The sequence below is a fragment of the Microbacterium awajiense genome (genome assembly GCF_039536545.1).
Taxonomy (GTDB): Bacteria; Actinomycetota; Actinomycetes; order Actinomycetales; family Microbacteriaceae; genus Microbacterium; species Microbacterium awajiense.
Window position 1 is genome coordinate 1 of the sequence record NZ_BAAAYU010000001.1, and the last position, 112,990, is coordinate 112,990.

The 112,990-nt window shown below is 69.9% G+C and carries 110 protein-coding genes and 3 rRNA genes (1 of these 113 cut by a window edge); 90 read left to right on the forward strand and 23 right to left on the reverse strand.

The window, feature by feature from the left end; genetic code table 11:
• Both infB and rbfA read left to right on the forward strand, forming a co-directional pair.
• Window positions 1–2,468 (forward strand): translation initiation factor IF-2 (gene infB, locus ABD663_RS00005; protein WP_344735757.1); only part of this gene is annotated, 2,468 nt, incomplete at its 5' end.
• Window positions 2,469–2,524: 56 nt separating this feature from the next.
• Window positions 2,525–2,956 carry a 30S ribosome-binding factor RbfA gene (gene rbfA / locus ABD663_RS00010; protein ID WP_344735758.1) on the forward strand — a complete coding sequence of 144 codons (432 nt, stop codon included), beginning with the start codon at window positions 2,525–2,527 and terminating at the stop codon, window positions 2,954–2,956.
• A gap of 14 nt (window positions 2,957–2,970) precedes the next feature.
• Here rbfA and ABD663_RS00015 read toward each other — a convergent pair whose 3' ends face one another.
• Entirely contained in the window at window positions 2,971–3,837 is an 867-nt protein-coding gene (locus ABD663_RS00015; protein ID WP_344735759.1) for an HhH-GPD family protein, read from the reverse strand.
• Window positions 3,838–3,874: 37 nt separating this feature from the next.
• On the opposite strand from ABD663_RS00015, the gene ABD663_RS00020 reads away from it, so the two are divergent.
• From ABD663_RS00020 to ABD663_RS00055, 8 genes are all read left to right on the forward strand, one after another.
• Window positions 3,875–4,558, forward strand: coding sequence for a nucleoside/nucleotide kinase family protein (locus ABD663_RS00020; RefSeq protein WP_344735761.1), 684 nt, complete (start codon window positions 3,875–3,877; stop codon window positions 4,556–4,558).
• Window positions 4,555–5,454, forward strand: a complete 900-nt coding sequence (truB, locus tag ABD663_RS00025) for a tRNA pseudouridine(55) synthase TruB (protein ID WP_344735762.1) — start codon at window positions 4,555–4,557, stop codon at window positions 5,452–5,454. Before ABD663_RS00020 ends, truB begins: the two co-directional genes overlap by 4 nt.
• A complete protein-coding gene (locus ABD663_RS00030; protein ID WP_344735764.1) occupies window positions 5,451–5,819 on the forward strand; it encodes a hypothetical protein in 369 nt (122 codons plus the stop codon). Before truB ends, ABD663_RS00030 begins: the two co-directional genes overlap by 4 nt.
• Before the next feature lie 32 nt (window positions 5,820–5,851).
• Entirely contained in the window at window positions 5,852–6,295 is a 444-nt protein-coding gene (locus ABD663_RS00035) for a hypothetical protein (protein WP_344735765.1), read from the forward strand.
• Window positions 6,292–7,251 carry a bifunctional riboflavin kinase/FAD synthetase gene (locus tag ABD663_RS00040; protein ID WP_344735766.1) on the forward strand — a complete coding sequence of 320 codons (960 nt, stop codon included), beginning with the start codon at window positions 6,292–6,294 and terminating at the stop codon, window positions 7,249–7,251. Before ABD663_RS00035 ends, ABD663_RS00040 begins: the two co-directional genes overlap by 4 nt.
• Window positions 7,252–7,396: 145 nt before the next feature.
• A complete protein-coding gene (gene deoC, locus ABD663_RS00045) occupies window positions 7,397–8,404 on the forward strand; it encodes a deoxyribose-phosphate aldolase (RefSeq protein ID WP_344735767.1) in 1,008 nt (335 codons plus the stop codon).
• A 59-nt stretch (window positions 8,405–8,463) separates the two neighbouring features.
• Window positions 8,464–9,906 carry an aldehyde dehydrogenase family protein gene (locus ABD663_RS00050; RefSeq protein ID WP_344735768.1) on the forward strand — a complete coding sequence of 481 codons (1,443 nt, stop codon included), beginning with the start codon at window positions 8,464–8,466 and terminating at the stop codon, window positions 9,904–9,906.
• Window positions 9,903–10,766: an aldehyde dehydrogenase family protein gene (locus tag ABD663_RS00055; protein WP_344735769.1), complete on the forward strand. Its 864-nt coding sequence runs from the start codon at window positions 9,903–9,905 to the stop codon at window positions 10,764–10,766. Before ABD663_RS00050 ends, ABD663_RS00055 begins: the two co-directional genes overlap by 4 nt.
• Here ABD663_RS00055 and ABD663_RS00060 read toward each other — a convergent pair.
• Window positions 10,723–11,493, reverse strand: coding sequence for an NRDE family protein (locus tag ABD663_RS00060; protein WP_344735770.1), 771 nt, complete (start codon window positions 11,491–11,493; stop codon window positions 10,723–10,725). The genes ABD663_RS00055 and ABD663_RS00060 overlap by 44 nt on opposite strands.
• A gap of 43 nt (window positions 11,494–11,536) precedes the next feature.
• Here ABD663_RS00060 and coaBC point away from each other — a divergent pair, with 43 nt between their 5' ends.
• The 5 genes from coaBC (at window position 11,537) to ABD663_RS00085 (ending at window position 17,913) form a co-directional block, all read left to right on the forward strand.
• Window positions 11,537–12,760, forward strand: coding sequence for a bifunctional phosphopantothenoylcysteine decarboxylase/phosphopantothenate--cysteine ligase CoaBC (gene coaBC / locus ABD663_RS00065; protein WP_344735771.1), 1,224 nt, complete (start codon window positions 11,537–11,539; stop codon window positions 12,758–12,760).
• An 88-nt stretch (window positions 12,761–12,848) separates the two neighbouring features.
• Window positions 12,849–13,748, forward strand: coding sequence for a glycerophosphodiester phosphodiesterase (locus ABD663_RS00070; RefSeq protein ID WP_344735772.1), 900 nt, complete (start codon window positions 12,849–12,851; stop codon window positions 13,746–13,748).
• 30 nt (window positions 13,749–13,778) lie between these two features.
• Window positions 13,779–14,423 (forward strand): hypothetical protein, encoded by a 645-nt coding sequence (locus tag ABD663_RS00075; protein ID WP_344735773.1) that lies wholly within the window; start codon window positions 13,779–13,781, stop codon window positions 14,421–14,423.
• 191 nt (window positions 14,424–14,614) lie between these two features.
• Entirely contained in the window at window positions 14,615–16,762 is a 2,148-nt protein-coding gene (locus tag ABD663_RS00080; protein WP_344735774.1) for a DEAD/DEAH box helicase, read from the forward strand.
• 122 nt (window positions 16,763–16,884) lie between these two features.
• Window positions 16,885–17,913, forward strand: a complete 1,029-nt coding sequence (locus tag ABD663_RS00085; RefSeq protein ID WP_344735775.1) for a 6-phosphofructokinase — start codon at window positions 16,885–16,887, stop codon at window positions 17,911–17,913.
• Between the two features lie 54 nt (window positions 17,914–17,967).
• On the opposite strand, the gene ABD663_RS00090 is transcribed toward ABD663_RS00085, so the two are convergent.
• Window positions 17,968–20,091: a S9 family peptidase gene (locus ABD663_RS00090; protein ID WP_344735776.1), complete on the reverse strand. Its 2,124-nt coding sequence runs from the start codon at window positions 20,089–20,091 to the stop codon at window positions 17,968–17,970.
• Window positions 20,092–20,268: 177 nt separating this feature from the next.
• Between ABD663_RS00090 and ABD663_RS00095 the strand changes: the two genes are divergently transcribed.
• The 5 genes from ABD663_RS00095 to ABD663_RS00115 all read left to right on the forward strand — a co-directional run bounded on the left by ABD663_RS00095 (window position 20,269) and on the right by ABD663_RS00115 (window position 24,810).
• The gene (locus ABD663_RS00095; protein ID WP_344735777.1) at window positions 20,269–21,477 is read left to right on the forward strand and encodes an inorganic phosphate transporter; all 1,209 of its coding nucleotides are present in this window, start codon (window positions 20,269–20,271) and stop codon (window positions 21,475–21,477) included.
• Window positions 21,474–21,806 (forward strand): peptidase, encoded by a 333-nt coding sequence (locus ABD663_RS00100; protein ID WP_344735778.1) that lies wholly within the window; start codon window positions 21,474–21,476, stop codon window positions 21,804–21,806. The genes ABD663_RS00095 and ABD663_RS00100 overlap by 4 nt, the downstream gene beginning before the upstream one ends.
• 26 nt (window positions 21,807–21,832) lie before the next feature.
• Window positions 21,833–22,741, forward strand: coding sequence for a phosphodiesterase (locus ABD663_RS00105; RefSeq protein ID WP_344735780.1), 909 nt, complete (start codon window positions 21,833–21,835; stop codon window positions 22,739–22,741).
• Window positions 22,742–22,861: 120 nt separating this feature from the next.
• Window positions 22,862–24,340: an aspartate ammonia-lyase gene (locus tag ABD663_RS00110; RefSeq protein WP_344735781.1), complete on the forward strand. Its 1,479-nt coding sequence runs from the start codon at window positions 22,862–22,864 to the stop codon at window positions 24,338–24,340.
• A gap of 59 nt (window positions 24,341–24,399) precedes the next feature.
• On the forward strand, window positions 24,400–24,810 hold the full coding sequence (locus ABD663_RS00115; RefSeq protein WP_344735783.1) for a DUF4190 domain-containing protein: 411 nt from the start codon (window positions 24,400–24,402) through the stop codon (window positions 24,808–24,810).
• Window positions 24,811–24,819: 9 nt separating this feature from the next.
• Here ABD663_RS00115 and ABD663_RS00120 read toward each other — a convergent pair whose 3' ends face one another.
• Entirely contained in the window at window positions 24,820–25,686 is an 867-nt protein-coding gene (locus ABD663_RS00120; RefSeq protein ID WP_344735784.1) for a fumarylacetoacetate hydrolase family protein, read from the reverse strand.
• Window positions 25,687–25,737: 51 nt separating this feature from the next.
• On the opposite strand from ABD663_RS00120, the gene ABD663_RS00125 reads away from it, so the two are divergent.
• A complete protein-coding gene (locus ABD663_RS00125) occupies window positions 25,738–26,952 on the forward strand; it encodes a PrsW family intramembrane metalloprotease (RefSeq protein WP_344735786.1) in 1,215 nt (404 codons plus the stop codon).
• 219 nt (window positions 26,953–27,171) lie between these two features.
• A complete protein-coding gene (locus tag ABD663_RS00130) occupies window positions 27,172–27,540 on the forward strand; it encodes an FKBP-type peptidyl-prolyl cis-trans isomerase (protein ID WP_344735787.1) in 369 nt (122 codons plus the stop codon).
• Here the strand turns inward: ABD663_RS00130 and ABD663_RS00135 are convergent.
• Window positions 27,524–28,459 carry a DMT family transporter gene (locus tag ABD663_RS00135; protein WP_344735789.1) on the reverse strand — a complete coding sequence of 312 codons (936 nt, stop codon included), beginning with the start codon at window positions 28,457–28,459 and terminating at the stop codon, window positions 27,524–27,526. The two genes, ABD663_RS00130 and ABD663_RS00135, sit on opposite strands and share 17 nt — an antisense overlap.
• Before the next feature lie 228 nt (window positions 28,460–28,687).
• Here ABD663_RS00135 and rpsO point away from each other — a divergent pair, with 228 nt between their 5' ends.
• The gene (gene rpsO / locus ABD663_RS00140) at window positions 28,688–28,957 is read left to right on the forward strand and encodes a 30S ribosomal protein S15 (protein WP_005048780.1); all 270 of its coding nucleotides are present in this window, start codon (window positions 28,688–28,690) and stop codon (window positions 28,955–28,957) included.
• 98 nt (window positions 28,958–29,055) lie between these two features.
• Complete coding sequence (locus ABD663_RS00145; RefSeq protein WP_344735791.1) at window positions 29,056–29,982, forward strand: oxidoreductase; 927 nt, start codon at window positions 29,056–29,058, stop codon at window positions 29,980–29,982.
• Window positions 29,983–30,001: 19 nt separating this feature from the next.
• Here the strand turns inward: ABD663_RS00145 and ABD663_RS00150 are convergent, their stop codons facing one another.
• Entirely contained in the window at window positions 30,002–31,024 is a 1,023-nt protein-coding gene (locus ABD663_RS00150; RefSeq protein ID WP_344735792.1) for an isopenicillin N synthase family dioxygenase, read from the reverse strand.
• Window positions 31,025–31,098: 74 nt separating this feature from the next.
• A complete protein-coding gene (locus tag ABD663_RS00155; protein ID WP_344735793.1) occupies window positions 31,099–32,238 on the reverse strand; it encodes an acyltransferase family protein in 1,140 nt (379 codons plus the stop codon).
• A gap of 52 nt (window positions 32,239–32,290) precedes the next feature.
• On the opposite strand from ABD663_RS00155, the gene ABD663_RS00160 reads away from it, so the two are divergent.
• From ABD663_RS00160 to ABD663_RS00175, 4 genes are all read left to right on the forward strand, one after another.
• Complete coding sequence (locus ABD663_RS00160; protein WP_344735794.1) at window positions 32,291–33,739, forward strand: carboxylesterase/lipase family protein; 1,449 nt, start codon at window positions 32,291–32,293, stop codon at window positions 33,737–33,739.
• A gap of 13 nt (window positions 33,740–33,752) precedes the next feature.
• Complete coding sequence (locus ABD663_RS00165) at window positions 33,753–34,634, forward strand: alpha/beta fold hydrolase (RefSeq protein WP_344735795.1); 882 nt, start codon at window positions 33,753–33,755, stop codon at window positions 34,632–34,634.
• A 107-nt stretch (window positions 34,635–34,741) separates the two neighbouring features.
• Window positions 34,742–35,941: an LLM class flavin-dependent oxidoreductase gene (locus tag ABD663_RS00170; protein WP_344736890.1), complete on the forward strand. Its 1,200-nt coding sequence runs from the start codon at window positions 34,742–34,744 to the stop codon at window positions 35,939–35,941.
• A gap of 1 nt (window position 35,942) precedes the next feature.
• Window positions 35,943–36,587 (forward strand): FMN reductase, encoded by a 645-nt coding sequence (locus ABD663_RS00175; RefSeq protein WP_344735796.1) that lies wholly within the window; start codon window positions 35,943–35,945, stop codon window positions 36,585–36,587.
• 93 nt (window positions 36,588–36,680) lie between these two features.
• On the opposite strand, the gene ABD663_RS00180 is transcribed toward ABD663_RS00175, so the two are convergent.
• Window positions 36,681–37,280 carry a DedA family protein gene (locus ABD663_RS00180; protein WP_344735797.1) on the reverse strand — a complete coding sequence of 200 codons (600 nt, stop codon included), beginning with the start codon at window positions 37,278–37,280 and terminating at the stop codon, window positions 36,681–36,683.
• 139 nt (window positions 37,281–37,419) lie between these two features.
• On the opposite strand from ABD663_RS00180, the gene ABD663_RS00185 reads away from it, so the two are divergent.
• Window positions 37,420–39,375 (forward strand): GDSL-type esterase/lipase family protein, encoded by a 1,956-nt coding sequence (locus ABD663_RS00185; protein WP_344735798.1) that lies wholly within the window; start codon window positions 37,420–37,422, stop codon window positions 39,373–39,375.
• A 94-nt stretch (window positions 39,376–39,469) separates the two neighbouring features.
• On the opposite strand, the gene ABD663_RS00190 is transcribed toward ABD663_RS00185, so the two are convergent.
• Window positions 39,470–39,655, reverse strand: a complete 186-nt coding sequence (locus ABD663_RS00190) for a DUF5302 domain-containing protein (protein WP_344735799.1) — start codon at window positions 39,653–39,655, stop codon at window positions 39,470–39,472.
• Window positions 39,656–39,955: 300 nt separating this feature from the next.
• On the opposite strand from ABD663_RS00190, the gene ABD663_RS00195 reads away from it, so the two are divergent.
• From ABD663_RS00195 to ABD663_RS00205, 3 genes are all read left to right on the forward strand, one after another.
• A complete protein-coding gene (locus ABD663_RS00195) occupies window positions 39,956–42,202 on the forward strand; it encodes a polyribonucleotide nucleotidyltransferase (RefSeq protein ID WP_344735800.1) in 2,247 nt (748 codons plus the stop codon).
• Window positions 42,203–42,487: 285 nt separating this feature from the next.
• Entirely contained in the window at window positions 42,488–43,552 is a 1,065-nt protein-coding gene (locus ABD663_RS00200; protein ID WP_344735801.1) for an aldo/keto reductase, read from the forward strand.
• 92 nt (window positions 43,553–43,644) lie between these two features.
• Window positions 43,645–44,247 carry a histidine phosphatase family protein gene (locus ABD663_RS00205; RefSeq protein ID WP_344735802.1) on the forward strand — a complete coding sequence of 201 codons (603 nt, stop codon included), beginning with the start codon at window positions 43,645–43,647 and terminating at the stop codon, window positions 44,245–44,247.
• Here the strand turns inward: ABD663_RS00205 and ABD663_RS00210 are convergent.
• Window positions 44,235–44,726: a GNAT family N-acetyltransferase gene (locus ABD663_RS00210; RefSeq protein ID WP_344735803.1), complete on the reverse strand. Its 492-nt coding sequence runs from the start codon at window positions 44,724–44,726 to the stop codon at window positions 44,235–44,237. The genes ABD663_RS00205 and ABD663_RS00210 overlap by 13 nt on opposite strands.
• Before the next feature lie 159 nt (window positions 44,727–44,885).
• Between ABD663_RS00210 and dapB the strand changes: the two genes are divergently transcribed.
• Together dapB and ABD663_RS00220 are read left to right on the forward strand one after the other, a co-directional pair.
• Window positions 44,886–45,698, forward strand: coding sequence for a 4-hydroxy-tetrahydrodipicolinate reductase (gene dapB / locus ABD663_RS00215; RefSeq protein WP_344735804.1), 813 nt, complete (start codon window positions 44,886–44,888; stop codon window positions 45,696–45,698).
• Complete coding sequence (locus tag ABD663_RS00220) at window positions 45,695–46,150, forward strand: hypothetical protein (RefSeq protein ID WP_344735805.1); 456 nt, start codon at window positions 45,695–45,697, stop codon at window positions 46,148–46,150. Before dapB ends, ABD663_RS00220 begins: the two co-directional genes overlap by 4 nt.
• Here the strand turns inward: ABD663_RS00220 and ABD663_RS00225 are convergent.
• From ABD663_RS00225 to ABD663_RS00240, 4 genes are all read right to left on the reverse strand, one after another.
• The gene (locus tag ABD663_RS00225; protein ID WP_344735807.1) at window positions 46,147–47,055 is read right to left on the reverse strand and encodes a TIGR01777 family oxidoreductase; all 909 of its coding nucleotides are present in this window, start codon (window positions 47,053–47,055) and stop codon (window positions 46,147–46,149) included. The two genes, ABD663_RS00220 and ABD663_RS00225, sit on opposite strands and share 4 nt — an antisense overlap.
• A complete protein-coding gene (locus ABD663_RS00230) occupies window positions 47,048–47,473 on the reverse strand; it encodes an OsmC family peroxiredoxin (RefSeq protein ID WP_344736891.1) in 426 nt (141 codons plus the stop codon). The genes ABD663_RS00225 and ABD663_RS00230 overlap by 8 nt, the downstream gene beginning before the upstream one ends.
• A gap of 118 nt (window positions 47,474–47,591) precedes the next feature.
• Window positions 47,592–48,104 (reverse strand): DUF4395 domain-containing protein, encoded by a 513-nt coding sequence (locus ABD663_RS00235; RefSeq protein WP_344735808.1) that lies wholly within the window; start codon window positions 48,102–48,104, stop codon window positions 47,592–47,594.
• A complete protein-coding gene (locus tag ABD663_RS00240) occupies window positions 48,097–48,534 on the reverse strand; it encodes a TlpA family protein disulfide reductase (RefSeq protein WP_425561740.1) in 438 nt (145 codons plus the stop codon). Before ABD663_RS00240 ends, ABD663_RS00235 begins: the two co-directional genes overlap by 8 nt.
• 122 nt (window positions 48,535–48,656) lie before the next feature.
• Between ABD663_RS00240 and ABD663_RS00245 the strand changes: the two genes are divergently transcribed.
• The 19 genes from ABD663_RS00245 to dapF all read left to right on the forward strand — a co-directional run bounded on the left by ABD663_RS00245 (window position 48,657) and on the right by dapF (window position 66,530).
• Window positions 48,657–49,460, forward strand: coding sequence for a thymidylate synthase (locus ABD663_RS00245; protein ID WP_344735810.1), 804 nt, complete (start codon window positions 48,657–48,659; stop codon window positions 49,458–49,460).
• Window positions 49,457–49,954 (forward strand): dihydrofolate reductase, encoded by a 498-nt coding sequence (locus ABD663_RS00250; protein ID WP_344735811.1) that lies wholly within the window; start codon window positions 49,457–49,459, stop codon window positions 49,952–49,954. Before ABD663_RS00245 ends, ABD663_RS00250 begins: the two co-directional genes overlap by 4 nt.
• A 4-nt stretch (window positions 49,955–49,958) precedes the next feature.
• Window positions 49,959–50,720 carry an SDR family NAD(P)-dependent oxidoreductase gene (locus ABD663_RS00255; RefSeq protein ID WP_344735812.1) on the forward strand — a complete coding sequence of 254 codons (762 nt, stop codon included), beginning with the start codon at window positions 49,959–49,961 and terminating at the stop codon, window positions 50,718–50,720.
• Between the two features lie 18 nt (window positions 50,721–50,738).
• Window positions 50,739–51,716, forward strand: coding sequence for a 4-hydroxy-tetrahydrodipicolinate synthase (gene dapA, locus ABD663_RS00260; RefSeq protein WP_344735813.1), 978 nt, complete (start codon window positions 50,739–50,741; stop codon window positions 51,714–51,716).
• Window positions 51,717–51,767: 51 nt separating this feature from the next.
• The gene (locus ABD663_RS00265; RefSeq protein WP_344735814.1) at window positions 51,768–53,444 is read left to right on the forward strand and encodes a ribonuclease J; all 1,677 of its coding nucleotides are present in this window, start codon (window positions 51,768–51,770) and stop codon (window positions 53,442–53,444) included.
• Between the two features lie 23 nt (window positions 53,445–53,467).
• Window positions 53,468–53,959: a GNAT family N-acetyltransferase gene (locus ABD663_RS00270; RefSeq protein WP_344735815.1), complete on the forward strand. Its 492-nt coding sequence runs from the start codon at window positions 53,468–53,470 to the stop codon at window positions 53,957–53,959.
• 111 nt (window positions 53,960–54,070) lie between these two features.
• On the forward strand, window positions 54,071–56,743 hold the full coding sequence (locus ABD663_RS00275) for an FtsK/SpoIIIE family DNA translocase (protein WP_344735816.1): 2,673 nt from the start codon (window positions 54,071–54,073) through the stop codon (window positions 56,741–56,743).
• Between the two features lie 30 nt (window positions 56,744–56,773).
• Window positions 56,774–57,343 carry a CDP-diacylglycerol--glycerol-3-phosphate 3-phosphatidyltransferase gene (pgsA, locus tag ABD663_RS00280; protein ID WP_344735817.1) on the forward strand — a complete coding sequence of 190 codons (570 nt, stop codon included), beginning with the start codon at window positions 56,774–56,776 and terminating at the stop codon, window positions 57,341–57,343.
• Entirely contained in the window at window positions 57,340–57,810 is a 471-nt protein-coding gene (locus ABD663_RS00285) for a CinA family protein (protein ID WP_344735818.1), read from the forward strand. The genes pgsA and ABD663_RS00285 overlap by 4 nt, the downstream gene beginning before the upstream one ends.
• 149 nt (window positions 57,811–57,959) lie before the next feature.
• Entirely contained in the window at window positions 57,960–58,268 is a 309-nt protein-coding gene (locus ABD663_RS00290) for a helix-turn-helix domain-containing protein (protein ID WP_055967997.1), read from the forward strand.
• A 12-nt stretch (window positions 58,269–58,280) separates the two neighbouring features.
• Window positions 58,281–58,502 (forward strand): DUF3046 domain-containing protein, encoded by a 222-nt coding sequence (locus tag ABD663_RS00295; RefSeq protein WP_344735819.1) that lies wholly within the window; start codon window positions 58,281–58,283, stop codon window positions 58,500–58,502.
• Between the two features lie 240 nt (window positions 58,503–58,742).
• Window positions 58,743–59,795, forward strand: a complete 1,053-nt coding sequence (gene recA, locus ABD663_RS00300; RefSeq protein ID WP_344735821.1) for a recombinase RecA — start codon at window positions 58,743–58,745, stop codon at window positions 59,793–59,795.
• 44 nt (window positions 59,796–59,839) lie between these two features.
• Window positions 59,840–60,415 carry a regulatory protein RecX gene (locus ABD663_RS00305; RefSeq protein ID WP_344735823.1) on the forward strand — a complete coding sequence of 192 codons (576 nt, stop codon included), beginning with the start codon at window positions 59,840–59,842 and terminating at the stop codon, window positions 60,413–60,415.
• A gap of 63 nt (window positions 60,416–60,478) precedes the next feature.
• Window positions 60,479–61,414 (forward strand): ABC transporter ATP-binding protein, encoded by a 936-nt coding sequence (locus ABD663_RS00310; RefSeq protein WP_344735825.1) that lies wholly within the window; start codon window positions 60,479–60,481, stop codon window positions 61,412–61,414.
• The gene (locus ABD663_RS00315; protein WP_344735826.1) at window positions 61,411–62,289 is read left to right on the forward strand and encodes an ABC transporter permease; all 879 of its coding nucleotides are present in this window, start codon (window positions 61,411–61,413) and stop codon (window positions 62,287–62,289) included. Before ABD663_RS00310 ends, ABD663_RS00315 begins: the two co-directional genes overlap by 4 nt.
• 37 nt (window positions 62,290–62,326) lie before the next feature.
• Entirely contained in the window at window positions 62,327–63,085 is a 759-nt protein-coding gene (locus ABD663_RS00320; RefSeq protein WP_344735828.1) for a hypothetical protein, read from the forward strand.
• Window positions 63,086–63,127: 42 nt separating this feature from the next.
• Complete coding sequence (miaB, locus tag ABD663_RS00325; RefSeq protein ID WP_344735829.1) at window positions 63,128–64,678, forward strand: tRNA (N6-isopentenyl adenosine(37)-C2)-methylthiotransferase MiaB; 1,551 nt, start codon at window positions 63,128–63,130, stop codon at window positions 64,676–64,678.
• A gap of 16 nt (window positions 64,679–64,694) precedes the next feature.
• Window positions 64,695–65,648: a tRNA (adenosine(37)-N6)-dimethylallyltransferase MiaA gene (miaA, locus tag ABD663_RS00330; protein WP_344735830.1), complete on the forward strand. Its 954-nt coding sequence runs from the start codon at window positions 64,695–64,697 to the stop codon at window positions 65,646–65,648.
• A gap of 9 nt (window positions 65,649–65,657) precedes the next feature.
• A complete protein-coding gene (gene dapF, locus ABD663_RS00335) occupies window positions 65,658–66,530 on the forward strand; it encodes a diaminopimelate epimerase (RefSeq protein WP_344735831.1) in 873 nt (290 codons plus the stop codon).
• A gap of 16 nt (window positions 66,531–66,546) precedes the next feature.
• On the opposite strand, the gene ABD663_RS00340 is transcribed toward dapF, so the two are convergent.
• Complete coding sequence (locus ABD663_RS00340) at window positions 66,547–67,188, reverse strand: class I SAM-dependent methyltransferase (protein WP_344735832.1); 642 nt, start codon at window positions 67,186–67,188, stop codon at window positions 66,547–66,549.
• Window positions 67,189–67,274: 86 nt separating this feature from the next.
• Between ABD663_RS00340 and hflX the strand changes: the two genes are divergently transcribed.
• Window positions 67,275–68,789 (forward strand): GTPase HflX, encoded by a 1,515-nt coding sequence (gene hflX, locus ABD663_RS00345; protein ID WP_344735833.1) that lies wholly within the window; start codon window positions 67,275–67,277, stop codon window positions 68,787–68,789.
• A gap of 101 nt (window positions 68,790–68,890) precedes the next feature.
• Here hflX and ABD663_RS00350 read toward each other — a convergent pair whose 3' ends face one another.
• Genes ABD663_RS00350 through lexA form a run of 3 tightly spaced genes read right to left on the reverse strand, consistent with a single transcriptional unit; the run spans window position 68,891 to window position 72,991 of the window.
• A complete protein-coding gene (locus ABD663_RS00350) occupies window positions 68,891–70,813 on the reverse strand; it encodes a prolyl oligopeptidase family serine peptidase (protein ID WP_344735834.1) in 1,923 nt (640 codons plus the stop codon).
• Window positions 70,810–72,261, reverse strand: a complete 1,452-nt coding sequence (locus tag ABD663_RS00355; protein ID WP_344735836.1) for a hypothetical protein — start codon at window positions 72,259–72,261, stop codon at window positions 70,810–70,812. Before ABD663_RS00355 ends, ABD663_RS00350 begins: the two co-directional genes overlap by 4 nt.
• A 49-nt stretch (window positions 72,262–72,310) precedes the next feature.
• The gene (lexA, locus tag ABD663_RS00360; protein ID WP_344735837.1) at window positions 72,311–72,991 is read right to left on the reverse strand and encodes a transcriptional repressor LexA; all 681 of its coding nucleotides are present in this window, start codon (window positions 72,989–72,991) and stop codon (window positions 72,311–72,313) included.
• A gap of 268 nt (window positions 72,992–73,259) precedes the next feature.
• Here lexA and ABD663_RS00365 point away from each other — a divergent pair, with 268 nt between their 5' ends.
• From ABD663_RS00365 to ABD663_RS00395, 7 genes are read left to right on the forward strand one after another with little or no spacing between them, the layout of a single operon-like run.
• Window positions 73,260–73,622, forward strand: coding sequence for a LysM peptidoglycan-binding domain-containing protein (locus ABD663_RS00365; RefSeq protein WP_344735838.1), 363 nt, complete (start codon window positions 73,260–73,262; stop codon window positions 73,620–73,622).
• A 22-nt stretch (window positions 73,623–73,644) separates the two neighbouring features.
• Window positions 73,645–74,730 (forward strand): histidinol-phosphate transaminase, encoded by a 1,086-nt coding sequence (locus tag ABD663_RS00370; protein WP_344735839.1) that lies wholly within the window; start codon window positions 73,645–73,647, stop codon window positions 74,728–74,730.
• Window positions 74,727–75,332: an imidazoleglycerol-phosphate dehydratase HisB gene (gene hisB / locus ABD663_RS00375; RefSeq protein ID WP_344735840.1), complete on the forward strand. Its 606-nt coding sequence runs from the start codon at window positions 74,727–74,729 to the stop codon at window positions 75,330–75,332. Before ABD663_RS00370 ends, hisB begins: the two co-directional genes overlap by 4 nt.
• Window positions 75,329–75,979 (forward strand): imidazole glycerol phosphate synthase subunit HisH, encoded by a 651-nt coding sequence (gene hisH, locus ABD663_RS00380; RefSeq protein WP_344735841.1) that lies wholly within the window; start codon window positions 75,329–75,331, stop codon window positions 75,977–75,979. Before hisB ends, hisH begins: the two co-directional genes overlap by 4 nt.
• A gap of 54 nt (window positions 75,980–76,033) precedes the next feature.
• A complete protein-coding gene (gene priA, locus ABD663_RS00385) occupies window positions 76,034–76,780 on the forward strand; it encodes a bifunctional 1-(5-phosphoribosyl)-5-((5-phosphoribosylamino)methylideneamino)imidazole-4-carboxamide isomerase/phosphoribosylanthranilate isomerase PriA (RefSeq protein ID WP_344735842.1) in 747 nt (248 codons plus the stop codon).
• Window positions 76,777–77,535, forward strand: a complete 759-nt coding sequence (locus ABD663_RS00390; RefSeq protein WP_344735843.1) for an SseB family protein — start codon at window positions 76,777–76,779, stop codon at window positions 77,533–77,535. Before priA ends, ABD663_RS00390 begins: the two co-directional genes overlap by 4 nt.
• A 60-nt stretch (window positions 77,536–77,595) precedes the next feature.
• Window positions 77,596–79,035, forward strand: coding sequence for a pyridoxal phosphate-dependent decarboxylase family protein (locus ABD663_RS00395; RefSeq protein WP_344735844.1), 1,440 nt, complete (start codon window positions 77,596–77,598; stop codon window positions 79,033–79,035).
• Window positions 79,036–79,071: 36 nt separating this feature from the next.
• Here ABD663_RS00395 and ABD663_RS00400 read toward each other — a convergent pair whose 3' ends face one another.
• Window positions 79,072–79,476, reverse strand: coding sequence for a DUF1844 domain-containing protein (locus tag ABD663_RS00400; protein WP_425561741.1), 405 nt, complete (start codon window positions 79,474–79,476; stop codon window positions 79,072–79,074).
• Between the two features lie 183 nt (window positions 79,477–79,659).
• On the opposite strand from ABD663_RS00400, the gene infC reads away from it, so the two are divergent.
• The 19 genes from infC (at window position 79,660) to ABD663_RS00495 (ending at window position 98,789) form a co-directional block, all read left to right on the forward strand.
• Window positions 79,660–80,319, forward strand: coding sequence for a translation initiation factor IF-3 (gene infC, locus ABD663_RS00405; protein ID WP_344736893.1), 660 nt, complete (start codon window positions 79,660–79,662; stop codon window positions 80,317–80,319).
• A gap of 74 nt (window positions 80,320–80,393) precedes the next feature.
• On the forward strand, window positions 80,394–80,588 hold the full coding sequence (gene rpmI, locus ABD663_RS00410) for a 50S ribosomal protein L35 (protein WP_344735845.1): 195 nt from the start codon (window positions 80,394–80,396) through the stop codon (window positions 80,586–80,588).
• Between the two features lie 32 nt (window positions 80,589–80,620).
• On the forward strand, window positions 80,621–81,004 hold the full coding sequence (gene rplT, locus ABD663_RS00415; protein WP_344735846.1) for a 50S ribosomal protein L20: 384 nt from the start codon (window positions 80,621–80,623) through the stop codon (window positions 81,002–81,004).
• Window positions 81,005–81,074: 70 nt separating this feature from the next.
• Window positions 81,075–81,881, forward strand: coding sequence for a TrmH family RNA methyltransferase (locus tag ABD663_RS00420; protein ID WP_344735847.1), 807 nt, complete (start codon window positions 81,075–81,077; stop codon window positions 81,879–81,881).
• Between the two features lie 81 nt (window positions 81,882–81,962).
• On the forward strand, window positions 81,963–82,760 hold the full coding sequence (locus tag ABD663_RS00425) for an amino acid ABC transporter ATP-binding protein (protein ID WP_425561742.1): 798 nt from the start codon (window positions 81,963–81,965) through the stop codon (window positions 82,758–82,760).
• Between the two features lie 76 nt (window positions 82,761–82,836).
• Window positions 82,837–83,706 (forward strand): glutamate ABC transporter substrate-binding protein, encoded by an 870-nt coding sequence (locus ABD663_RS00430; RefSeq protein ID WP_344735848.1) that lies wholly within the window; start codon window positions 82,837–82,839, stop codon window positions 83,704–83,706.
• A gap of 72 nt (window positions 83,707–83,778) precedes the next feature.
• The gene (locus tag ABD663_RS00435; protein WP_344735849.1) at window positions 83,779–84,426 is read left to right on the forward strand and encodes an amino acid ABC transporter permease; all 648 of its coding nucleotides are present in this window, start codon (window positions 83,779–83,781) and stop codon (window positions 84,424–84,426) included.
• Window positions 84,423–85,358 (forward strand): amino acid ABC transporter permease, encoded by a 936-nt coding sequence (locus ABD663_RS00440; RefSeq protein WP_344735850.1) that lies wholly within the window; start codon window positions 84,423–84,425, stop codon window positions 85,356–85,358. The genes ABD663_RS00435 and ABD663_RS00440 overlap by 4 nt, the downstream gene beginning before the upstream one ends.
• An 11-nt stretch (window positions 85,359–85,369) precedes the next feature.
• Window positions 85,370–86,419 carry a phenylalanine--tRNA ligase subunit alpha gene (gene pheS, locus ABD663_RS00445; protein WP_344735851.1) on the forward strand — a complete coding sequence of 350 codons (1,050 nt, stop codon included), beginning with the start codon at window positions 85,370–85,372 and terminating at the stop codon, window positions 86,417–86,419.
• On the forward strand, window positions 86,419–88,932 hold the full coding sequence (gene pheT / locus ABD663_RS00450; RefSeq protein WP_344735852.1) for a phenylalanine--tRNA ligase subunit beta: 2,514 nt from the start codon (window positions 86,419–86,421) through the stop codon (window positions 88,930–88,932). The genes pheS and pheT overlap by 1 nt, the downstream gene beginning before the upstream one ends.
• Window positions 88,933–89,057: 125 nt before the next feature.
• Entirely contained in the window at window positions 89,058–90,041 is a 984-nt protein-coding gene (locus tag ABD663_RS00455) for an NAD-dependent epimerase/dehydratase family protein (RefSeq protein WP_344735853.1), read from the forward strand.
• A 209-nt stretch (window positions 90,042–90,250) separates the two neighbouring features.
• On the forward strand, window positions 90,251–91,348 hold the full coding sequence (gene argC, locus ABD663_RS00460; protein ID WP_344735854.1) for an N-acetyl-gamma-glutamyl-phosphate reductase: 1,098 nt from the start codon (window positions 90,251–90,253) through the stop codon (window positions 91,346–91,348).
• Window positions 91,345–92,502: a bifunctional glutamate N-acetyltransferase/amino-acid acetyltransferase ArgJ gene (gene argJ / locus ABD663_RS00465; RefSeq protein ID WP_344735855.1), complete on the forward strand. Its 1,158-nt coding sequence runs from the start codon at window positions 91,345–91,347 to the stop codon at window positions 92,500–92,502. Before argC ends, argJ begins: the two co-directional genes overlap by 4 nt.
• Window positions 92,499–93,398, forward strand: coding sequence for an acetylglutamate kinase (argB, locus tag ABD663_RS00470; protein WP_344735856.1), 900 nt, complete (start codon window positions 92,499–92,501; stop codon window positions 93,396–93,398). The genes argJ and argB overlap by 4 nt, the downstream gene beginning before the upstream one ends.
• On the forward strand, window positions 93,395–94,612 hold the full coding sequence (locus ABD663_RS00475; protein WP_344735857.1) for an acetylornithine transaminase: 1,218 nt from the start codon (window positions 93,395–93,397) through the stop codon (window positions 94,610–94,612). Before argB ends, ABD663_RS00475 begins: the two co-directional genes overlap by 4 nt.
• Window positions 94,609–95,532: an ornithine carbamoyltransferase gene (argF, locus tag ABD663_RS00480; RefSeq protein WP_344735859.1), complete on the forward strand. Its 924-nt coding sequence runs from the start codon at window positions 94,609–94,611 to the stop codon at window positions 95,530–95,532. The genes ABD663_RS00475 and argF overlap by 4 nt, the downstream gene beginning before the upstream one ends.
• Entirely contained in the window at window positions 95,511–96,647 is a 1,137-nt protein-coding gene (locus ABD663_RS00485; RefSeq protein ID WP_344735860.1) for a heparan-alpha-glucosaminide N-acetyltransferase domain-containing protein, read from the forward strand. The genes argF and ABD663_RS00485 overlap by 22 nt, the downstream gene beginning before the upstream one ends.
• A gap of 9 nt (window positions 96,648–96,656) precedes the next feature.
• The gene (gene argH, locus ABD663_RS00490) at window positions 96,657–98,087 is read left to right on the forward strand and encodes an argininosuccinate lyase (RefSeq protein WP_344735861.1); all 1,431 of its coding nucleotides are present in this window, start codon (window positions 96,657–96,659) and stop codon (window positions 98,085–98,087) included.
• A 60-nt stretch (window positions 98,088–98,147) separates the two neighbouring features.
• On the forward strand, window positions 98,148–98,789 hold the full coding sequence (locus ABD663_RS00495; RefSeq protein ID WP_344735862.1) for a SatD family protein: 642 nt from the start codon (window positions 98,148–98,150) through the stop codon (window positions 98,787–98,789).
• 38 nt (window positions 98,790–98,827) lie between these two features.
• Here the strand turns inward: ABD663_RS00495 and ABD663_RS00500 are convergent, their stop codons facing one another.
• On the reverse strand, window positions 98,828–99,418 hold the full coding sequence (locus ABD663_RS00500; protein ID WP_344735863.1) for a hypothetical protein: 591 nt from the start codon (window positions 99,416–99,418) through the stop codon (window positions 98,828–98,830).
• A gap of 63 nt (window positions 99,419–99,481) precedes the next feature.
• Here ABD663_RS00500 and tyrS point away from each other — a divergent pair, with 63 nt between their 5' ends.
• Together tyrS and ABD663_RS00510 are read left to right on the forward strand one after the other, a co-directional pair.
• Entirely contained in the window at window positions 99,482–100,789 is a 1,308-nt protein-coding gene (gene tyrS, locus ABD663_RS00505) for a tyrosine--tRNA ligase (protein ID WP_344735865.1), read from the forward strand.
• Between the two features lie 5 nt (window positions 100,790–100,794).
• On the forward strand, window positions 100,795–101,643 hold the full coding sequence (locus tag ABD663_RS00510; RefSeq protein WP_344735866.1) for a DUF4184 family protein: 849 nt from the start codon (window positions 100,795–100,797) through the stop codon (window positions 101,641–101,643).
• On the opposite strand, the gene ABD663_RS00515 is transcribed toward ABD663_RS00510, so the two are convergent.
• On the reverse strand, window positions 101,577–102,938 hold the full coding sequence (locus ABD663_RS00515) for a CoA transferase (protein WP_344735867.1): 1,362 nt from the start codon (window positions 102,936–102,938) through the stop codon (window positions 101,577–101,579). The genes ABD663_RS00510 and ABD663_RS00515 overlap by 67 nt on opposite strands.
• A complete protein-coding gene (locus tag ABD663_RS00520; protein WP_344735868.1) occupies window positions 102,935–103,381 on the reverse strand; it encodes a HEAT repeat domain-containing protein in 447 nt (148 codons plus the stop codon). The genes ABD663_RS00515 and ABD663_RS00520 overlap by 4 nt, the downstream gene beginning before the upstream one ends.
• 586 nt (window positions 103,382–103,967) lie before the next feature.
• On the opposite strand from ABD663_RS00520, the gene ABD663_RS00525 reads away from it, so the two are divergent.
• The 3 genes from ABD663_RS00525 (at window position 103,968) to rrf (ending at window position 109,245) form a co-directional block, all read left to right on the forward strand.
• Window positions 103,968–105,493: ribosomal RNA gene (locus ABD663_RS00525) — 16S ribosomal RNA — on the forward strand.
• A 422-nt stretch (window positions 105,494–105,915) separates the two neighbouring features.
• A 23S ribosomal RNA gene (locus ABD663_RS00530) occupies window positions 105,916–109,019 on the forward strand.
• A gap of 109 nt (window positions 109,020–109,128) precedes the next feature.
• Window positions 109,129–109,245: ribosomal RNA gene (gene rrf, locus ABD663_RS00535) — 5S ribosomal RNA — on the forward strand.
• Together the 16S, 23S and 5S rRNA genes form the textbook arrangement of a ribosomal RNA operon.
• A gap of 72 nt (window positions 109,246–109,317) precedes the next feature.
• Here the strand turns inward: rrf and ABD663_RS00540 are convergent.
• Window positions 109,318–109,794 carry a hypothetical protein gene (locus ABD663_RS00540; protein ID WP_344735869.1) on the reverse strand — a complete coding sequence of 159 codons (477 nt, stop codon included), beginning with the start codon at window positions 109,792–109,794 and terminating at the stop codon, window positions 109,318–109,320.
• Window positions 109,795–109,863: 69 nt separating this feature from the next.
• On the opposite strand from ABD663_RS00540, the gene ABD663_RS00545 reads away from it, so the two are divergent.
• The 5 genes from ABD663_RS00545 to ABD663_RS00565 form a co-directional block, all read left to right on the forward strand.
• Entirely contained in the window at window positions 109,864–110,568 is a 705-nt protein-coding gene (locus ABD663_RS00545; protein WP_344735870.1) for a hypothetical protein, read from the forward strand.
• Window positions 110,568–111,602, forward strand: coding sequence for an HAD-IIA family hydrolase (locus tag ABD663_RS00550; RefSeq protein WP_344735871.1), 1,035 nt, complete (start codon window positions 110,568–110,570; stop codon window positions 111,600–111,602). The genes ABD663_RS00545 and ABD663_RS00550 overlap by 1 nt, the downstream gene beginning before the upstream one ends.
• 39 nt (window positions 111,603–111,641) lie before the next feature.
• Window positions 111,642–111,794, forward strand: a complete 153-nt coding sequence (locus ABD663_RS00555; RefSeq protein WP_344735872.1) for a hypothetical protein — start codon at window positions 111,642–111,644, stop codon at window positions 111,792–111,794.
• Complete coding sequence (locus ABD663_RS00560) at window positions 111,791–112,585, forward strand: TlyA family RNA methyltransferase (protein ID WP_344735873.1); 795 nt, start codon at window positions 111,791–111,793, stop codon at window positions 112,583–112,585. Before ABD663_RS00555 ends, ABD663_RS00560 begins: the two co-directional genes overlap by 4 nt.
• Before the next feature lie 154 nt (window positions 112,586–112,739).
• Window positions 112,740–112,990, forward strand: the beginning of a protein-coding gene (locus tag ABD663_RS00565; RefSeq protein WP_344735874.1) for an NAD kinase. It continues 700 nt past the right edge of the window; the window shows 251 of its 951 coding nt (coding positions 1–251); it begins with the start codon at window positions 112,740–112,742; the stop codon falls past the right edge of the window.

Below are 112,990 nucleotides of genomic sequence, written 5' to 3' on the forward strand. Positions count from 1 at the left end.
CGCCGGCCGAGCCTGCGACGCCCGCCGAGGCGCCCGCGGCGAAGCCGGCCGAGGCGCCCGCGGCGAAGCCCGAGACCCCTTCGGCTGCTCCGGCGGCGCCCGCGAAGCCCGGCGCCACGCCGGGCCCCGCCACGCCGTCGGCGCCCGCCCCCGGTCCGCGTCCGGGCAACAACCCGTTCGCGACGCAGCAGGGCATGGGCAAGCGTCCGGCCGGTCCGCGTCCGGGCAACAACCCGTTCGCGACGCAGCAGGGCATGGGTCAGCGGCCCACCCCTGGCAACATCCCCCGTCCGCAGGCTCCCCGTCCCGGCTCGCCGCGTCCCGGCGCTCCGCGTCAGGGCGGCGGCGGTCGTCCGGGTGGCGGCGGTCGTCCGGGCGCGCCGTTCCAGCAGCGTCCAGGTGGTGGCGGCGGCGGCGCGGGTCGCCCCGGCGGTGGCGGCGGCTTCGCCGGTCGTCCCGGTGGCGGTTTCGCCGGTCGTCCCGGCGGCGGCGGCGGTCGTGGTCGCGGACCCGGCGGCGGCACCGCCGGCGCATTCGGCAAGGGCGGCGGCAAGTCGAAGCAGCGCAAGTCGCGTCGGGCGAAGCGCCAGGAATTCGAGATGCGGGATGCCCCGCAGGTCGGCGGCGTCAACGTCCAGAAGGGCAACGGCGAGACGATCCGACTGCGTCGCGGTGCGTCGATCTCCGACTTCGCAGACAAGCTCGAGGCGATCCGCGGCTATACCGTGCAGCCCGGCACCCTCGTGACCATCCTCTTCAACCTGGGCGAGATGGCGACGGCCACCGAGTCGCTCGACGAGGCCACGTTCGAGGTGCTCGGCGACGAGCTCGGCTACAAGATCCAGATGGTCTCGCCCGAGGACGAGGATCGCGAGCTCCTCGAGGGCTTCGGTCTCGACCTCGAGAAGGAGGCCGACGAGGAGGACGAGGAGGACCTCGAGATCCGTCCTCCGGTGGTCACCGTCATGGGCCACGTCGACCACGGTAAGACGCGACTGCTCGATGCGATCCGTCAGACCAACGTGGTCGCGGGCGAGGCCGGCGGCATCACCCAGCACATCGGCGCCTACCAGGTGTGGACCGAGCACGAGGAGATCGAGCGGGCCATCACCTTCATCGACACTCCGGGTCACGAGGCGTTCACCGCCATGCGCGCCCGAGGCGCGCAGGTGACCGACATCGCGATCCTCGTCGTCGCCGCCGATGACGGCATCATGCCGCAGACGGTGGAGGCGCTGAACCACGCGCAGGCGGCGGACGTGCCGATCGTGGTGGCCGTCAACAAGGTCGACAAGCCCGACGCCAACCCCGGTCGCGTGCGCCAGCAGCTCACCGAGTACGGACTGGTCGCCGAGGAGTACGGCGGCGAGGTCATGTTCGTGGACGTGTCCGCGGCGCAGAGCACCGGCATCCAGGAGCTTCTGGACGCCGTGCTGCTGACCGCGGACGCCGGACTCGATCTGCGCGCGAACCCCAACCGCGACGCACGCGGTGTCGCGATCGAGGCGAAGCTCGACAAGGGCCGCGGTTCGGTGGCGACGGTGCTGATCCAGTCGGGCACGCTGCGCGTGGGCGATGCGATCGTCGCCGGCACGGCCTACGGCCGCGTGCGCGCGATGATCGACGAGAACGGCGAGGCGGTCGACGAGGCCGCCCCCTCGCGTCCGGTGCAGGTGCAGGGACTCAACTCGGTTCCGCGCGCGGGCGACGTGTTCATCGTCACCGAGGAAGACCGCACGGCCCGCCAGATCGCCGAGAAGCGCGAGGCCGCCGAGCGCAACGCACAGCTGGCCAAGGCCCGCAAGCGCATCTCGCTCGAGGACTTCACCCGTGCCCTCGAGGAGGGCAAGGTCGAGTCGCTCAACCTCATCATCAAGGGCGACGTGTCCGGTGCCGTCGAGGCGCTGGAAGAGTCGCTGCTGAAGATCGAGGTCGACGAGTCGGTGCAGCTGCGCATCATCCACCGCGGCGTCGGTGCGGTGACCGAGTCGGATGTGAACCTCGCGACGATCGACAACGCGATCGTGATCGGGTTCAACGTGCGCCCCGACGCGAAGGCGCGCGAGCGCGCCTCGCGTGAGGGCGTCGACATCCGGTTCTACTCGGTCATCTACAACGCGATCGACGACGTCGAGCAGTCGCTTCAGGGCCTGCTCAAGCCGGAGTTCGAAGAGGTGCAGTCGGGTGTCGCCGAGATCCGCGAGGTGTTCCGCTCCTCGAAGTTCGGCAACATCGCGGGTTGTATCGTGCGGTCGGGCACCATCACGCGCAACGCGAAGGCGCGCATCATCCGCGACGGCGTCGTCATCGCCGACGGACTGGCGATCGAGTCGCTGCGTCGGTTCAAGGACGACGTCACCGAGGTCAAGACCGACTTCGAGTGCGGTATCGGTCTGGGCAAGTACAACGACATCCAGATCGGCGACGAGATCGAGACGACCGAGATGGTCGAGAAGCCGCGCGGCTGATCCCACCACGTGAGGGGCGACCTTCGGGCGCCCCTCACGAGCACTAGGAGTCACACATGTCTTCAGAACGTCAGGCACGGATGGCAGATCGCATCCGCGTGCTCATCGCGGAGCGGCTCGAAAAGGGTCTGCGCGACCCGCGCCTCGGGTTCGTCACGATCACCGACGTGCGCGTGACCGGCGACCTGCAGCACGCGTCCGTGTTCTACACGGTTCTCGGCAGCGAGGAGGAGCGCGTCGCCTCGGGTGAGGCGCTGAAGTCGGCGACCGGGATGCTGCGCAGCGAGGTCGGGCGTCAGCTCGGCGTGCGCCTCACCCCGACGCTCGAGTTCATCCCCGATGCGCTGCCCGACAACGCCGGCCACATCGAGGATCTTCTGCGCGAGGCGCGCGAGCGCGACGAGCAGGTGGCCGGCATCGCCTCGTCCGCCGCGTTCGCGGGCGACGCAGACCCGTACGTGAAGCCGCGCGAGTCCGACGAGGACTGACGGCGGGTCCGGCGCTAGCCGGGCAACCGCAGCAGCCCGTCGGCGGCCTCGATGAGGCCGTCCGCGACCAGAGAGTCGATCGCGCGATCGCGCTGCTGCGGATCCGGCCAGTCGGCGGCGACGCGGTCGGCGGCGATCGCGTGGGCTGCGGCATCCCTCAGCTGCTTGAGCACCACGCCGCGCGCCTGCCGGTCGCTTCCCTCGTAGCGCGCCTGCCGCCGGCGGGTGTCGCCGGTGTCGGGGTAGCCGGCCGCGCGCCATGCGCACTGCCGCGCGATCGGGCACGCCTCGCACGACGGAGCCCGCGCGGTGCACACCGTCGCCCCCAGCTCCATTGCGGCTGCGTCGAACTCGGCCGCGTCGGCGGCATCCTCGGGAAGCAGCGCCGCCATGTCGACGAGGTCTCTCCTCGAGGGCGCGGACGGATGAGCGCGACCGTCCACCGCGCGCGCAAGGACGCGCCGCGTATTGGTGTCGACGACCGGATGCCGCTCGCCGTAGGCGAACACCGCCACCGCACGCGCTGTGTAGTCGCCGATACCTGTGAGCGCGAGCAGATCGTCCACGTCGCGCGGCACCGCCCCGCCGTGCCGGTCGCGGATCTCGACCGCGGCCCGGTGCAGCCACAGGGCACGCCGCGGATACCCCAGGTTGGCCCATTGGCGCACCGCCTCTGCGGGTGGATCGGCCGCGAGCGCGGTGGGCGTCGGCCAGCGTGCGAGCCATGCCTCGAGGTGGGGGATCACACGGTTCACCGGGGTCTGCTGCAGCATGAACTCGCTGACGAGCGTGCCCCACGCGCTGAAGCCGGGATGCCGCCAGGGCAGATCGCGCGCGTTCGCTCGGTACCACGCGACGAGCGGCGTCGCGAGGTCGGGCATGCGGTTCAGCCTAAGCCGCGCACCGTACGCTGGGAGCATGCGCCTGCCCGTCACCCCCATCTCGACGGTGTGGCGTCGGATCCGGGATGCGGTGCAGCGCCGGTATCCGCGTGGACGCACCATCGTCGCCGTCGACGGCTTGGACGGTGCGGGCAAGTCGACGTTCGCCCGCGGCCTCGTGCAGGTGTTCGCGGAGGACGGCGTGGCCGCGTTCCAGGCATCCATCGACGGCTTCCACCGTCCGCGCGTCGAGCGCTACGCGCGGGGTCGCCGCGACCCCGAGGGCTTCTACCGCGACTCGTACGACTACGCGACCTTCCGCCGCGTGCTGATCGATCCGTTTCGAGACGGCGCACAGACCGCGGGGACGACCGGCTTCCAGCTGGCCGCATTCGACGTCGTCCGCGACGCCCCGGTCGAGTCGGAGTGGGTATCGGCGCCGATCGACGCGGTGCTGATCGTCGACGGGATCTTCCTGCACCGACCCGAACTGCGAGACCTGTGGGACTGGTCGCTGTGGCTCGACGTGCCGGTCGAGATCGCGTACGCGCGCATGGCTGAGCGCGACGGCAGCGATCCCGACCCGGATGCCGCAGCGAACGCGCGCTACCGTCTCGGCCAGCAGCTGTACCTGGGCGAAGCCTCGCCGCGTGCGCGGGCGACCATGGTCGTCGACAACAGCGACGCGGCCCATCCCGTCATCGTGGAGGGGCGCGCATGACCGACGCGCGCCCGGTGCCGGGAATCGTGCTCGTCGACAAACCCGCCGGGATCACTTCGCACGACGTCGTGGCGCGGGCCCGCCGTGCGCTCGGCACGCGCAAGATCGGCCACGCCGGCACCCTCGATCCGATGGCGACCGGACTCCTGGTGCTCGGCGTCGAGGGAGCAACGCGACTGCTGACGTTCATCGTCGGCCTCGACAAGACCTATCAGGCGACGATCCGGCTGGGCGTGGCGACCGACACCGATGACGCCGATGGCGAGGTCACGGCGACGAGGGATGCCGCGACCCTCGACCGCGCCGCCATCGACGCCGCGATCGCGCCGCTCACCGGCACGATCGCCCAGGTGCCCAGCGCCTACTCGGCGATCAAGGTCGACGGACGGCGGGCATACGATCGCGCCCGCGCGGGGGAGCAGGTCGAACTCGCCGCCCGCGAGGTCACCGTGTCGCGGTTCGACGTGGTCGCAGAACTTCGTGATGGCGCCGTCGTCGATCTGCACGCCGTGATCGACTGCTCCAGCGGCACCTACATCCGCGCTCTCGCGCGCGACCTCGGGGCCGCGCTGGGCGTCGGCGGGCACCTGACGGCGCTGCGCCGCACCCGCATCGGTCCGTTCGCGGTGACGGATGCCGCAGACCTCGACGATCTCGCCTCGGGTCGCTCGCTGACCCCTGCCCAGGCGGCGACCGCCGTGCTCCCGCGACTGGACGTCTCGGCCGCCGAGGCCCGAGACCTCCGCCACGGCAAGCGCCTGGCGGGTGCGGCATCCCGGCTCGACCGCGTGCCCGCCGCCGCCGTCGATCCCGAAGGCGCGCTGGTGGGGATCGTCGAGCGCCGGGGGCGGGATGTGAAGAGCGCGATGAACATGCCCGAGGAGGCATCCCGATGATCCTGTGGTTCTCGATCGCGCAGGTGGCGGTCGCCGTCCTCGTGGGGCTCGTCGCGATCGTCGCCGGGCTGGCCGGACGTCGCCCGTCCGACCTCACGGTCGGCGGTCTCGCGCTCGTCGAGCTGCTGCTGCTCGCCCAGGTCGTCGTCGCGATCGTCGCACCGCTGGTGGGCAACTCGCCGACCGGCAGCGTCCTCGAGTTCTGGGTCTACCTGGTGTCGGCAGCGCTGCTGCCGCCCGCGGCGGTGCTGTGGGCCCTGCTCGAGCGCAGTCGCTGGAGCACGGTGATCATGGGTGTGGCGGCCCTCGCCGTCGCCGTCATGGTGTGGCGGATGCAGGTGATCTGGACCGTGCAGATCGCGTGACGCCCCGCATCCGCGTCTAAGCTTGACAGGTCATGTCGTCGCCTGCCCGCCCCCGCATGACCGGCATCGGCCGCGTGCTCGTGATCGTCTACGGGATCATGGCGCTCGCCGCCACCGGTCGCTCCTTCGTCCAGATCGTCCAGAGATTCGACGAGGCACCCCTCGCGTACACGCTGTCGGCGGTCGCGGCCCTCGTCTACGTGCTGGCGACGCTGGCGCTCGTCTTCTCCGACCGGCGCGCGTGGTACATCGTGGCGTGGGTCGCGATCTGCTTCGAGCTCGTCGGCGTGCTCGTGGTCGGCACATTGAGCATCGTGCTGCCCGATCTGTTCGCGCACCAGACGGTGTGGTCGGGGTACGGCATCGGGTACCTGTTCGTCCCGCTGGTGCTGCCGTTCTTCGGCCTGTGGTGGTTGATCGCGCACCGGCCCCGCCACGCCGCGACGCATCGACTCGCGGCCGCGGTGCGCTCGTGATCCTGTTCCGCTCGCCCGACGACGTTCCTACCGGCTTCGGGCCCTCCGTGGTCGCGATCGGCAAGTTCGACGGCGTCCACTCCGGTCACCGCTCGGTCATCGATCGGGCGCGCGTGGATGCCGAGGCGATCGGCGCGCGCGTCGTCGCGGTGACCTTCGACCGGCATCCGCTGTCACTGCTGCGACCCGAGATCTGCCCCGAGAGCCTGGTCGGGCCGACCCAGAAGGTGCGACTGCTCGCCGACACCGGCGTCGACGCGACGCTGATGCTCACATTCGATCGCGCGTTGGCCGACCTCTCGGCCGAGGACTTCGTCCGCGGCATCCTGGTCGACGCCCTGGGCGCGCGCGTGGTCATGGTCGGCGCCGACTTCCGCTTCGGCAAGGGAGGCGCCGGAACCCCTGCGCTGCTGCGCGAGCTCGGCGCGGAGCTGGGCTTCGACGTCGACGTGGTCGAGGATGTGCGTGCGCGCGATGCCGGCCGCCGGGTGTCGTCCACGTGGATCCGCGAGCTTCTCGCCGAGGGCGACGTCGCCGGGGCGGCGCGGCTGCTGGGCCGCCCGCCGGCCGTGTGGGGCGAGGTCGTGCGCGGCGCGCGGCGGGGTCGTGAACTCGGCTATCCGACGGCCAATCTCTCGAGCGAGCTCGAGGGGCTCATCCCCGCCGACGGCGTGTACGCGGGGTGGCTCGTCGACGAGGGGTCGTCCGACGGACTGCGCCCCGGCATCCGCTACCCGGCCGCGATCAGCGTCGGGACGAATCCGACCTTCGACGACGTGCTTCAGCGCCAGGTCGAGGCGTACGTGCTCGACGAGACCGATCTCGACCTCTACGGTCATCACGTCGAGGTGCGCTTCGTCGAGCGCATCCGCGGGATGGTCGCGTTCGGCGGCGTCGAGGCGCTCGTCGAGCAGATGGGCGACGACGTCGTCCGGGTGCGGAAGGCGCTGACATGAGCCGAGGCGCACGATGTGCGCGCCACCGCCGGACCGGGCCGACGTCGGCCCACGAAGACCCCGAGCCGTAGACCCTCCCGTGTCACGGATCTACGATCGAGCGAGGACGCCGCACCATGAGCGCGGCTCCAGTGAGGAAGGCGAGATGAGCCGAACCGACATCCAGACGCTGCCCGAGCGGGCGATCGAACTGCTCGGCGGCGAGCCCGACGACGTCACGCTCCGGCGGTACCTGCACGGATTGCCCGGAGTCGACGCGGTCGGACTCGAGGCCCGAGCCGCCGATCTCGGCACCCGGTCCATCAAGACGACATCGAAGGCGTGGGCGCTCGACAAGATCATCGAGCTGATCGACTTGACCACGCTCGAGGGCGCCGACACCCCTGGCCGCGTGCGGTCGCTCGTCGCCAAGGCTCTGAACCCGGATGCCTCCGACCCGTCGTGTCCGCGCGTCGCGGCCGTGTGCGTGTACGGCGACATGGTGCCCCACGCCGTGGAGGCGCTGGGCTCGGCCCACGGCGACCCGGACGACGGCGGTGTGAGTGTCGCCGCCGTCGCGACGGCGTTCCCGAGCGGTCGTGCGTCGCTGGAGATCAAGCTCGCCGACACCGCGGAGGCCGTCGCGAACGGGGCGGACGAGATCGACATGGTGATCGATCGCGGCGCGTTCCTCGCGGGCCGCTACGGCCTCGTCTTCGACCAGATCGCGCGTGTGAAGGAGGCGTGCCGCCGTGGCGACGGCTCGTATGCGTCGCTGAAGGTGATCCTCGAGACCGGCGAGCTCACCACCTACGACAACGTCAAGCGGGCGTCGTGGCTGGCGATCCTCGCCGGCGGCGACTTCATCAAGACCTCGACCGGAAAGGTGCAGCCGGCCGCGACGCTGCCGGTGACGCTGCTCATGCTCGAGGTCGTGCGCGACTGGCACCGCGCGACCGGCGAGAAGATCGGCGTCAAGCCGGCCGGCGGCATCCGCACATCGAAGGACGCGATCAAATACCTCGTGACGGTCGCCGAGACCGTCGGCGAGGAGTGGCTGCAGCCGCATCTGTTCCGCTATGGCGCCTCGAGCCTGCTCAACGACGTGCTGCGTCAGAGGCAGAAGCTGCGCACGGGGCACTACACCGGCGCCGACTACCTCACGATCGACTGATCATCCGGCGATCGAGCAGCCCGCCGGCCGGGCATGCCCGAACCCCGAAGGAGCAACACATGACATTCCTCGAATACGCACCCGCCCCCGAGTCGCGGGCGGTGCTGAATCTGCGCGACGAGTACGGCCTGTTCATCGACGGCGAGTTCCGGCGGGGCACCGGAGACACGTTCGCGACGATCTCGCCCGCCGACGAGTCGCACATCGCGACGGTTGTCGCAGCGAGCGAGGACGACGTCGACGCCGCCGTCACCGCTGCGCGCCGCGCCTACGCGAAGGTGTGGTCGAAGATGAGCGGCCGCGACCGCGGCAAGTACCTGTTCCGCATCGCGCGGCTCATCCAGGAGCGCGCGCGCGAACTCGCCGTCGCCGAGAGCCTCGACAACGGCAAGCCCATCAAGGAGAGCCGCGACGTCGACATCCCTCTCGTCGCCGCGTGGTTCTTCTACCACGCCGGCTGGGCCGACAAGCTCGAGTACGCGGGGCTCGGAGCGAGCCCGAAGCCGCTGGGTGTGGCCGGTCAGGTGATCCCTTGGAACTTCCCGTTGCTGATGCTCGCGTGGAAGGTCGCACCCGCCCTCGCCGCCGGGAACACCGTGGTGCTCAAGCCCGCCGAGACCACTCCGCTGTCTGCCTTGCTGTTCGCCGAGATCCTGCAGCAGGCCGATCTGCCGCCGGGCGTCGTCAACATCGTGACCGGCGCGGGCGCCACCGGCGCCGCCGTCGTGGGGCATCCCGACGTCGACAAGGTCGCCTTCACCGGATCGACCGCGGTCGGGCGCCGGATCGCGAAGTCGGTCGCCGGCACCGAGAAGCGGGTCACCCTGGAGCTCGGTGGCAAGGCGGCGAACATCGTGTTCGAGGACGCCCCGATCGAGCAGGCCGTCAACGGCATCGTCAACGGCATCTTCTTCAACCAGGGCCAGGTGTGCTGCGCGGGCAGTCGTCTGCTCGTGCAGGAGTCGATCCACGACGAGGTCGTCGATCGGCTGAAGGCGCGTCTGTCGACCCTGCGTCTCGGTGACCCGCTCGACAAGAACACGGACATCGGCGCGATCAATTCGCGTGAGCAGCTCGACCGCGTCCGAACCCTCAGCGACATCGGCGAAGAGGAAGGGGCCGAGCGCTGGACATCCGACTGCGCCATCCCCGACAAGGGGTTCTGGTTCGCACCGACCGTCTTCACGAATGTGCAGGCGAGCCACCGCATCGCGCGTGACGAGATCTTCGGACCGGTGCTCTCGGTGCTCACGTTCCGCACACCGTCCGAGGCGATCGAGAAGGCGAACAACACGCCCTACGGACTGTCTGCGGGAATCTGGACCGAGAAGGGCTCGCGTATCCTCGCGGTCGCCGACCGGCTGCGCGCCGGCGTGGTCTGGGCCAACACGTTCAACAAGTTCGATCCGTCGAGCCCGTTCGGCGGCTACAAGGAGTCCGGGTACGGCCGCGAGGGCGGTCGGCACGGCCTGGCCGCGTACCTGAAAGGGGATGCCGCATGAGCAAGCGACTGTCGGTGCCCAAGACCTACAAGCTCTACATCAAGGGCGCCTTCCCCCGCAGCGAATCAGGGCGCTCGTATGAGGTCGTCGGTCCGGACGGCGGGTTCCTCGCCAACGCCGCGCTCGCCTCCCGCAAGGACCTGCGCGATGCCGTGGGCGCCGCACACGGCGCCGTGAAGCCCTGGTCGGGCGCGACCGCGTACAACCGCGGGCAGGTGCTGTATCGCGTCGCCGAGGTGCTCGAGGGCCGTCGCGCCCAGTTCGTCGCAGAGATCCAGGCGATGACGGGCGCGAGCGCGGCGACCGCCGGCGACGAGGTCGACGAGGCCATCGACCGCTGGGTCTGGTACGCGGGCTGGTGCGACAAGTTCGCCCAGGTCGCGGGAAACGGCAATCCGGTCGCCGGGCCGTTCTTCAACATCACGGTGCCCGAGCCCACCGGCGTCGTCGGGGTGATCGCGCCGCAGGACACGGCCCTGGTGGGTCTGGTGTCGGCGGTCGCACCGGCGCTGGTGACCGGCAACACGGTCGTCGTCGTGGCATCCGAGCGCTACCCGCTGTCGGCCATCAGCCTCGCCGAGGTGCTGGCGACCAGCGATGTGCCCGGGGGAGTGGTCAACGTGCTCACGGGTTCTCCCGCCGAGCTCGCACCGTGGCTCGCGTCCCACCCCGACATCCACGCGCTCGATCTGGTCGGCGCGGGCGACCTGGAGTGGGTCGACCTTCAGATCTCGGCGGCCGAGACGCTCACGCGCGTGCTGCCGCCCGAGAGGGGTCCGGATGCCGCGGCTCCCAGCCTGCGGCGCATCTCGGCCTTCACCGAGACCAAGACCGTGTGGCATCCGAAGTCGATGGTGTAGCAGCGGGCCGGACCAGATCGAGCCCGGCCCCCCATTGCCCGGGACCGGCGAGCTCGCCGTAGCGCACGTCGACCGCGTCCGATGACACCGAGGCGACGCAGGCGAGCAGCGACAGGGTCGGGTAGCCGTGCGGACGGTTGTCGCGCACGATCGCGCGATCGTCGGTCGGGGGCAGGTCGGCAGAGAGCGCGAGCACGCGTGTCCACGGGGCGAACCATCGTTCGCCGCCCTCGGGGTGGGCTGCGCGGAAGTCCTCGAGCCACCGCGCGATACGGGGCGTGGCGGGGTCGTCGACGTCGTCGTGGGCGATCATGTGCGTGCCCGGGGCCAGCTCCGTGGTGCGCAGTCCTGCACCGTCCCACGACAGAACGCGAGCGCGCGCGCCCGCGACCTCGAGCAGGTTGAAGCCGTGCGTGGCCGGATCGGCGGACGGCGACCGGCCCGTCACCGATGCGAGCACGAGCCCCCCGCGCGAGACGAGCTCCGCCTCCGGTCGTGTCGAGACATCGGCCCGATTGAGCAGCACCGCCAGTCGCCCGGTCTCGGGATGGGCGGCGAGCCATGCTCCGCCCGCGCGCGCATCGCGCACCCCGATGACGCCATCATGGGGCTCCGGCCACCAGCGGCCCAGCGGGTTCCAGGGACGAGTCGGATCCTCGTCGCGGATCGCGAGCACACGCGTCGACTCGTCGTCGGACTCGGGAACCCGGATGACCACGGTGCACATCGGCGTCTCCTGCTCTGGTCGGGCGATCTGCCAAGATCGGAGGGTGTTCGTCGTGGTCGCAGTCACGGGAGGCATCGCCGCCTACAAGGTGGTGCACCTCGTGCGCCGGCTCGTGAGGGACGGGCACGACGTCCACGTCGTGCCCACGGTGGACGCGCTGCGCTTCGTGGGACTGCCGACCTGGGAGGCGATCAGCCGCCACCCGGTGACGACCTCCGTCCACGATGACGTCGCCCGCGTCCGCCACGTCGCACTCGGCCAGGCGGCCGACCTCGTGATCGTGGCGCCCGCGACGGCGAACACCCTGGCGAAGATGACCGCGGGACTCGCGGACGATCTCCTCGGAACGACCCTACTCGCCACGACCGCACCGGTCGTCGTCGCTCCGGCGATGCACGCCGAGATGTGGCGTCACCCGGCGACGCAGCACAACATCGCCACGCTGCGCGAACGGGGTGTCGTCGTGGTCGGCCCGGACGACGGCGAGCTGACCGGCGGCGACAGCGGGCCGGGACGCATGTCGGAGCCGGAGGTCATCCTCGCCGGTGCGCTCGCGGCAGTCGGCGCCCGCCCGCGCGACCTGGTCGGACTGCGGGTCGTGGTCAGCGCCGGCGGCACGCGCGAGCCGATCGACCCCGTGCGCTACATCGGCAACCGCTCGAGTGGTCGACAGGGGATCGCCGTGGCGGCCGCGGCGGCGGATCGCGGCGCCGATGTCGTTCTCGTCGCCGCTCACATCGAGGACACCGTGCTGGCCGAGGCGTCCGCCCGCGCGAACGTGCGGATCGTGCGCGTCGAGACGGCGGCCGAGCTCGGCGCGGCCGTCGGCGTCGAGGCGGATCGTGCCGATGTGATCGTGATGGCCGCGGCGGTCGCCGACTACCGGGTCGCCGAGGTGTCGTCGCACAAGCGGACCAAGGAGGCCGCTCGCGGCGGTGCGATCACGCTCGGCTTGGTCGAGAACGACGACATCCTCGCCGGTCTGGTGCGAGATCGCCGAGAGGGCCAGACGATCGTCGGCTTCGCGGCCGAGACCCCCGTCGACGGCGAGACCCTGCTCGAGAGGGGGCGCCGCAAGGCGGTGCGCAAGGGGGCGGACCTGCTCGCCGTGAACGAGGTCGGCTGGACGAAGGGCTTCGAGTCCACCGAGAACGAGGTCGTTCTGCTCGACGGGTCCGGCTCGGTGGTCGGCGACGTGCGGGGCGCGAAGCGTGTCGTCGGCGACGCGCTGTGGGACGCCGTGGTCGGCATCCGCGGCGGAGGGTAACGAAAGGGTAACGAAAGGGTAACGGCCGATGTAGAGTGGTCGCACCCCGTCGACGAGGACGGGGTGCTGTACCCGGAGGACATGCCCGATGCCCGATTCCGCGGCATCCGCTCGTTCGCGCGAGAGGATCCACGCGCTGCTCATCGTGTGCGTGCTCGCCGTCGCCAGCCTCATCATCGCCGTCCTGGGTGCGTCTCCCGCCCGAGTGGGAACGGTCGAATTGCTGGGCGATGCGCGGGCCCCCGGCGATGCGGCCTTCATCGCCAGCCACCGCGGCGGCGCCGCCACCGCGCCCGAGAACACGCTCCCGGCGGTCGCGGAGGCTCTGGCTGCGGGATTCGACTACGTCGAGGTCGACGTCGCCGTCACCGCGGACGGCCATGCCGTGCTCATGCACGATGCCACCGTCGACCGCACCACCGACGGGCACGGTCGGCTCGACGCGCTCACCCTCGCGCAGGTGCGCGCACTGGACGCGGGCTCGTGGTTCGACCCCGCGTTCGCCGGCACGCCCGTTCCGACGTTCGACGAATTCCTCGACCTCCTCGCGCACTCGACGGGCCGTGCGGTCGTCGAACTCAAGGGGGAGTGGGACGCCGCGGCCGCGACCCAGGCGCTCGACGCCGTGCATGCCCGGACCCTCGAGCATCGCGTCGTGGTGGCGAGCTTCGACGCCGGCACGCTCGCCCTGGCCGCGGCCGCATCGGACGAGGTGTCGCGTCTGCTCATCCTGAAGTCGCCGCCGGAGGATGTGGTTCGAGCCGCCGTCGAGGCTGATGTGCGCGGTGTCATCGTCGCACGCAAGGCCGTGCTGGATCGGCCGGAGATCGTCGACGACGTGCGCCGGGCCGATCTGCGCATCGTCGTGTACACCCTCAATCGCGACACCCAGTGGGACGAGGTCACCGCGCTCGGCGTGGACGGGATCGTGACCGACGAGCCCGCCACGCTGTCGGAGTGGCAGCGTGCCGTCGCCGACGGGGGTTAGGGTCGCGGAAGACACCTCGAAGGGTTCTCCATGGCCGCACCGCCCTCCCTCCGCCCCCTGCTGCGCGCGGGGGTCGCCCTCGCGCTGGCGGGCTCCGTCGCACTCGCGGCATCCGCCTGCCGGCCCGAGCCCGCGCCGTCCGCGTCGGGCGCTCGCACCTCGACGGCGACACCGCTGCCGACCGGAGTGACGCCGTCGCCGGTCGAGACCATGCGGCCCGACGCGTTCGCGTTGCCGAGCGCATGCGAGCTCGCGTACTCGGCGCCGATGTTCGCCGAGCTCGAGACGGCCGTCGCTCCGCTGAACGACCCCGGCATCACGATGTTCTCGACGCAGCAGCCCGCGCTGCTCGAGCTGCTCGACAGCGGGATCCCGAGCCTGCGCTGCACGTGGGGTGGGCCCAGCGAGTACGGCATCGCGACGACGATAACCGAGGTCGACAGCGCGCAGGCCGCAGCCGTCGAGGCCGATCTGCGTGCCAACGGCTTCGGCTGCGCCGAGCATGCCGGGGGCGTGCTGTGCGTCATCGAGCAGCGCGGGATCACACAGGACGACCTCGAGTACGTCAGCGGCGAGTCGCACTTCGTCGGTGACGGCGGCTGGGTCGCGACGACCTATCTGAACGCCGAGGTCGAGGGGTACACCGAGGACATCGTGGCGACCCTTTGGGGCTGATCGGCTCGGATGCCGCTAGGATGGGTGCGCGGATGTCCGCGCCCGTCGTCGCGGCTCGCTGAAGCGAGTGCCAGCGGCAGGGGAGCGGCGCCGCACTCGTCCCGCGTTCGTGACGGCACCCCAGCCGCCCGCGGGAGCAGCACCCCGCCGGTCGTTCTCGGAACGAATCGGCTCGTACGCTCAGGAGGAGCATGCCGACCACGGCACCCGCCGCATCGCGGCGCAGGAACACCTCGTCCGCACGTCGTGACGACGAGGCCCCGATCATCCCGATCCTCGCCCGGAAGGTGCGCGAGGTCGAGGCCAAGGCCCAGCGCGGAAAGCTGGGGCCGACCAACCGCGTCAAGTTCCAGGTGATCGCCTTCCTCGTGCGCGAGGAGCGCGCGCGGGTCAAGGCCGACACCGCGATCGCCGACAGCGCGCGGGCCGAACTGCTCAAGCGCCTCGACGGCGTGGCCACCATCCTCGCCAAGACCGCGGCGCGCGACACGTCGCTCATCCAGCTCCTCGAGGCCGATCAGGCGACGTCGCCGGTCGCGCGACGGATGCGGCGGGACTGGCTGCTCGAATCGGGTGCGGAGCTCCCCCCCGATGAGCTCATCATCACCGACAACGCGCCCGTCTCGGCACCCGTGGTGCCGGCTGCGCTGGCCGAGCGTCAGGTGACGCCGCCCCAGGTGGTCGCCCGACGCGAGGCCAATCCGTTCCTCGCGCCGGATCTCGCGATGCGCGCGCCGAAGGACACCCCGCGCCGCCGCCTCGACGGCTGGGAGCTCATGGGCCCGCTCTACAAGGCGTTCGAGACCGGTGCCGGCGGCGGCTCGGCGACGATGGAGCTGCCGCCCGTCCCCGAGTTCGACCGTCTGTCGCCCAAAGGCCTCGAGGTCATGCCGCACCAGTCCCGGTTCCTCGAGGCCGTGCGCGCCGGACACCGCACGTTCCTGCTGGCCGATGAACCGGGGCTCGGCAAGACGGCGGAGTCGGTGCTGGCGGCGTCCGTCGCCGACGCCTATCCGCTGCTGGCGGTCGTTCCCAACGTCGTCAAGATGAACTGGGCCCGCGAGGTCAGCCGGTGGACGCCGCAGCGCCGCGCGACGGTGATCTCGGGCGACGGTGAAGACGTCGATGCGTTCGCCGACGTGTTCATCGTCAATTACGAGATCCTCGACCGCCACCTGTCCTGGCTGAGCTCGATCGGTCTGAAGGGCATGGTCGTCGACGAGGCGCACTTCATCAAGAACCTCGGCTCGCAGCGGTCGCAGAATGTGCTCGCGCTCGGATCGCGCATCCGGGAGCAGGTGCGCGACCCGCTCCTGCTCGCGCTCACCGGAACGCCGCTGATCAACGACGTCGAGGACTTCGACGCGATCTGGCGGTTCCTGGGCTGGACCAACGGCGAGAAGCCCGGTCCCGAGCTCATGGCCCGCCTCGACGCGACCGGCCTCACCCCCGCCGACAAGGCGTTCTACCCCGAGGCGCGAGAGGCCGTGATCGACCTCGGCATCGTGCGGCGCAAGAAGAAGGACGTCGCCGCCGACCTGCCCGACAAGCTGATCGCCGACCTTCCCGTCGAGCTCGACGATGAGTTCGGCCGATCGATCCGCCAGGCCGAGCGCGAGCTCGGCGAACGGCTGGCCGCACGCTACCGCCGCATCATCGACGCGCGCGGAGACCGCGGACTCGCGCCCGGCGAGATCGACGGCGACATCGTGCGTCTGGTCGCGCAGAACGAGCTCGACGAGTCCAAGGCCGCCGGCAACGGCTCCGAGAACGTCTTCACCATGGTGCGTCGCATCGGTCAGGCCAAGGCGCTGCTCGCGGCCGACTACGCAGCCCAACTGCAGCGTTCGGTCGGCAAGGTCGTGTTCTTCGCGAAGCACATCGATGTCATGGACGCCGCCGAGGCCCACTTCGCGGCATCCGGCCTGCGCACCGTGTCGATCCGCGGGGATCAGACCACTCCGGCGCGTCAGGAGGCGATCGACCTGTTCAACAACGATCCCGGTGTGGGGATCGCGGTGTGCTCGCTGACCGCAGCCGGTGTGGGCCTCAACATGCAGGCCGCCTCGAACGTCGTGCTCGCCGAGCTGTCGTGGACGGCGGCCGAGCAGACGCAGGCGATCGACCGCGTGCACCGGATCGGGCAGGACGAGCCGGTCACCGCGTGGCGCATCATCGCCGCTCACACGATCGACACGAAGATCGCAGAGCTCATCGACTCCAAGCAGGGACTCGCCCAGCGCGCGCTCGACGGCGAGGCCGTCGACCCGCAGTCGAGCGATTCCGTGCAGCTGTCGGCTCTCATGCACCTGCTGCGGCAGTCCATCGGCGAGGGCTGACCGCCGTTGCGGTGCGTGCCGCCGGCGCGCCCGTCGGCCAGGTGGCAGGGCCGCGGCATCCGGCGCTAGGGTCAGATGAGGCAGCGCAGCCGCTTCGCGTACACCCGACCCAAGGACGGCACATGAAGATCGGCATCCTGACCAGCGGGGGCGATTGCCCCGGACTCAACGCGGTCATCCGCGGCGTGGTGCTCAAGGGCACCACCGTGCACGATCTCGAGTTCGTCGGCATCCGCGACGGCTGGCGCGGCGTGGTCGACGCCGATTTCTTCCCCCTCACCCGCCACGAGGTGAAGGGGCTGTCGAAGGTCGGCGGCACCATCCTCGGCACGAGCCGGACCAACCCCTACGAGGGGCCGCGCGGCGGCGCCGAGAACATCGCCAAGACGCTCTACGGCCACCGGATCGACGGCATCGTCGCGATCGGGGGCGAAGGGACGCTCGCCGCGGCCGACCGGCTCTCCCGTGACGGCATCAACGTCATGGGCGTGCCCAAGACGATCGACAACGACCTGCGAGCGACCGACTACTCGTTCGGATTCGACACCGCCGTCAACATCGCGACCGATGCGATGGATCGTCTGCGTACGACCGGCGATTCGCACCAGCGCTGCATGGTCGCCGAGGTCATGGGACGCCACGTCGGCTGGATCGCCCTGCACGCGGGCATCGCCGCCGGTGCACACGTGATCTGCATCCCCGAGGTGCCGCTGTCGATCGACGAGATCTGCGACCAGGTCGCCAGCGCCCACGACCGTGGTCGCGCGCCCCTGGTCGTCGTGTCCGAGGGCTTCACCCTGAGCGGGATGGATGAGGCTTACAGCGACAAAGGCCTCGACGCATTCAACCGCCCCCGCCTCGGAGGCATCAGCGAGGTGCTCGCGCCCGAGATCGAGCGGCGCACCGGGGTCGAGACCCGCGCCACGGTGCTGGGACACATCCAGCGAGGCGGCTCGCCGTCGGGTTTCGACCGCGTGCTCGCGACGCGCCTCGGCCTGCATGCGGCGGACGCCCTCGTCGACGAAGCCTGGGGGCAGATGGTCGCGCTCCGCGGCACCGACATCGTGCGCGTGCCCTTCGCCGAGGCGCTGGGCGAGCTCAACACGGTGCCCCGCTACCGCTACGACGAAGCCGCCGCGCTCTTCGGCTGAGGCATCCGCCGCCCCGCGCGTTCGCCGCGTGTCCGAGTCGTGGCATCCGTTGTCTCAGTCGTCGGCGAGCCCCAGCACGTCGAGCAGCCAGGCCAGCTCGAACGCGCGCTCCTTCCAGGCGTTGTAGCGGCCGCTCACACCGCCGTGGCCGGCGACCATCTCGCACTTGAGGAGGGCGTCTGCGCCGACCTCGCGCAGGCGCGCGACCCATTTTGCGGGTTCGACGTAGAGCACACGCGTGTCGTTGAGTGACGTGACGGCGAGGATCCGCGGGTAGGGGGTGTCGGTGCGGACGTTCTCATACGGCGAGTACGACTTCATGTATGCGTACACCTCGGCGTTGTGCAGCGGGTCGCCCCACTCGTCCCACTCGATGACCGTCAGCGGCAGCGAGGGGTCGAGGATCGTGGTGAGCGCGTCGACGAACGGCACCACCGCGAGCACGCCGGCGAACAGCTCGGGAGCGAGGTTGGTGACAGCGCCCATCAACAGGCCACCGGCGCTGCCACCCTCGGCCACCATGCGGTCGGGTGTCGTGTACCCCTCATCGACGAGGTACCGGCCGCAGTCGACGAAGTCGGTGAACGTGTTGCGCTTGCGCAGCAGCTTGCCGTTCTCGTACCACTGGCGGCCCATCTCGCCGCCGCCGCGCACGTGCGCAACCGCGAAGACGACGCCTCGGTCGAGCTCGGACAGCCGGGCGACCGAGAAGCCCGGCTCGATGGAGTGCTCGTACGAGCCGTAGCCGTACAGGTGCAGCGGTCGGGGCTGTTCGCCGGCGTCGCCGAACGATCGCTTCCACACGAGCGAGATCGGGATGCTGCTGCCGTCCTGCGCGGGTGCCCATACGCGCGCTTGCGCGTAGTCCTCGGCGTCGTATCCGCCGAGCACCGGCTGGCGCTTGCGCAGCAGCAGCTCTCGGGTCGCGACGTCGAAGTCGTAGACGGTGCTCGGGGTCACGAACGAGACGTACCCGATCCGCAGCACGGGCGGGGCCCACTCGGGGTTGCCGCCGGGGCCGGCAGCGTACAGGGGCTCGTCGAATCCGATCTCCGAGACGCCGCCGGTGCGGTAGTCGAGCATCCCGATCCGCGCGAGACCCTCGCGGCGGTACGCGACGACTCCCCAGTCGCGGAACGCCGACATGCCGAGCAGCCGCTGGCCGGGGCGGTGCGGGATGACGACGGTGCGCTCACCGGTGGGGTCGGATGCCGTCACCCGCACCATCTCGAAGTCGAGCGCGCCGTCGTTGTGGACGATGTAGAGCACGTCCTCGCCGTCGACGATCGCGTGGGTCGCATCGTACTCGACGCCCTCGGTGCGCGGCCAGATCACGCGTGGCTGCGCCCGCAGGTCGGTCGCGTCGACGATGAGCTGCTCCGAGGTGATCGAGGATCCCGCTTCGATCATGAGGTACCGGTCGCTGCGGGTGAACCCGGCGCCGACCCAGTACCGTTCGTCGGGCTCGTGGAACAGGGTGACGTCGTCGGCGACGGAGGTGCCCAGTTCGTGCAGCCAGACGGTGTCGGGGCGCCAGGCGTCGTCGACGGTCGTGTAGACGATGAAGCGGCCGTCGGGCGAGAACGTGGCCCCGGCGAAGGTGCCGGGGATCTCGTCGGGCAGCTGCTCGCCGGTGACCAGGTCGCGCACGCGCACGGTGTAGCGCTCGTCGCCCGCGACGTCGACGCCGTACAGCAGCCGGCTGCCGTCGGCGGTGACCTCGAAACTGCCCAGCGAGAAGAACTCGTGGCCTTCGGCCTCGACGTTGCCGTCGAGCAGCACCTGCTCGCCGGGTACCTCGACGTCGGGGGCGAGAACGGGCGGCGTCCAGTCGTCGGGCGACGAGATCGGCGCACGGCACTGGATGCCGTACTGCTCGCCCTCGACCGTGCGGCCGTAGTACCACCACTGCCCGCGACGGGTCGGCACCGACAGGTCGGTCTCCTGGGTGCGACCCTTGATCTCGTCGAAGATACGGCCGCGCAGTCCTTCGAGGTGCGCGGTGCGCTCGGCCGTGTACGCGTTCTCGGCCTCGAGATGCGCGACCACCGCCGCATCCTCCTTCGCGCGGAACCACTCGTAGCGGTCCTCGACGTCGTCGCCATGGTGGCTTCGCGTCGACGGGCGCGCGTCGGCGATCGGGGCGGGGAGCGGTGCGGGAGCGTCCTGGAGGGTCACGGAGTCCACGCTAGTCGTCGGATGCAGCGAATCGCGGTCGGACCTGCAGTTGACCGCGGGTGGGTGCGGTGCGAGGATCCTTCTGGCCGGTTGCCGGCTCCTGAACACCCGGTGAACTGTTCGTTCGTCACGTCGACCGCGTCGACACCCGTCACATCCCCCATCCGAAAGCGAACGGTGGAAACCGCAGTCCTCATCGCCGTGCTGGTGATCGCGCTGGCCCTCTTCTTCGACTTCACCAACGGCTTCCACGACACCGCGAACGCGATGGCGACGCCCATCGCGACCGGTGCGCTCAAACCCAAGGTCGCCGTGCTGCTCGCGGCGGTGCTGAACCTGATCGGCGCCCTCCTGTCGACCGAGGTGGCCAAGACCATCTCGGGAGGCATGATCCGCGAGGACGAGCTGTCGGCGGCGATCTTCCCGGCGATCATCTTCGCGGGGCTCATCGGCGCGATCACGTGGAACATGCTGACGTGGCTGATGGGACTCCCGTCGTCGTCGTCGCATGCCCTCTTCGGGGGTCTCATCGGTGCGACGCTCGTCGGTGCCGGCGCGGCGGCCATCGACTTCAGCATCGTCGTGTCGAAAGTGGTGCTCCCCGCGGTGATCGCACCCGTGACAGCGGGCGTCATCGCCTACACCGCGACCAAGCTCGCCTACCTGATGACGCGGCGCTACGACCGCAAGCCCGATGGTCGCGACGGATTCCGGTGGGGGCAGATCTTCACATCGTCGCTGGTCGCGCTCGCCCACGGCACCAACGACGCACAGAAGACGATGGGTGTCATCACGCTGCTGCTGATCACGGTGGGGTGGCAGACCAGCCCCGAGCCGCAGACGTGGGTCATCTTCGCGTGTGCGATCACGATCGCCCTCGGCACCTACATGGGCGGGTGGCGCATCATCCGCACGCTCGGCAAGGGGCTCACCGACGTCAAGCCCGCACAGGGCTTCTCCGCCGAGGCATCCACCGCATCGACCATCCTCGCGTCGAGCGCCCTCGGCTTCGCCCTGTCGACCACGCAGGTCGCTTCGGGGTCGGTCATCGGCTCGGGACTCGGACGACGCGGCTCGCAGGTGCGCTGGCGCACGGCGGGCCGCATCATGGTCGGTTGGATCCTCACGCTGCCGGCCGCAGGCGGTGTCGGCGCGTTCGCGGCCCTGATCGTGGTGTGGCTCGGCGGGTGGGGGATCGCGATCGACGCCGTGCTCGCCGTCGCGATCATCCTCAGCGTGTTCCTGCGGTCGCGTCGCAATCAGGTGAACGCGTCCAACGCGATGAGCGAGGTCGCCGACTCGGTTCGCGCCGTCAAGGTGACGCGGAACCCGCCGCCCACCCGCCGGCAGCGACGGTCCGAACGGACGGAGGACGAGCGCCGATGATCACCGTGGATTGGATCGCGTTCCTGCAGGTGTTCGCCGCCGCCATGATCGCCGCGGTCGTCGTCGTGACGTCGTACGCGCTGGGCCTGCGACTGCTGGTGCGGGCCGGCCGTGCGCCGGTCGTCGCGCCGGCGGAGTTCACCGATGCGATCACCGTGATCTCCGCCCGCGAGGCGCGACGCGCAGAGAAGGCCGCGGCGAAGGCGGCGCGCAAGAGCCCGCTCACCGAGACGCAGAAGCGACTCGCGTTCGTCGCGGCGTGCGGATGCTTCACCGTGTGCGCCGCGGCCGTGCTCGGCGGCATCCTGCTGATCGTCTTCAACCACTGACCGACCACGCGCCTAATGTGGAGGGCATGGTCGAGGCATCCGTGCAATTCGGACAGTACGCGCCGGCGCTGCGCACGATCCTGCACCTGAGCGACACGCACCTGCTCGCAGGGGGAGCGCTGCACGGGCCGGGCATCGACACCGAGGAGCACCTCGCGACGACGCTGCGGCTCATCGAGCGGATGCAGCCGCGCCCGGACGCGCTCGTGTTCACGGGCGACCTCACCGACCTGGGCGAGCCGGAGGCTTATCGACGGCTGCAAGAGCTCGTCGAGCCCGTCGCCGAGGCGATCGGAGCGCCGATCGTGTGGGTGGCCGGCAATCACGATGAGCGCCCGGCGATGCGAGAGCACCTCCTCGGCATCGAGGCGACCGACGAGCCGCTGGACGCCGTGCACGACCTCGGCGGGCTGCGGCTCATCGCCCTCGACACCACCGTGCCGGGGTGGCACCACGGCGACCTGTCGGACCGGCAGCTGGAGTGGCTGGGCGAACAGCTGCGCGAGCCGGCGCCGCTGGGCACGATCCTGGCGCTGCACCATCCGCCGATCCCGTCGCCGCTACCCCTGTTCGACATCCTCGAGCTGCGCGATCAGACCCGGCTCGCCCGCGTGATCGGAGGCAGCGACGTGCGGGCGATCCTTGCGGGCCACCTCCACTACTCGACGAGCGCGACGTTCGCCGGCGTGCCGGTGTCGGTCGCCTCATCCACCTGCTACGGCATGAACCTCGGCCGCCCGGCGCTCGAGGTGAACGGCTTCGACGCCGGTCAGTCCTTCCACCTTGTCCACATCTACGACAGCACGATCACGCACGCGGTCGTGCCGGTCGTGGACGCTCCGACGGGCGACTACTTCTCGGCGGAGTGGGTGGCGCGGATGGCGCAGCTCTCGCCGGAGGACCGCCTGCAGGCGTTCTCGCGCAAGCGCGCGTGAACCTCCACCTCGTACAGTCGACGCCGCTCGAACCGCCTCCGTGTACAGGATCCCATCGGGGTGGCGGGAGTAGCCTGAGGGGGTCCCTCACACCGCTGTGACCCACAAGGACTGGACAAGATGTCACTGGACGCGATGACCCGTACCCGCACCGAGACCGACTCGCTCGGCTCCCTGGAGATTCCCGCCGACGCGTACTGGGGCATCCACACCGCCCGCGCGCTCGAGAACTTTCCGATCTCGAAACGACCGATCTCGGTGTACAAGGACCTCGTGCGGGGGCTCGCGATGGTCAAGCAGGCGTCCGCGCGCGCCAACAGGCAGATCGGCGCGCTCGACGCCGAGAAGGCCGACCTCATCGATCGCGCGGCGCAGCTGGTGATCGACGGGCAGTATCACGACCAGTTCATCGTCGGCGTGATCCAGGGCGGCGCCGGCACCTCGACCAACATGAACGCGAACGAGGTGATCACCAACATCGCGCTCGAGCTCGCCGGTCGCGAGAAGGGCGACTATGCGTTCCTCTCGCCGATCGACCACACCAACCGCAGCCAGTCGACCAACGACGTCTATCCGACGGCCATCAAGGTCGGACTCAGTCTCGACCTGTTGACGCTGCTGGACGAGTTGGAGCTGCTGCGCCAGTCGTTCCTCGCGAAGGCCGTCGAGTTCCACGATGTGCTCAAGGTGGGGCGCACCCAGTTGCAGGACGCCGTGCCGATGACCCTCGGCCAGGAGTTCCACGGATTCGCGACCACCCTCGGGCAGGATCACCAGCGGCTCACCGAGAACGCGTACCTGCTGTACGAGGTCAACATGGGTGCGACGGCGATCGGCACCGGCATCACGACGCACCCGGGCTACGGCACGGCGGTGCTCGCCCATCTGCGCGAGATCACCGGGCTCGATCTCGACCTGGCCACCGACCTGGTCGAGTCGACGAGCGACACCGGTGCGTTCATGTCGTTCTCGGCATCGCTCAAACGCAACGCGATCAAGCTCTCGAAGATCTGCAACGATCTGCGTCTGCTGTCCTCCGGCCCGCAGGCAGGCTTCGGCGAGATCAACCTGCCCGCGCGCCAGGCCGGCTCGAGCATCATGCCGGGCAAGGTCAACCCCGTGATCCCCGAGGTCGTCAACCAGGTCGCGTTCGCCGTCGCGGGCGCCGATCTGACGGTGACGATGGCCGTCGAGGGCGGGCAGCTGCAGCTCAACGCCTTCGAACCGGTGATCGCGCACTCGATCTTCCAGTCGATCACCTGGATGCGCCGTGCGATGCACACGCTGCGCATCAACTGCGTCGACGGCATCACCGCCAATCGCGAGCGACTGGGCGCGATGGTCGGGTCGTCGGTCGGGGTGGTGACGGCCCTCACGCCGTTCATCGGCTACGCCGCGTCGGCGGCCCTCGCAAAGACGGCGCTGCTCACCGGCCGGAACGTCGCCGATCTCGTCATCGAGGCCGACCTGATGTCGCCGGAGGAGGTCGCCAAGCAGCTGTCACCGGCCCGCCTGTCGGGACTCGAGGCGATCACGGCGGCGATCCCTGTCGTGCAGGCCGCCGAGAACGTCATCCCCGCGACGGACGATCTGCTTTGAACTGGTGATTGCGGTCGACCGCAGCCGACCGATAGCGTCGCTGTGGACGGGAGGACCCCATGACCGACTCGCCTCAGCAGCCCACCCCTCAGCCCCAGCAGCAGCCTGCCGCCGGCGCGCAGCAGCCTTATGCCGCTGCACCGCCGCCGGCATCCGGCGCACCCGCGAATGCGCCCGTTCCCGGACGCACTCTGGGCATCGTCGCGCTCGTGCTGTCGTTCTTCATCCAGCTGGTCGCTCTGATCCTCGGCATCGTCGCGCTGGTGCAGAGCCGCAAGGTCGGAGCATCCAACGGCCCGGCGATCGCGGCGATCATCATCAGCTCGATCCTGCTCGTCATCGGGATCATCGTCTTGGTGCTGTTCTTCACGTTCGGCGCGGCCCTGTTCGGCGGTCTCGCGGCCGCGTGCCTCGAACTCGGTCCGGGCACCCACACCCTGCAGGGCGGCGGCACGATCACCTGCTCGTGATCGCGGCGATCAGTCGACGATGCGGCAGTGGGTGGTCAGCTCGCCGATGCCGTCGATCCCGACGGTGACCGTGGAGCGGTCGCGCAGGAACACCTGGGGGTCGCGGGAGTAGCCCGCTCCGCCCGGGCTGCCCGTGGAGATCAGCGTGCCCGGCAGCAGCGTGGTCGACCGTGACAGGTGCGAGATCAGCGTCGCGACCGAGCGCACCATCTGCGCGGTCGAGCCATCCTGCATCACGTGTCCGTCCAGGACCGTCCAGATGTGCAGATCCTGCGGATCGGCGATCTCGTCGGCGGTGACCACGAACGGACCGGTCGGCGTGAAGCCGTCGAACGACTTGCAGCGCGACCACTGCGCTTCAGAGAACTGCACGTTGCGCGCCGTGATGTCGTTGACGACGGTGTAGCCCCAAACGTGGTCGAGCGCCTCGTCCTCGCGCACGTCCCGGGCCGCCGGCCCGATGATGACGCCCAGTTCTGCCTCGTAGTCGACGGCCTCGCTGACCTCGCGCGGCCACGTCGTGGTCGCGTCGTGGCCGGTGAGGGAGTTCGGCCACAGGGCGAACACCGTCGGCGCGCTGTCGGTCTTCAGGCCCAGCTCTCCCGAGTGCGCCGCGTAGTTCAATCCGATCGCCAGGATCACCGGAGGAGCCAGCACAGCCGACGCGAACGACAAGCCGGACAGCGGGTGCCGCGTGGCCGCGGACGCCGCGGCATCCCGCACCCGATCCTTCTCCGCATCGCCGCCGACGATGAGCTCTTCCAGGCGGCGCGGGGCGCCGGGATAGAGATCGGCGACCACGATCGCCTCGTCCGCCTCGATGAGCGCGAGCCGGGTCTCGGCGGAGCCCGGAAGGGTCACATGGGCGAAGCGCATCCGTCAACGCTATCGCCCGCCGCGTTCCTCGGACGCCTCTAGGCTGAGCGCATGACGCATCCTCAGCACGCCGGTCAGCCCGCCGTGCAGCGCGGGTTCGCCTCGTCGCTGGCACAGCCCCGACACGCCGTCGGAGCGTCGATCACGCCGCCGCCCGCCGCCGTGGCGCCGTTGCCGATGCCGACCCCTCCGAAGCGAGGACGGACCGCCCCGCTGTGGATCCTCGGCGTGCTCGTCCTGCTGCTCGTCGCGCTCGTCGCGTATTTCCTCGGTGCGCTCGGCGCAGGCGCGTCGATCATCGGCATGGTCCTCGCGCTCATCCCGCTGATCGGCGTGCTGATCGCCGTGCGGATCGTCGATCGGTGGGAGCCCGAGCCCACCGGCCTCGTCGTGCTCGCGGTGGCGTGGGGGGCGATCGCCGCGGTCGGGATCGCCCTCGGCGTCGACATCGTCATCACGCTCGTGCTGGGACCGGCCGACACGCTCGAGCGCGAAGCGTTCAGCGCCGTCGTGCAGGCGCCGGTCGTCGAGGAGTTCGCCAAGGGCCTCGGCGTCTATCTCATCTTCCTCAGTGCCCGTCGCGCGTTCGACGGCCCCGTCGACGGCATCGTCTACGGTGCGCTCGTGGGCGCCGGGTTCGCCTTCACCGAGAACATCCAGTACTTCGGGATCAGCTTCCTCACGGGCGGCGTCGTCGACGCGTCGACGACGTTCTTCGTGCGCGGCATCCTCTCGCCGTTCGCCCACGTGATGTTCACCGCCGTGACCGGGTTCGCCCTCGGCCTGGCCGCGCGCCGCGGTGCCCGGGCCGGCCGGGCGCTGGGTCCGTGGATCCTCGGCATGATCGGCGCGACGGCGCTGCACGCGCTGTGGAACGGCTCGGCGGTGTTCGGCGACTTCTTCGCGCTGTACCTGATGCTGCAGGTGCCGCTCTTCGTCGCTTTCATCCTCGGTGTGATCGCGCTGCGCCGCGAGGAGTCGCGGCTCACGCGTGCGCGACTGGGCGATTACGCGCAGGCGGGCTGGTTCACCGAGCAGGAGGTGGACATGCTCGCGACGGGAGCGGGGCGACGCACGGCGCTGACCTGGGCGAAGTCACTGCGCGGTGATCGCACCGATGTCATGAAGGGCTTCATCACGGATGCCACCTCGCTCGCCGCGGCGCGACAGCGTGCGATCTCGGGTCGGGATCCTCATGCCGCGGAAGACGAGCAGGTGCTGCTGACCCGCGCGACAGCCGCCCGCGCCGCACTGTTCGCCCCCTGAAACGGGAATCTCGATGCGGCGGCTTCGCGGCCTGCTCGATCATGTCGGGACCCGCATCGACGCGCGCGTCGCGCGCAGTGATCCGCTGTCCCGTCAAGACTCAGCGCCCGGTGCCGCGGCGATGCCTGCGTGTCTCCCGAGCGCTGAGTTGGTCTGACTTCAGGATGCCCAGGGCCGGGTGCGGTGTCAAGAGGACGGCACGCGTGCTTGGATGGACTCATGTCAGCAGAGCGCACCAAGCCCGAGATCGACCAGCCCGAGGGGCCGGAGCCGTCCGACCTCGTCATCCGCGACATCATCGTCGGCGACGGGACCGAGGCCAAGCCCGGCGACACCGTCACCGTCCATTACCTCGGCGTCGAGTACTCGTCGGGCGAGGAGTTCGACTCGTCGTGGAACCGCGGCGAGAGCATCCAGTTCCCGCTGCGCGGCCTGATCCAGGGCTGGCAGGACGGCATCCCGGGCATGAAGGTCGGCGGTCGTCGCGAACTGGTCATCCCGCCGCACCTGGCGTACGGCCCCGCAGGCGGTCACTTCCTGGGCGGCAAGACCCTGATCTTCGTCATCGACCTCATCGCCGTCGGCTGAGCCGGCTCAGGCGGTTCTGCGCGAGCAGGATGCCGAGGAAGACGACGAGCGCACCCACGGGCTCGTTCCACGTGAGCTCCTCGCCGAGGATGAGGATGCCGAGCGCGACACCCACCACGGGGGTCAGGTAGGTCACCGTCGACGCGCGGGTGGGTCCCCACGCGCGCACCGTGTTCTGGTTCCAGATGTACACGACGCCCGTGCCGAGGCATCCGAGCAGCAGCACGCTCAGGACGATCCAGGGGGTCAACTCGACGGGCGTCAGCGCGATGGCGGGGGTGAGCAGCGCCATGATGACGGCGGCGATCCCGATGTTGAGGAACGAGAACGTCAGGGCGCTCATGCCCGTCGCCGAGACGAAGCGCCGCATGTACGCGAGGCTGAATCCGTAGCACGCGGTCGCACCGAGCATCGCGAACTGCGCGACGAGGCTCTGCGTGAGATCGAGGCCCTTCCAGGGGGCGATGATCACCATCACGCCCAGGATGCCGACGGCGATGCCGGCGATCTGCGCGGGCTTGAGGCGCTCGACGCGGAACACAGCCCACGCCATCACCGCGGTCATGATCGGCGTGGTCGCGTTGTAGATGCTCGCGAGTCCCGACGACACGTGCTGCTGCGCCCACGAGAACAGCAGGAAGGGCACGACGCAGAACGACAGGGCGAGCACCGTCATGTGCAGCCAGACGATCGGGCGGCGGGGAAGCACTTCGCGGCGCAGCAGTACGAACACACCGAGGGTGAGACCGCCGAGGATGAGCCGCGACCACGCGACCTGCCCGGGGGTGAGGCCTTCGAGCGCGATCTTCATGAACAGGAAGCTCGACCCCCACACCAGGCCGGCGAGCGCGAACTGCACGGTGACGGCCGTGTTCGACACCGACGCGGTGTCGGCGATGCGGGGAGGTGCGGTGGTCACGAGGTGACTCTAGGCTCGGATGCCGGCGCCGGAGGCGGTCGCGCGATGCGACGTCCGAAATCCGCCGATCGACGGCCGGATCACGACGACCGGAGGGCAACCGAACCGATTCGCCCGACCGCGAGAGCGCTGGTAGACTCTGGAGGTTGCCGTAGATCGGCCGCGGATGAAGAGAGCTCACGCAACAGGCGTCGGGCACCGCGCAACGACGAGGAAGGGGATCACTTTATGGCACTGGAAGCAGACGTCAAGAAGGCGATCATCGAAGAGTACGCGACGCACCCCGGTGACACCGGATCCCCCGAGGTGCAGGTCGCGATGCTGACGCAGCGCATCAAGGACCTCACCGAGCACCTCAAGGAGCACAAGCACGACCACCACTCGCGTCGTGGGCTGTTCCTGCTCGTCGGTCAGCGCCGCCGTCTGCTCGGCTACCTCCAGGACATCGACATCAACCGTTACCGGTCGCTGATCGAGCGTCTCGGACTGCGCCGATAAGGCACCGCGCACCAGCGTTCAATCGCGCAGAACATTCTTGAGAAGGCCGCCCCCGGTGGGGCGGCCTTCGTCGTTCCCGGTCATGGGATGCTCGGTCCATGGCCTTCACCGTCGACTCCGTGCCCGATCTGACCGGACGCGTCGCGCTCGTCACGGGTGCGAACGGCGGGCTCGGCCTCGAGACCGCCGCGGTGTTCGCCTCGAAGGGCGCGCACGTGGTCATGGCCATGCGCGACCAGGAGAAGGGGGCCCGCGCAATCGCGGGCATCCGTGAGCAGACCCCCGCCGCGTCGCTCGAGGCCGTCGAACTCGACCTGGCGTCGCAGGCGTCGATCGTCGAGGCCGCGGCCGCCGTGCTGCGCGATCACGACCGCATCGACATCCTGGTCAACAACGCGGGGGTGATGGCGACGCCCGAGCGGCGCACCGTCGACGGCTACGAGATGCAGTTCGGCGTCAACCACCTGGGGCACTGGACCCTCACCGCCCACCTGATGCCCGCGCTGGTGGCCGCTCCCGCCGCGCGCGTGGTGTCGGTCTCGAGCACGGCACATCACATGGGGCGCGCCGTCGACCCCGGCAACCCGCACCTCGAGGGGCGCTACGAGCCGTGGCGCGCGTACGGGCAGTCCAAGCTGGCGAACTACCACTTCGGCCTCGGGCTCCAGCGCGAATTCGAGCGCGCCGGGGTGCGCGCGCAGAGCCTGATCGCGCATCCGGGCCTGTCGCACAGCGACCTGCAGACCACGACGGTCGCCGAGGGAGGCGGCGGTCCGATGGCGCCGTTCTTCGCATGGCTGGCGGCGCGCGCCGGCATGGAGGTGGCCGACGGGGCGATGCCGCAGATCCGAGCCGCCACCGACCCCGCCGCGCGCGGCGGGGAGTTCTACGGTCCGCGGTTCATGAACAACGGCCCCGCCGTGCGGCGCCCCGTCCTGCGCCCCGGCCGTGAACGGGCGATCGCGACGCTGTGGGCGGTGTCGGAGCGCGAGACGGGCGTGCCGATCGTCGTCGAAGCGAGCTGACCGCCGGCATCCGCCTCGTTCAGACGGATGCCGCGGCTCGGCCGCCGACCAGGTCGGGATGCCACCGCTCGGCGACGTCGGGGTGCGCCCGCAGCCGCGACTTGAGGGCGTTCTCGCCGTAGACCTCGTGGATCGGGTTGGCCGGGTCGCGCGTGACGCCGTGCGCCTGTGCGGCGAGCTCGGCGGGCAGCTCGAGCACCGGTAGGCGCGCGTCGAGGGCCGGATTGAAGAAGAACGGCACCGAGATCCGGTGGTCGGGCGCCTGGGGCGACACGACGCGGTGGTTGGTGGCGGTCAGATAGCCCTGCGTCGCGTACTCGAGCAGCTCGCCGGTGTTGACGACGAACGCGCCGGGCACGGGCGGTGCGTCGACCCATTCGCCGTCGCGCTCGACCTGGAGCCCGGTCTTGCCCGGCTCGACCCACAGGAGGGTGACGACTCCGAAGTCCTTGTGTGCGCCGACGCCCTGCTGCGGCGTCGGGTCGTCGACGCCGGGGTAGCGGACGATCTTGATGAGCGTCTCGGGCTCGCCGAAATGGCGGTCGAAGAACTCGGGCTCGGAGCCGAGCGAGACCGCCCACGCACGCAGCAGACGCCGCGCGACGCCCGACAGATGGTCGTGCCACTCGGCGACGACCTCGCGCAGCTCGGGCTGCGCCGCCGGCCACAGATTCGGGCCGGTGAGGCGGGTGTAGGCGGGGGCATCGGGGTCGGTGACGGCGTCGCGCTCGGGCCCGATGTCGATCTGCTCGCGCCAGTCCACCGCGCCCTGCGTGCGTTCGCCGCCGATGCGCGTGTACCCGCGGAAGTGAGGGCTGGTCACGTTCTCGATCGCGAGCTTGTCCTCGAGCGGCAGCGCGAAGAAGTCGATCGCCGCCCGGTGCAGCCGCGCCTCCAGCTCGGGCGTCACGCCGGTGCCCGTGAGGTAGAAGAACCCGACGTCGCGCGTCGCCCGCCGCAGATCCGCACAGAACCGCGCCGTCGCCTCGGGTCCCTGGTCGAGGTCGGAGAGGTCGAGGATCGGCAGGTTCAGCTCGGTCATGCGATGAGGATAGGCAGACGTCGACCGGTCCCCGGCGATTGTTACGAGGAGGAGCGGACCTCCCGGCCCGATCCTCAGCCGTTCTGGCGCGGGTCGGAGTGCGCGGCATCCGCTCGCGGGCGTCTGGAGCCCGTGGGATCGCTGCGCCGACCCTCGCGGCGCGCGAGGGTGCGATCGGCGAACAGCCAGGTCGGCCGGGGTTCGACGAGCGGCCGGAACAGCCATCGCACCGGCTTGGTGGCGAGGCCCAGTGAGATCAGCACCGAGGCGACGATGACGATCGGCAGCCACAGCCAGGTCGGGTCGAGTCCCCGCAGCACGCCCGACTCGCGGAACGGGTACAGCACGAAGGAATGCAGCAGGTAGACGTACATCGTGTACTGGCCGAAGTGCGTCCACCAGTGAGTTCCGCGGGGGACGAGCGCGAACAGCGCCGCCGAGAGGACGAGCGCCACCGCCATCAGGGCGAGCCGCACGCCGCCCGCCCACCACTGGGTGCCGCCGATCGATGCGTAGTTCTCGTCGTAGAACAGCCAGTCGCGCAGGCTCATCTCGCGCCACGCATCGACGAAGAACCACGCCGCCCACCCCGCGACGGCGAACACCGCGAGAGAGACCGCGACGGTCCACCACGACTGCGCGAGCAGACGCCAGCGCGCGACGATGTCGTGCTGGTGCATCCACCAGCCGAGCGTGAAGAACGGCAGCAGGCCCAGCGTGCGCGACAGCGAGAACGTCGAGTCGATGTTGGGCAGGTACCCGGCGCCGATCGAGATCACGAGCGTCCACAGCAGCGGCCAGCGCAGCAGCGCGAGGTAGGGCAGGATCAGCCGGAAGATCCCGAGCGCCAGCAGGAACCACAGCGTCCACGCCGGCTGGGTGAGGTTGGGGTTCGCCTGACCCTCGACGAGCCACTTCGTGAGCGTCCACAGTCCCTCGAAGATGACGTACGGCACGACGATGTCGGTGATGACACGTGCCATCTGCCGCGGACCCGGCGACTCGGACTTCGAGAAGTATCCCGAGATGATCGCGAACGCGGGCATGTGGAACGCGTAGACCAGCAGATACATCCCCAGAGCGATGTCGCTGTCGTACGTGAGGCGCTGGATCGCGTGGCCCAGCACGACGAGGGTGATGCACGCGAAGCGCGCGTTGTCCCAGAAGGGCACGCGCTTGCGCACTCGGGGGAGGGATGCGGTCTCGGTCTTCACGGCGAGGCAACCCTATCCTGGGGTGACGCGCTGGAGCGTGAAGGAGATGTGCATGCCCGATGCCCCCGTCCTGACCACATCGATCGGCGCCGTCCGCGGCGTGCGCGAGGCCGGCGTCGACCGCTTCCTCGGCATCCCGTACGCGGCGCCGCCGTTCGGTGAGCGACGCTACGCGCCGCCGCATCCCGTCGAGCCCTGGGAGGGCGAGCGGGATGCCTCGGCTTTCGGCGCCACGGCCCCGCAGACGCCCTACCGAGGCGGCCTCGAGAAGTACCTGCCGTCGGTGATCGTGCACGGTGACGACATCCTCACCGTCAACGTGTGGGCCCCGGCCGACCGGAGCAACGACGCTCCGCTGCCCGTGCTCGTCTTCGTGCACGGCGGCGCGTTCACGCGCGGCAGCGCCGCCCTCGCGGCGTACGACGGCACCGCGTTCGCCCGCCAGGGCATCGTGTACGTCTCGATCCAGTACCGCCTCGGCCAGGAGGGGTTCGCGGTGCTCGACGACGTGCCGCTGAACCTCGGCCTCGCCGACCAGGAGGCCGCCCTGCGCTGGGTGCGTCGCGAGATCGGGGCCTTCGGCGGCGACCCGGCGCGCGTGACCGCGATGGGCCACTCCGCCGGCGCCAACGCGCTCGCCGCCCTGCTGGCGGCGCCGCAGGCGGGGGAGCTGTTCGACCGTGTGATCCTGCAGAGCGGACCGCTCAGCGCCCAGCCGCTCGCGAAGGCATCGCGCATGTCGAAGGCCGTCGCCAAGCGCCTGGGGGTTCCGGCGACGCGCGCCGGATTCGCATCGGTCGACCCCGCCGCGCTCGCCGAGACGCAGACGGCGCTGTCGAACGCCTCACCCCTCGCGCGAGCGCCGGGCGTCGCGCTCGCGATCGGCGGCGACCTCGTGCCGCGGAATCCCCTCGACGCGATCCGCGACGGCGCGGGTCGCGGCATCCCGGTGCTGATCGGCACCACGTCGGAGGAGTACCGGCTCTGGTTCGTGCCCACGGGGATGCTCGAGCGCGTGCGCCCGTCGACGCTCTCCCTCGCGCGGGCGGCCGCGCGCGTGCCGTCACGCATCGTCAAGGCGCACCGCGAGCGCCGGCCGGATGCGAGCGCCGGCGAGGTGCTCGGCGAGATCATGACCGACATGCTGCTGCGGGGGCCGGCCGTGCAGCTCGCCGACAGTCGCATCGGCGCGGCATCCACCCACCTGTACGAGTTCCGGTGGCCCAGCCCCGTCGACGGTCTCGGTGCATGCCACGGGATGGAGCTCGGCTTCGTCTTCGATGCGCTCGACACCCCGGATGCCGTCGCCCTCGGCGGCGCCGACGGCCCGGCCGCGCTCGCGGACGCGATGCACTCCGCCTGGGTGGCGTTCGTGCGCGACGGCGACCCCGGCTGGGAGGCGTGGTCGGCCCCGCGGCCGGTGCGCGTGTTCGACGCCGACGGCGCCTCGACGGAGTACGCCCCGCGAGCCGAAGACCTCGTCGGCCTGCCGACCCGCTAGGGTCGACCGCGCGATGACCACGATCGACGACGCGCCGCAGCGCGACCTCGCGATTCCCGACCTGGACTGGCACGTGTTCCCTCCGGGCACCGTGCGCGACCGCTTCGCGGCGCCGTCGGGCGAGCTCGCGCGGGTGACGCTCGGACCGGAGAGCGCCCCCAGGGTGGTCCTCGTGCCCGGCGTCGCGGGATCGAAGGAGGACTTCGTGCTGATGTTCCCGCTGTTCGCAGCGGCGGGCTTCCGCGTCGAGTCCTACGACATCGCCGGGCACTACGAGTCGGCGGATGCCGGCCCGCAGCACCTCTCGCCCCCGCGGGAGCACTACGACGCCCGTCTCTACCTCGACGACCTCGTCGGGATCCTCGAGGACGGCGACGGGCCCGCGCACGTGCTCGGCTACAGCTACGCCGGCGTGCTGGTGCAGCAGGCCCTCGTCGGGCGGCCCGATCTGTTCCGCAGTCTCACCCTCATGGCGGCGCCGCCGGCCGTCGGACAGGTGTTCCGCGGGGTCAAGCACATCGGGCCGGTCTCCGACATGCCCCCGCACCGGGCAGCCGGCCTCATCCTGTGGGGGATCAAGTACAACCTCAACCGCACGCCGCCGGGGCGCATCGCCTTCGTGCGCGAGCGGCTCGGCATCACGGTGCGCGCCAGCATCGACGACATCGTCGCGCAGATGATGGACACGCCCGACTACGTCGAGGCGGTGGCGGCCACCGGCATCCCGAAGCTCATCGCCGTCGGACACAGCGATCTGTGGCCCACCGCCCAGCACGCCGAGTACGCCGAGCGCATCGGCGCGCGGCTCGCGGTCTACGACACCGGGCACGCCCCGTGCGAGACCGCGCCGCACCAGTTGACCCGCGACATGATCGCGATGTTCGCCCGGGAATAACCTGGAACGGCAGGCGTTCTGCAAGATACATTCATTTGCATGTATCGTCCGAGTGATCGGACAGGGAGCGGAGAGCGATCGTGAACGAGACCACCACGTGGCCCGGGATGCAGTTCGGGATCTTCTCGGTGAGCGACATCACCGAGGACCCCACCACCGGCCGGACCCCCAGCGAGGCGGAGAAGATCCGCGCGACGCTCACGGTCGCCAAGCACATCGAGGAGGTGGGGCTGGACGTCTTCGCCCTCGGCGAGCACCACAACCCCCCGTTCTGGTCGTCCTCGCCGACCACGACCCTCGCGTACATCGCCGGTCAGACCGAGCGCATCGTGCTCTCGACCGCGACGACGCTCATCACCACCAACGACCCGGTGAAGCTCGCCGAGGACTACGCGATGCTGCAGCACGTCTCGGGTGGCCGCGCCGACCTCATGCTCGGCCGTGGCAACACCGGGCCCGTCTACCCGTGGTTCGGCAAGGACATCCGCCAGGGCCTGCCGCTGACGATCGAGAACTACGCGCTGCTGCACAAGCTCTGGCGCGAGGACGTCGTCGACTGGGAGGGCCAGTTCCGCACGCCGCTGCAGGGGTTCACCTCGACGCCGCGTCCGCTCGACGGCGTGCCGCCGTTCGTGTGGCACGGCTCGATCCGCACGCCCGAGATCGCCGAGCAGGCCGCCTACTACGGTGACGGCTTCTTCGCGAACAACATCTTCTGGCCCAAGGAGCACTACCAGCGGCTGATCAGCCTCTACCGCGAGCGCTACGCGCACTACGGCCACGGCGCGCCCGAGCAGGCGATCGTCGGTCTCGGCGGCCAGGTGTTCATGCGGGCGAATTCGCAGGATGCGGTGCGCGAGTTCCGTCCGTACTTCGACAACGCGCCGGTGTACGGTCACGGACCCAGCCTCGAGGACTTCACCGAGATGACACCGCTGACCGTCGGTTCGCCGCAGCAGGTCATCGACCGGTACGCCGCGATGCGCGAGACGTTCGGCGACTACCAGCGTCAGCTGTTCCTCATCGACCATGCGGGTCTGCCGCTGAAGACGGTGCTCGAGCAGCTCGACATCCTGGGCGGCGAGGTCGTGCCGGTGCTGCGTCGCGAGCTGGCGAAGGATCGTCCCGCGACCGTGCCGGACGCCCCCACCCACGCGTCGCTCGTCGCCGCCGCGGGCGGTGCGCGCGAGGCCGTCCCGGGCGCCAACCGCGGCGACAACCTCACCGACGGCTCGCCGTACCGCGATGCCGAGCCCGCCGTGGCCGGCGCGTCGTTCGGAGCCGCCGCGAGCCGGAAGGATGCCTGACATGACCACCCGCCGCATCGCCGTCGTCTCGGCCGGGCTCTCGAACCCGTCGTCGACGCGGATGCTCGCCGACCGGCTCGCCGCGGCCACGGTCGCGCAGCTCGACGAACGGGGCATCACCGCCGAGGTCGACGCCTTCGAGCTGCGCGACTACGCGCACGACATCACCGACAACCTGCTGACCGGATTCGCCCGCCCGGCGCTGGAGTCGATGATCGACGCCGTCGTGACCGCCGATGCGTTGATCGCGGTGACACCCATCTTCTCGACGAGCTACTCGGGACTGTTCAAGTCGTTCATCGACGTCATCGATCCGGATGCCCTCACCGACACGCCGGTGCTCATCGGCGCCAACGCCGGCACGGCACGGCACTCGCTCGCGATCGACTACGCCATCCGACCGCTGTTCGCCTACCTCCATGCGGCCCCGGTCTCGACCGGCGTCTTCGCGGCGTCGTCGGACTGGGGCGGCGCCGGCGATCAGGTCGCCCCGCTCGGCGCACGGGTCGAGCGCGGCGCGCGCGAACTGGCCGAGGCGATCGCGCGGCGCGAGCCCGCGGCATCCGTCGACCCGTTCGACCCCGCCCACTATCTGGGCGAGGGGCGCTCATTCGGCCACCTGCTCGGCGGACTCGCGGGGGAGTAGCAGCCCCGCGCCCCACCCTTGTCGAGCGGACGAGTTTGCCCGCGACACGCCGGGGGAGACGTGCATTCCCGTCCGCTCGGCGGGGCCGCGAGGTCAGGAACGGCCCGCGCGGCGGCGCCGGGCCGCGAGGGCGGCGTCGACGGCGAAGCCGGTGATGAGGCCGACGGCGATCGACACGATCACCGCCGTCACCGTGCCGCCGGGCAGGACGGATGCCACCAGCGCGCCCAGCAGCGCCTGGTAGGCCGCCCACACCGTCGCGGCGACGGCGACCATGGCGACGTAGCGAGGCGCGGGAACGCGCGTCGCTCCCGCCGTCAGATTCACCGCGAGGCGCGCGAACGGGATGAACCGCGCCGTGAACAGCGCCGTCGCGGTGCTGCGATGCAGGCGGTCGCGCGCCCAGCCGATCGCGGCCTGCACGCGGCGGGTGCGCATCCACCGCCAGCGATCGATCCCGACACGCCGGCCGATCGTGTAGCACGCGACGTCGCCGCACGCCGCGGCGGCCGCGGCGACTGCGATGACCGCGGCCAGTGGCGGCGAGCCCGTCGACACCGCCAGCGCACCGTACGCCGTGACGGCCGCTTCCCCCGGCACCACGACGAGGAACGCGTCGCCGAGCACGAGCAGAAAAAGCAGGGGCAGCGCCCAGGGGCCCGCAGCGAAGGCATCCAGGAATGCGCCGTCCACGGTCCGTTGCTAACAGCCGTCGGTGAACGGGAACGGAACGGGCTTGGTCGGTGACGGACAGCGGTGCGTCCGGTGAACTCTCGGCGACGCCGGGTCGTTTCGCGCCGCAGCATCCGTCGCGCGCCGTCACGCTGGACGCGTGAGAGTGCTGCTGCTGACCGAATCGTTTCTGCCGCACATGAACGGCGTGACCAACTCCGTGCTGCGCGTCGTCGAGGAGCTGGCCCTGCGCGGCGACGACATCCTCGTCGTCGCACCGGGACCCGACAGCCATCCTTCGCTGGAGGTGCCCGTCGAACTCGTCCGCTCCTTCCCGCTGCCGCAGTACCCGCAGGTGCGGGTCGCGGTCGCCGGAAGCCGGCGGCTCGTCGAGCTCATGCGGCGCTACCGTCCCGACGTCATCCATCTCGCCTCGCCGTTCGTCCTCGGCTGGCAGGCGCTGGTCGCCGCCGACACCCTGAACATCCCCACCGTCGCGATCTATCAGACCGACGTCATCGCCTACGCGCAGAAGTACGGGCTGCCGCGCGGGCGCGCCCTCGCCGCCTCCCACACGGCGCGCCTGCACCGTCGTGCGACGCTGACCCTCGCGCCGTCGACGGCCGCGATCGCCCGGCTCGAGTCGCTCGGCGTCGACCGGGTGCGTCGATGGGGACGGGGGGTGGATGCGCGTCAGTTCCGGCCTGAGCGACGCAGCGATCCACTGCGCGAGCGGCTTGCCGGCGGCGCGCTGATCGTCGGCTACGTCGGTCGGCTCGCGCCCGAGAAGCAGGTGGCCGACCTCGCCGCTCTTCGAGGAATCCCCGGGATGCGCCTGGTGATCGTGGGTGACGGCCCGGACCGAGCCGCGCTGCAGCGCGCGCTGCCGGAGGCGGCGTTCCTCGGGCACCTGTCGGGCACGGCGTTGGCCGAGGCCGTCGCGAGCTTCGACGTGTTCGTGCATCCGGGTGAGAGCGAGACGTTCGGACAGACGATCCAGGAGGCACTCGCGAGCGGGACTCCAGTGGTCGCGACCGGGGCGGGAGGACCGGTGGACCTGGTGCGGTCGAGCGTCGACGGTTGGCTGTACCGACCCGGCGACCTCGGCGACCTGCGGGCGCGCGTGGAGGACCTGCTGGGCGACCACGCCAAGCGGCGCGCCTTCGGTGCCGCCGCCCGCGAGGGCGTCGCTTCGCGCACGTGGGAAGCGCTCACCGTCGACCTGGTGACCCATTACGAACAGGCGGCTCGGCTGCGGGCGATCGACGATGCGCTGCCCGCGCGTGCAGCCGTACGGCCCGAGCTGTCGGAGGCATCCGTCGCCCGACCACGCTGGTCGAGGTACGTCGCGTTGGGCGATTCGATCACCGAAGGACTGTGTGACACGAGCAGGATGCCTGCCGGCGAGTTCCGGGGCTGGGCGGAGCGGCTGGCGATGCTGCTCGCCCACGAACGGGTGCAGCCTTTCCGCTTCGCGAATCTGGCCGTGCGCAGCCGCAAGGTCGCCGATCTCACGGGCGCGCAGCTCGATCGGACGCTCGAGCTGCGGCCCGACCTCGTCTCGGTGCTCATCGGCGCCAACGACCTGGTCGGTCCGTCCGCGGACCCCGATCTGCTCGCCGCGCAGGTGGACGCCGCCGTCGCGCGGCTGCGGGAGTGCGGGGCCGACGTGCTTCTGGTCACGCCGTTCCTGCCGCGACGACGCACCGCGATGATCTTCGCCCGCCGCTTCGCGCGGTACAACGCCCTACTGCGGGGGATCGCCCGACGCCACGGCTGCCTCCTCCTCGATGTCGAGGCCCATCCCGCGATCGGCGAGCATGACATGTGGGCCGATGACAAAGTGCATCTGCGCTCGCGGGGGCACCGCTTCCTCGCCTACCGGGCGGCCGAGGTCCTGGGGGTGCGCGATGCCGAGGCGCTCGGCGAGCTCGATGCGGTGCTGCACTCCGACGAGGACCTGCCCGCGCCCGGCTCGTGGCTCGCGCGCGACGCGCTGCCGTGGGTGTGGCGGCGGCTGCGCGGCCGCACGGCCGGCGACGGCCGAGTGGCCAAGCACGACGACTATGTGCTGGTGCCTCGCAAGCGCCGGACGCGCACTCGTCAGCCCGGCTGACCGACCCGCCCTCCTCGTCGAGCGGACGTGAATGCACGCTTTCCTCGGCGTGTCGCGTGCCGCTTCGTCCGCTCGAGCGAGCCGATCGCGCGACTCAGCCGCTCTTGCGGCGGAATTCGCGCTTGGTCGAGGCCGGGCCGTGGGCCTCGTGGATCGCCGAGTCCGCGTCGAGATGCGCCTCGCCGTCGCGCTGGCGCGCGTTCTTCTTGTCGAGCGCTTCCTTGAACTTGCGCTTCATCTCGTCCGATGCCGCGCCGGCCGGATTGTCGTCGGTGCTCATGTCCCAACCCTAGACCCGCCGTCCGAGCGGGCGCAGGAGGGCGCCCGCTGATAGGATCGGTGGGGTTGCCACTGTGGCATCCGCTCAATTTCACATCGAGCTCATGGAGCGGACCCGGCAGGAAGCTGGTCCCCTGTGGTGGACTCCCGGCACGTACACGCATCCGGTGGTCTTCGACCGGTGGCCAGCGCAGGCGGTCTTCGCACATACGCGCGCGCGCCCATATCTGCTGCCCTGCTCCTTCATGAACGCTCGCCTGCCACACGGGCCGGCGAGCCTAAACAAAGAAGGAGAGACCTCTTGGAAGGTCCTGAAATCACGTTCGCCGAAGCCGTCCTCGACAACGGACGCTTCGGCACCCGCACCGTCCGGTTCGAGACCGGGCGCCTCGCGCAGCAGTCGCAGGGAGCGGTCGCCGCTTACCTCGACGAGGAGACGATGCTGCTGTCGGCGACCAGCGCCGGCAAGCACCCGCGCGAGGGCTTCGACTTCTTCCCGCTGACCGTCGACGTCGAAGAGCGCTCGTACGCCGCGGGCAAGATCCCCGGCTCGTTCTTCCGTCGCGAGGGCCGTCCCTCGACCGACGCCATCCTCGTGTGCCGCCTCATCGACCGCCCGCTGCGTCCGTCGTTCGTCGAGGGACTGCGCAACGAGGTGCAGATCGTCATCACGGTGCTGTCCATCGCACCGGGCGAGTTCTACGACGCGCTCGCGATCAACGCCGCGTCCGCGTCGACGCAGATCTCGGGCCTGCCGTTCTCGGGCCCGATCGCCGGCGTGCGGCTCGCGCTCATCCCGGGCCACGGCGACCACGCCGACCAGTGGGTCGCGTTCCCGAACGCCGCGCAGCTGGAAGAGGCCGTGTTCGACCTCGTGGTCGCCGGTCGCGTGCTGCCCGACGGCGAGGTCGCGATCATGATGGTCGAGGCCGAGGCCACCGAGCACAGCTGGAACCTCATCAAGGCCGGCGCCACCAAGCCCTCGGAAGAGGTCGTGGCGCAGGGTCTCGAAGCGGCCAAGCCCTTCATCACCGAACTGGTCGCGGCGCAGACCGTGCTCGCCAACAGCGCGGCGAAGGAGATCCAGCACTACCCGGTGTTCCTGCCGTACTCGCAGGAGACCTACGACTTCGTCGCCGAGCGCGCCTACGACGAACTCGTCGGCGTGTACCAGATCGCCGACAAGATCGAGCGTCAGAACGCCGACGATGCGATCAAGGATCGCGTGAAGGCCGACGTCGCCGCAGCCGTCGAGGCAGGTTCGCTGACGGATGCCGCGAACTCCGAGTTCTCGGGTGCGTACAAGGCGGTCACCAAGAAGATCGTGCGCGGTCGCATCCTCTCCGAGGGTGTCCGCATCGACGGTCGCGGCCTCGCCGACATCCGTCCGCTCGACGCCGAGGTGCAGGTCATCCCGCGCGTCCACGGCTCGGCGATCTTCCAGCGCGGCGAGACCCAGATCCTCGGGGTCACCACGCTGAACATGCTCAAGATGGAGCAGCAGATCGACTCGCTGTCGCCCGTGACGCACAAGCGCTACATGCACCACTACAACTTCCCGCCCTACTCGACCGGCGAGACCGGCCGCGTGGGAAGCCCGAAGCGCCGCGAGATCGGCCACGGCTTCCTCGCGGAGCGGGCCCTGGTTCCGGTGCTGCCCACGCGCGAGGAGTTCCCGTACGCGATCCGTCAGGTCTCCGAGGCTCTCGGCTCCAACGGCTCGACGTCGATGGGCTCGGTGTGCGCCTCGACCCTGTCGCTGCTGAACGCGGGTGTGCCGCTGCGCGCCCCCGTCGCCGGCATCGCCATGGGCCTGGTCACGGACGAGGTCGACGGTCAGACCCGCTACGCCGCCCTCACCGACATCCTCGGCGCCGAGGACGCCCTCGGCGACATGGACTTCAAGGTCGCCGGCACGAGCGAGTTCGTCACCGCGATCCAGCTCGACACCAAGCTCGACGGCATCCCGTCGTCGGTGCTGTCGGCGGCCCTGCAGCAGGCGCACGACGCGCGCCTGACGATCCTCGGTGTTCTCAACGCCGCCATCGACGCGCCCGACGAGATGGCGCCGACCGCCCCGCGCGTGATCAGCGTGCAGATCCCGGTCGACAAGATCGGCGAGCTCATCGGCCCCAAGGGCAAGACGATCAACGCGATCCAGGACGAGACCGGCGCCGACATCTCCATCGAGGAGGACGGCACCGTCTACATCGGCGCCGTCGATGGTCCGTCGGCCGAGGCCGCCCGTGCCCAGGTGAACGCGATCGCCAATCCGACCAACCCCGAGATCGGCGAGCAGTTCCTCGGCACGGTCGTCAAGATCGCGACCTTCGGAGCGTTCATCTCGCTCCTGCCCGGCAAGGACGGCCTGCTGCACGTCAGCGAGGTGCGCAAGCTCGCCGGCGGCAAGCGCGTGGAGAACGTCGAAGACGTGCTCTCGGTCGGACAGAAGCTGCTGGTGCGCATCACGAAGATCGACGACCGCGGCAAGCTGTCGCTCGAGCCGGTCCTCGAAGAGGCGGCCGCCGAGGCCCCGGCCGAAGGCTGATCCCGCTTCGCAGCGACGGATGCCCGCCCTTCCCACACGGAGGGGCGGGCATCCGCGTTTCGTGCCATCGCATGCCGGCGGAGCCATGCGCTGTCCGCCGTTCGGGGGACAGACCGCGGTGCGTGGCGGGCTTGTGATCCAACCGTTATGCGATGTTTACCGGTTGTACGTCTCATTGACCGGATGTGGGGTGGGCAGGCTCTAGCCTGCTAGTACGCGTCGGGGGGCGCGGGATCCAGTGGTCGCGAGCACTCCGAGACGGACGATCGCGAGGGGGTGGGACACATGGCACAATTCGGCGTCGACTCGAAGAGTCCGGTGACGCTCGGTCCTGCCCTGCCGGTCGATGCGGCCGTCGACGCCGCCGTCGACGCGAAGGCCTCGCATCCGTCCGCGCCGATCCCGGTGCAGGGTCGCCCGATCGGCGAAGCCGTACGGGTGCCGCTCGGCGAGGGGGGCCCCGAGATCTTCCCGCTCATCCTGGGCGGCGCCGAGTTCGGCTGGAATGTCGACCTCGAGTCGAGTCATGACATCCTCGACGCCTACGTCGAGTTGGGCGGCAACGCCGTGCACACGGCGGACAGTTTCGCCGGCGGCCGCAGCGAGCACATCATCGGGCAGTGGCTGCACTCGCGCGGGCTGCGCGACGAGATCATGCTCGCCGTGCGCGTCGGTGGCCACCCCGACAACCCCGGTCTGGGATCGGTGAACCTGGTGCGCTCGGTCGAGGCATCCCTGCGACGCCTGGGCACCGACCATGTCGACGTGCTGTACCTCGATGCCACCATCGATTCCGAGACACCGCTCGAAGACACCCTCGCCACCGCCGAGTGGCTCGTCGAGACCGGCAAGGCCCGCGCGCTCGGCGCGATCGGCTACTCGGCCGCGCAGCTCGTCGAAGCGCGGATCTTCTCCTCGGCGGGCTTCCCCCGCATCAGCGTGCTCGACGTGCCCTTCAACGTCCTCCGACGGCATGAATTCGATGACGACCTGCGTCTGGTCGCGGGCGCGCAGGCCCTCGCCGTCACCCCGTCGCACGCTCTGGAGCACGGCTTCCTGTCGGGTCGGCACCGTCGGCGCGCCCGCGGCGGACTGTCGGTGCGTGGCGCACAACTGGCTGCGAGCATGAATCGTCGCGGTACGCGCACGCTGCGTGCGCTCGACGCGGTCGGCGCCGAGCTGGGCGTGCCCGACGCCGCCGTCGCCGTCGCGTGGCTGCTCGCACAGCGCCTGGTGACGGCGCCGATCGTGAACGCATACGCGGCGCAGCACATCGAAGAGCTCGTGCAGGGGGTCGGCGTGCATCTCAGCCGCGCGCAGCTGGCCGACATCGCTCGCGCCGCCGAGTGACGTTCCACAGCCCCGGCACGTCGGTCGGTGCTCTGACGTAGGGTGGTACGCGTGCCGTTTCCGGCACATGGACCCCGATGGAGTGACCGAGCGTGACGCACTATCTGTACCTCGTGCGGCACGGCGAGCATCAGGATGCCGAGCACGGCCTCATCGACGGCCCCCTCTCGCCCCGCGGTGTGCGGCAGGCGGGGTTGATCGCCGATCGCCTGTCGGGAGTGCCGTTCGACTCCGTCTGGCATTCACCGCTGGAGCGCGCGAACCAGACCGCCCAGGTCGTCGCCGAACGTCTGCCGTCCGTGTCGCCGAGGCCGTCGTCGCTGCTGTTCGACTGCGTGCCGACGGGGATGACCCCCGACACCCCGGCCGCGTACGAACCGTTCTTCGGTGCGGTGACCGAGGCCGAGATCGACGCCGGTCAGGCGCAGATGTCCGACGCGGTCAGCGAGTTCCTCGCGCGCAAGCGCGGCGAGGTGCACGAACTGCTGATCACGCACAACGTCGTCATCGGCTGGTTCGTGCGTGAGGTCATGCAGTCGCCGGCATGGCGATGGATGACCCTCAATCAGGCCAACTGCGGGCTCACCGTGCTCGCCCAGAAGCACGGTCGCCCGTGGACGGTCCTCTCGCACAACGACATGGCCCATCTGCCGGTCGAGCTGCGCACCGGACTCCCCGAGGACTACCCGGTCTGACCCCCGCCCACGGGCTTCGCATACCATCGGCTGGCGTTGGGGTTGTCGTTGTACGGATCGGTGGGTGCGAACCCCGCACGCGCATACAGCGCGCCCGCGGCGACGAGGGAGTGGTGCGTGTCGAGTACGAGCTCGCGGGCGCCGAAGTCGAGGGCCCGCTGTTCGAGGTCGTCCAGCAGAAGTCGCCCCCAGCCGCGGCCGCGCGTCTCGGGTTTCAGGTAGAGGTGCTTCACCTCGTACCGCCGCCCGAGCGGTCCGTCGGCGAGGTGCCGGATGCCGCCGCATCCGACCGGCTCGCCGTCATCGTCCTCGACGACGACGAACACGCCCGCGGGCGGCGTGAACACCGCGACCTCCGGGAACCGGATCGAGTACACCACGTTCTGATCGGCGAAGCCCGCCTGCCGTGCCTCGAAGTAGGCCGTCAGAAGCCCCCGGGCCACCGGATCGTCGACCGACATCGCGCGCAAGCTCACCACGAGGCCAGCGTACGACCTGCTCGATGTGCCCAACTCCTGCAAACCGTGCGGCAGCGGCCACGACACGCCGTCACGACGACCGCCCGGGCGCCGGATTGCAGGAGTTGGGCTCGTGCGGCGAGAGGAGCCCGCTGACCGGCCACGCCTAGGATGGTTCCCATGACGACGCGCGTGGCCATCGTGGGCGGCACCGGCAAGCTCGGCGGCATCATCCGCGACGTGGTCGAGGCCGAAGACGGGTTCGAGGTGGCGGCGATCCTGACCTCCTCGTCGAGCCTCGACGAGCTCGACGGTGCGGATCTGGTGGTGGACGCCTCCATCCCGGCAGCGTCGATGGACGTCGTGCGAGCCGCGATCCAGCGCGGGCAGAACGTGCTCGTGGGCACCTCGGGGTGGTCGAGCGAACGCATCGCGCTGATCCGCTCCGCCGTGAAGGATGCCGGAACCGCTGCGGTGTTCATCCCGAACTTCTCGCTCGGATCGGTCATCGGCTCGGCGCTCGCGGCCGCGGCCGCGCCGTTGTTCCCCTCCATCGAGATCGTCGAGGCCCACCGCGAGACCAAGATCGACTCGCCCAGCGGCACGGCCGTGCGCACCGCCGAGGTCATCGCCGCCGCGCGCAGCGGCGTCGGTCCGGTCGCCTCTCCGCATGTCGATCAGCGCGCCCGCGGCCAGCAGGTCGCGAGCGTGCCGATCCACTCGCTGCGACGGCCCGGGGTCGTCGCGCGCCAGGAGGTCATCCTGGCCGGCCCGGGCGAAGCACTCACGATCACGCACGACACCGTCGATCCGGCGCTCGCCTACGCCCCCGGCATCCGCATCGCCCTGCGCGGCGCGCGGGAGGCGACCGGCGTCGTGGTGGGCCTCGACAGCTTCGTCGACATCGGGCTGCGCAAGCCCCGCGCGACGGCCGACGCGCCGGTGTCGGAGAAGGGCGTACCCGGGCAGGTCGCCCGCGCCACCGGCGCATGAGCGCGCGCATCGGCGTCGCTGTGATGGCGGTGCTCCTCGCGCTGTACATCGTGCTCGTGGGGCAGCGTGCGGTGCTGCTCGTGCTCAGCGGCGACCCCGTCGGAATCGCCATGGGCGTGGCGCTCGTCGCCCTTCCGATCATCGCCGCGTGGGCGCTGGGCCGCGAGCTGTGGTTCGGACACCGCGCCACGCGATTGGGTCGGATGCTCGATGCCGAGGGCGGCCTGCCCGAGATCGACGTCGCCGTGCGCCCGAGCGGTCGGCCGGTGCGCGACGAGGTCGACGCGCTGTTCCCCGAGTTCCGCGCCGATGCGGAGCAGCATCCCGACGACTGGCGCTCGTGGTATCGCCTCGGCCTGGCCTATGACGGGGCGGGCGACCGTCGACGCGCGCGCGAGGCCGTGCGCACGGCGATCCGCCTCGAGTCCGCCGAGCGTCGCAGCGGCGTCTAGGCCGGGGCGGGGACCGCCGCGGCGACGGCGTCCTCGACCGTCGAGTGGGTGAACGCGAACCCGGATGCCTCGAGCACGGCGGGCACCACGTTCATGTCGGCCGTCAGGATCGCCTCGGTGGCGTCCCTGCCCAGCACGAGCTTCATGCCCCACTCGGGCGCACGCACCAGGAAGGGACGGTTCATGCGCACCGCGAGGGCGAAGCCGAGGTCGTTCGCCGTCGCACGCGTGGGACCGCTGAGATTGACCGGACCTTCGACATCCGTGTCGATCACGTGCCGGATGGCCGCGATCTCGTCGACGAGCGAGATCCACGGCCACGCCTGCGTGCCGCGGCCGATCGGGCCGCTCAGGCCGAGTTTCGTCAGCAGGAGCAGGGGCTTGAGAACGCCGTCCTCGTGCACGACGGGCGCTGTGCGCAGCAGTGCGACGCGTGTCTGATCGGATGCCGCCGACGCGGCCGCCTCCCACTCGCCGCACAGGTCGGCGAGGAAGGTCTCACCGCGCGGCGCGCTCTCGTCGAGCCGCTCGCCCGGCGCGGATCCGTAGTAGCCGACCGCCGACGCCGAGACGAACGCCGGCGCGCCGTCGCCCAGCTCGCGCAGCGCACGCGCGATCGCGCGTGTGGGGACGATGCGCGACCACAGCAGCGTGTTGCGATAGTGCGCCGTCCAGGGAAACCGGCCGATGCTCGCGCCGTTGAGGCACACGACGGCCTCGGCTCCGTCGAGGACGGCCGGATCGAGCGTCTGCGTGTCGGTGAGCCACTCGGCTTCGTGCGCGGTCCGGGCCGGGCGCCGCACCAGCGTCGTCACCTCGACTCCGTCGTCGCGCAGGCTGTCCACCAGCGCGCCGCCGATCAGACCGGAGGCTCCGGCCACGACGACCCGTCGAGGGTCAGGCAAGCGTCGCCTCGAGGGTGATCTCGACGCCGGCGAGTGCCTGCGAGACGGGGCATGCGGACTTGGCCTCGGCCGCGATGCGGGCGAAGTCCTCAGGGTCGATACCGGGGACGACCGCGTTGACGTTGAGGTGACTGCCGGTGATGCCGGTGCCGGGCTTGAACGTCACCGAGGCGGTCGCGTCGATCGACTCCGGGGGAGTGCCGTTGCCGGCGAGAGCGTGCGAGAGCGCCATCGAGAAGCACGCCGAGTGCGCTGCGGCCAGCAGCTCTTCGGGGGTCGTGGTGCTCGTCGAACCCTCGCTGCGGGCCTTCCAGTTCACGTCGAACGCGCCCAGGCCCGAAGACATGAGCGTGACCGCGCCGGATCCGTCGGTCAGGGCGCCCTTCCAGGTGGTGCTCGCTTCGCTCGTGACGGTCATGTCGGCCTCCCTCGTCGGCTGCCCCGTGACGGGGCTCATCGCGGTCAGCCTAACGGCGACGGATGCCGCGGCGCGACGGGTTGACGCGCGTGCCCTCGCGCGTGTGAGCGCGACCGTATCAGGCCCGCGCGGGGCGTTCGCGGCCGACGACCCCGATGCGCTGCAGCAGCAGGTAGAGATGGCATCCGAGGCACACTCCGAACGCGGCGTTGAGGAACGCGGCCACGAACGCCATCGCGGCGGCGATCACGAGAGCCCACGGCACGGCGGCCAGGTGCAGCACGAGGCCGATCCCCACGACGGCGAGTCCGACGCCCTGCGCGAATCGCGGCGGACGGGGGTCTTCGAATTCGGTGGGCTCGGCCAGGCGCGGCGCGACGGCCCGACGGTAGAGCACGGCCCACGGCGCCGTGCGCGGCGACAGCACGCCCCACAGGAACAGCAGTGCGATGGCCAGCAACAGCAGGAACGCGGGGTCGGCGGCGCGCTCTGCGACCGATGCGGCCGCGATCGGGCCGGCGGACAGGCCGATGAGTGCGAGGAAGACGTCGACCAGCAGCAGGGCCGACGTGATGGCTGCGGCGAAGCGAGGCCCGCGGGCGTCGATTCCGACGGACTGCGCGTCAGGCATCGACTGCCGCCATCCGCGTCAGCTCGAGCTCGACGACGTGCCGACTGGGCGTGCCGCCGAACCGCGTCTGCACGACGCCGTCGCCGTCGAGCACGAGAGTGGTCGGCGTCTGCAGCACGTGGAAGTGCTTGGCGATGTCGGGTCGATGGGTGAGGTCGATGTCGAGGTGGCGGACGCCGTCGTGCGCGTCCGCGATCTGCGAGAGCGTTCGGTGCACGCCCGGGCACCGGGCGCACAGCTCGGTGCTGAACTGCAGCAGCGTCGCGACCTCACCGAGGCCGTCGGCCCCCAGCCGCTCGGGCTGGATGACCTCGTGCTCGATGTGGCGACTGGGCCGCCCCTGGCGCCAGCGCAGGTAGGCGCCGACGCCGGCGGTCGCCGCGAGGAGCGCGGCGACGAGGAGGAGTGCGGTGAGAGCGGTCACAGCCATCCAGGATAACTGCGTGCGGCTGAATGCATCCCGGATGCGCGAAGTATGACGCGTCGGCACGACCGGTCGCATCCGCACGCCGATCACGCCCGCCGCCGTCGCACGACGGTATCGTGACAGGCGTGACCGTGCCGACCCCGTATGAAGACCTGCTGCGCGACGTGCTCGCCGAGGGGACGCACCGCGACGATCGAACAGGCACCGGGACGACCAGCGTCTTCGGCCGGCAGATCCGCTTCGACCTCTCCGAGGGCTTTCCCCTCATCACCACCAAGCGCGTGCACTTCACCTCGATCGCGTACGAATTGCTGTGGTTCCTTCGCGGCGAATCGAACGTCGGCTGGCTGCAGGACCACGGCGTGACGATCTGGGACGAATGGGCGGATGCCGACGGCGAGCTCGGACCCGTCTACGGGGTGCAGTGGCGGTCGTGGCCGACGCCCGACGGAGGCCACATCGATCAGATCGCCCGGGTCGTCGAGCAGATCCGCACCGATCCCGATTCGCGCCGCATCATCGTGTCGGCCTGGAATCCCGCGGACATCCCCGACATGGCGCTCGCCCCCTGCCACGCGCTGTTCCAGTTCTATGTCGCCGACGGCCGGCTGTCGTGCCAGCTGTACCAGCGCAGCGCCGACATGTTCCTCGGGGTGCCCTTCAACATCGCCTCCTACGCGCTGCTGACGGTGATGATGGCCCAGCAGACCGACCTCGAGCCCGGGGACTTCGTGTGGACCGGCGGTGACTGCCACATCTACGACAACCACCTCGAACAGGTGCGCGAACAGCTCTCGCGACAGGCCTACCCCTCTCCGACGCTGCGGCTCGCCCGCAGACCAGAGTCGATCTTCGACTACCGGTACGAGGACTTCGTGGTCGAGGGCTACCAGCACCACCCGGCGATCCGGGGCGCCGTCGCCGTATGACCGTCGGACTGGTGTGGGCCCAGGCCCACGGCGGCGTGATCGGCGCCGACGGCGAGATGCCCTGGAACGTGCCTGAGGACGCGGCCCACTTCCGCGCGGTCACGTGGGGAGCCCCCGTCGTGATGGGCCGCCGCACGTGGGAGTCCCTTCCCGAGCGGTTCCGCCCCCTTCCCGGACGGCGCAACATCGTCGTCACCCGTCGGCCGGACTGGTCCGCCGACGGCGCCGACCGCGCCGGTTCTCTCGATGAGGCGCTCGAGGCCGCCGGCGACGGCGAGGTCTGGGTGATCGGCGGCGGGCAGATCTACCGGGAAGCGCTCGACTGCGCGGACGTGCTCGAGGTCACCGAACTCGACCTCGAGGTGGAGGGCGACGCTTACGCCCCCGCCCCTGACGGCTGGAAGGTCGTCGCCGCGGATCCGCCGGACGGGTGGCACACCTCCACCACCGGCATCCGCTATCGATTCCTGACCTATCACCGAGCAGGGGAGTGAGCACATGGTCATCGCGCTGATCACCGGCGCCAGTTCGGGTCTGGGCGAGGAGTTCGCCCGTCAGCTCGCGGGGCGCGGCGCCGACGTCGTGCTCGTCGGTCGCGACCGCGTGGCGCTCGAGCGCGTCCGCGGCGAGATCGTCGATCGCTACGGTGTGGGCGTCGAGGTGCTGCGCGCCGACCTCACCGACGGCCGCGACCGCGCGCGGGTGGTCAAGCGCCTGTCGGATCGCACCCGGCCGATCGAGGTGCTCGTCAACAACGCGGGGTTCGGCCTGCCCCTCGCGTTCGAGCGGAACGACATCGCCGACGAGGTCGCGCACCTGCAGGTGCACGTCGATGCGCCGATGCGCCTCATGCACGCGGCGCTCGAGCCGATGCTCGAACGCGGGCATGGTCGCATCATCAACGTCGCGTCGGTCGCCGCGTTCATCCCCCGATCGACGTACGGTGCGTGCAAGCGCTGGCTCGTCGACTTCAGCAGCTGGGCGAACGCCCGGTACGGCCCATCGGGGGTCACGGTCACCGCCGTGTGCCCGGGGTTCACCCACACCAACTTCCACGAGCGGCTCGGCGCCCCTCCCGGAGAGGAGGGCGTGCCCGACTGGATGTGGCTCGACGCGCCCGACGTCGTGGCCCAGGGGCTGCGGGATGCCGCGCGCGGCAAGCCCGTCTCGGTGCCGTCGCTGCGCTACAAGGCGCTCGTCGCGCTGACCCGCTTGGTTCCGCCGAGCGTGGCGGCAGCGGTCGGCGAACGTGGCCGATAGCCCGCTAGCCTGGAACGCATGACGCACACGGGCAACCCCTTCGGCCAGGTGCTCGTCGCGCTCGTCACGCCGATGACGGCGGATGGCGAAGTCGACTGGCCCGCCGTCGAGAAGCACATCGACGACGTGGTCGCCGCGGGCGCCGACGGCATCGTGGTCACCGGCACCACGGGTGAGACGTCGACTCTGACGGATGCCGAGAAGGTGCGCCTCGTCGAGGTCGGCAAGGACGTCGCGGCCGGCCGGGCCAAGATCATCACCGGCGGCGGATCCAACGAGACCGCCCACGCGATCGAGCTGTACAAGGCGAGTGAGCGCGCCGGTGCGGACGCCATCATGATCGTGACGCCGTACTACAACAAGCCCACCCAGGCGGGCATCCTCACGCACTTCCGCCTGGTGGCGGACGCCACCGATCTTCCGGTGATCCTCTACGACATCCCCGGCCGCACCGGCGTGCCGATCCGCTACGAGACGATCCTGCGTCTGGCCAAGCACCCGAACATCCTCGCGATCAAAGACGCCAAGGGCGACTTCAGCGAGGTCAGCCGCGTACTGAACCAGACCGGACTGATGTACTTCTCGGGCGACGACGCGAACGTGCTGCCCCACCTGTCGATCGGCGCCACCGGGCTGATCGGCGTGACCGCCAACATCGCACCGGCGCCGTACCGTGTCATCGTCGACGCCGTCAACCGCGGCGACCTGCACGCCGCGACCGCCGAGCACCGCCGTCTCGAGCCGCTCGTGCGGGCGACCATGACCCACGTGCCGGGGACCGTCGCGGCGAAGTACATCCTGCACGGCCTCGGCCGCATCGGCAGCCCGCGCGTCCGGCTGCCGCTGGTCGGCCCCGAGGAGTGGGAGGCCGCGATCATCGAGGACGAGCTCGCGCTGGTCACAGGTGTCGCCGGCGCCGACTTCTCCGACTTCCGACCCGACCGCAACGCCGCCGCCGGCGGCGCGCTGCCCAAGGTGTCGGGCACCACCCGATGACGCGTCGGCGCACGCGTCGCGCCGCCCCTGCGGCATCCTGAGAGGAACGCCATGCCGAACACCCCCTACGAGCCGCCCGCTCTCGAGAAGGGCACCCTGCGGGTCACGCCACTCGGCGGTCTCGGCGAGGTCGGGCGCAACATGACCGTCTTCGAGTACGACGGCAAGCTGCTGATCGTCGACTGCGGCGTGCTCTTCCCCGAAGAGCACCAGCCCGGAGTCGACCTGATCCTGCCCGACTTCGAACCGATCAAGAACCGCCTCGACGACATCGTCGGCGTCGTGCTCACCCACGGCCACGAAGACCACATCGGAGCGGTGCCGTACCTGCTCAAGCTCAAAGGGGACCTTCCGATCGTCGGCTCCGGGCTGACGCTCGCCCTCACCGAGGCGAAGCTCAAGGAGCACCGCATCAAGCCGTACAGCCTCACCGTCGCCGAGGGGCAGCACGAGAAGCTGGGTCCGTTCGACCTCGAGTTCGTCGCCGTCAACCACTCGATCCCGGATGCGCTCGCGGTCGCGATCCGCACACCCGCGGGTCTCGTCCTCGCGACCGGCGACTTCAAGATGGATCAGCTGCCGCTCGATGGTCGGCTCACCGACCTGCGCGCCTTCGCGCGGCTGGGCGAAGAGGGGGTCGACCTGTTCCTGGTCGACTCCACGAACGCCGACGTGCCCGGGTTCACCCCGTTGGAGCGCTCGATCGGTCCTGTGCTCGACCAGGTGATCGCGCGCGCGCCGCGGCGCGTGATCGTCGCGAGCTTCTCGAGCCATGTGCATCGCGTGCAGCAGGTGCTGGACGCCGCTGCCGCCCATGGCCGACGCGTCGCGCTGCTGGGGCGCAGCATGCTGCGGAACATGACGATCGCCGAAGACCTCGGCTACCTGCACGTGCCCGACGGCGTGCTCATCGACTACAAGAAGGCGCGCGACCTGCCCGACGACAAGATCGTCTACATGTCGACCGGGTCGCAGGGCGAGCCGATGGCGGTGCTCAGCCGCATGGCGAACCTCGACCACGAGATCGAGCCCGGTCCGGGCGACACGGTGATCCTCGCGTCGAGCCTCATCCCGGGCAACGAGAACGCGGTCTATCGCGTGATCGACGGTCTGACCAAGCTCGGTGCGAACGTCGTGCACAAGGGCAACGCCAAGGTGCACGTGTCGGGTCACGCGGCCGCCGGCGAGCTGCTGTACTGCTACAACATCCTCAAGCCCCGCAACGTGCTGCCCATCCACGGCGAATACCGTCACCTCGTCGCGAACGCGCGTCTCGCGCAGGACACCGGTATCGACGAAGGCCGGACGATCCTCGGCGAGAACGGCACGGTCGTCGATCTGAAGGACGGCGCGGCGCGCGTGGTCGGCCAGCTCGACCTCGGGTTCGTCTATGTGGACGGCTCGACGGTCGGCGAGGTCACCGAGGCCGACCTCAAGGACCGCCGCATCCTCGGCGAGGAGGGATTCATCTCGGTCATCGTCGTGGTCGACACCGCCAACGGCAAGATCATCACCGGGCCCGAGATCCACGCCCGCGGGTTCGCGGAGGACGACTCGGTGTTCGACCCCGTCGTCCCCAAGATCGCCGCGGCGCTCTCGGAGGCGGCGCGTTCGGGCGTGCGCGACACGCACGCGCTCTCGCAGGTCGTGCGCCGCACGATCGGCCGCTGGGTCAACCAGTCCCTGCGTCGCCGTCCGATGATCGTGCCGCTGGTCATCGAGGCCTGACGCACAGCCGTAGAATCGCGGCCATGCCGTCTTCGTTCCGCGTCCGCCCCGCGACGCAGGCGGACGGCGCCTTCCTCGGCGACATGGTGGTCGAGGCGGCCAACTGGAGCGAGCGCACGGCTCCTCGGCACGAGGTCATCTCCAGCGGCGACCACAGCCGCTACGTGGCCGGCTGGATGCGACCGGGCGACGCGGGCTTCGTCGCCGTCGACCTGCACGACGAGCCGATCGGCGCCGCGTGGTACCGGATGCTGCCGCGCAGCGCCCCCGGTTTCGGGTACATCGCCACCGGTGTGCCCGAATTGATCATCGGCGTGCGGCCCATCTGGCGTGCGCACGGCGTGGGCCGGGCGCTCCTGCAGCGCCTGTGCGACCATGCCCGCTCCGAGGGCTACGCGCGGCTGAGTCTCAGCGTGCAGCGCGGCAACTTCGCCGTGACCCTCTACCGCAGCGAGGGGTTCGCTGTCGTCGAGCGCGGCATCGGCCGCGACACGATGGTCAAGCGCCTGCGCTGAGCGCTGGGCGTCGACCGCCGAGCCGCACCACGAGGAGGTGGGACGACGGTCCGCCGCGCAATGCCGTGTGGCTCCCGCCGGATGCGGGGGGCCGGGCATACCGTGGAGACCATGGCCAGGAGCTCCAGCCCGACCAGGAACGGTCGCGCGCCCTCGAGCGGTGGTTCGCGCGCCAAGAAGCCGGATGCCGCTCCCAAGCGCTACGTCGGAGAGGACGAGAAGCCGCCCGTGATCGTGCGGGCATGGCTCGGTCTCGCCCACGCGACCGGCGGGCTGTTCCGCGCGTTCGGTCCGGAGACGCTCGAGAAGGACCAGCGTCGCGACGGATTCCCGTTCCTGCTCGTGTTGCTGGCGATCGTCGGCGCGGTCAACGAGTGGTTCCTCATCGGCACCGACGTCGCCGCGACGATCAGCGCCTACACGGTCGGCGGTCTCATCGGCCGAGAGGCGTTCGTGTTGCCGGTGCTGCTGCTCATCCTCGCAGGGTGGATGTTCCGGCATCCGTCGTCGGTGCACGACAACGGTCGCATCGGCATCGGGTTCGGCCTGTTCATCCTGTCGATCGCGGGCTTCTGCCACGTCGCCGGCGGCCGACCGCAGCCCAGCGAGGGGCTGCCCGCGCTCAGCGAGGCCGGCGGTCTGTTCGGCTGGATGGTCGCCGAGCCGCTCGCGATGCTCCTCACCGACGTCGGTGCGTACATCGTGCTGGCGCTGCTGACGGCCTTGAGCATCCTCATCGTCACCAAGACCCCGCCCAACCGCATCGGACGACGACTCGGACAGCTCTACGCGTGGATGTTCGACGCCGAGCCGAAGGAGCCGACCCAGACGCAGGCCGGCGCCGCCGACGAGGCGGAGGATGCATCCGACGGCGTTCCGTGGTGGCGCCGCAACAAGAGCGGGCGCGAGAAGGACCCCGACGACGCCATCGGCTCGCAGGACCTGACCGAGCTGCTTCCGCCGGGTTCGTCGCACGGCGGATTCGAGCAGGCGATCACGCCGCCGGTGCCGCCCGCGCCGGTGATGCCCGACGCCACCACCGAGGTGATCACGCCGGCTCCGTCGGCAGCGGTCGCGACCTCGGCGACCGAGGCGACGGGCCTGCGCGACGATTCGGCGCAGACCGTCGACGACGGGGTGCTGCCGGGCCTGGACGGCATCGGATCGACGGATGTCGGCGATACGCCGCATCGGCCCTACCGCCTGCCGTCGGTCGAAGCGCTCGCCGAAGGCACACCCCACAAGTCGCGGTCGGCGGCGAACGACGCGGTCGTGGCCGCCATCACCGGGGTTCTCGAGCAGTTCCAGGTCGACGCGCGCGTGACCGGCTTCTCGCGCGGGCCGACGGTCACCCAGTACGAGATCGAGCTCGGCCCGGGGGTGAAGGTCGAGCGCATCACGGCGCTCACCAACAACATCGCGTACGCGGTGGCCTCCAACGAGGTGCGGATCCTGGCCCCCATCCCCGGCAAGAGCGCGATCGGCGTCGAGATCCCCAACACCGACCGCGAGATCGTGACGCTCGGCGATGTGCTCCGCTCACCCGCGGCCGACGCGTCCACGCATCCGATGACCATCGGCGTCGGCAAGGACGTCGGCGGCGGCTACGTGGTCGCGAACCTCGCGAAGATGCCCCACCTGCTCGTCGCCGGTTCGACCGGGTCGGGCAAGTCGAGCTTCGTCAACTCGATGATCACGAGCCTGCTGATGCGCGCCAAGCCCGCCGACGTGCGGATGGTGCTCATCGACCCGAAGCGCGTCGAGCTGACCTCGTACGCGGGGGTGCCGCACCTGATCACGCCGATCATCACGAACCCGAAGAAGGCCGCCGAGGCGTTGCAGTGGGTCGTCAAAGAGATGGACATGCGGTACGACGACCTCGCGTCGTTCGGCTTCCGCCACATCGACGACTTCAACAGGGCCGTGCGCGCGGGCGAGGTGGAGGTGCCGGTCGGCAGCGAGCGCGTCCTGAAGCCGTACCCGTACCTTCTGGTCGTCGTCGACGAGCTCGCTGACCTCATGATGGTCGCCCCGCGCGACGTCGAGGACTCGATCGTGCGCATCACCCAGCTCGCGCGCGCGAGCGGCATCCACCTCGTGCTCGCGACCCAGCGTCCCAGTGTCGACGTCGTCACGGGCCTCATCAAGGCGAACGTTCCCTCGCGCCTCGCCTTCGCGGTGACCAGCGTCACCGACTCGCGGGTCATCCTCGATCAGCCCGGGGCCGAACGGCTCATCGGCCAGGGCGACGCGCTGTTCCTGCCCATGGGTGCGTCGAAGTCACTGCGCGTGCAGGGTGCGTGGGTGAGCGAGCCCGAGATCGAGAAGGTCGTGCGCCACGTGACGCGCCAGGCGCGACCGGAGTACCGTGACGACGTCGCGGCGGTGGCCGAGAAGAAGGAGATCGACGCCGACATCGGGGACGACCTCGAGGTGCTGCTGGCGGCCGCCGAACTCGTCGTGTCCACCCAGTTCGGGTCGACGTCGATGCTGCAGCGCAAGCTGCGCGTCGGGTTCGCCAAGGCCGGACGCCTCATGGACCTGCTCGAGTCGCGGGAGATCGTCGGTCCCTCCGAGGGCTCGAAGGCCCGTGACGTGCTCGTCACCGCCGAGCAGCTGCCCGGCGTGCTGGCGAAGCTGCGCGGCGAGGACGTCCCCCCGCAGCCGTCGGCGGCGCCCGCCGACCCCTACTCGGCCGATCCGGTCGAGGCGCAGTTCGCGGATCGTCCGGTGGTGGAGGCCGACGGCGACGAGGACGCGTGGGGCCTCACCGGTCGCGACTGATGCCCCCCTCCCAGAGTTAGGCTCGACGCCATGACGGTGCCCCGGCAGCTGCCGAACACGATCACGATCGTCCGCATCCTGTGCGCCCCGGTGTTCCTGTGGATGCTGCTGGCCGACGCAGGAGCGGACGGTGCGCTGCGGTGGTGGGCTGCCGCGCTGTTCATCGTGGCGATCGCCACGGACGGCGTGGACGGCTGGATCGCACGGCGCTACGAGATCGTCACCGACCTCGGCAAGCTGCTGGACCCGATCGCCGACAAAGTGCTCACCGGCTTCGCCTTCATCGGCCTGTCGATCCTCGGCGAACTGCCGTGGTGGATCACGATCGTCGTGCTGATCCGCGAGATCGGGATCACCGTCTACCGCTTCATCGTCGTCAGCGATCACGTGCTGGCCGCGGCGTGGATGGGCAAGCTCAAGACCGTCGCACAGGCGGTCGCCCTCTCGCTGGCGTTGCTGCCGCTGTGGACGCTCGTCGGTGAGTGGATCTGGTGGGTGAACGGCGTCACGATGGCGATCGCCGTGATCCTCACCATCGCGAGCGGCATCGACTACATCGTCACCGAGGTGCGCGCGGCGCGCCGGAGGCACACGCGATGACCGATGCCGCGGCCCTGCTGGCTGCGCTCGCGGGGCGGGGCTGGACGATCGGAACGGCCGAGTCGCTCACCGGCGGGGGACTGGTCGCCGCGCTGGTCGACGTACCCGGTGCGTCCGCGGTGGTGCGCGGCGGCGTGGTGGCCTACGCGACGGATGTGAAGGCAGGTGTCCTCGGTGTCGACCAGGATCTGCTGGAGCGCGCCGGGCCGGTGGCCCCCGACGTGGCCCGCTGGATGGCCGAAGGAGCACGAACCGTCCTCGGCGTCGATGTCGCGATAGCGACGACCGGCGTCGCCGGTCCCGACCCGCAGGGCGGTGCGGAGGTGGGCACGGTGTTCGTCGCGGTCGCGGTGCCGACGGGCGTGACGGTCGAGCCGCTCAAGCTCAGTGGATCGCGGCAGGAGATCCGCAGCGAGACGACGCGCCGTGCGATCGCGCTCTGCGCCCGCGTGATCGCCGCGCCCTGACCGCCCGGACGGGAACATTCCGTGTTTCATCGCGGTTACATTCCGCGATTCCCACCCATTCCCCAGCGCACGGGATTAGATTGGGGGCACCGGTGTTGTACTGTTGTCCACCCGGACGACGGGCGGAATCATCTCGAAGGGGGCACGTCATGATCCTGGTTCGTCAAGAGATCGGCGAAGTCCTCCGCGACTTCCGCCAGCAGAAGGGTCGCACGCTGCGACAGGTCGCCAGTCGCGCGAGTGTCGCGCTCGGCTACCTGAGCGAGGTCGAGAGAGGCCAGAAGGAGGCCTCCAGCGAGATCCTCGCGTCGGTGGCCGAAGCCCTCGACGTGCCCATCTCCACGATCATGCGCGAGGTGGGCGACCGACTCTCGGTGCTCGAGGGCCTGCAGACGTTCCCCGATGTGGTGCCGGACGATCTGGTCGCCTCGGTCGACGCCGAACTCTCGCTGCGCTGAGCCGCACCCCGGATGCGTCGCAGCGAATTCGAACGCGCCGTCGTCGCCGAGTTCGGCTCCCGCGCGCCGGCTCTTCTGGCAGACCTCGCCCTTCCGGCGGTCGGCGACCTGACCGCCGCTCAGGCGATCGATCGCGGTGTCGCGCCGCGCGAGGTCTGGATGGCGCTGTGCGAGGAGGCCGATGTTCCGCCCTCGCGCCGTCACGGCGCCGGGCGCCTCGAACCGCGTCACTGATCCCCGTCCGACTCGGCGTGTCGGTGTCGAAGATGTGTTCGATGTCCGCGTAGTCTCCTGCACAGCAGGTGTCGTCCGCCTGTCTGTCCACAGAAGGGGCAGGGGAACCGGCGATGTCGGAACCCACTCCTAACGTGAACGATGTCGAACGACACCACACGCCTTGTCGCAGCATCCGGGTCACCGGGCTCGGAGCGCGACAGCCTACAGGCGACGGAACGCGAGCAGAAGGAGCACGCCATGCCATCACCCGCTGACCGCGAGAAGGCCCTCGAATCGGCCCTCGCCCAGATCGACCGGCAGTTCGGAAAGGGCTCGGTCATGCGGCTGGGCAGCGACGAGCGTGCCCCCGTCGAGGTGATCCCCACCGGATCGATCGCCCTCGACGTCGCCCTCGGCGTGGGCGGTCTGCCGCGCGGCCGCATCATCGAGATCTACGGTCCCGAGTCGTCGGGTAAGACGACGCTCACTCTGCACGCCATCGCCAACGTGCAGCGCGCCGGCGGCATCGCCGCGTTCATCGACGCCGAGCACGCGCTCGACCCCGACTATGCGCAGAAGCTCGGCGTCGACATCGACTCGCTGCTCGTGTCGCAGCCCGACACGGGGGAGCAGGCCCTCGAGATCGCCGACATGCTGATCCGCTCGGGTGCGATCGACCTCGTCGTGATCGACTCCGTCGCCGCCCTGGTGCCCAAGGCCGAGATCGAGGGCGAGATGGGTGACTCCCACGTCGGACTGCAGGCCCGTCTCATGTCGCAGGCGCTGCGCAAGCTCACCGGTGGCCTCAACCAGACGAAGACCACCGCCATCTTCATCAACCAGCTGCGCGAGAAGATCGGCGTGTTCTTCGGCTCACCCGAGACCACGGCGGGCGGCAAGGCGCTCAAGTTCTACGCCTCGGTGCGCCTCGACATCCGCCGCATCGAGACGCTGAAGGACGGCACCGACGCGGTCGGCAACCGCACCCGCGTCAAGGTCGTCAAGAACAAGATGGCCCCGCCCTTCAAGCAGGCGGAGTTCGACATCCTGTACGGCGTCGGCATCTCACGCGAGGGCAGTCTCATCGACTTCGGCGTCGAGCACGGCATCGTCAAGAAGTCCGGCGCCTGGTACACGTACGACGGCGAGCAGCTCGGCCAGGGCAAGGAGAACGCCCGGAACTTCCTCATCAAGAACGACGACATCGCCGCCGAGATCGAATCGAAGATCAAGGACAAGCTCGGCATCGGCGCGGCGCGACCGACGGATGCCGCCGTCGCCGACGAGCTGGCGGCTCGCCGCCCCGCGTGATGTCCGGCGGGCACGACGGCACAGAGCGGCCCGCAGAACAGGGGATGGCCGGGAGCGAGCACGTCGATGACGCGCTCGCTCCCGTCATCCCGCTGTTCGCGGGCGCACCCGAGAGTCCGCCCACGATCGACACCGCGGATGCAGAGACGGTGGCATCGGCAGAGGTCCGTTCCCGTGCCGAGAAGGCGCTGCTGAAGCGCCTCGTCTCCCGTCCGCTCTCGGTTTCGGAGGCGCGGGACTTCCTGGCAGCGCGCGAGGTCGGCAGCGCCGACGTCGACGGGATCATGGAATCCCTGCTCGACTACGGCTACCTCGACGACGCGGCGCTGGCCGAGCAGCTGGTGCACGTCGGCGTCGAGCGGCGCTCGCAGGGGCGTCGGGTCATCGCCCAGACGCTCGCACGGCGCGGCATCCCGCGCGAGGTCGCCGCGGCAGCGCTCGGAGCACTGCCCGACGACGACGCGGAACGGGCGCTCGAGACCGCACGGGCCAAGGCTCGCTCGATGTCCGGACTCGACCGCCAGGTCGCGCTGCGCCGTCTGCTCGGGCAGCTCGGGCGTCGAGGATTCGGCGGGTCGACGGCGATGTCGGCGGCGCAGCAGGCACTCGACGAACTGTGAACTCGCACGCCCCTCGCCCATGACAGACTGATCCGACGCGCGTCCGTCGTGACGGAGGAGAACATGTCGATCGAGGTCGAGGGGCTGACCAAGCGGTACCGGCACGTCACAGCGGTCGATGACCTGAGCTTCGAAGTGCCCGACGGCATCGCGTTCGCCTTCCTCGGCGCCAACGGCGCCGGCAAATCGACGACGATCAACTGCGTCACCACCGTCATCCCGTTCGACAGCGGCGCCGTCCGCGTGTCGGGACTCGATGTGACGCGGCAGGGCGAGAAGGTGCGCGAGAAGATCGGCGTGGTCTTCCAGGAGTCGCTGCTGGACCCTGCGCTGACCACCCGTGAGAATCTCCGGCTGCGCGGCATCCTCTCGCGCGTCGATCCCAACCGGGTCGACACCCGCATCGACACGCTGGCCGAGCTCATCTCGCTCGGCGGCTTCCTCGACCGGCCCTACGGTCGGCTCAGCGGCGGTCAGCGGCGCCGTGTCGACATCGCGCGTGCGCTGCTGCACGAGCCGGCCATCCTGTTCCTCGACGAGCCGACCGCGGGCCTGGACCCGGCCAGCCGGCAGATCGTCTGGCGGGTCATCCACCGGCTGCGGGAGGAGAGCGGACTCACGGTCTTCCTCACCACGCACTACATGGAGGAGACGGAGCAGGCCGATCGCGTCTGCGTCATCGACCGGGGGCGCATCGTCGCCGACGACACGCCCGCTGCACTGCGGGCCCGTCACAGCCACAGCATCCTCTCGGTGACCTCCGCCGACCCCGGTGCGCTGGTCCGTCTGGCGCGCACCCACGGGTTCGACTGCCACGTCGACGACGACCAAATCGCCGTCTCCGTCGACGGCTCGCAGTCCGCCCGACGGCTGCTGGCCGAGCACGGTGAGGGCGTCCTCGACTTCGAGTTCCGTCACGGTCGGATGGACGACGTGTTCCTGGCTCTGACCGGTCGCACACCCGACGGCGACGAGCCGGACGGCGAGGACCGCGCATGAGGATCGTCGGCGCCATCGTCCAGCGGAACCTGCGGCTGTTCTTCCGCGACCGCATGAACGTGTTCTTCTCGCTGCTCGGCGCGCTCATTCTGTTCGTGCTCTATACGCTCTTCCTCGCTCGACTTCAGATCGACGCACTCGGCGAGACCTTCCCCGCGGCGACCGAAGGCGAGACCCGTGCCTTCGTCGACTCGTGGATGTTCGCGGGGATCGTGATGCTCACGACCATCACGACCGGCCTGGGCGCGTTGGCCACCCTCGTCGACGACGGCGAATCGGGTCGCTTCCGCGATTACCTCGTCTCGCCCGTCACCCGCGGGCAGCTGGTCCTGGGCTACCTGCTCGCGGCCGTGATCGTGTCCGTGGTGATGTCGATGCTCGTCCTCGTGCTGAGCATCCTGTACCTCGGCATCGTCGATCAGACGTGGCTCGATCCCGAGACCGTCGTGCGCATCGCCGGGATCACGGTGCTGTGCTGCCTCGCCTTCACCGCGCTGTCGGCACTCATCGTCTCGTTCATCCGCACGACCGCCGCGTTCGCCGGGTTGGCGACGGTGATCGGCACCGTGCTGGGCTTCGTCGCAGGCGCGTACATCCCGGTCGGATCACTGCCGGAAGCGGTCGCCGGAACGATCAACGCACTTCCTTTCGCCCAGGGGGCGATGCTGCTGCGGCGCGAGTTCACCGAGGGCACGTTGACCGACATGGCCGGCGACAGCACCGAGGCCGTCGACACCCTGCGCGAGTTCTACGGGATCGACGCCTACGTCGGCGATCTGCTCGTGCCCGCCGGTCTCGCCTTCCTCGTGCTCGTGGTCATGGCCGTCGGCTTCACGGCGCTGTCGGCGGGTCGCATCCGTGCCCGCATCCGCTGAGCGGCGTCCCAGGATCGCCGACATAGGCTGGCTGGTGATGCCCACTCCACGCCCCGCTCTGCGCCATCGCACGCGTCCGGTCGCGCGCGCCGCCGTGATCGCCGTCTGCGCGACGCTCACGCTCACGCTTGCGGGATGCGCCGCGGCATCGCCCACGACGACCTACACGGATGCGTCCGGTCAAGAGGTCACCGTCGACTGGAGCGACTATCCGGCCCATGCCGGGATCGACGCCGACGCCGTGCTCGAGGCGCCGGTCGCCGAAGACGTCGAGGCACGGTGGGAGATCATCCGCGCCGCGGTCGTCGACGCCATCGACGTCGCACTCGACGGTGCCCTCGACGACGCGTCGTGGTCGGAGCGCGGCGACGGCGGATGGACCGACGAGATCGGCAACGGCTACGGCGGCCAGTCGATGCTGTCGACGTACAACTCCGGCAGCTGGGAGGCCGAGATCGTGCTGCCCCGCGAGGACTGGGACCGCGTGATCGCGGCCGCCCAGGCCGAGCTCGCCGAGTGGGGCATCACCGGCGTCGGTCCCGAGCCCACCGAGGTTCCCGAGTGGCTCGATTACGGTGACTTCTTCGAGGGACCGGAGTTCGTGAGCGTGGCGGTGCAGGATGCCTCACTCGATGCCGACGCGCACTCCGGTGCCCTCGAACGCGGATGGCTCGTGAGCGGCATCTCGCTGTTCTACGGCATCCAGACGATCAGCGAAGCCGATCGCGCCGCGTTCACCGCCGCTGCGGCCCCGTTCGCCGGACTCGAGCGCCCCGAGCCGACCAGCTCGGACTGAGTCGACCGGTCTCTCGGCCGCGGCTCGTAGAATGGCGGGACCATGTCTTCCCCGTCCTCCGCCCCGACGCTCATCGCGCCGTCCGACGCCGCGCACTCGGCCGACGGCACCGCTCGAACCTACGAGGTGCGCACGTTCGGGTGTCAGATGAACGTCCACGACTCGGAGCGTCTGTCCGGCTCGCTCGAGAGCGCCGGCTATGTGCGCGCCGACGAGGGCGCCGAGGCCGACGTCGTCGTCATCAACACCTGTGCGGTGCGCGACAACGCGGCGGGCAAACTGTACGGCACGCTCGGACACCTGAAATCGCGCAAGGACCGGCACGACGGCATGCAGATCGCCGTCGGCGGATGCCTTGCGCAGATGGACAAGGATGCCGTGCTCGACAAGGCGCCGTGGGTCGATGTCGTCTTCGGCACCCACAACATGGGCTCGCTGCCGAGTCTGCTCGAGCGAGCCCGTCACAACGGCGAGGCAGAGCTTGAGATCCTCGAGTCGCTCGAGGTGTTCCCGTCGACCTTGCCCACCAAGCGCGACAGCGTCTACAGCGGCTGGGTGTCGATCTCGGTCGGCTGCAACAACACGTGCACGTTCTGCATCGTGCCGAGCCTGCGCGGCAAGGAGAAGGACCGCCGGCCCGGCGACATCCTGAACGAGATCCGCCTCCTGGTCGAAGACGGTGCGCTCGAGGTCACCCTGCTCGGTCAGAACGTCAACAGCTATGGAGTCGAATTCGGCGACCGGCAGGCGTTCGGCAAACTGCTGCGCGCCGCCGGTGAGATCCCCGGGCTGGAGCGCATCCGGTTCACCAGCCCGCATCCCGCCGCGTTCACCGACGATGTCATCGACGCGATGGCCGAGACGCCTGCGGTGATGCCGCAGCTGCACATGCCGCTCCAATCCGGCAGCGATCGCGTTCTGCGGGCGATGCGCCGGTCATACCGCAGCGAGCGGTTCCTCGGCATCCTCGACCGGGTGCGCGAGCGCATCCCGCACGCGGCGATCTCGACCGACATCATCGTCGGGTTCCCCGGCGAGACCGACGAGGACTTCGAAGACACGATGCGCGTCGTCGAGCAGGCGCGCTTCGCGAGCGCGTTCACGTTCCAGTACTCGATCCGCGAGGGCACCCCCGCGGCGACCATGCCCGACCAGGTTCCGAAGCAGGTCGTGCAGGAGCGCTACGAGCGGCTCATCGCGCTCCAGGAGCGCATCTCGCTCGAAGAGAACCAGAAGCAGGTGGGCCGCGAGCTGCGGGTGCTCGTGTCGACCGGCGAGGGCAAGAAGGATGCCGAGACGCACCGGCTCACCGGACGCGCCGAAGACAACCGTCTCGTGCACTTCGAGGTGCCCGCCGGATCGGGCAGCCCGCGGCCCGGCGACGTCGTGAGCGTCGTCGTCACGCACGCCGCTCCGTTCCACCTGCTCGCCGACTCCGCCGACGGTGCACCCCTGCGGATCCGCCGGACGTCGGCCGGAGACGCCTGGGATCGCAGCCAGGCCGAGTCGTGCGGTGTGCCCTCGTCGCCCGATGCCGGTGCTCCGCGTGCGGTGTCGCTCGGACTGCCGACGCTGCGCGTCGGGCGCGCCTGAGCGAAGGGCGCAGCTCGTGAGCGAGGACGCGCGCAGCGCGACCGAGACGCCACGCGAGCCTCGTCTGTGGGCTGTCGTCGGCGCGACCGGCACGGGCAAGACGGCGCTGTCGCTCGAGATCGCCGACGCGCTCGCGGCACGCAGCATCCCGGCCGAGATCGTCAACGCCGACGCGATGCAGCTGTACCGGGGCATGGACATCGGCACGGCCAAGCTGCCCCCGGCCGACCGACGCGGCATCCCGCACCACCTGCTGGACGTGCTCGAGGTCACCGACGAGGCGGCGGTCGCGTGGTATCAGGATGCTGCGCGCCGCGCGATCTCGCAGATCAACGACCGCGGCGCCGACGCGGTCCTCGTCGGCGGGTCGGGCCTGTACGTCTCGGGCACGGTGTTCGACTTCCGCTTCCCGCCCCACGACGACGCCCTTCGCGCCGAACTCGAATCAGAGCTCGCCGCGCAGGGTCCGGGGGTGCTCTACGCGCGCCTGCGCGACCTCGATCCTCATACCGCCGAGCGGGTCGACCCCCGCAACGGGCGCCGCATCGTGCGGGCGCTGGAGGTCATCGCGCAGGGGGAGCGCACCCACGGCGCCGCCCTGCCGGACGAGCCCGCCCTGTGGCATCCCCGCACCCGTCTCATCGGCGTCGGGGTCGCCCGCGACCGCCTCGTGCCACGGTTGGACGCCCGCGTCGCAGACATGTGGCGTGCCGGACTGCTGGACGAGGTCGCCGTGCTGCGCGAGCGCGGGCTCGAGCGGGGGGTGACCGCGCAGCGCGCGATCGGGTACGCCCACGCGCTCGCCCAGCTGCGCGGCGAGCTCACCGAAGCCGACGCGATCGCGCAGACGCAAGCGCTCACCCGGCGGTACGCCCGGCGGCAGGTGGCCTGGTTCCGCCGCTATCGGGCTGTGCAGTGGATCGAGCCGGGGTCGAACGCCGCGGACCTGGTCGCAGCCGGCTCCTTCTAGACTGGACGCATGCCGACTGTCGCATTCACCAAAGGTCACGGCACCGGCAACGACTTCGTCGTGATCCCCGACGCCGACGGCACGCTCGACCTCTCGGACGACCAGGTCGCGATCCTGTGCGACCGGCGGTTCGGCATCGGCGCCGACGGCACGCTGCGGGTCGTGCGCTCGGCGGCCATCGACGTGGGCGCCGAGGCCGCGGCATCCGGAGCCGAGTGGTTCATGGACTACCGCAATGCCGACGGCTCGGCCGCCGAGATGTGCGGCAACGGCATCCGCGTCTTCGCGCGCTATCTCGTCGACGCCGGTTGGGCGAGCCTCGACGAGCCGTTGCGGATCGGCACACGGGCGGGCGTGAAGACCGTCACGGCACATGAACTCGGCTTCGAGGTCGACCTCGGCCCGTGGCGCGTCGACGACGACGTGGACGACGTGCTGGTTCGCGCGAAGGGGCTGCCGGTACCGCGTCCTGGGGCGGGTGTCGACGTCGGAAATCCGCACGTGGTCGTCGCCCTGCCCGACGATGCCGAGCTCGAGGGCATCGACCTCACGGCGCAGCCGATCCTGACGCCGTCTCCCGAGCGGGGCGCGAACGTCGAATTCGTCGTGCCTCGCGATCCGCTCGTGCACGAGGGCGTCGGCGGCATCCGGATGCGGGTGTTCGAGCGCGGCGTCGGGGAGACCCTCAGCTGCGGGACCGGGGTGGCGGCCGCCGCGCTCGCGGTGCGGCACTGGGCCGGACCCGCCGCCCCCGACCGCTGGACGGTCGAGGTGCCGGGGGGATCCCTGGGTGTGCGGATGCACGATGTCGACGGCCGGTCGCACGTGCTCTTGGCGGGCCCGGCGACCTTCGTCTATTCGGGCGAGGTCGCGCTGGCGTAGTGGGCCCGACCGGTCGTCAGGGCAGGTCGATCGCCGCGCTGGACGGCGTGCCGTGCCGCCGCACCTTGAGCACGCGGAATCCGCGCGCCGTCGCCGACCGGTAGACGCTGTACCCCTGGGGGAAGGTTGCGGCGAGCCACCGTTGCAGCGAATCGGACCCGAGGTTGCGGGCCACCACCAGCCAGGCATCCGAGCTCTCGTCGAGACGGGGGATCCAACGCTCGAGCAGGCCGTGCAGCTCGCTCTTGCCGACGCGGATGGGAGGGTTCGACCGGATGGTGCGGAACGCGATGTCATCGGGAACATCATCGGGCGTCACGGCGTTGAGGTTGTCGAGTCCGAGTTCATCGGCGTTGCGGCGCACGAGGTCGAGGGCCCGCTCGTTGACGTCGACGGCCCACACCGTCGCGTGCGGGGACTCGAGCGCGAGGCACAGCGCAATGGGACCCCAGCCGCAGCCGAGGTCGAGCAGATGACCGCCCGGCGGCGGAGGCGGCGTGTTCGCGAGCAGAACGCTCGTGCCCGTGTCGAGATGGTCGGGGCTGAAGACGCCGGAGGCCGTGGTCAGTTCGAGCTCGCGTCCGAGCAGATTCACGCGGATGCGCCGCAGATTCTCGGCACTGGCGGGGGTCGCACTGAAGTAGTGATCGCTCCCCATGGCTGACGAGCGTAGCGGAGGACCCTCCCCGTGCGGGAGGCTAGAGTTTACGGATGCTCCGGGCCAGGGGCAGCCGAGGAGTGCGAATGACCGATACCACCACCCACGACGACACCGGCATGCCGACCGACCCGGTCGAGCGCGTGTTGTCGCGTGCCCAGGCGCGTTCGGGCGTGCGGGTGTTCGGGTCGGCGCAGGCGCTGCAGGACGCGAGCACGATCGTCCAGGCCGACACCGACGGCGACCAGTGGGATCGCGAGGAGCGCGCCGCGCTGCGCCGGGTCCCGGGCCTGTCGACAGAGCTCGAAGACGTCACAGAGGTCGAGTACCGGCAGCTGCGGCTCGAGAACGTCGTGCTCGTCGGCGTACACCCGCAGGGCGAGCAGGAGGATGCGGAGAACTCGCTGCGCGAGCTCTCCGCCCTCGCCGAGACCGCGGGGGCCATCGTGCTCGACGGGGTGCTGCAGCGGCGACCCCATCCGGATCCGGCGACTTACGTCGGCCGCGGCAAGGCCGAGCAGCTGCGCGACATCGTCGCCGCGGTCGGCGCCGACACGGTGATCGCCGACACCGAGCTCGCGCCGAGCCAGCGCCGTGCGCTGGAGGACGTCGTGAAGGTCAAGGTGATCGACCGCACCACCGTGATCCTCGACATCTTCAGCCAGCACGCCAAGAGCCGTGAGGGCAAGGCGCAGGTCGAACTCGCCCAGCTCGAGTACCTCCTGCCGCGTCTGCGCGGTTGGGGTGACTCGATGAGCAGGCAGGCCGGCGGCCAGGTCGGCGCCGGAGGCGCGGGCATGGGCTCGCGCGGCCCGGGCGAGACCAAGATCGAGCTGGACCGACGACGCATCCGCACACGCATGGCTCAGCTGCGTCGGCAGATCCGCGACTTCGAGCCCGCGCGCGACGCCAAGCGCGCAGAGCGGCGCCGCAACACGATCCCGTCGGTCGCGATCGCCGGGTACACCAACGCGGGCAAGTCCAGTCTGCTCAACCGCCTCACCAGCGCCGGAGTGCTCGTCGAGAACGCGCTGTTCGCGACGCTCGATGCCACCGTGCGCCGCAGCGAGACGACGGACGGTCGGGTCTACACGCTCACCGACACGGTCGGCTTCGTGCGCAACCTGCCGCACCAGCTCGTCGAGGCGTTCCGCTCGACGCTCGAGGAGGTCGGCGACTCCGACGTCATCGTCCACGTCGTCGACGCCTCGCATCCCGATCCTGCGGCGCAGCTGTCGACGGTGCGCGATGTCATCGGCGAGGTCGGAGCCCGCGACACCCGCGAGCTGGTCGTCTTCAACAAGGCCGACCTCGTCGACGACGACACGCGCATGCTGCTGCGCGGTCTCGAGCCGTCGGCGCACTTCGTGTCGTCGCGCACCGGCGAGGGCATCGCCGGGCTGCGCGCCGCCGTCGAGGACGCGCTGCCGGTGCCGGCTGTGGAACTGCACGCGCTCGTGCCGTACGACCGCGGAGAGCTCATCTCGGCGATCCACGAGCAGGGGATGCTGCTGTCGCAGGCGCACGAGGCCGACGGCACCGCCGTGCACGCCCGGGTGAACGAGCACCTCGCCGCGCGACTGGCCCCGTTCGTCCGCTGACCTGGCAGGGCACCTCTACTTCTTCCGTCGAGCGGACCCGAATGCACGCCAGACGCGGCGTGTCGCGGGCATTCGGGTCCGCTCGACGAGGGGCGGGGGGGTCAGGGGGTCGACAGGTCCAGCGGCGCGATCCCGGACGGGGCGAACCCGAAGACGGCCCCGAGGAACGACAGCTCGCTCTCGAGCGCGTCGACGACGGTCTCGGCGCGACGGAAGCCGTGCCCCTCACCCGGGTACAGCACGTACGCGTGCGGCACGCCGCGGGATGCGAGCGCGTCGCGGATCGCCTCGGCCTGGGAGGGGGGCACGACCGCGTCCTCCGCTCCCTGCAACAGCAGCATCGGCACGTCGAAGCCGTCGGCGTGCGTGAGCGGCGAGCGCTCGATGTACAGTCCCTCGGCTTCGGGCAGCGGACCGATCAGCCCGTCGAGGTAGCGCGCCTCGAAGTCGTGCGTGTCGGTCGCGAGCGTGCGCGCATCGCCGACGCCGTAGCGCGAGATCCCTGCCGAGAAGGCATCCGTCCGCGCGATGGCGCACAGCACCGTCCACCCGCCGGCCGAGCCGCCGTCGATCGCGATGCGCGCCGGATCCGCGCCGGCATGCCCGCGTGCCACCGCCGCCACGTCGTCGACGTCGACGACGCCCCACATGCCGCGCAGGCGCTCGCGGTACGCGCGGCCGTACCCGGTCGAGCCGCCGTAATTGACATCGAGCACACCGATGCCGCGACTGGTGAAGTACGCGATCTTGCCGGATGCCGCGCCGCCGACGTGGCTGGTCGGTCCGCCGTGCACGAGCACGATGTACGGCGGCTTCTCGTCGTCGGCACCCGAGAACACCGGGTTGGTCGGAGGGAAGTCGAAGGCGTGCACCGGACCATGCGGGCCGTCCACGGTCACCTCGCGGGCGATCGGCGTCCACTCCGGCTCCCACGCGGGAGTGCCGCCGTGCACCAGCAGGGGGTCGGCGGGGTGGTCGACGTCGACCACCCACAGCCCGGGGGCGTGGGCCGTGGTGCCGGCCACCAGGACGCGCGTGCCGCGGACGTCCTCGATCGAGGCGCCCGCGATGACGCCGAGATCGAGCTCGGACTCGACGCCGGTGGCGGGATCGATCACGACGACGCGGTCGCGCCCGTGGGTGCGCACCGCGACGATGCGGCCGTCGTCGAGCGCGCCGTACCAGCGCAGCCCCAGCACCCACAGCGGTCCGCCCGTGTCGGCATCCGCCTCGGCGACCGGCGAGTGTCGCAGATCCGCCGTGAGTCGCAGCCGCCAGAGGTTCCACCGTCCGGTCGGGTCGTCGCTGTAGAGCAGGTCGTTCTCGCCGATCCACGTCGGCTGCAGCGGCGCGCTCGCGCCTCCCGCGACGGTGGCCCACTGCACCACGACGCCGTCCTCGAGGCGTCCCACGCGCAGCTCGGTCGTGTCCCACGGCATCGAGGGGTGATCCCACGCGACCCATGCGAGGTGCGACCCGTCGGCCGACAGTGCCGGCTGGGCGAGGAAGTCGCTGTCGGCCGCGACCGAGATCAGTGCGTCCGCGTCGAAGGCCGCGCGACCGTCGAGAGGGATCTCGACGATGTCGCGCACCGGAACGGGGGCCCGGCGGTGGTCTTCGCGCACCGCCAGCAGGCGGCCGGAGGCGACGACCAGTCCGCCGAACCGCATCGACGAGTCGGGCGGCGTCAGCGGTTCGGGCTCGCCCGCACCGGGGGCGAGCACCCACACCCGCTGATCGGCCTTCTCGACGAACAGCAGGCGGCCCTCGGCATCAGCTGCCCACGACCCACCGCCGTACTCGTGCACGCGCGATCGCGCGTTCCACGGGGCGGGAAGGACGACGGATGCCTCGCCGTCGGCACCCCGGCGGAACACCCCCGTGCGTCCCGCCTCGGCGGGCACGGTCATTCCCCACCAGATGTCATCGCCGACGAAGCGCGCTCCGTCCACACGGGGTGCGGATGCCGTCACCTCCTCGGCGCTGAGCGGGGAGGGCCAGGATCCATAGGGCAGCGTCGTCACGCCTTTACGCTACGACCTGTCGCGTCGGCGTGGGCGGCCTCGGTCTCGTCCGCTGCGGCTTCCGTCTCGACCCCCTCGGCCTCTGGCGGCGCTGCCGCCACCACGGGGTCGTCGTCGGGCGAGCGCTGCACCAGCACCGCGACCAGCCACACGAGCAGGGCGAGCACGACGACGAGGATGACGTCGCCGAACGAGAGCGGGCGCAGCAGGAAGAGCGAGAGGATCGCGATCACCAGGATGATGATCCTCACCAGCACGCGCTGACGGTACATCCACTCGCCGAAGGCGCCGGTGTCCAGTCCTCGTCGACGCAGACCGGTGCGCGCGCCGGCCGACAGCGACGCGGCGAAGCCGCGCACCCGCGCGGCCGACGACCATCTGCCGGCGAGCCATGCGGCGACCGCGATGACGAGGCCGAGGAACACCAGCACGACGGCCGTGTCGCGCATCGCGCCGACCACCGTGAAGAAGATGGTGTCGAGCGTGCGCGAGGGAATGCCCAGATTGCCGGCGCTCAGCCCCAGCACCGCGCCCGCGGCAGTGAGGCCGATGGCCAGCGCCCCCGAGCCGAGTGCGAGGGCGATCCCCACGCCCATCGATGCGGTCGAGCGTCGACGGGCGATGAGGATGCCGGCGATCGCCAGCGCCAGTGCGACCACGGGCAGCCACCAGCCGACTGTGACGGCGAGTCCGTAGACGGTGCCCACGATCACCAGCGCGTCCGACTGCGCGACGATGATCGTCGTGTCGATGGCCGGGATCGCGGAGGCGAACCCGAAGCCCTGCTCGACGAGACGGTCCTTGAGCTCATCGACGATCGGTCCGAGCTCGATGCCGACGGCGCCCGATCCGTCGATCGTCACGGCGCCGCCCTCGTTTCCGGTCGCGGTGGCCACAAGCGCCCGATGACTGGCGATCAGTGCACGCTGCCAGACGGCTGCGAAGGCATCCGACTCCACGATGCGCGTCACCGACGTGTCGATGAGGCTCTGCACTCCCGACACGGCCGGCGCCCGCAGCAGGTTCAGCGCGGAGATGGCCGAGGGCGGAAGGTCGAGCCCGGCGATGCCGTCGAAGACATCGTCCGTGATGCCCTCGATGTCGACGGATGCGTTGATCGCCGCGGTGGTCTGATCGATGACGAGCTGCTGAACATCGGGGTCTTCGGCGAGCGGGGCGAAGGTCTGGACGAACGCCTCTTCGCTCACCAGCTCGGTGCGCGCCCAGGCGCCCACGACCGACAGCGGCACCAGGATGCCGGCGAGCACGATGCACACGGCCGACAGGATCGCACGCCAGAGGCCGGGTCGCCGCTCGCGGGCAGGCGGCTCCGTCGTCGGCGGCTCGCCCGTGTCGGCAGCGGCGCGCAGCCGCTCGTTCTCGGCCTCGAGTTCGCGGATGCGCGCGGCGAGATCGACGGTGTCGGACGAGTGCGAGGAGTTGGCCATGCGGCCATTCTGGCGGATGTGGGCAGCCGCGCGGGGAAACCGCTCCGGATCAGACGGCGCGCAGCACGGCGACGACTTTGCCGAGCACGACGGCCTCGTCGCCGAGGATCGGCTCGAACGCCGAGTTGCGGGGGAGCAGCCATGTGTGGCCGTCGCGCTGACGGAATGCCTTCACGGTCGCCTCGCCGTCGAGCATGGCAGCGACGATGTCGCCGTTGACGGCATCGGACTGCACGCGCACGACCACCCAGTCGCCGTCGCAGATCGCCGCGTCGATCATCGAGTCGCCGACGACCTTGAGCATGAACAGGTCGCCCTTGCCTACCAGCTGGCGGGGGAGCGGGAAGATCTCCTCGATCTGCTCGTCGGCGGTGATCGGCACGCCGGCGGCGATGCGACCGACCAGCGGCACGAGTGCGGCGTCGCCCACCGCGGGGGCGGTGTCGGCGGGGTTCTCGGCCGCGGTTCCCGGCAGGTCGATCAGCACCTCCATGGCGCGCGTCTTCCCGGCGTCGCGGCGCAGATAGCCGCTCAGCTCGAGCTGGTTGAGCTGGTGGGTGACGCTCGACAGCGACTTGAGGCCGACGGCATCGCCGATCTCTCGCATGCTCGGCGGGTAGCCGTGACGCGCGATGGATCGCTGGATGACCTCGAGGATCGCCATCTGCTTGTCGCTGAGGCTGCGGCGGCGTCGCGTCTGCGGCTTCTCGCGCCCGATCGCGTCGTTCATGTCGTGCTCCCGTCTCGCCGCCCGTCACCGTCGACGACTGCAGCGGTCTTCGAATGTCGGAGGTGCGTGATGTGGTGTTCCCATCGAAACGGTATCCGATGGTCGGCCCCACGCGAGCGAAGCGCCCGCGTGTCGTGTTCCGAACATCGAGACCCGTTGTCGAGGTTGACAGAACGAGTGTATCGAAGATAGCTTCGGAAAAGAGCTTCGCATCCGGCCCTCCCGGCCGAGTGCCGGATGCGAAGCTCTCACCGCAGAAGGAGGAGACATGACCGCGATCGCGCTTTCCGCACATCCGACGATCCGCACCACCCGACTGCGTCTCACCGTGCGAGGTCGTCGCGTGCTGGCCGCCGTCGCGGCCCTGCCCGCCGCGGCCGCCCTCTCGTTCGCGATCATCGGCGGCGGAGCCGCGATCGCCGGTTCCGACGACGGGGCGCCGGCCGCCTCGTTCCAGACCGTGACCGTCTCGTACGGCGAGTCGCTGTGGTCGATCGCCGAAGAGGTCGCCCCCGGCGCCGATCCGCGCGACGTGGTCTATGCCATCTCCCGTCTCAACGCCCTCGACGGCGCCGCACTGCAGGTCGGGCAGACGCTCGCGATCCCTGCCGAGTACGCGGCCGACCGCTGAGGCCGCGCCCTAGCATGGAGCGGTGACAGCTCGACTCGACGACCTTCCGATCCGCGATGATCTGCGCGGGCAGACGCCCTACGGTGCTCCCCAGGCTCCGCTGCCGGTCGCGCTGAACGTCAACGAGAACACGCATCCGGTCCCGGAGGACGTCGCCGATGACATCCTCGACGCCGTCGCCCGCGCCCTCGGCGAGGTGAACCGCTACCCCGACCGGGAGTTCACCGCGCTGCGCGAGGCGTTCGCCGAGTACCTGGGCCACGGTCTCGACCGCGACGGCATCTGGGCGGCGAACGGATCCAACGAGGTACTGCAGCACGTGCTGCAGGCCTTCGCGGGCCCGGGGAGGACCGCGTTCGGCTTCGCACCCACGTATTCGATGTATCCCCTCCTCGCACGCGGCACCGGGGCCGAGTGGATCTCCGGCGGCCGCGCGGCGGACTTCTCGGTCGCGCCCGAGGATGCGGCATCCCAGGTCGCCAACGCCGCACCGGACGTCGTGTTCCTCTGCGCGCCGAACAACCCGACCGGTACGCCTCTGGACCTCGAGACCATCGCCGCCGTCTACGACGCCACCGACGGCGTCGTCGTCGTCGACGAGGCCTACCAGGAGTTCGCCCCGCGTGACACGCCGTCGGCGCTCACGCTGCTGCCCGGACGCGAGCGCATGGTCGTCTCGCGCACGATGAGCAAGGCGTTCGCGTTCGCCGGCGCGCGTGTCGGCTATCTCGCCGCCGACCCCGCTCTGATCGACGCTCTGCGACTGGTGCGGCTGCCCTACCATCTCAGCGCGCTCACCCAGGCGGCCGCGACCGCGGCGCTGGGGCATGCTGAGACCATGCTGCGGATGGTCGACGACATCGTCGGGCAGCGCGACCGCATCTCGGCCACGCTCGACGCCCTCGGCTACGAGCCGTACGAGTCCTGGACGAACTTCGTGCTGTTCGGCGGGGTCGATGATCCTCGCGCGACCTGGCAGGCGCTGTACGACCGCGGCATCCTCATCCGCGATGTGGGCATCCCGCACCACCTGCGGGTCACGGCCGGCACCGAGCAGGAGTCGACCGCGTTCCTCGACGCTCTCGCGTCGATAGACTCGGCGGCATGAGCACCCACCGCGCGGCCGCGCTTCGACGTGCCACGAGCGAGTCGACCGTCGAGCTCGAGCTCGATCTCGATGGGTCCGGTCGCAGCCGCATCGACACCACGGTGCCGTTCTTCGACCACATGCTCACCGCCTTCGCGAAGCATTCGCTCACCGATCTGACGGTGCGCGCCTCGGGCGACACCGACATCGACGCCCACCACACCGTCGAAGACGTCTCGATCGTGCTCGGGCAGGCGATCGGCGAGGCGCTGGGCGACAAGGCCGGCATCTCGCGCTACGGCGACGCGCTCGTCCCGCTGGATGAGGCGCTCACCCAGGCGGTCGTGGATCTGAGCGGTCGCCCGTTCCTGGTCCACACCGGTGAGCCCGACGGCTTCGAGCACCACCTCATCGGTGGGCACTTCACGGGCTCGCTCGTGCGCCACACGTTCGAGGCGATCGCGTTCCACGCCGCCATGACCGTGCACGTGCGCGTGATCTCGGGGCGCGACCCCCATCACATCGCCGAGTCGGAGTACAAGGCGTTCGCGCGGGCGTTCCGGCAGGCCAAGGCGCTCGACCCGCTCGTCGACGGCGTGCCCAGCACCAAGGGCGCTCTATGACCTCCAGGCCGCTCGTCGCGGTCCTCGACTACGGCTCGGGCAATGTCCACTCAGCCGTCAAGGCGCTCGACGCCGCGGGCGCCGATGCGCGACTGACCACGGATCGCGCTCTCGTCCTCGAGGCCGACGGCCTGGTCGTGCCCGGCGTCGGCGCGTTCCGGGCTGTCGCCGACGCGCTGCGCGCGACGCGCGGCGACGAACTCATCGACCGCCGATTGGCCGGCGGACGACCTGTGCTGGGCATCTGCGTCGGGATGCAGGTGCTGTTCGAGCACGGCGTCGAACGCGGCGACGACACCGAGGGACTGGGCGAGTGGCCGGGAGCGGTCACCGAACTCGACGCGCCGGTGCTTCCCCACATGGGCTGGAACACCGTCGAGGCGGGGGAGGGCTCCGTGCTGTTCCGCGGGATCGAGCACGAGCGCTTCTACTTCGTGCATTCCTTCGCCGCCCGGTCATGGCAGCTCGACGTTCAGCCGCCGTTCCCGCAGCCCACTCTGACCTGGTGCACATACGGCGGGCCGTTCCTCGCCGCCGTCGAGAACGGACCCCTGTCCGCCACGCAGTTCCACCCCGAGAAATCGGGGGAGGCCGGCATCCGCCTGCTCTCCAATTGGATCGGCGGGCTCCGCAGGGCTACTCTCTGAACTCGTGCCGTCCGCGGGAGCACCAGACACCGCCCGAACCCCGCGCCAGGAGCCATGAACGATTTCGCGTCCAGCCCGGAGCTGATCCTGCTTCCCGCCGTCGATGTCGCCGGGGGGAAGGCGGTCCGCCTCACCCAGGGTGAAGCCGGCAGCGAGACGAGTTACGGCGACCCCGTCGACGCCGCTCTCGAATGGGTCCGCCAGGGGGCCGCGTGGATCCACCTCGTCGACCTCGATGCCGCGTTCGGCCGGGGCAGCAACACCAAGGTCCTGCGCAAGGTCATCAACCAGGCCCGTGGCGTGCAGATCGAGCTGTCAGGCGGCATCCGCGACGACCGCTCCCTCGAGGCGGCGCTCGACAGCGGCGCGGCACGCGTGAACCTCGGCACCGCGGCGCTGGAGAACCCCGAGTGGGCCGCCGACGTGATCGGCCGCTACGGCGAGTCGGTCGCCGTGGGGCTGGACGTGCGCGGCACCACGCTCGCAGCGCGGGGATGGACCCGCGAGGGGGGCGACCTGTGGACGGTGCTCGACCGCCTCGAGGCCGCCGGGTGCAGCCGGTACGTCGTGACCGACGTCACCAAGGACGGCACCCTGCGCGGACCCAACCTCGAACTGCTGCGCGAGGTGACCTCGCGCACGCCCAAGCCCGTCGTCGCGTCAGGCGGAGTGTCGAGCCTCGACGACATCGCGGCGCTGCGCGAGCTCGTCCATCTGGGCGTCGAGGGCGCGATCATCGGCAAGGCCCTGTACTCGGGCGCATTCACCCTCGCCGAAGCCCTGGACGTGGCCGGACGGTGACCTCGCACGGCGATTCCGCCGGTGTGCCCTGGGAGGGGCGCAGCTTCGACGCGAATCCGCACGCGTCCGATGACGGCTCCGCCGACCCCGCGCTGGCCGCCGCACTGGCGTCCTTCCGCGCCGGCCACGGGTCGCAGCAGCAGGTCGTCGATGCCGTGCGCCGCGCTCGGCTGCTCATCCCGCTCGTCGCCGAGAAGGGCGACGCCGGTATCGGCGCGCACGACCTGCCCGTCGACAAGACCCAGGAGCTCGCCATCGCGACGGTGGCGGCGCCGGACGGTCGTCGTGTGCTGCCGGTCTTCACCGCGGTCGACACCATGGCGCGGTGGGATGCCGCGGCACGGCCGATCCCGGCGGACGGGCGGCGCGTGGCACTGTCGGCCTCGGCGGACGACACCGACCTGGTCGTCATCGACCCCGGCTCCGACACCGAGTTCGTGCTGCGTCGTCCCGCGGTGTGGGCGATCGCACAGGACCAGCCCTGGGAGCCTGCGGCGACCTCGCCCGAGGTGTTCGCCGGCCTGCAGGAGAGCATCGGCGGTGAGCTCGCCGTGCTCGACCTCGCCGTCGAGCAGGGCGATCCGCAGGCGCGCCTGCGCGGTCCCGAGCTGATCGTGCGCCTCCACCTCATCCAGGGCTTGGAGCCCGACGAGCTGGATGCCGTGCTCGCACGTCTGGCGAAGCGGTGGTCGTCCGATGACCGCATCGCCGTGCTCGTCGACTCGCTGACCGTCAAGCTGGTGCGGGCCGGCTGATCCGGATCGGCCCTTGCGGCACCTCCGACGCCGGGCCAGGATCGCGAGCGGAGGTGCACCATGACCGAGGGTGAACGGGACGGCTACGCGCCGTTCGAGGGCGCGCTGGATGCCGCGCATGCGCACGCGCGCCACTGGCTGACCACGAGGGACGAACGGCCGATCCGCCCCGACACCGACATCGACGGCATGCTCGCCCGCATCGACCGCACGCTCGCCGATGCGGGGCGCGATGCGGCATCCGTCGTCGACGAGCTGGCTGAGATCGCCGAGCCCGGGCTCATCGCGATGGGCTCGCCGCGGTTCTACGGCTTCGTGATCGGCGGGGCCTACCCGGCCGCGGTGGGCGCCGACTGGCTGGTGTCCGCCTGGGACCAGAACACCGGCTCGCGTCAGCCCACGCCCGCTGTCGCAGCGCTGGAGGAGGTCGCCGGCGCGTGGCTGCTCGACCTGCTGGGACTGCCCGAGCGCAGCGGCGTCGGCTTCGCCACCGGGGCCTCGGCGGCGAACTTCGCGTGTCTTGTGACGGCGCGCGATGCCGTGCTCCGCGACCGCGGCTACGACGCGTCGACGGGCGGTCTGCAGCAGGCGCCCCGCATCCGGCTGCTCGCCGGATCGGCCGTGCACACGTCGGTGGTGCTCGCCGGCCGGCTGGCGGGGCTGGGCGCGCCCGAGGTCGTCGGCGCAGACCGTGAGGGGCGCATCGACGTCGCGGGGCTGGAGCACGCGCTCGCCACCGACACCGGGGCCGCCACGATCGTCGCGCTGCAGGCGGGCGATGTGCACTCCGGCGCCTTCGACGACTTCGTCTCAGCGATCGCGGTCGCCCACGAGGCCGGAGCGTGGGTGCACGTCGACGGCGCGTTCGGGCTGTGGGCCGCGGCGAGCCCGCGGCTGCGTCACCTCGCCGAGGGCGTCGACGGTGCCGACTCGTGGGCGACCGACGCCCACAAGACACTCAACGTCCCCTACGACTGCGGGGTCGCCATCGTGCGCGACGAGGCGGCGATGGCGGCGTCTCTCGGCGCCCATGCCGCCTACCTGCCCGCGGTCGCCGCCGTTCCCGATCCGTACGATCGGGTGCCCGAACTCTCGCGGCGGGCGCGGGGGGTGCCGGTGTGGGCGGCCCTGCGCGCGCTGGGCCGAGACGGCGTCGCCGGCCTCGTGGACGGCCTGGCAGGTGCGGCATCCGCGCTCGCCGATGGATTCCGCGCCCTCGACGGGCTCGAAGTGCTCAACGACGTGGTCTTCACGCAGGTGTGCCTGGCCGCGAGCACCGACGAGCAGACGCTCGCCCTGGGGGAGTGGCTGCGCGACGAGGGCACCGTCTGGGCATCGTCATCGCACTGGAACGGTCGTGCCGTGGTGCGATTCGCCGTGAGCAACCACGGCACCGACGCCGAGGCGGTGCGCCGCACGCTCGATGCCGTCGCCCGCGGAGCGGCGGCCGTCGGAGGGCTCGATACACCGCGCCTGCGGCGCGGCGCGGCTCCTGAGTAGGAGCGTGCCGCGTGTATCGAGGGCGACCCTGCCGCGTCAGGTGACGGGGCCGGTCCACTTCTCGCCGGGACCCTGACCGATCGCGTCGGGGATGACCGATGCCTCGCGGAAGGCGAGCTGCAACGACCTCAGGCCGTCGCGCAGCGACCGCGCGTGCATGTCGCTGATCTCGGGCGCGCCCGCGGTGATGAGCCCGGCGAGCGCGTTGATCAGCTTGCGTGCTTCGTCGAGATCGGTCTGGTTCTCGGGGTCGTCGGCCAGCCCGACCTTCACGGCCGCGGCGCTCATGAGGTGCACCGCGGTCGTGGTGATGACCTCCACGGCGGGCACATCCGCGATGTCGCGGGTGGCGGATGCGGCCGCTTCGGCTTCGCGGTCCCACCGGGCCTGGCGGTCTTCCTCAGTCTGCGGGCTGCCGCCCGAGTCCGGAATCGTCGTCACGGGCATCCCTCTGCTAAACTATGGCGGGCTCCGGAGCGTTCTGCTCCGGAAACAAAGAGGATCGAATCCCACCCGCGCTTGCCGCTTCAGGCTACCGGGTCTCGCGCTCCGCCCCGAATCGCTCTGCGTCGGGGTCGTCAGGGTGCGGAAGCCGGCGCTCGAGCGTCGTGCCGGGTGGAGTCGATCCCCGGCCGCGACGCATCCCGTGTCGCGGCGGCACATCCGCACGAAGAGGAGTTCCGCATCAGCGATCCCCGCATCAATGAGCGCATCCGCGTGCCCGAGGTCCGACTCGTCGGGCCGAACGGCGAGCAGGTCGGCATCGTCCGGCTCGAAGTCGCTCTGCGTCTGGCACAGGAGGCCGACCTCGACCTGGTCGAGGTCGCTGCCAATTCGAAGCCCCCGGTGGCCAAGATCATGGACTACGGGAAGTTCAAGTACGAGGCCGCTCAGAAGGCCAAGGAAGCCCGTCGCAATCAGGCCAACACCGTCCTCAAAGAGGTGCGGTTCCGTCTGAAGATCGAGGCCCACGACTACATCACCAAGCTCAAGCGCGCCGAGGGCTTCCTCAAGGCGGGCGACAAGGTGAAGGCCATGATCCTCTTCCGCGGCCGCGAGCAGTCCCGCCCCGAGCAGGGCGTGCGCCTGCTGCGCAAGTTCGCCGAGGACGTCGCCGAGTACGGCACGGTCGAGTCGAACCCCACGATCGACGGCCGCAACATGACGATGGTGATCGCACCGCACAAGAACAAGTCCGAGGCGAAGGCGGAGCAGAACGCTCAGCGCGCCGCCAACCGCGAGGCCGCGCGTTCGGCGCGCACCGCCCCCGACGGGTCCGAGTAGGACCCCCGCACGCTCCCGCCGAAGAGTGGGGTACGACTCCCGCCCGGCGGGACGCACAACGAAGGAAGAAGAAGATGCCGAAGCAGAAGACCCACTCGGGCTCCAAGAAGCGCTTCAAGGTCACCGGTACTGGCAAGCTCAAGAAGCAGCAGGCCGGTATGCGCCACAACCTCGAGGGCAAGTCGAGCCGCCGCACCCGTCGCCTGAATCAGGACCAGGTGCTGTCGAAGGCCGACACCAAGGTCGCAAAGAAGCTCCTCGGGCGCTGACGCGCGCGAGTGCAGGTTAGGAACGAAACGAAATGGCTAGAGTCAAGCGGGCCGTCAACGCCCACAAGAAGCGTCGCGTCATCCTCGAGCGCGCCTCCGGTTACCGGGGTCAGCGCTCGCGTCTGTACCGCAAGGCGAAGGAGCAGGTCACCCACTCCCTCGTCTACGCGTACCGCGACCGCCGCAAGCGCAAGGGCGACTTCCGTCGCCTGTGGATCCAGCGCATCAACGCCGCGAGCCGCCAGAACGGTCTCACCTACAACCGCTTCATGCAGGGCCTGGGCCTTGCCGGCGTGCAGGTCGACCGTCGCATGCTGGCCGAGCTGGCCGTCAACGAGCCGGCGACGTTCGCGTCGCTCGTCGAGACCGCCAAGAAGGCGCTGCCCGAGAACGTCAACGCCGCCAAGACCGCGTAACGCGCTCTCCCGCTCGCCAAGGGGCGTCCTCCTCGTGAGGGCGCCCCTTGCGCATGCCTAGACTGAAGGCGTGCTGGAGAACCCCCGGTCGCCGCGCGTGCGCGCCGTCGCCAAGCTCACCAAGCGCAGCGCGCGCCAGGAGACGGGCCTGTTCCTGCTCGAAGGCCCGCAGGCTGCCCGCGAGGTGATCGCCTACCGCGCCGACTCGGTGGTCGAGCTGTTCGCGACGCCGACGGCGCTCGAAAAGCACGGCGACGTGCGCGACGCAGCTCGGGATGCCGACATCGAGGTGGTCTTCGCGAGCGAAGACGTCATCGACGCGATGGCCGACACCGTCACCCCGCAGGGGATCGTGGCGGTCGCGCGTCAGACCCCGACGAGCGTGCGCGATGTGTTCGCGGCATCCCCTCGACTCGTGGCGATCTGCGAGCAGGTGCGCGACCCGGGCAACCTCGGCACGATCATCCGCGCCGCGGATGCCGCCGGAGCCGACGCGGTCGTCCTCACTGGACGCACGGTCGACCCGTACAACCCCAAGGTCGTACGCGCGACGACCGGCTCGCTGTTCCACCTGCCGATCGCCGTCGGCATCGACTTGGCGACCGCGGTGGAGCGAGCGCACGCCGCCGGCGTCCGCGTCATCGCGGCGGACGTCGATGGCGAGGACTTCCTCGCCCGGCGCAGCGTGCTCGCCGAGCCGACGGCGTGGCTGTTCGGCAATGAGGCGCGCGGACTCGACGACGACGCGCTCGCGCTCGCCGATGTGTCGGTGCGGCTGCCGATCTACGGTCGCGCCGAATCGCTGAACCTCGCGACCGCGGCCAGCGTCTGTCTCTACGAGACGGCCTTCGCCCAGCGCGCGGCGTCGCGCGGGTGAGCCGTTCCGCGCCTGTTACGACTCGGTAAAGGTCGCGTCAACCTTCGTGTATCGCCGGGGTGGCCATGCCAGGCTGGCGGAATGGCGACACCGGATGCCCCTGCTCCCGCGCCGCGCACGTCGAACATCAATGTGCGACGTGGCGAGCCGCTGGTCGTGATCGAGCACGTCGACAAGCACTTCGGCGACCTGCATGTGCTGCAGGACATCAACACCGTCGTCAACCGCGGCGAGGTCGTGGTCGTCATCGGCCCCTCGGGCTCCGGCAAGTCGACGCTGTGCCGTGCGATCAACCGCCTCGAGACCATCGACTCGGGCGTGATCCAGATCGACGGCGTGCCGCTGCCCGAGGAGGGCAGGGCCCTGGCGACGCTGCGCGCCGACGTGGGCATGGTCTTCCAGTCGTTCAACCTGTTCGCCCACAAGACGGTGCTCGAGAACGTCACACTCGGCCCGATCCGCGTTCGTGGGATGAAGAAGAAGGCCGCCGACGAGAAGGCGATGGCGCTGCTCGATCGCGTCGGCGTCGCCAACCAGGCCAAGAAGATGCCGGCCCAGCTCTCGGGCGGCCAGCAGCAGCGCGTGGCGATCGCCCGCTCGCTCGCGATGGACCCCAAGCTCATCCTCATGGACGAGCCGACCAGCGCACTCGATCCCGAGATGATCAACGAAGTCCTCGACGTCATGATCGGCCTCGCCGGCGACGGCATGACCATGATCGTCGTCACCCACGAGATGGGGTTCGCCCGCAAGGCAGCAGATCGAGTGCTGTTCATGTCGGACGGCGCCATCGTCGAAGAAGCCGCACCCGACGAGTTCTTCACCAATCCTCAGAGCGAGAGGGCCAAGGACTTCCTGTCCAAGATCCTCGAGCACTGATGAGGATCGGCCGCGCGCGGCCGATCGCCGAAGGAACGGCCGCCACGAGCGGCCCGCACAGCAAAGGAACGAAGACATGAAACGAGTGAGACTTCCCCTCATCGCCCTGGCCGCGGCCGGTGCGCTCGCCCTCACCGCATGCGCGGGAGGCGGCGACACGCCCGCCGAGACCACCGCGCCCGAGGGCGAGGAGATGATGTTCGAGGAGGGCACCACCATGGCGGCCCTCAACGAGGCCGGCACCATCACCATCGGCACCAAGTTCGACCAGCCGCTGTTCGGCCTCATGAGCCCGTCGGGCACACCGGAGGGCTTCGACATCGAGATCGGCAAGATCATCGCCGGTCAGCTCGGCATCTCAGAGGACAACATCGAGTGGGTCGAGGCGATCTCGGCCAACCGCGAGCCGTTCATCGAGAACGGCGAGGTCGACATCGTGATCGCGACGTACACGATCAACGACACCCGCAAGGAGGCCGTCTCGTTCGCGGGTCCGTACTACATGGCGGGCCAGTCGATCCTGGTGCTCGCCGACAACGAGGACATCCAGAGCGAAGACGACCTCGTCGGCCAGCCGGTGTGCTCGGTGACCGGGTCGACCCCCGCCGAGAAGCTCGCCGAGATCGGCGCGGAGCCGGTGCTGACCGACGCCTATTCGAGCTGCCTCGAGCCGCTGCGCAACGGGCAGGTCGTCGCCGTGTCGACCGACAACGTCATCCTCGCGGGCCTCGCCGCCCAGAACGAGGGCGAGTTCAAGGTCGTCGGTGAGCCGTTCACCGAGGAGCCCTACGGCATCGGCCTCGCGCTGGACGACACCGAGTTCCGGATGTGGATCAACGACGTGCTCGAAGAGTCCTACGCCGACGGCAGCTACGAAGCCGCGTGGAACTCGACGGCGGGCACGGTCCTGCCGTACGTCGAGCCGCCGACACCCGACCGCTACTGATCGACCGGATGCCCCGGGGCCCGCGCCCCGGGGCATCCGCCCCAGCCCGCGACGAGAAAGGAGCGCCCGCCAGTGGAGCAGTACCTGAGTACGCTGCCCATCTTCTGGGAGGGCTTCCGGATGACGCTTCTGCTGCTCGTCGTCTCGGGAGTGCTCGCGCTGATCCTGGGGACGATCATCGCCGCGATGCGCATCTCGCCGGTCGCCTCACTGCGCGGGTTCGCCGCGATCTGGACCGAGATCGCCCGCAACACCCCCCTCACGCTGGTGTTCTTCTTCTTCACCGTCGTGGTGCCGTTCCTCGGCCTGCGAGTGGATTTCGTGCCGCTCGCGATGGCCGCGCTCGCGTACTACACCTCCCCGTTCGTCGCCGAGGCGCTGCGTTCGGGGATCAACGGCGTGCCGGTCGGGCAGGCCGAGGCCGCCCGCAGCATCGGGCTGGGCTTCGGGCAGACGGTCTCGCTGGTCGTCCTTCCCCAGGCCTTCCGCATGACCATCCCCCCGCTCATCAACGTCTTCATCGCCCTCACCAAGAACACCTCGGTGGCGGGCGGATTCTTCGTCTTCGAGCTGTTCGCCTCGACCCAGCGACTGGCCAACGCGAACGGGAACATGGTGATCGCCATCCTGCTGACCGCCGCCGGACTCTACCTGCTGGTCACCGTCCCGCTGGGACTTGCGGCCGCCCAGCTCGAGCGACGGCTGGTGGTGCAGCGATGACCGGCCCCAGCGTCCTCTTCGACGCCCCGGGACCCCGGGCGCGGCGCATCTCGCTCATCCTGTCGATCGTCGCGCTCGTCGCGATCCTCGCGGTGCTCGCATGGGTCATCGTCGAGCTGGCCACGCCCCGCATGTCGGGAGGCATCCAGGTGCCGGCGATCCTCGACCCGGTGCGGTGGGACATCTTCCTCGACCCCGTGGTGTGGGGATCGATCGGCCGCGGCGTCATCGCCACGCTGCAGGCAGCCGCTGTCGCGGCAGTCGGCGCTCTCGTGCTCGGTGTGGCCTTCTCGCTCATGCGGTCGTCCCAGATCGCCTGGGTGCGCATCCCGACCGCGTGGCTCATCGAGTTCCTGCGCGGCATGCCGGTTCTGCTGATGATGCTGTTCATCCTGCTGGTCGCCTCGACCGGCGCGTTCTGGGCGGTCGTCATCGCCCTGACGCTGTACAACGGCACGCTCATCGGCGAGGCGCTGCGCGCCGGGCTCGCATCGCTGCCGCGCGGCCAGCGCGAAGCGGCGCTGAGCGTGGGTATGCGCGAGTTCCAGTCGAAGATGCGGGTGGAGTTCCCCCAGGCGTTCCGCCAGATGCTGCCGATCATCATCGCGCAGCTCGTCGTGCTGCTCAAGGACACCTCGCTCGGCTACATCGTCGGCTACAACGAGCTCATCCGCACGATGATGAAGAACTTGGCGACCTTCTACGGCAACCGCTACCTGTTCTCGCTGTTCTTCGTCTGTCTGCTGATCTATCTGGCGATCAACCTGTCGCTGTCGTGGTTCGCGCGGTGGCTGTCGCGCCGCACGGCGAGCGGCGGACGCGTGGTCAAGACCGGCGAGGCCGATCCCGGAACCGCCGACCCGACCTCGTCGATCCGGCTGGCCGACGCCGACGCGGACGCCGAGGAGTCACGGGGGCGCGGCGGGTCGTAGACTCGTCTCTCGTGTCCGACGCGCTCGAGAACCCCCCGATCACACCCGAGGCGGTGGATGCCGCTGTGCAGGCCGCGCTGGCGGCGATCGCCGCCGCATCCGGTACCGCCGAGCTGAAGGCGGCCCGCGCCGCGCACACCGCCGAGGGCTCGCCGCTGGCGAAGCTCAACGCGCGGATGCGCGAGGTGCCGCCCGAGCAGAAGGCCGAGTTCGGCAAGCTCGTCGGACAGGCCCGGGGCCGCGTGAACCAGGCTCTCTCGGCGCGCGAGGAGGAGCTCGCCGCGGCCGAGACCGCCGCGAAGCTCGAGGCCGAGCGAATCGATGTGACGGCGCTGCCGCAGCGCGCCCGCGTCGGGGCGCGGCATCCGATCTCGCTCCTGCAGGAGGAGATCAGCGACATCTTCGTCGGGATGGGATGGGAGATCGCCGAAGGACCCGAGCTCGAACACGAGTGGTTCAACTTCGACGCCCTGAACGTCGACCCCGATCACCCGGCGCGCACTGAGCAGGACACGTTCTACGTCGACCCGGTCACGCGCCATCTCGTCCTGCGCACCCAGACCAGCCCGGTTCAGATGCGATCGATGCTCGAGCGGGATATCCCGATCTACGTCCTGTCGCCTGGAAAGGTCTACCGCACGGACGAGTTCGATGCGACGCACCTTCCGGTGTTTCATCAGTTCGAGGGACTCGTCGTCGATAAGGGCATCACGATGGCGCACCTGAAGGGCACGCTCGACCATGCCGCGCGCGTGCTGTTCGGTCCTGAGGCGAAGACGCGCTTCCGCGCGAACTACTTCCCGTTCACCGAGCCGTCGGCCGAGCTCGATCTGTGGCACCCGACCTTCAAGGGCGGAGCGCGGTGGATCGAGTGGGGCGGCTGCGGCATGATCAACCCCAACGTGCTGCGCGCGGCCGGCATCGACCCCGAGGAGTACTCGGGCTTCGCGTTCGGCATGGGCATCGAGCGCACGCTGATGTTCCGCAGCGACGTGCAGGACATGCGCGACATGGCCGAGGGCGATGTGCGCTTCAGCGAGCAGTTCGGGATGGTGGTGTGATGCGCGTTCCGCTCTCCTGGCTGCGCGAGTACGTCGACGTTCCGGCCGAGGCGACCGCCGAGGATGTCCTCGCCGCGCTGGTGTCGGTCGGCTTCGAGGAGGAGGACGTCCACGGCTTCGACCTCGAGGGGCCGATCGTCGTCGGCGAGGTGGCCTCGTTCGTCGAAGAGCCGCAGTCGAACGGCAAGACGATCCGGTGGTGCCAGGTCGACGTGGGCGAGGCCCACGGCGGCGTGCGCGGCATCGTGTGCGGCGCTCGCAACTTCTTCGCCGGCGACAAGGTCGTCGTGACCCTGCCCGGTTCGGTGCTGCCCGGTCCGTTCCCGATCGCGGCGCGCAAGACCTACGGACATGTCTCGGACGGCATGATCGCCTCGGCGAAGGAGCTCGGCCTCGGCGAGGAGCACTCCGGCATCCTGCGCCTGGTCGAACTCGGCGTCGACGCGCCGGTCGGCACCGACGCGATCGCGCTGCTCGGGCTCGACGACGTCGCGGTCGACATCAACGTCACCCCCGATCGGGGCTACGCGCTGTCGGTGCGCGGCGTCGCGCGCGAGTACGCGCACGCCACCGGTGCCGCGTTCCGCGACCCCGGCCTGCGGGAGTGGGACGAGCTGCGGCATCCGCGCGAGGGCTTCCCGGTCATCGTCGACGACCAGGCGCCGATCCGGGGCCGCGCGGGTGCGTCCGAGTTCGCGGTGCGCATCGTCCGCGACGTCGACCCGACCCGCCCGACGCCCGCGTGGATGACCACGCGGCTGACGCTGGCCGGCATCCGCTCGCTGGGTGTGCTCATCGACATCACCAACTATGTGATGCTCGAACTCGGCCAGCCGATCCACGGCTACGACCTCGATCGGCTGCGCGGCGGCATCACCGTGCGCCGCGCGACGCACGGCGAGAAGCTCGAGACCCTCGACGGCAAGGTGCGCACCCTCGATCCCGAAGACCTGCTCATCACCGACGGGTCGGGACCGATCGGCCTCGCGGGTGTCATGGGCGGCGGCACGACCGAGATGGGCGACCAGACGCGCAACGTGCTCATCGAGGCGGCGACGTTCGACCCGACCTCGATCGCCCGCACCGCCCGCCGGCACAAGCTGCCGAGCGAGGCATCCCGCCGGTTCGAGCGCGGCGTCGACCCGCTCGTGCCCTTCGTGGCCGCGCGCCGCGTGGCCGACCTCATGGTCGAGTACGCGGGCGGCACGCTCGACGAGACCGTCGGCGGCGCGCTGTTCACCGAGTACCGCGAGCGCACGATCGCGCTGCCCGCCGGGTTCGTCTCCGGCCTCATCGGCGTCGACTACACCGACGGCGAGATCACCGGCTCGCTCGAGACGATCGGCTGCGACGTGGTCGCCGAGGGCGACGCCGGCTGGCGGGTCATCCCGCCGTCGTGGCGACCGGACCTCACCGACAAGTGGACGCTCGCCGAAGAGGTCGCCCGCATCACCGGCTACGACCGCATTCCGTCGGTGCTGCCGCTGCCCCCGTCGGGGCGCGGCCTCACCGCCGCTCAGCGTGGCCGTCGACGTGTCGCGAACGCCCTTGCGGCCGCCGGGCTCGTCGAGACCCCGTCGTTCCCGTTCACCACCGAGGAGCAGAACGCCCTGCACGGCTCGCCGTCGGACGGGCATCTGCCGTCGGTGAAGCTCGCCAACCCGCTCGACGGCCTGACGCCGTTCCTGCGACGCTCGCTGCTTCCCGGCCTGCTGCAGGTCGCCCATCGCAACGTGTCGCGCGGCTTCACCGACCTCGCGCTGTTCGAGACCGGCACGGTCTTCCTGCCCGAGCCCGGCGTCGAATACGGAACGGCATCGGTTCCCCCCCTCGCAGTGCGCCCGGATGCCGGAACGCTGAGCGAGCTCGACGAGTCGATTCCGCCGCAACCGCGCGTGCTCGCCCTGCTGCTGACCGGCAATCGCGTCGCCAAGCAGCCGGGTGTCGCGCCCGAGCCGGTCGACCTCGCGGACGCCCTCGACGCCGTGCGCGTCGCCGCGGCGGCGGCAGGGATCACGGTCGACGCGCGCCAGACGACGCGCGCCGCGCTGCACCCGGGCCGCACGGCGGCGCTGTTCGCGGGTGAGACCGAGCTGGGCTACGTCGGAGAGGTGCATCCCGACGTCGTCGCCGACGCCGAGTTGTCGGGGCGCGTCGTGGTCGCCGAACTCTTCCTCGACCGGATGCTCTCGCTGGCGGGCGACAGGGTCGTGGCGGCGTCGCTGTCGGGCCTGCCCGCGGCGACGCAGGACGTGTCGCTCGTCGTGCCCGCCGAGGTGCCGGCCGGCGACGTGCGCGCCGCGCTCGTCGCCGGCGCGGGCGAGCTGCTCGAGTCGCTGCGCCTCGTCGACGACTACCGCGGGCCCGGCGTCGAGGCGGGCACCAAGAGCCTCACGTTCGCGCTGCGCTTCCGCGCCCCCGATCGCACGCTGACCGCCGCCGAGGCGACCGAGGCGAAGCTGGCCGGCGTCGCCGTGGCATCCGAGCGCTTCGGCGCGACCCTGCGCGAGTAGGCGTCGCTCCGCCACCCCCTCCCCGTACCGAGCGGACGAGAATGCTCGCCCATCGGGCCGATCGGCGTGCATTCCTGTCCGCTCGGCAGGGGTGATGAGAGACCGTGGCAGGGCAGGATGGGGGCATGACCGACGTGCTCGTGCTGGGCGGAACCGGATGGCTGAGCGGCCTGACCGCGCGACGGTGGCGGGATGCCGGAGCATCCGTCACCTGTCTCGCACGCGGGTCGCATCCCGCACCCGAGGGCACCACCCTCGTGGTGGGCGACCGCGACGCGGCCGACGCCTATGCGGGTGTCGCCGACCGTGATTGGGACGAGGTCGTCGACGTGTCGCGCGACGCCGGGCAGGTGGCATCCGCTGTCGCCGCCCTTGCGGACCGCACCGCGCATTGGACGTTCGTGTCGACGATCTCGGTGTACGCCGACGACGACGCGCCGGGCGCCGACGAGACCGCGCGGCTGCTGCCTCCGCTGCGTCCGGGCGACGAGTACGATTACGGCCGCGCCAAGGTCGCCGCCGAGGCCGCGGTGCGCGACGGCGTCGGCGACCGTGTCGCGATCATCCGGCCGGGACTCATCGTCGGGCCGGGCGACCCCACCGACCGGTTCGGGTACTGGGTGTCTCGCCTCGCGCTGGCCGGTGACGGCCCCGTGCTCGCGCCGGACGGCGAGGGGCGCTCGGTGCAGGTCATCGACGTCCGCGACCTGGCCGACGCGCTCGTGCGCGTGGGGGAGGACCGTCGGGTCGGCGTCGCCAACGCGACCGGATCGCCGATGCCGTTCGACGCGTTCCTGCAGGATGCCGTCGAAGCGGCGGGCTTCGCCGGCGCGCTGCTGCGGGCATCCGATGAGTGGATGCTCGCGCACGAGGTCGCCTACTGGATGGGGCCGCGCTCGCTGCCGCTGTGGCTGCCCGCCGACATGATCGGCTTCGCGACGCGAGACACCGCCGCGTACGGCGCGCTCGGCGGCAGGATCCGGCCGATCGCCCAGACCCTGCGCGACACTCTCGCCGACGAGCGCACGCGCGGACTGGACCGCGCACGCGCGTCGGGTCTGTCGCGCGCCGACGAACTCGCCCTCATCGCCGAACTGCCGCACTTCTGAGCGGATTTGCGGATGCCGCAGAGCGGTCGCTAGGGTCGGCGCATGCCTTCGGCGATCACCGGTTCCACGACGCTCCGTCCGAGCGCCGTTCCCGCGCGCCGGCGTCTGGGCGGCCGCCGACTCTAGGCGGCGCCGCACGCGGTCCCTCCGGGACCGGGCGCGGGCGTCGCCGCCTCTGGCCCCGTGACCCAGACCCTAAGGTGGAATCCATGACGTATTCGGTCGCCGTCTCCGGCGCATCCGGCTATGCGGGCGGTGAGATCCTGCGGATCCTCGCCGCACACCCCGACGTCGACATCCGCACCGTGACCGCGCACTCGAACGCCGGTCAGCCGCTGCTCGCGACGCAGCCGCATCTGCGCTCGCTCGCGCACCTCACCCTGCAGGAGACCACGCCCGAGGTGCTGGCGGGTCACGACATCGTGTTCCTCGCCCTGCCGCACGGCCAGTCGGGTCAGTACACCGACGCCCTCGCCGACACCGCGCTCGTGATCGACGCGGGCGCCGACCACCGCCTCGCCTCGGAGCAGGACTGGGACGCGTTCTACGGCGGCGACTTCCACGAGCCGTGGACCTACGCCGTGCCCGAGCTGCCGATCGGCGGCGGCACCAAGCAGCGCGAGCGTCTGGTCGGGGCCTCGCGCATCGCCGCACCCGGCTGCAACGCGTCGACCGTCTCGCTGTCGCTCGCACCGGGCGTCGCCGCCGGGGTGATCGACCCGTCCGACATCGTGACGGTGCTCGCCGTCGGCCCCTCGGGTGCGGGCAAGAGCCTCAAGCCGAACCTGCTCGCCAGTGAGATCCTCGGCACCGCGAACCCGTACGCGGTCAGTGGCACCCACCGGCACATCCCCGAGATCCGGCAGGCGCTCGCGGCAGCACTCCCCGTCGCCGCTGCGGAACACACGCCGAGCGACGTGACGTGGACCTCCACCGCCGACGCGATCCGCATCTCGTTCACCCCCGTGCTCGTGCCCATGGCCCGCGGCATCCTCGCCACCTCCACCGCCCCGATCGCGACCGACGCGACCGACGCCGAGATCCGGGGTGCGTGGGAGTTCGCCTACGGCGACGAGACGTTCGTGCAGCTGCTGCCGGCGGGCCAGTTCCCCCGCACCGCCGATGTGCTGGGCGCCAACACGGCGCTCATGGGACTCGCCATCGACCGGGCCGCGAACCGCGTCGTCGTGGTGACCGCCGTCGACAACCTGGTGAAGGGCACCGCCGGTGCCGCCGTGCAGTCCATGAACCTCGCGCTGGGCCTGCCCGAGGCCACCGCCCTCACCGTGAACGGAGTCGCACCGTGAGCGTCACCGCAGCCCAGGGCTTCGAGGCGGCCGGCGTCGCCGTCGGCCTGAAGTCGACCGGCAAGCCCGACGTCGCCGTCGTCGTCAACCGCGGGCCGAGCAAGGCCGCAGCCGCGGTCTTCACCAGCAACCGCGCCAAGGCGAACCCGATCATCTGGTCGCAGCAGGCGGTCGCCGACGGCGTGGTCGAGGCCGTGGTGCTCAACTCGGGCGGTGCCAACTGCTTCACCGGAACGTTCGGCTTCCAGACCACCCATCAGACCGCCGAGAAGGCCGCCGAGCTTCTCGGCGTGAGCGCCGGCGATGTGCTGGTGTGCTCGACCGGCCTCATCGGAACCGGCGACGAGGTCTTCCGCGCGAAGGTGCTCGCCGGCACCGGGCAGGCGATCGCCGCCCTCTCGGCCGATGGGGGAGTCGCGGCATCCGAGGCCATCATGACCACCGACTCGCGCGCCAAGCGCGCCGTCGAGAGCCGCCACGGCTGGACGATCGGCGGCATGGCCAAGGGCGCCGGGATGCTCGCGCCGGGCCTGGCCACGATGCTGGTCGTGATCACGACCGACGTCGAGCTCACCGCGGACGAGCTCGACACCGCGCTGCGCCGCGCGACCCGGGTCACGTTCGACCGGCTCGATTCCGACGGATGCATGTCGACCAACGACCAGGTGACCCTGATGGCCAGCGGCGCCAGCGGCATCCGCCCCGACCTCGACGAGTTCGCGTCGGCGCTCACCGAGGTGTGCCAGAGCCTCGCCGAGCAGCTGCAGGCCGACGCCGAGGGCGCGAGCCACGACATCCGCATCCAGGTCGTGAACGCCGCCGACGAGGACGACGCCGTCGCCGTCGGCCGCTCGGTGGCGCGCAACAACCTGTTCAAGGCGGCGATCTTCGGCAACGATCCCAACTGGGGCCGCGTGCTCGCCGCGATCGGCACGACGGATGCCGCGTTCGACCCGTACGACGTGGACGTGTGGATGAACGGGGTGCGGGTGTGCACCGCCGGCGGACCGGATGCTCCGCGCGAGGCCGTCGACCTCGCCCCCCGCGAGACCCTCGTCGTCATCGACCTCAAGGTGGGCGACGCGTCGGCCGCGATCCTCACCAACGACCTGACCCACGACTACGTCCACGAGAACAGCGCGTATTCCTCATGACCGACATCCAGGACACCGATCCCGCCGAGGCTTCGGCGAAGGCGGCGACGCTCATCGAGTCGCTGCCGTGGATGCGACGGTTCCGCGACCGGATCATCGTCGTCAAGTACGGCGGCAACGCGATGGTCAGCGAGGAGCTGCAGGAGGCGTTCGCGGCCGACATCGCCTACCTGCGCTATGCCGGTGCCCAGCCCGTCGTCGTGCACGGCGGCGGCCCGCAGATCTCGACCATGCTCGATCGGCTGGCCATTCCCAGCGAGTTCAAGGGCGGCTACCGCGTGACCTCCACCGAGGCGATCTCGGTGGTGCGCATGGTGCTCACCGGGCAGATCAATCCGCAGCTGGTCGCGAAGATCAATGCACACGGGCCGCTGGCGGCCGGTCTCAGCGGAGAGGATGCCGGACTCTTCGGCGGTCGTCGCCGGGGCGTCGTGCTCGACGGGGTCGAGCACGACCTGGGCAGCGTGGGCAACGTCGTCGAGGTCGACCCGCAGCCGGTGCTGGACCAGCTGGCGGCCGGTCGCATCCCGGTCGTGTCGTCGATCGCCCCCGATCTCGACCAGCCGGGGCATTCGCTGAACGTCAACGCGGATGCCGCGGCGGCGGCGCTCGCGGTCGCGCTGCGCGCGTCGAAGCTGGTCGTTCTCACGGATGTCGCGGGGTTGTACGCCGACTGGCCGAACCGCGACTCGCTGGTGTCGCACATCACCTCCACGCAGCTGCGCGAGATGATGCCCGGGCTCGAGTCGGGCATGATCCCGAAGATGCAGGCGTGCCTGGACGCCGTCGAGGGCGGTGTCGACAAGGCCGCGATCATCGACGGCCGCGTCGCGCACTCGGTGCTGGTCGAGATCTTCACGAGCAAGGGCATCGGCACGGAGGTGGTCGAGGGATGACGTGGCAGGACGACGCCGGACGCGACCTGGTGCGCAGCTTCGGTCCGCGCATGCAGCAGTTCGTGCGCGGCGAAGGCGCCTATCTGTGGGATGCCGACGGCAAGCGCTACCTCGATTTCCTGGCCGGGATCGCCGTCACCTCGCTCGGGCACGCGCATCCGGTCTTCGTCGAGGCGATCTCGCAGCAGGCGGCCACCCTCGCGCACGTGTCCAACTACTTCGCGACACCTCCGCAGCTGCGTCTGGCCGCCCGCCTCAAGCGTCTCGCCGGCACGGGTGAGACCGGCCGGGTCTACTTCGGCAACTCCGGCGCCGAGGCCAACGAGGCCGCCTTCAAGCTCGCCCGCCTGCACGGCGGCGCCGAGCGCCCCCGCATCCTCGCGCTCACCGACGCGTTCCACGGCCGCACGATGGGCACGCTCGCGCTGACCGGCAAGGCGTCGATGCAGGAGCCGTTCCTGCCGATGACCCCCGGCGTCGAGTTCCTCGAGACCTCGGTCGCAGCGCTCGAGTCGGCGATCGACGACCGCGTGGCCGCGCTCATCGTCGAGCCGATCAAGGGCGAAGCCGGTGTCATCGACCTGCCGCAGGGCTACCTGCGGGCAGCACGCGAGCTGACCGAGCGGCACGGCGCGCTGCTGATCGTGGACGAGATCCAGACAGGGGCGGGTCGCACCGGCGCATGGTTCGCGTTCCAGCACGCGGGCATCACGCCCGACGCGATCACCGTCGCCAAGGGGATCGGCGGCGGCTTCCCGATCGGAGCGCTCATCACGTTCGGCGAGGCGAGCGAACTCTTCTATCCCGGCACGCACGGGTCGACGTTCGGCGGCAACGCCCTCGGCACCGCGGTCGCCGACGCCGTGCTCGCCGAGATCGAGCGCGCCGATCTGCTCGCGAACGCGATCGAGCGCGGAGCGCAGCTGCGAGCGGCGATCGACGGCCTCGACTCGCCGATCGTCGACGGATGCCGCGGACGCGGGCTGCTCATCGGCGTCGCACTGAGGCATCCGGTCGCGAAGGCCGTGGTGGCCGCCGCGCAGGAGCACGGACTCATCATCAACGCGCCGAACGACGCCACGATCCGTCTCGTGCCGGCGCTGAACATCGGCGACGTCGAGGTGGACGAGTTCGCGCAGCTGTTCCAGGCATCCCTGCGCACCGTCGAAGATTCACTGCTGCTGGATGCCGCCACCGAGGGAGCCGACGCATGACCCGCCACCTGCTCAGAGACGACGACCTCAGCCCCGCCGAGCAGGCCGAGATCCTCGACCTCGCCGTCGCGCTGAAGAAGGACCGGTGGAAGCTCAAGCCCCTCGCAGGTCCCCAGACGGTGGCGGTGATCTTCGACAAGTCCTCGACGCGCACGCGCGTGTCGTTCGCGGTCGGCATCGCCGACCTCGGTGGTACGCCGCTGATCATCTCGACGGCGAACAGTCAGCTGGGCGGCAAGGAGACGCCGTCCGACACCGCGCGGGTCATGGAACGCCAGGTGGCGGCGATCGTGTGGCGCACGTACGCGCAGTCGGGTCTGGAGGAGATGGCCGAGGGCACGCGGGTGCCGGTGATCAACGCGCTCAGCGACGACTTCCACCCGTGCCAGCTGCTGGCCGATCTGCTGACGATCACCGAGCACAAGGGCGAGCTCGCGGGGCTGACGCTCTCGTTCTTCGGTGACGGCCGCTCGAACATGGCCCACTCGTACATGCTCGCCGGCGTCACGGCGGGCATGCACGTGCGGGTCGCCTCGCCCGAGGCCTACGCCCCGCGCGAGGACGTCGTCGCCGCCGCGGATGAGCGCGCGGCGGAGACCGGCGGTTCGGTGACCCTCTACACCGACCCGAACGAGGCGGCCGCCGGGGCGGACGTCATCGTCACCGACACGTGGGTGTCGATGGGCAAGGAGGAGGAGAAGCTCGCGCGGCTGCGCGACCTCGGCGATTACAAGGTGACGCAGGAGCTGATGTCGCTGGCCGATGAGGGCGCCATCTTCATCCACTGCCTGCCCGCCGATCGCGGGTACGAGGTCGACGCCGAGGTGATCGACGGGCCCCAGAGCGTGGTGTGGGACGAGGCCGAGAACCGACTGCACGCCCAGAAGGCCCTGCTGGTGTGGCTGCTTCGGCAGGAGTGACGGATCCGGCTCCGGCGGCGGCCGCGACCGGCGGCCGTGCGCGCCTGCGCGAGAACTGGGAGCGGCTGACGGCACCCGGGCGGGTCGCCGGCGTCGATCTCGCGCGTGGGCTCGCCGTCATCGGGATGCTCGCGGCCCACCTGCTCTGGCTCGAGGAACCCGTCGTGCTGTTCGACCCGTCGTCGTGGGCGGCGGTGGCTGCGGGACGCTCGTCGATCCTGTTCGCGACGCTCGCGGGGGTGTCGATGGGGATCGTCAGCGGCGGAGCGACGCCGGTGCGCGGTGACAGTCTGCGCCGCGCGCGGGGGCGGCTGGCGGTGCGCGCCGGCATCCTGTTCGCCCTCGGGTTCGTCTTCGTCGCGCTGTCTCTGCCGGTGGTCGTCATCCTTCCGGCGTACGCGCTCATGTTCGTGGTGGCGCTGCCGTTCCTGCCGCTGCGCGCGCCGGCCCTGTTCGCGATCGCGGCCGCGCTGGCCGTCGTCACTCCCTTCATCCACGCCGGACTGGATCGACTGCCGTTCGCGCGCACGGTCGTCGGCCACGATCTGGGCTTGCTCGTGGGGTGGCACTACCCGTTCCTCGTGTGGATCGCGTTCGTGCTCGCGGGTCTAGCGGTCGCACGCGCCGGCGTGGCGCGGTTGCGGGTGCAGCTGTGGATGCTCGCGGGCGGGTCCGCGCTGGCGGTGCTCGGGTACGGGCTCGGCACCACGGGTGCGCCGCGGTCGGCCGAAGCGGGGTCGTACTGGGCGGATGTCTGGACGGCCCGGGCGCACTCGTCAGGACTGCTCGAGGTGATCGGGTCGGGTGGGTTCGCCCTCGCGACGCTCGCCGTCTGCCTGCTGGTGTGCCGCACGCCGCTGAAGTGGGTGGTGCTGCCGGTCCGGGCGACCGGCGCGATGCCCCTCACGGCCTATGTCGGCCAGCTCGTGGCCCTCGCCGTCGCGCTCGCGGTGTCGTTCGGCGAGCTGAGCGCGCTCGGGGCGCTGCGCGACCGCGACCCGTTCTGGGCGTTCGCGCTCGTGACCGTGGTCGCCTGCACCGCGTGGGCGCTCCTGGTCGGCCGCGGCCCGCTGGAGTGGCTGACGCACCGCGTCGAGCGCGCCGCCGCTCGGTAGGCTGGTGCGGTGAGTGACGAGAAGGCCGATGGCACCAACGAGGGCGCGCTGTGGGGCGCCCGCTTCGCATCCGGGCCGTCGCCCGAGCTGGCCGAGCTGAGTCGGTCCACCCACTTCGACTGGGATCTCGCTCTCTACGACATCCGCGGCTCGCACGCCCACGCCGAGGCGCTCGCGGCGGCCGGATACCTCGACGCCGATCAGGCCGCCCGCATGCACGCGGGGCTGGATGCCGTCGCGTCGACGGTCGCGGACGGCACCCTGCGTCCGGGTCCGGGCGACGAAGACGTGCATGGGGCGCTCGAGCAGGCGCTCATCGCCGCTGTCGGTCCCGAGCTCGGCGGCCGCCTGCGCGCCGGGCGCAGCCGCAACGACCAGATCGCGACCCTCGTGCGGTTGTACCTGCTCGACCACGCCGCCGTGATCGCGCGGGATCTGCTGCGGCTGATCGACGCCCTCGTGGCGCAGTCCGAAGCGCATCCGGATGCCGTCATGCCGGGCCGAACGCATCTGCAGCATGCGCAGCCCATCCTGCTGGCCCACCATCTGCAGGCCCATGCGTGGCCGTTGGTGCGCGATCTCGAGCGGTTGCGCGACTGGCGCGAGCGTGCGCGCGTGTCGCCGTACGGCGGGGGAGCGCTCGCGGGGTCCAGCCTGGGGCTCGACCCCGAGCTCGTCGCCCGTGAGCTCGGACTGAGTCGTCCGTCGGAGAACTCGCTCGACGGCACCGCGGCGCGAGACGTCGTCGCCGAGTTCGCGTTCGTGTGCGCGCAGATCGGGATCGACCTGTCGCGGCTGTCCGAGGAGATCATCCTGTGGAACACGCGCGAGTTCGGCTTCGTGACCCTCGACGACGGTTACTCGACGGGGTCGAGCATCATGCCGCAGAAGAAGAATCCCGACATCGCCGAGCTCGCGCGCGGCAAGTCGGGCCGCCTGGTCGGCAACCTGACCGGCCTGCTGACGATGCTCAAGGGTCTGCCGCTCGCGTACAACCGCGACCTGCAGGAGGACAAAGAGCCGATCTTCGACTCGGTCCGCACGCTCGAGGTGCTGCTGCCCGCCTTCACGGGCATGGTGGCGACGCTGCGGTTCGACACCGCGCGCATGGCCGAGCTCGCCCCACAGGGCTTCTCTCTCGCGACCGACGTCGCCGATTGGCTCGTGCGGCAGGGGGTGCCCTTCCGCGAGGCGCATGAGGTGTCGGGCGCCCTGGTGCGCGCGTGCGAGCAACGCGGCATCGGGCTCGAGGATGCCTCGGACGAGCTTCTCGCGCAGGTGTCGTCGCACCTGACTCCGGAGGTGCGGGCGGTGCTCACCGTCGCGGGATCCGTCGCCTCGCGCGCGGGTGCGGGTGGCACGGCGCCGGAGCGGGTTGCGGAGCAGCGTTCGGAGCTCATCGCCCGAGCACAGGACGCCGCGCACGCGTTCGTCGCCTGATAACGCGAAGAAATAAGCGTTTCACTTATATATCGCGGGTATAAGTGCTATCATCGCACCATGGTCGTCGCCGTGATCGCCGATATCGTCGGCTCCCGCACGCTGCCCGATCGATCGGCCGCGCAGCGTGCGATCGACGACGCCGTCGCGCGGGTGGAGCGCGACCTGCCCGTGTCACAGGCTCCGCTGACGCCGGTCGTCGGCGATGAGCTGCAGGGCAGGTACGGCGACCTGCCGGAGGCGCTGTCATCGCTGCTGCTGCTCAGACTGGCGCTGCCCGACGGCGTGGAGTGCCGGTTCGGCATCGGGATCGGCGCTGTCGGAGCCATCCCCAGCAGCGCCGGTCCGCTCAGCGATGGTCCGGCGTGGTGGGCCGCCCGCGCGGCGGTCGAAGCACTCGAAGCGAAACAGCGCCGCACGGTGCCTGGGGCGCGCACGTGGGTGGTCGCTGCCGACGACGAGTCCGAGCAGACGCGGGATGCCGCGACCTGGGCGAACGCCTACCTCCTGGCCCGCGACCGGCTGGTCTCCGAGATGAGCGAGCGCACGCGTCGCATCGCGTACCGGCGCTGTCTGGGGGAGACGCAGCAGAGCATCGCCCGCACCGAGGGCATCACCCAGCCCGCCGTCTCGCAGGCGCTGTCGAGCGCCGGCGGCTCCGAGGTCGTCGAAGGGTTCGCCCTGCTGACCGCTCGCGCCTGACAGCGCGCGCCCGAACCGCCGAGGTCACCCGCGGACGATCACCAGATCGCCAGGCGCACCAGTCCGCCGACGACGCACGCCCACAGCAGGCTCGCCAGCGTGCCGATGATGAAGCGCTCGCGCGCCGCCGGCGAGGCGAGCTCCGAGAAGCGGCCGATGCCCTTCACCGCCACGATCACGGCGATCGCCTCGGGGAAGCCGGCGACGATCGCGATGAGCGCGCCCAGACGCTCCAGATAGCCGATCGTGGTGCCGCCGCGCATCACCTCGTGCACGGCGTCCTCGCCGGAGCCGTCGGCGTCGTCGACCAGGATGCCGCCGTGGACGCCGTCGCGCACCGTGCCGTGGGTGGCGATGTCGAGCACGCGGCGGGTGATGGGGTCGCCGCCGAGGGCGGCCAGCGCGGTTCCGAGGGCGGCGAGCGCGAGCCCCACGACCAGGGGCACGTTCCACGGCAGGACGACCACGGCCAGCAGGCACAGCACGACGAGGATCGCGGCCGCCAGCAGCGGCAGGTTCGCCGGCCGGCGCAGGCTGATGGTCACCAGCACGAGCGCCGCGCACAGCGCGAGGAACAGGAACACCGACACCACTCCGACGATCACGGCCTCGGGCATGGTGACGATCATGGGCCCCAGTGTCGCACGGGCCTGCGACAGGACCGGCATCCACCCGCTGATAGCCTGGCACGCGTGCTGAACGCCCCCGTGAGCGCGACCGCCCCCGCCAACGACCCGACGTTCGACAACGTCTGGGACGAGCTGGTCTGGCGCGGACTCGTGCATGTGTCCACCGATCAGGATGCGCTGCGCGCGCTGCTGGCCGGAGACCCGATCACGTACTACTGCGGCTTCGATCCCACCGCGCCGAGCCTTCACCTGGGCAACCTCGTGCAGCTGCTGGTGCTGCGACGGCTGCAGCTGGCGGGCCATCGCCCGCTCGGTCTCGTCGGCGGATCGACCGGCCTCGTCGGCGACCCGGGCGGCCGCGACGCCGAGCGCGTGCTGAACCCGAAGGACGTCGTCGAGGAGTGGGTCGGCCGCCTGCGTGCGCAGGTCGAGCGGTTCCTCAGCTTCGAGGGCGACAACGCGGCGCTGATCGTCAACAACCTCGACTGGACGGCGCCGCTGTCGGCGATCGACTTCCTGCGCGACATCGGCAAGCACTACCGCGTCGGCACCATGATCAAGAAGGACGCCGTCAGTGCCCGGCTGAACTCCGAGGCGGGCATCAGCTACACCGAGTTCAGCTACCAGATCCTGCAGGGGCTGGACTACCTCGAGTTGTTCCGTCAGTACGGCTGTGTGCTGCAGACCGGCGGCAGCGACCAGTGGGGGAATCTCACCAGCGGCGTGGATCTCATCCACCGGGTCGAGGCGACGTCGGTGCACGCGATCGGCACGCCGCTGATCACCAACAGCGACGGCACCAAGTTCGGCAAGAGCATGGGCAATGCGATCTGGCTCGACGCCGACATGTGCAGCCCGTACCGGTTCTACCAGTTTTGGCTCAACACCGACGACGCCGACGTGCTCGAGCGGCTGCGGGTGTTCACCTTCCTGACGCGCGCCGAGATCGAGGAGTACGGGCGGCTCGTCGAGACCGAGCCCTTCCGGCGCGCGGCACAGCGTCGGCTTGCGCTCGAGGTCACGACCTACGTCCACGGCGCGGATGCGGCCGCGGCCGTGATCGCGGCATCCGAGGCGCTCTTCGGGCAGGGCGACCTGACCGGTCTCGACGCCGCCACGCTGCGCACCGCCCTCGAGGAGCTGCCGAACGCGACACTGCCACCCGAGACGGGAATCCTCACCGCCCTCGTCGAGACCGGCCTCGTCTCGAGCATGTCCGAGGGTCGGCGGGCCATCGCACAGGGCGGCGTTTCGCTCGACGGCGTGAAGGTCGACGATGAGTCTGCCGTCGTGGCGGGCAGCCTGCCCGGCGGGGTGTCGGTGCTGCGGCGGGGCAAGAAGACCCTCGCCGGCGTGTTCGTCGGCGCCTGACGCGCGTGCCGTTCACTCCGAGCCATGCGGTGGTGGCGCTGCCGTTCGTGCGCACGCCGCTGGTTCCGGCGGCGATCGCCGTCGGGGCGATGACGCCCGACCTGCCGCTGTTCGTCCGCGGCATCCCGCTGCACTACGGCCTGACCCACAGCCTGATCTGGCTACCGGCGACCATCGCGCTCGCGCTCGTCCTCCTGCTCGTGTGGCGCTGCGTGCTGCGACCGGCTGCGCGCGAGCTGTCACCGCGCCGGCTCGCCGAGCGCCTCCCCGCGCTGTGGGATCGCGGTGCCGGCGACGCGGCGCGCGAGACCTTCGCGCGCCGTTCGACGGATGCCGCACCGCCCCGGCCCTCCGTCGCCGCGACGCTGCTGCTGCTCGCCTCGCTCGTGATCGGCCTGCTCACCCACATCGTGTGGGACCTGTTCACCCACGAGGGACGCTGGGGCACCCTCATCGTGCCTGCCCTCGCCGAGCCGTGGGGGCCGTTTCCGGGATACCGCTGGCTGCAGCACGGCTCGAGCGCCGTGGGCCTCGCGATCCTCGCCGTCTGGGCGACGGTATGGCTGGCCACGCGTCACCCGGTCGACGTACCGCGGCTTTTTCCGGGATGGGTGCGCTGGACGGTGTGGCTGTCGCTGCCCGCGCTGCTGGTCGGCGCCGCTGTGTGGGGTCTTGTCGCGTTCGGCCCGTTCACCGCCGACTTCACGCCTGCCCATCTGGCATACCGGATGCTGCCGCCCGCGTGCGCGGCGTGGGGCGCGCTCGTCGTCGTCGTGTGCGCCGTCGTTCAGATCGTGCGCTCGCGCGGCAGCCACTCGGGGGAGTCGGAGCCCCACGTCCGCGGAGCCGCGTAGCGGCCGGGTGCGCCGTCGTATGCCACCGCGGGCGCGGTGGTCGTCACTTCGGATGCTGCGACGGCGAAGGTCTGCAGGTGTGCGCCAGGATCGGCATGGGATGCCGCGGGCTCGGGCCGCGCGGTGCGCGGCATCCCCAGCAGCTGCGCCGCGATGCGTCTCAGCGAGGTCTCCACGAGCCACGATCCGCCCTCGTGCGCCCGACGTGCGAGCGCCGAGGTGATCCCCGCCGCCAGGAGGTACCCCGCGCTGTGGTCGAGGGCCTGGGCGGGCAGCGCACCCGGCGTCGAGGTGTCGGCGGACTCGATCCATGCGATTCCGGATGCCGCCTGCACGAGGCTGTCGAAGCCGCGTCGGTCGGCGCCGGAATCCGATCCCCACGCCGACAGGCGGCCGACGACGATGCCGCCGGGGCCGGCGTCGGCGGCGAGGCGCTCCGGCGCGAGCCCGAGGTCGTCGAGGGCTCGGGGACGATAGCCGAGCACGACGACGTCTGCCGCGGCGAGCAGCTCTGCGAAGGTGTCGCTGCGGGCGTCGACGACGGCGGTGCGCTTGCCGTGGCCGCTGTCCAGGTGCTGCCAGCCGATCTCGGGCAGGGTGGGCGGGTCCACGCGCAGCACGTCGGCGCCCCAGAGCGCGAGGGTGCGGGTGGCGACCGGTCCCGCGATCACGCGGGTGAGGTCGAGCACGCGGATGCCGCGCAACGGAGCACGCGGATCGAAGGTGAACGGGTGCGCGGGGCCGCCCCGCAGCATGCGGGTGTCGATCAGGGGAGTACGGCGAAGGGCCGAGTCGGCGGCGGGATCCTCGGGGGCGACGACGACGCACAGTCCGCCGGCCTTCGTGATCGCGGATGCCGCGCCGACGGCCGACGTCGCGGCGAGTGCGGCTTCGACGCGATCCCGGCCCGCATCGGCGGAGACGCCGAGTGCCCGCCGCAGCGCCTCGGCGTGGTGCGGGTAGTTGCCGTGGGTGCGCACCCACCCGTCGGCGGTGCGGAAGAATCCCGACAGCGGTGCGAAGGCGTCGGGCCGCTCACCGTCGAGGCGGAAGTGGCGCTCGCTCGCGTAGGAGATCGCGATGGCCTCGGGGTCGCAGCGCACACGCGCAGCGCCGGCGAGCCTCGCGGCCGTCAGTGACGCCGCTGTGACACTCGCCCACGAGAGACCCGCGACATCGGTGCGGGCCGGCAGCGGCACGGGATGCGGAGCCCGCTCCACGAGCGACAGTTCGCCGTGGTCGCGGCCGAGCGTGCGCCACACGTGCTCGAGCAGGGCGCGGCCGCTCTCGGTCACGGCGTCAGGGGCCGCGGATCGTCGCCGGCCAGACCCAGCGCCGTCCACGCCTGCATGCGTACGCGTTCGACCGGGTCGCGCACGAGGAGCTCGACCCGGCCCGCGGGATCGTCCAGCCCATGGCGGCGGATGACCTTCAACGACATCTCCCGCACGCGCCATGCCTCGTCGTCGAGCGCATCGAAGACGATGTCGGGACGAGCCGGTGGACCGATGTGCACAAGACCGCGTGCTCCCCATACCCGAGACCAGTACGGTCGCCAGCCGACGGTGCCGCCGAGCCACGCGATGTCGGGCCACTCCGGGTCGCCGGCCGACGCCCGTCCGGCCACGAGCTCCTCACACCACATCACCACGTGGTCGACGCCGAACAGTTCGGTCGCGTCGGTCGCGAGGTCGCGCGGCAGGGCGTCGCGCGCGACGGGCTGCAACGGGTGGGACATACCCGGACGATACGCCGCGATTCGCCGCCGCACCAGGGGTTGCGGCGCGTGATCGGAGCGCCGACGCCGGCGCGACACGCCCGGGATTCGCGTCCGATTTGGCAAAGGGTTCAGCTCCGCGTAACGTATTCGTTGTTCGCCCCAAAGGGAAGAGCGGAGAGGCCGAGAGCCCCGCCCCCCTCAAGCGGAAACACCCCCACCGAAACGGACTCCTTGAGAGTCCAAGACCTTCGGGTCTACGATGGGGTGCCCCCTCCACGCGGAGCGGTCACAGGCTGTCGTCTGGATCGCGAAGATCCGGACCGGTCGATTTGACCTGCTGGAGCGGCGGGGGTAAGATAGAGAAGTTGCCCTGCGGGCGAGGTCGAGAGGCCGAGCAGCAGGAGCATCCGATCCTTGAGAACTCAACAGCGTGCACTTGTCAAATGCCAAATAACCTCGTCGGTCAGCTCTGCTGATCGTAGAGATTCCTTTGGATCAAAGACCGGCGCTTCGGCGCCGGCAACGGATAGTCAGCAATGACATCCCTTTGGTCAGATCAAACTCGCTGCTCCTTCCCAATTCCGGGAGGTCGCAGCAACATTTCTTCACGGAGAGTTTGATCCTGGCTCAGGATGAACGCTGGCGGCGTGCTTAACACATGCAAGTCGAACGGTGAAAGCGGAGCTTGCTCCGCCGGATCAGTGGCGAACGGGTGAGTAACACGTGAGCAACCTGCCCCGGACTCTGGGATAAGCGCTGGAAACGGCGTCTAATACCGGATACGAGCTGCGAAGGCATCTTCAGCAGCTGGAAAGAATTTCGGTCCGGGATGGGCTCGCGGCCTATCAGCTAGTTGGTGAGGTAACGGCTCACCAAGGCGTCGACGGGTAGCCGGCCTGAGAGGGTGACCGGCCACACTGGGACTGAGACACGGCCCAGACTCCTACGGGAGGCAGCAGTGGGGAATATTGCACAATGGGCGCAAGCCTGATGCAGCAACGCCGCGTGAGGGACGACGGCCTTCGGGTTGTAAACCTCTTTTAGCAGGGAAGAAGCCTTCGGGTGACGGTACCTGCAGAAAAAGCGCCGGCTAACTACGTGCCAGCAGCCGCGGTAATACGTAGGGCGCAAGCGTTATCCGGAATTATTGGGCGTAAAGAGCTCGTAGGCGGTCTGTCGCGTCTGCTGTGAAATCCCGAGGCTCAACCTCGGGCCTGCAGTGGGTACGGGCAGACTAGAGTGCGGTAGGGGAGATTGGAATTCCTGGTGTAGCGGTGGAATGCGCAGATATCAGGAGGAACACCGATGGCGAAGGCAGATCTCTGGGCCGTAACTGACGCTGAGGAGCGAAAGGGTGGGGAGCAAACAGGCTTAGATACCCTGGTAGTCCACCCCGTAAACGTTGGGAACTAGTTGTGGGGTCCATTCCACGGATTCCGTGACGCAGCTAACGCATTAAGTTCCCCGCCTGGGGAGTACGGCCGCAAGGCTAAAACTCAAAGGAATTGACGGGGACCCGCACAAGCGGCGGAGCATGCGGATTAATTCGATGCAACGCGAAGAACCTTACCAAGGCTTGACATATACGAGAACGCTGCAGAAATGTAGAACTCTTTGGACACTCGTAAACAGGTGGTGCATGGTTGTCGTCAGCTCGTGTCGTGAGATGTTGGGTTAAGTCCCGCAACGAGCGCAACCCTCGTTCTATGTTGCCAGCACGTAATGGTGGGAACTCATGGGATACTGCCGGGGTCAACTCGGAGGAAGGTGGGGATGACGTCAAATCATCATGCCCCTTATGTCTTGGGCTTCACGCATGCTACAATGGCCGGTACAAAGGGCTGCAATACCGTAAGGTGGAGCGAATCCCAAAAAGCCGGTCCCAGTTCGGATTGAGGTCTGCAACTCGACCTCATGAAGTCGGAGTCGCTAGTAATCGCAGATCAGCAACGCTGCGGTGAATACGTTCCCGGGTCTTGTACACACCGCCCGTCAAGTCATGAAAGTCGGTAACACCTGAAGCCGGTGGCCCAACCCTTGTGGAGGGAGCCGTCGAAGGTGGGATCGGTAATTAGGACTAAGTCGTAACAAGGTAGCCGTACCGGAAGGTGCGGCTGGATCACCTCCTTTCTAAGGAGCATCTGGATGCCTCGGCATCCCAGAGCCCGCTCGGGGCGTTCGTCCTCGAGGGGTCAGCTCATGGGTGGAACATTAGACAAGGTGCCGATCGGGATATCTGATTCCAAGTACGCTGCTCGCAGCTGGAACGGAATCCGATGGTCGACCGGCACATGCACGCTGTTGGGTCCTGAGGGACCGGATGCCTCTTCGGAGGCAACTGAACCTCAGGACCTTTTCTGATGCCGGCAGCGCCGGCAGCGGGGAAGGTACCGCCCGTACTTTGAGAACTACACAGTGGACGCGAGCATCTTAGAGACGCTCCGGAACTCGATACACCGGCTTCGCCGGCGCTCGATCAACGGAGTGTTTCACAAAAGATGATCTTTATAGATCATTGGTCAATTTCAAATTGACGATTCAAACTCATGTGATTTCAAGTCTTTAAGAGCAAACGGTGGATGCCTTGGCATCTGGAGCCGAAGAAGGACGTAGCAATCTGCGATAAGCCTCGGGGAGTGGATAAGCACACTTTGATCCGAGGATCTCCGAATGGGGAAACCCCGCTGGGCGGCGTGCCGACCCAGTGACTCCCGCCTGAATATATAGGGCGGGTAGAGGGAACGTGGGGAAGTGAAACATCTCAGTACCCACAGGAAGAGAAAACAACAGTGATTCCGTCAGTAGTGGCGAGCGAACGCGGATCAGGCTAAACCGAGTACGTGTGATATCCGGCAGGAGTTGCGTATTCGGGGTTGTGGGACTCTTCAGACTGTTCTGCCGAACAGTCGGCGTTACAAGAAGGTATAGACGAACTGGATTGAAAGCCAGGTCATAGAGGGTGCCAACCCCGTAGTCGAAATGCCTCCCTTGACGCGAAGAGTATCCCAAGTAGCACGGGGCCCGAGAAATCCCGTGTGAATCTGTCAGGACCACCTGATAAGCCTAAATACTCCCAGATGACCGATAGCGGACAAGTACCGTGAGGGAAAGGTGAAAAGTACCCCGGGAGGGGAGTGAAATAGTACCTGAAACCGTTTGCTTACAAACCGTTGGAGCAGCCCTAGCAGCTGTGACAGCGTGCCTTTTGAAGAATGAGCCTGCGAGTTAGCGATATGTGGCGAGGTTAACCCGTGAGGGGTAGCCGTAGCGAAAGCGAGTCTGAATAGGGCGATTCAGTCGCATGTCCTAGACCCGAAGCGAAGTGATCTATCCATGGCCAGGCTGAAGCGACGGTAAGACGTCGTGGAGGGCCGAACCCACTTAGGTTGAAAACTGAGGGGATGAGCTGTGGATAGGGGTGAAAGGCCAATCAAACTTCGTGATAGCTGGTTCTCTCCGAAATGCATTTAGGTGCAGCGTTGCGTGTTTCTTGCCGGAGGTAGAGCTACTGGATGGCCGATGGGCCCCACCAGGTTACTGACGTCAGCCAAACTCCGAATGCCGGTAAGTGAGAACGCAGCAGTGAGACTGTGGGGGATAAGCTTCATAGTCGAGAGGGAAACAACCCAGACCACCAACTAAGGTCCCTAAGCGCGTGCTAAGTGGGAAAGGATGTGGAGTTGCTCAGACAACCAGGAGGTTGGCTTAGAAGCAGCCACCCTTGAAAGAGTGCGTAATAGCTCACTGGTCAAGTGATTCCGCGCCGACAATGTAACGGGGCTCAAGCACGCCACCGAAGTTGTGGCATTGACATTATTGGTAGGCCTTCGTGGTCCAGCCGTGTTGATGGGTAGGAGAGCGTCGTGTGGCCAGCGAAGCGGCGGTGTGAACCAGCCGTGGAGGCTACACGAGTGAGAATGCAGGCATGAGTAGCGAAAGACGTGTGAGAAACACGTCCTCCGAAAGACCAAGGGTTCCAGGGTCAAGCTAATCTTCCCTGGGTAAGTCGGGACCTAAGGCGAGGCCGACAGGCGTAGTCGATGGACAACGGGTTGATATTCCCGTACCGGCGAAGAACCGCCCAAGCTAATCCAGTGGTGCTAAGAGTCCTAACCAGGAATGCACGGATCCCTTCGGGGTGAAGGCGTCCTGGCGAACGCTCGACCCCATGCTGGTGCGGCTAGCGTATTAACAGGTGTGACGCAGGAAGGTAGCCCAAGCCAGGCGATGGTTGTCCTGGTGCAAGTGCGTAGGCCGAGTGATAGGCAAATCCGTCACTCATATGGCTGAGACACGATGCGGATAAAAAGTGGGTGATCCTATGCTGCCGAGAAAAGCATCGACGCGAGGTTCTAGCCGCCCGTACCCCAAACCGACTCAGGTGGTCAGGTAGAGAATACCAAGGAGATCGAGAGAATCGTGGTTAAGGAACTCGGCAAAATGCCCCCGTAACTTCGGGAGAAGGGGGGCCTTCGACGTATTAGGACTTGCTCCGAAAGCGTTTGGAGGCCGCAGAGACCAGTGGGTAGCGACTGTTTACTAAAAACACAGGTCCGTGCCAAGTCGCAAGACGATGTATACGGACTGACGCCTGCCCGGTGCTGGAAGGTTAAGAGGACGGGTTAGCGCAAGCGAAGCTCAGAATTTAAGCCCCAGTAAACGGCGGTGGTAACTATAACCATCCTAAGGTAGCGAAATTCCTTGTCGGGTAAGTTCCGACCTGCACGAATGGCGTAACGACTTCCCAACTGTCTCAACCGCGAACTCGGCGAAATTGCACTACGAGTAAAGATGCTCGTTACGCGCAGCAGGACGGAAAGACCCCGTGACCTTTACTACAGCTTGGTATTGGTGTTCGGTGTGGCTTGTGTAGGATAGGTGGGAGACTTTGAAGCATTCACGCCAGTGAATGTGGAGTCGTTGTTGAAATACCACTCTGGTCACTCTGGATGTCTAACTTCGAACCGTAATCCGGTTCAGGAACAGTGCCTGGTGGGTAGTTTAACTGGGGCGGTTGCCTCCCAAAAAGTAACGGAGGCGCCCAAAGGTTCCCTCAACCTGGTTGGCAATCAGGTGGCGAGTGTAAGTGCACAAGGGAGCTTGACTGTGAGACTGACAGGTCGAGCAGGGACGAAAGTCGGGACTAGTGATCCGGCAGTGGCTTGTGGAAGCGCTGTCGCTCAACGGATAAAAGGTACCTCGGGGATAACAGGCTGATCTTGCCCAAGAGTCCATATCGACGGCATGGTTTGGCACCTCGATGTCGGCTCGTCGCATCCTGGGGCTGGAGTAGGTCCCAAGGGTTGGGCTGTTCGCCCATTAAAGCGGTACGCGAGCTGGGTTTAGAACGTCGTGAGACAGTTCGGTCCCTATCCGCTGCGCGCGTAGGAAATTTGAGAGGATCTGACCCTAGTACGAGAGGACCGGGTTGGACGAACCTCTGGTGTGCCAGTTGTTCCGCCAGGAGCACCGCTGGTTAGCTACGTTCGGGATGGATAACCGCTGAAAGCATCTAAGCGGGAAGCCGGCCTCAAGATGAGATTTCCATGCCTTCGGGCGAGAGGCTCCCAGCTAGACTACTGGGTTGATAGGCCGGATGTGGAAGCGTGGCAACACGTGCAGCTGACCGGTACTAATAAGCCGATGACTTGATAACACTCACCTTGTTTGAACGAGGTGTTCGCGTCCACTGAGTGGTTCTCGATGTACGGTCGGGAACCGCGATCAATGATTTCGATCGCAGACTGATGAAACATCAATAGTGTTTCGGCGGCCATAGCGAGAGGGAAACGCCCGGTCCCATTCCGAACCCGGAAGCTAAGCCTCTCAGCGCCGATGGTACTGCAGGGGGGACCCTGTGGGAGAGTAGGACACCGCCGGACTTCTTTCGAGAAATGGCCACCCGATGACGGGTGGCCATTTCGCGTTAACGGGATGCGGGCCGCCGGCCCATCTCAGGAGAGGATCGGACCATGGCAGAGCCGGAGGGCACGCACCGCGACGACGACGGGCGTCGGCGTGACGACCGCCGCGGTGGGAATCCGCGCAGCAGCGGCGCGCCCCGCGGCGATCGTCGTGAGGGTGGGAAGCCCTATGGTGATCGTCCCCGTGGCGAGAAGAAGCCGTATGGCGATCGTCGTGAGGGTGGGAAGCCCTATGGTGATCGTCCCCGTGGCGAGAAGAAGCCGTATGGCGATCGTCGTGAGGGTGGGAAGCCCTATGGTGATCGTCCCCGTGGCGAGAAGAAGCCCTACGGTGACCGCCGCGACGGAGGCAAGCCGCGGGAGTTCGATCGCCGCGACCGGGGCACGCCGCAGGGTCCTCGCGACGGCAAGCGGCCCTACATGACGCGGGATCGCGACGACCGCGACCAGCCGCCGAGGCCCCGCGATCCGGAGCTGCCCGAAGAGATCACGCCTCGTGATCTGCATCCGAGCGCTCGGAACGAGCTCAAAACCCTCAGCAAGGAGAACGCCGAGCGGGTCGCGCGACACCTGGCCATGGCGGCCCGCCTCGTCGACGACGACCCCGGGCTCGCCCACGAGCATGCTCTGGCGGCATCCCGTCACGCCGGCCGCATCGCGGTCGTGCGTGAGACGGCGGCGATCACCGCCTATGCGACCGGCGATTTCGCGCTCGCTCTGCGTGAGCTGCGCACCTACCGGCGGATCTCGGGCAAGGACGATCAGATCGCGCTGATGGTCGACAGCGAACGCGGCGTCGGACGGCCCGACCGCGCGCTCGAAGTCGGTCGCAGCGTCGATCGCAGCAGCCTGCCCACCGGCGCACGCGTCGAGCTGGCCATCGCGATGTCGGGTGCACGTCTCGACCTGGGCGAGACCGAGCGCGCGCTCCTCGAGCTCGACATTCCCGAGCTCGATCCGCAGCGGGCGTTCGAGTGGAGTCCGGCATTGTTCGCCGCCCGCGCGACGGTGCTCGCCGAGCTGGGCCGCGAGGACGAGGCCGCGCAATGGCAGCGCCGCGCCGATGAGGCGGCCGACGCCCTCGACGAGGCCGCCGGGCTCGCCGAGTCCGAGATGATCGAGGTCGACGAGATCGACGTCGATGATGACGACGACGAGCTCGAGGTCGCGGACGGCGACGAGGTCGCGGACGGCGACGAGGACGCAGCCGTAGACGCAGACGCAGATGTCGCCGAGCACGTCGAGCCGGGTGCCCCCTCGGGTGAGGAGCCGACCGACTGATGGCGCTGTTCTCTCGTCGAGCGGATCCGACCCCGCTCGATGGCGTCGACGTCGTGCTGGCCGACCTCGACGGGGTCGTCTACGCCGGCGCCGGACCGCTTCCGCACGCCGTCGACAGCCTCACCCGCGCCGGTGAGGGCCGCCGACTCGGCTATATCACCAACAACGCCTCGCGAACCGACTCCGCGGTCGCGGCGCATCTCACCGAGCTCGGACTTCCGACCGCTCCCGATGAGGTCGTGACCAGTCCGCAGGCGGCGATGCGCCTGCTCGCGGATCGCATCCCGGCCGGTGCGCGAGTACTCGTCGTCGGCGGCGAAGGACTGGTCGTCGAAGTCGAGAAGGCGGGCTTCCGCGTCACGCGCTCGGCAGACGACGACCCGGCGGCGGTCGTGCAGGGTTTCGCGCCCGAGGTGGGCTGGTCGCAGCTGGCCGAGGCGGCGTTCGCGCTCAAGGTGCCCGAGGAGCAGGGGGGAATCCCCTGGATCGCGACGAACACCGACTGGACGATCCCGCAGGCGCGCGGGGTCGCGCCGGGCAACGGCACGCTCGTCTCGGCCGTGCACACCGCGATCGGGCGTCTGGCCACGGTCGCAGGCAAGCCCGAGGTGCCGATCTTCGACGAGGCCGTGTCGCGGTTCGGCGCACGGCACCCGCTGTTCCTCGGCGATCGGCTCGACACCGACATCCTCGGGGCCAACCGAGCCGGCATGCCGTCGGCGCTCGTGCTGACGGGCATCGACCGGCCCAAGCACGTCCTCGCCGCGCCTGCCGGCTCGCAACCGCGGTACGTTCTCGGCGACCTGCGCGAGTTGCACGAGCCCTATCCGGCCACACGCGAGCGCGACGGCGTGTACACCGTCGGCGGGGCGAGCGTGCGCATCGACGGCCCCGATGTCAGGATCCTCGCCGAAGGAGAGCGCCCCATCGACCTGCTGCGAGCGGGTGCTGCCGCGATCTGGGCGACCGGCCGCGCGATCTTCGGGTTCCGCGTGCCCGAGCGCCTGTACGCGGATCCGTTCCACCGGCCCTGACGCCCCGGGATCCGCCCGGCTCGGCCGTATGCTGACGGGATGGATGAGAGCGACGAGCGCCGCGCCGACCTCGTGTCGCGCCTCGAAGTGATCGAGGCGCAGGCGCTCGCCACGCGCGCGCAGTCCTACGAGGCGCTTCACGACGAGCTCAGGCGGCGGCTCGAGACGGCGCCCGGTTCGACCGACCGATGACGGCACGGCTCGATGCGGCCGTCGCCGCGCGGGGTCTCGCGCGTTCGCGCACCCAGGCGGCGGCGCTCATCGCCGCCGGCGAGGTGACCGTCGATGGGCGCGCCGTGGTGAAGCCATCGACCCCGGTGGCCGACGAGGCGGTGATCGAGATCGCGGGAGCCGACCACTACGTCAGCCGCGCCGCGCACAAGCTCATCGCGGCCCTCGATGCATTCGACGTCGACGTCGCGGGGCGCGTCGCTCTCGACATGGGTGCGTCGACAGGCGGCTTCACGCAGGTGCTGCGCGAGCGCGGCGCCGAACCGGTCATCGCCGTCGACGTCGGCCACGGCCAATTGACGGCATCTGTCGCCGACGACCCCGGAGTGATCGCCGTCGAGGGATTCAACGTCCGGTACATGACGCGGGCGTCGCTCGCCGAGGCGGCGGGCACGGCGGCCGCACCTGCGGTGATCACGGGCGACCTCTCGTTCATCTCGCTCACCCATGTCCTGCCGGCCGCGACGGCGGTCGCCGCGCCCGGCGCGGACCTCGTCCTGCTCGTCAAGCCGCAGTTCGAGGTCGGACGCACGGCGGTCAAGGGCGGACTCGTCACGGACGGCGCGCTGCGGGCCGACGCGGTCGAGCGCGTGCTGTGGGCGGCATGGGATGCGGGCCTGGGCACCCTCGGGGTGATCGCGTCGCCGCTGGTCGGCACTCACGGCAACCGCGAGTACGTCGCCCATCTCGCGGCCGGTCGGGGTGACGATCCGTCGGCCGTCGCCGCCGAGGTCGCCGACCTCACCCGGTGAGGAGGCGCTGAGACCGCATCCGCCCGCCGCGACAGCGGCGGTCACCCGCGGTCTCGGTGATCCGATGCAGTCTCGCTGTGGAGGGGGATGGTCGGATGCGCCCGGTGCGCGGGCGTCGGGCAGAATGGGGGAGCACCGCGATCCGGGGGAGCCCATGACCGATGACGTCCGCAGCATCCTGGTGGTTGCGCACGCCCACCGCGACGAGACGGTCCGTGCCGCAGCCCGGGTGATCTCCGCCCTGCGGGATGCCGGCGCCCAGCCGGTGCTCGCCAGTGACGACCGTGACGATCTGCGCGCCGCACTGCCCGAGTTCGGCGACCTCGCCGTGCTCGGCGTCGACGTGCCGGTCGGCGACATCGAGCTGGCGATCGTGCTCGGCGGCGACGGCACGATCCTGCGTGC

Excerpts from the sequence above, each read along its gene's own strand:
- ABD663_RS00550 (WP_344735871.1), top strand. The coding sequence starts at position 110,568 with ATGGCGCTGTTCTCTCGTCGAGCGGATCCGACCCCGCTCGATGGCGTC.
- ABD663_RS00275 (WP_344735816.1), top strand. The coding sequence starts at position 54,071 with ATGGCCAGGAGCTCCAGCCCGACCAGGAACGGTCGCGCGCCCTCGAGC.
- ABD663_RS00305 (WP_344735823.1), top strand. The coding sequence starts at position 59,840 with ATGGCCGGGAGCGAGCACGTCGATGACGCGCTCGCTCCCGTCATCCCG.
- ABD663_RS00050 (WP_344735768.1), top strand. The coding sequence starts at position 8,464 with ATGACATTCCTCGAATACGCACCCGCCCCCGAGTCGCGGGCGGTGCTG.
- ABD663_RS00120 (WP_344735784.1), bottom strand. The coding sequence starts at position 25,686 with ATGCGCTTCGCCCATGTGACCCTTCCGGGCTCCGCCGAGACCCGGCTC.
- dapA (WP_344735813.1), top strand. The coding sequence starts at position 50,739 with ATGACGCACACGGGCAACCCCTTCGGCCAGGTGCTCGTCGCGCTCGTC.
- ABD663_RS00115 (WP_344735783.1), top strand. The coding sequence starts at position 24,400 with ATGACCGACTCGCCTCAGCAGCCCACCCCTCAGCCCCAGCAGCAGCCT.
- ABD663_RS00165 (WP_344735795.1), top strand. The coding sequence starts at position 33,753 with ATGACCACGATCGACGACGCGCCGCAGCGCGACCTCGCGATTCCCGAC.
- ABD663_RS00240 (WP_425561740.1), bottom strand. The coding sequence starts at position 48,534 with ATGGCTGTGACCGCTCTCACCGCACTCCTCCTCGTCGCCGCGCTCCTC.
- ABD663_RS00015 (WP_344735759.1), bottom strand. The coding sequence starts at position 3,837 with ATGCCCGACCTCGCGACGCCGCTCGTCGCGTGGTACCGAGCGAACGCG.
- ABD663_RS00560 (WP_344735873.1), top strand. The coding sequence starts at position 111,791 with ATGACGGCACGGCTCGATGCGGCCGTCGCCGCGCGGGGTCTCGCGCGT.
- rpmI (WP_344735845.1), top strand. The coding sequence starts at position 80,394 with ATGCCGAAGCAGAAGACCCACTCGGGCTCCAAGAAGCGCTTCAAGGTC.
- argF (WP_344735859.1), top strand. The coding sequence starts at position 94,609 with ATGACCCGCCACCTGCTCAGAGACGACGACCTCAGCCCCGCCGAGCAG.
- ABD663_RS00395 (WP_344735844.1), top strand. The coding sequence starts at position 77,596 with ATGACCGAGGGTGAACGGGACGGCTACGCGCCGTTCGAGGGCGCGCTG.
- ABD663_RS00200 (WP_344735801.1), top strand. The coding sequence starts at position 42,488 with ATGGCACAATTCGGCGTCGACTCGAAGAGTCCGGTGACGCTCGGTCCT.
- ABD663_RS00235 (WP_344735808.1), bottom strand. The coding sequence starts at position 48,104 with ATGCCTGACGCGCAGTCCGTCGGAATCGACGCCCGCGGGCCTCGCTTC.
- ABD663_RS00500 (WP_344735863.1), bottom strand. The coding sequence starts at position 99,418 with ATGATCGTCACCATGCCCGAGGCCGTGATCGTCGGAGTGGTGTCGGTG.
- ABD663_RS00110 (WP_344735781.1), top strand. The coding sequence starts at position 22,862 with ATGTCACTGGACGCGATGACCCGTACCCGCACCGAGACCGACTCGCTC.
- ABD663_RS00130 (WP_344735787.1), top strand. The coding sequence starts at position 27,172 with ATGTCAGCAGAGCGCACCAAGCCCGAGATCGACCAGCCCGAGGGGCCG.
- pheT (WP_344735852.1), top strand. The coding sequence starts at position 86,419 with ATGCGCGTTCCGCTCTCCTGGCTGCGCGAGTACGTCGACGTTCCGGCC.
- ABD663_RS00125 (WP_344735786.1), top strand. The coding sequence starts at position 25,738 with ATGACGCATCCTCAGCACGCCGGTCAGCCCGCCGTGCAGCGCGGGTTC.
- ABD663_RS00540 (WP_344735869.1), bottom strand. The coding sequence starts at position 109,794 with ATGCAGATCACGAGGCGTGATCTCTTCGGGCAGCTCCGGATCGCGGGG.
- ABD663_RS00340 (WP_344735832.1), bottom strand. The coding sequence starts at position 67,188 with ATGGGGAGCGATCACTACTTCAGTGCGACCCCCGCCAGTGCCGAGAAT.
- ABD663_RS00105 (WP_344735780.1), top strand. The coding sequence starts at position 21,833 with ATGGTCGAGGCATCCGTGCAATTCGGACAGTACGCGCCGGCGCTGCGC.
- ABD663_RS00250 (WP_344735811.1), top strand. The coding sequence starts at position 49,457 with ATGACCGTCGGACTGGTGTGGGCCCAGGCCCACGGCGGCGTGATCGGC.
- rpsO (WP_005048780.1), top strand. The coding sequence starts at position 28,688 with ATGGCACTGGAAGCAGACGTCAAGAAGGCGATCATCGAAGAGTACGCG.
- ABD663_RS00020 (WP_344735761.1), top strand. The coding sequence starts at position 3,875 with ATGCGCCTGCCCGTCACCCCCATCTCGACGGTGTGGCGTCGGATCCGG.
- ABD663_RS00070 (WP_344735772.1), top strand. The coding sequence starts at position 12,849 with ATGCCCGATTCCGCGGCATCCGCTCGTTCGCGCGAGAGGATCCACGCG.
- ABD663_RS00355 (WP_344735836.1), bottom strand. The coding sequence starts at position 72,261 with ATGGCCAACTCCTCGCACTCGTCCGACACCGTCGATCTCGCCGCGCGC.
- ABD663_RS00290 (WP_055967997.1), top strand. The coding sequence starts at position 57,960 with ATGATCCTGGTTCGTCAAGAGATCGGCGAAGTCCTCCGCGACTTCCGC.
- ABD663_RS00035 (WP_344735765.1), top strand. The coding sequence starts at position 5,852 with ATGTCGTCGCCTGCCCGCCCCCGCATGACCGGCATCGGCCGCGTGCTC.
- ABD663_RS00255 (WP_344735812.1), top strand. The coding sequence starts at position 49,959 with ATGGTCATCGCGCTGATCACCGGCGCCAGTTCGGGTCTGGGCGAGGAG.
- ABD663_RS00075 (WP_344735773.1), top strand. The coding sequence starts at position 13,779 with ATGGCCGCACCGCCCTCCCTCCGCCCCCTGCTGCGCGCGGGGGTCGCC.
- ABD663_RS00230 (WP_344736891.1), bottom strand. The coding sequence starts at position 47,473 with ATGACCGTCACGAGCGAAGCGAGCACCACCTGGAAGGGCGCCCTGACC.
- argC (WP_344735854.1), top strand. The coding sequence starts at position 90,251 with ATGACGTATTCGGTCGCCGTCTCCGGCGCATCCGGCTATGCGGGCGGT.
- ABD663_RS00310 (WP_344735825.1), top strand. The coding sequence starts at position 60,479 with ATGTCGATCGAGGTCGAGGGGCTGACCAAGCGGTACCGGCACGTCACA.
- argB (WP_344735856.1), top strand. The coding sequence starts at position 92,499 with ATGACCGACATCCAGGACACCGATCCCGCCGAGGCTTCGGCGAAGGCG.
- ABD663_RS00315 (WP_344735826.1), top strand. The coding sequence starts at position 61,411 with ATGAGGATCGTCGGCGCCATCGTCCAGCGGAACCTGCGGCTGTTCTTC.
- pgsA (WP_344735817.1), top strand. The coding sequence starts at position 56,774 with ATGACGGTGCCCCGGCAGCTGCCGAACACGATCACGATCGTCCGCATC.
- ABD663_RS00365 (WP_344735838.1), top strand. The coding sequence starts at position 73,260 with ATGACCGCGATCGCGCTTTCCGCACATCCGACGATCCGCACCACCCGA.
- ABD663_RS00150 (WP_344735792.1), bottom strand. The coding sequence starts at position 31,024 with ATGACCGAGCTGAACCTGCCGATCCTCGACCTCTCCGACCTCGACCAG.
- ABD663_RS00495 (WP_344735862.1), top strand. The coding sequence starts at position 98,148 with ATGGTCGTCGCCGTGATCGCCGATATCGTCGGCTCCCGCACGCTGCCC.
- hisH (WP_344735841.1), top strand. The coding sequence starts at position 75,329 with ATGACCTCCAGGCCGCTCGTCGCGGTCCTCGACTACGGCTCGGGCAAT.
- priA (WP_344735842.1), top strand. The coding sequence starts at position 76,034 with ATGAACGATTTCGCGTCCAGCCCGGAGCTGATCCTGCTTCCCGCCGTC.
- hflX (WP_344735833.1), top strand. The coding sequence starts at position 67,275 with ATGACCGATACCACCACCCACGACGACACCGGCATGCCGACCGACCCG.
- ABD663_RS00080 (WP_344735774.1), top strand. The coding sequence starts at position 14,615 with ATGCCGACCACGGCACCCGCCGCATCGCGGCGCAGGAACACCTCGTCC.
- ABD663_RS00100 (WP_344735778.1), top strand. The coding sequence starts at position 21,474 with ATGATCACCGTGGATTGGATCGCGTTCCTGCAGGTGTTCGCCGCCGCC.
- ABD663_RS00270 (WP_344735815.1), top strand. The coding sequence starts at position 53,468 with ATGCCGTCTTCGTTCCGCGTCCGCCCCGCGACGCAGGCGGACGGCGCC.
- ABD663_RS00265 (WP_344735814.1), top strand. The coding sequence starts at position 51,768 with ATGCCGAACACCCCCTACGAGCCGCCCGCTCTCGAGAAGGGCACCCTG.
- ABD663_RS00170 (WP_344736890.1), top strand. The coding sequence starts at position 34,742 with ATGCAGTTCGGGATCTTCTCGGTGAGCGACATCACCGAGGACCCCACC.
- ABD663_RS00190 (WP_344735799.1), bottom strand. The coding sequence starts at position 39,655 with ATGAGCACCGACGACAATCCGGCCGGCGCGGCATCGGACGAGATGAAG.
- rplT (WP_344735846.1), top strand. The coding sequence starts at position 80,621 with ATGGCTAGAGTCAAGCGGGCCGTCAACGCCCACAAGAAGCGTCGCGTC.
- ABD663_RS00475 (WP_344735857.1), top strand. The coding sequence starts at position 93,395 with ATGACGTGGCAGGACGACGCCGGACGCGACCTGGTGCGCAGCTTCGGT.
- deoC (WP_344735767.1), top strand. The coding sequence starts at position 7,397 with ATGAGCCGAACCGACATCCAGACGCTGCCCGAGCGGGCGATCGAACTG.
- recA (WP_344735821.1), top strand. The coding sequence starts at position 58,743 with ATGCCATCACCCGCTGACCGCGAGAAGGCCCTCGAATCGGCCCTCGCC.
- miaB (WP_344735829.1), top strand. The coding sequence starts at position 63,128 with ATGTCTTCCCCGTCCTCCGCCCCGACGCTCATCGCGCCGTCCGACGCC.
- ABD663_RS00085 (WP_344735775.1), top strand. The coding sequence starts at position 16,885 with ATGAAGATCGGCATCCTGACCAGCGGGGGCGATTGCCCCGGACTCAAC.
- ABD663_RS00555 (WP_344735872.1), top strand. The coding sequence starts at position 111,642 with ATGGATGAGAGCGACGAGCGCCGCGCCGACCTCGTGTCGCGCCTCGAA.
- hisB (WP_344735840.1), top strand. The coding sequence starts at position 74,727 with ATGAGCACCCACCGCGCGGCCGCGCTTCGACGTGCCACGAGCGAGTCG.
- ABD663_RS00160 (WP_344735794.1), top strand. The coding sequence starts at position 32,291 with ATGCCCGATGCCCCCGTCCTGACCACATCGATCGGCGCCGTCCGCGGC.
- ABD663_RS00455 (WP_344735853.1), top strand. The coding sequence starts at position 89,058 with ATGACCGACGTGCTCGTGCTGGGCGGAACCGGATGGCTGAGCGGCCTG.
- ABD663_RS00285 (WP_344735818.1), top strand. The coding sequence starts at position 57,340 with ATGACCGATGCCGCGGCCCTGCTGGCTGCGCTCGCGGGGCGGGGCTGG.
- dapF (WP_344735831.1), top strand. The coding sequence starts at position 65,658 with ATGCCGACTGTCGCATTCACCAAAGGTCACGGCACCGGCAACGACTTC.
- ABD663_RS00145 (WP_344735791.1), top strand. The coding sequence starts at position 29,056 with ATGGCCTTCACCGTCGACTCCGTGCCCGATCTGACCGGACGCGTCGCG.
- lexA (WP_344735837.1), bottom strand. The coding sequence starts at position 72,991 with ATGAACGACGCGATCGGGCGCGAGAAGCCGCAGACGCGACGCCGCCGC.
- ABD663_RS00030 (WP_344735764.1), top strand. The coding sequence starts at position 5,451 with ATGATCCTGTGGTTCTCGATCGCGCAGGTGGCGGTCGCCGTCCTCGTG.
- ABD663_RS00320 (WP_344735828.1), top strand. The coding sequence starts at position 62,327 with ATGCCCACTCCACGCCCCGCTCTGCGCCATCGCACGCGTCCGGTCGCG.
- ABD663_RS00545 (WP_344735870.1), top strand. The coding sequence starts at position 109,864 with ATGGCGGCCCGCCTCGTCGACGACGACCCCGGGCTCGCCCACGAGCAT.
- ABD663_RS00060 (WP_344735770.1), bottom strand. The coding sequence starts at position 11,493 with ATGTGCACCGTGGTCATCCGGGTTCCCGAGTCCGACGACGAGTCGACG.
- ABD663_RS00175 (WP_344735796.1), top strand. The coding sequence starts at position 35,943 with ATGACCACCCGCCGCATCGCCGTCGTCTCGGCCGGGCTCTCGAACCCG.
- ABD663_RS00430 (WP_344735848.1), top strand. The coding sequence starts at position 82,837 with ATGAAACGAGTGAGACTTCCCCTCATCGCCCTGGCCGCGGCCGGTGCG.
- ABD663_RS00220 (WP_344735805.1), top strand. The coding sequence starts at position 45,695 with ATGAGCGCGCGCATCGGCGTCGCTGTGATGGCGGTGCTCCTCGCGCTG.
- ABD663_RS00425 (WP_425561742.1), top strand. The coding sequence starts at position 81,963 with ATGGCGACACCGGATGCCCCTGCTCCCGCGCCGCGCACGTCGAACATC.
- dapB (WP_344735804.1), top strand. The coding sequence starts at position 44,886 with ATGACGACGCGCGTGGCCATCGTGGGCGGCACCGGCAAGCTCGGCGGC.
- truB (WP_344735762.1), top strand. The coding sequence starts at position 4,555 with ATGACCGACGCGCGCCCGGTGCCGGGAATCGTGCTCGTCGACAAACCC.
- ABD663_RS00520 (WP_344735868.1), bottom strand. The coding sequence starts at position 103,381 with ATGTCCCACCCGTTGCAGCCCGTCGCGCGCGACGCCCTGCCGCGCGAC.
- rbfA (WP_344735758.1), top strand. The coding sequence starts at position 2,525 with ATGTCTTCAGAACGTCAGGCACGGATGGCAGATCGCATCCGCGTGCTC.
- ABD663_RS00440 (WP_344735850.1), top strand. The coding sequence starts at position 84,423 with ATGACCGGCCCCAGCGTCCTCTTCGACGCCCCGGGACCCCGGGCGCGG.
- ABD663_RS00295 (WP_344735819.1), top strand. The coding sequence starts at position 58,281 with ATGCGTCGCAGCGAATTCGAACGCGCCGTCGTCGCCGAGTTCGGCTCC.
- ABD663_RS00055 (WP_344735769.1), top strand. The coding sequence starts at position 9,903 with ATGAGCAAGCGACTGTCGGTGCCCAAGACCTACAAGCTCTACATCAAG.